Source organism: Sphingobium rhizovicinum, assembly GCF_042647625.1.
GTDB classification, from domain to species: Bacteria; Pseudomonadota; Alphaproteobacteria; order Sphingomonadales; family Sphingomonadaceae; genus Sphingobium; species Sphingobium rhizovicinum.
Genome location: NZ_JBHRVU010000005.1, coordinates 1,241,630 through 1,353,724, shown reverse-complemented (window position 1 = coordinate 1,353,724; position 112,095 = coordinate 1,241,630). Strand labels below are relative to the sequence as shown.

Here is a 112,095-nt window from a genome sequence, read left to right as displayed (position 1 = left end):
CGGTCGCAATCCGGCGATCAATTGCGCCTCCTGCGGATCGATGCGGCGCTTGATCAGCGTGCCGCCCGTACCATGGGCCAGAAAGCGGGGCGCTCCGCCTGCATCAGCCCCCGGCGCGTTCAGGCTTGCGTGCAGCACCACCCGTTTGTCGGCGTAACGCAGCACGACATGCGCCCAGTCATCGGCGCGCGATCCGGTCCGCAGGGCGGTAATATCGGCATCCACCGCATCAGGGCGACCGAACAGGGCCAGCGCCTGATCCACCAGATGCGGCCCCAGATCGAACCACACGCCCGACCCCGGCGACCCATCCTCACGCCAGCGGTCGCGCACCTCCGGCCGGAAACGATCGAAATGGCTTTCGAAATGGGTGATCCGTCCGATCGCGCCCGCTTCAATGGCGGCGCTGATGCCCAGATAATCGCTGTCGAAACGCCGATTGTGAAACACCACCAGCCGTCGCCCCGTCTTTTCGGCCAGCGCCGCCAGAGCGCGCGCCTCCGTCAGCGACAGGGCGAAGGGCTTGTCCACCACCACATGCTTGCCAGCGTTCAGCGCCTGTTCGACAAGCGCCGCATGTGTCTCACTCGGTGTCGCAATCACCACCAGATCGATCGCCGGATCGCCCAACAACGCGTCAATGTCCGTCAAACAGGAAATCGCGGGATCGAGTGCGGCCACATCTGCGGCCCGGCTGGTGACGATCGCTGCCAGCCGCAGCCCCGGCGTCGCTTGGATCAGCGGCGCATGGAACACCCGCCCAGCCATACCATAGCCGATCAGGCCAACCTGCACCGTCATGGCTTCAGGGCCTTCGCCACGACAGGCGCCAGCTTGCCGACGATCACGGTGACGCCTTTGTCATTGGGATGGATGCCGTCGGGCAGTTGCAACGCCCGATGTCCGGTCACACCGTCCAGCATGAAGGGATAGAGCGTCGCACCATGGGCCTTGGCCAGTTCAGGATAAATGGGATTGAAAGCAGCCGCATAGTCCGGCCCCATATTGGGGGAAGCGAGCATCCCGGTCAGAATGACCGGGATGCCGCGCTTTTGTGCTTCAGTCAGGATCGCGTCCAGATTGCTGCGTGTTTCCTTCGGGCTGAGGCCACGCAGCATATCATTGCCGCCCAGCCCCACCAGCATCAGGTCCGGCTTGCGCGGCAGTCCGTCCAGCGTGAAGGCCAGTCGTGCCAGTCCCGCCGCGGTCGTATCGCCCGACACGCCGGCATTCACGACCCGCGCCTTGATGCCGCTCGCGTTCAGCGCCTTTTCCAGCACTGGGGCCAGCCCCTTGCCCTGATCCAGATTATAGCCGGCATACAGGCTATCGCCAAACGCCACGACCAGCTTTGCATCCGTTGCCGCATCGGCAGCGGTGCCCTGTTCTGCGGCATTAGCCGCTGGAGGTGGGGGCGGCGCTGCATCCGAACAGGCCGCCACATGGACAAACAGCGTCAACGCCCCATATTGCAACAGCCTGCCCGCCAAGGAGCGCTCCTTCTTCATGCACTTGCCCATCGATCCCGCCACTATCGCGATACGCGCGCATAATGTCACGCTACAGCTTGGAACCCGCGATGCGCCGGTCGCAATTCTCAAGGGCGTGGATCTTTCCATCCTGCGGGGCGAGAGCGTCGCCATTCTTGGCGCATCTGGATCGGGCAAGAGTTCTTTGATGGCCGTATTGTCCGGGCTGGAGCGGGCCAGCGGCGGCAGTGTCGATGTGGGTGGCGTCGATTTCGGCGCGCTGAGCGAGGACGATCTGGCCCGCGCGCGCCGAGGGCGGATCGGCATCGTGCTGCAAAGCTTTCATCTGCTGCCGACCATGACGGCGCTGGAAAATGTCGCGGTGCCGCTCGAACTGGCGGGTCATGCCGACGCCTTCACCCTGGCGTCCGACGAATTGCGCGCGGTGGGGCTGGGGCATCGGCTCGACCATTATCCAGCGCAGCTTTCCGGTGGAGAGCAACAGCGTGTGGCGATCGCCCGGGCAGTCGCGCCGCGCCCGACTTTGCTTTTTGCGGATGAACCTACTGGCAATCTCGATGCATCCACCGGCGCGACGATCATGGACTTGCTGTTCGCACGGCAGCAGGCGGCTGGTGCAACGCTGATTATCATCACCCATGATCCCGTTCTGGCCGAACGGTGCGGCCGCATCATCGAAATGCGCGATGGTCGGATCATCGCGGACCGCATCTTGTGAACGGTCTGGGCTGGCGGGCCGGATGGCGCATCGCCCGGCGCGACCTGCATCTCGGCTTTCGGGGGCTGCGGCTGCTGTTCCTCTGCCTGTTTCTGGGTGTGGCGGCGCTGGCGGCGATCGGCAGCCTGACGGCGGCGATCACGCAGGAAATCAGCGATCGGGGCCGCGTGATCCTGGGTGGCGATATCGAAATCGGCATGACCCAGCGCGAGGCGGGGCTGGGCGACCGGGAAGCCTTTGGCCAACTCGGCACGCTCAGCCAGACCATTCGCCTGCGCGCCATGGCCCAGCGGGTCGGTCCGGGCAGGGGTGATGGTCCGCCAGCGATCCTCACCGAACTCAAGGGCGTGGATTACGCCTATCCGCTTTATGGTATGGTGAAACTCCGTCACAGTGCCTATCGGGCGATGGATACGCATCACGCCGTCATCGGCGAAGCGCTGGCGGAGCGGTTGGACCTGCGACGCGGCGAGGCTGTCCGCTATGGTAACGCGACCTTCACCATCGCTGATATTATTGCTGATGAACCCGACCGGCTGGGCGAAGGCTTTACCCTTGGTCCGGTAACGATCGTGTCGATGGATGGATTGCGTCGTACAGGTTTGATCCAGCCGGGCAGCCTCTACAATGCGAAGTACCGGATCCGGCTGAACCCGCGCTACGATGCAGCGTCCGTTCGCAAGGATTGGGAAAAGGCGCGCGCCAATGAAGGCTGGACCTTCAAGGATCGCGACAATGCCGCGCCTGGCGCCAACCGCTTCATCGAACGGATGGGACAATTTTTGTCGCTCATCGGCCTTGCCGCGCTGGTGATCGCCGGCATCGGCGTCAGCAACGGCGTTGCATCCTATCTTACGGGCAAGCGCAGCGGCATCGCGACCCTGAAAGTGCTGGGCGCGACTTCCGTGGACATTGCCCTCATTTACCGGATGCAGGTGGGTGTGGTCGCGTTGTTGGGGATCGGGGCCGGCCTGTTCGTAGGCGCGGCGCTGCCGCCTTTGGTGGTGGCGCTGGCGGGTGATGTCTTGCCTGTCAGTCCCGGCTTTCATCTCCATCCGCTGCCGCTTCTGGCCAGCGCCGCATATGGGCTTCTCATCGCCTTTCTCTTCACCTTCCCGCCGCTTGCCAGAGCGCGGACCCAGCCTGCTGCCGTCCTGTTTCGTGGCGCGGTGGATGCGCGCAGCGGCCTTGATCGGCGCAGCATCGCCGCGATGGGCGGTGCTGGCGCATGGCTGGTGGCCCTGGCGCTTGGCACTGCGCGCGATCCGCTCTTCTCCGCCGCCGTGCTGGGCGCGGTCGCGGCGGTTCTTCTTCTGCTGCTGGGGCTGGGATTGATCGTCAGCCGACTGGCGCGTCGCCTGCCCCGGACGCGTCGGCCTTTGTTGCGCCTCGCCATCGCCAATCTGCATCGGCCCGGTGCGCAGACCGCCGCGCTGATCGTGGCGCTTGGCCTTGCCCTTACGCTGTTCGTCACGCTCGCCGGCATCGAAACCAGCCTCGATGCGGAAATCCGCAATGTCGTGCCGAAGAAGGCGCCGGCGCAGATCGTGCTGGACATTCCGGCGGTGCAGCAGGCGCGTTTCCGCTCAATTGTGGTGCAGCAGGTGCCAGAGGCTCAAATCAACATCGTCCCGGTCCTGCGCGGAACGATTACTGCCTATGGCGCCCAACGCGTTGCCGATCTGCCGCACTTACCCGAAGGCGCGTGGTTCCTGCGGGGCGAGCGCGGCGTCACCTACAGCGCAACCCTGCCCGAAGGCAGCGATCTGGTCGCGGGCAAATGGTGGTCGCGGGACTATAAAGGGCCGCCGCTGGTTTCACTGGATGCCGAGGCGGCAAAGACATTGAACATCGGGGTTGGCGACACGCTGACCGTATCGATACTGGGCCGTGAGATACAGGCGCGCATCGCTTCCCTGCGCAAGGTCAACTGGGACACGATGGGGTTCAACTATGTGCTGGTTTTTTCGCCCGCCACGCTGGAATCTGCGCCCCATAGCGTCGCCGCCACCATCACGATGGACCAGCGTCGTGACGCTGCCATGACCCGCGCCTTGCTCGCGGCCTTCCCTGGCGTGTCGGTGATCGCCGTCGGCGACGTGATCGATCAGGTCGGCACCATCCTGACGCAAATGTCGCGCGCCATCCTGGTCGCCGCATCGGTTGCTATTCTGGCGGGCATTGCGGTGCTGGTCGGCGCCATTGCCGCTTCGCGTCAGGCGCGCAGTTATGACAGCGTGATCCTCAAGACGCTGGGCGCAACCCGCATGCAGTTGCTGGGTGGGCAGGCGCTGGAATATGGATTGCTGGCGGCGATTCTGGCGCTGGTGGCGTTGGCGCTGGGCAGCGCGGCGGCCTGGTTCGTGATCGTGCAGGTCTTCGACTTTGGCTGGGCGCCGGACTGGCCGGTCGTCCTTATAACACTGGCGGGCGGGGCATTGCTGACGCTGGGCATCGGCCTTGCCGGATCGATCCCGCTGCTTTCCGTCCGTCCGGCCCGCGCCCTGCGGCAGGTCTGACGGCGGGTTGCACGGCAAACGGCGGATCGTGCCGCGCGGCAGGGATTATCCTGTAGTCGATCCATCAGGAAAGGCCGCCATGACCAACGCAACTTTGACCCGCAGCTTCATCGACCTGCGCGCCTGGGCCGCCAGTGCAAATGTGACAGTGGGGGAGGACGATCCCTTCCTTGCCGCTCGCGCGGCGCTTCCGCTAGCAGACGGCCCCATCACTGCCGGCCTTATTGCTCTGCCGCAGGGGGCCGGTGGCGTCAGCGCCATGGCCGCGGACGAATTCATTATCGTGGAATCCGGCGCGGTTCGCATCGCGGGCGGTGATGTCGATGTGACGCTGACTGAAGGCGACAGCGTCGTCCTGCGCGGCGGCAGCAGCTTTAATTGGACTGCCGATACTGACAGCCGCCTGCTCTATATGCGCCGCGCGGGTGGCCCGGCCGGGAATGGCGTGATCATCCCGGTCGACGCTGACGCTCCGCTAACCCCTTCAGGTGCGCCGCTGGCCGAACTGCTGGTCGGGCCGACGCCGGCCTGCCGCAACAATACGGACTGGAAGTCGGACGATGGCGAATTCATGGCCGGCACCTGGGATTCCACGCCCTATTATCGCCGGGCGATGCGCTATGGCCATTTCGAACTCATGTATCTGATCGATGGCAGCGTGACCTTCATCGATGAAGTCGGCGCAGAAGCCACATTCGCGAAGGGCGACATCTTTCTGGTAGAACAGGGCGCGAGTTGCAGCTGGGACAGCAGTGTTCATGTGAAGAAAATCTACTGCATCTATCGTCCGGCCTGACGATATGGCTCCGGCCGCGCCCGCGCGACCGGAGCCGCTTCTACGCCATGGGGTCGAGTGTGCCGAGCCAGGCGACCAGAGCGAGGATGGCGATGGCGGTGCTGCTTTCGACCAGCAGGGACAGCCGCAAATGAGCAATCGCCCGCTGCGGCGTCACGCCGGCCTCCAAAGCCGGGGTCAGCCACCAGCGATTGGCCGCCGCCAGGCCCAGCATCAGCCCGAACAATAGCAATTTGGCGCCCAGCAGCAGGCCGTAGCGGCTGGCGAGCAAGGCCGGCAATTGCGCCAGCCCGACGATCATGATCGCGTTGATGGCGCCGCTGACGACCAGCGTGGCGACAATGAGTGTCCCCATCAGAGAAAAACGCGCCAGCATGGTTGCGACTGGCCGGGTATCGCTTCCCGGTCGCAAATGCGCGACGGTGCAGAGCAGCACCGCCAGCGCGCCGATCCAGCCGGCCGCCGCCCAGATATGGGCGACATCCGCAACGCGATGCAGCGATCCCGCCATTTCTTCTGTCGCGCCGGCGTGGCCGGTCCAGGCGAGCGTCCCGGCAGCTAGCGCCGCAGGGGGAAGCGCCCATCTGTCACCGCGCGGGAGGAGCGTTGCAAACAGCGTAGCCAGCAAGGCTGCTCCGCGCACCGTAAGCACTGGCCCGATCGGCGTCATCGTCAGCAATATCCAGGCCGTAGCCCAGTCGGGGGAAGTGATCGGCGTGCCGGTCATGGACGCGGCGCTCGCCAGCAACCACAGCACCGACAAGGCGATGCCGCCTGTTGCCAGCAGCGCGGTCACGCCCTTGCGCCCCACCATGCCCATGACCCACCAGAAAAGCGGCAGGCCCATGAGCAGGGCAAGGTCGATCATCAGTGCGAAACGCGCGCCGATCAACGCCCCCTCGGTCATCGCTTACTTGACCGTGAAGCTGTAGCCGCCTTCCATCTTGTGCTGGTCGGCGCCGACAACATGCCATTTGAGGTCATAGGTGCCGGCGGGCAGCGCACGGGGGAAGGTCAGGGTCATGGTCTTGCCATCGACGGCGGTCTTGAACCCCTTGATCGGCATGGGATCATGATTGGCCATGCCCGGCATGCCGGTCATGGTCAGGTCGGCTCCGCTCAGCGGAGCAAGGAAGGTTTCTGAAAAGGTCAGCGTCATCTTCGTCGGCTTGGCGATGGTTGCGTTGGCGGCGGGGGTGGACGACACCAGCTTGGTGTGGGCGCTCGCAAGGCCGGGCAGGGTCAGCGCCATGGCGGCGGCGGCGATCAGGGACTTACGGGTCATGGCACTGTCTCCAACAAGGGGTGTTAGGGGCATTTACGCATGGACTTGCTCCACCCCTCGACCCATGCGCATAATTTTTTCCGCCTGATGCCAAGGGGTGGGCGCTTCGCGCGCGTATGCGGTCATGAGGATGGAGAATGACGTGATGACCGATCTGGACCGGATGCTGGGCGCGGTGCGGGCGATGCCCACTGATGCGCGGCTCGAAATGATGGACGATGCCGTGATGGGCGGCGTTGCCAAGAAGCGCGAACAGGTGACGGCGCGGCGCAGCCTGATGCTAGCCGGCCTGTTGGCGATCGGCATCGGCTGGGCCGGCAGCATCGTGCCTGCCGCCCCGGCACAGGCATCACCCCTGCCAATCGGCATGTCGAATTACGCCCCTTCGCGCCTGCTGGGCCAATGACCGCTCGCCGTTATCTTCTGGTCGCGCTGGTCGCCTTTGCAGCGTCGCTTGCCGCCGTGCTGGTTGCGCGTTTCTGGCTCGTCCCCGAACCGCAGGTCGAAAGCGAAGTCCATATGCTGTTGCATCAGCGCCTGACGCTGGATGCGGCGCAGGAAAAGCGCATTCATGCGCTCGAAGCCGGCTTCGCCCTGCGCCGCGCTGCGCTGGAGGGCGAGATGCGCGCCGACAATCAGCGCCTGGCCGACGCGATTGCCGCCGAACATGGCTATGGTCCCAAGGTGGGCGAAGCGGTCGATCGATCGCATCATGTGATGGGCCAGCTTCAGAAAGAAACGCTCCAGCACATCTTTGCGATGCGCGCCGTGCTGCGCCCTGATCAGGCGGCGCAATTCGATGCCGCCGTCGTCAAGGCGCTGACCCAGCCGGGCCAGTGAACGAAGCGGACTCCGAGGATTGCGTCCTTGCGGACCGTGCGCTGGCTGGGCAGCAATCGGCCTATGGCGCGCTGATGCGGCGGCATCGCGATGCCGTATACCGCATCGTGCGTGGTCATGTGGGCGATGGAGACGAGGCGCTCGACATCACGCAGGAGACTTTCGTGGCCGCCTTTGCCGCGCTGGCCCGCTATGATGGCGCGCGGCCGTTTCGGGTCTGGATCGCGCGCATCGCGCTCAACAAATGCCGGGACTGGGCGCGCCGTCGCGCCGTCCGTCGCTTCTTTGCCTTTGCGCGGCCAATCGACGAAGTGCTCGATATTGCCGATAACGGCGCGACGCCGGAAGAAGCGCTGCATTCGCAGCGCGAACTCGCCCGGATCAACGCCGCCATTGCCTCCTTGCCCTCCAATCTGAAGGATGTGCTGCTGCTCCGCACGATCGAGCAGATGAGCCAGGCGGAGGCGGCGATGGTGCTGGGCATCACCGAAAAGGCAGTCGAAACCCGACTCTACCGCGCACGCGCCAAACTCATGGAAATTTTGAGGGATTAGCGGGCGGCTCGCGTATGAAGGAGCATGACCAACCTGTCCCTTGATCGCCGCACCTTGTTTAAGAGCGCCGCCGCCCTGACGCTGGCTGGCGCCTTCCCCGCCTGGGCGCGCAGCGGCACTACAGGGCTGCGGCCCGTTCCCGGCGTTCTTTCCGGGGACAGCATCGCCCTGACCGTTGGCGAAAGCCATTTCGGCACTGGTGGCCGGTCGGCCCATGCCATCACGATCAACGGCACCGTGCCCGCACCGCTCATTCGCTTGAAAGAAGGGCAGAATGTTCGTCTGTCCGTCACTAACAGGCTGAAGGAGGATACGTCGATCCACTGGCATGGCCTGATCCTGCCGTTCCAGATGGACGGCGTGCCGGGCGTCAGCTTCCCCGGCATTCGCCCCGGCGAAACCTTCACCTATGAATTTCCGATCCGGCAGGCGGGGACTTACTGGTATCACAGCCATTCGGGCATGCAGGAGGCGATGGGCCATTATGGACCGATCGTCATCGACCCCGCCGGTCCCGATCCGGTCGCGTCCGACCGTGAACATGTGATCGTGCTGGCCGACTGGTCGCCGGTCCATCCTCATATGTTGCTCAAGCGCCTCAAGCAGATGGGCGGCTATTACAACATGCAGCGCCAGACGCTGGCCGGCCTGCTTGCGGGCAAGGACCAGGGCCGCAAGGATCGGATGGAATGGGGCGCGATGCGCATGGACCCCACCGATATTTCCGACGTCACCGGCTCCACCTACAGCTTCCTGGTGAATGGTCATGGCACGCCGGAAAACTGGACCGGCCTGTTCGTACCGGGTGAACGCGTGCGCCTGCGCATCATCAACGCGTCGGCCATGACCAATTTCAATGTCCGCCTGCCCGGCTTGCCGATGACGGTGGTCCAGTGCGATGGCCAGCACGTCCAGCCCGTCGAGACGGACGAGTTCCAGATCGGCATCGCCGAAACATATGATGTGATCGTTCAGCCGACGGAGGCTAAGCCCTATGGCCTGATCGCCGAAGCGATCGACCGTTCCGGTCTGGTGCGTGCGACGCTTGCGCCGCAGATCGGCATGGTCGCGCCGATCCCCGACCTGCGCCAGCGTCCGCTGCTCACCATGAAGGATATGGGCATGGACATGGCGGGCATGGACATGGGGCAGGGCGGCGTGATCGACCTCAGCCAGCCCGCCAATGAAAGCATGGCCGGCCACAGCATGAAGATGCTCGACCCCTCCGTCGCGCCCAATGTGCCGATGGGGCCGGGGGTCGCGACCTTGTCCGCCATGCCGGCGGATCGTACCGCCGACCGGCCGACCGGGCTGGAGGATGTCGATCATCGCGTGCTGACCTATGCCGATTTGCGCGCGCTCGAACCCAATGAGGACATCCGCACGCCTACCCGCACGCTCGACATCCACCTGACCGCCAATATGGAACGCTACATATAATTTTGATCTACGATCGGCTCCGCTAGAGTGCGATGAAGTGCGATAAATGTCTATTTTTCAGATATTTGAAAAAGCTTACAATACTCTGGCCTTGGAACAAATTCGCTCGAGTTTGATGCGGCATGGCTCCCATGTGGCTCCCAAACATGAGCGCTTTCGGAGGTCCGAAAATGCCCACTTTGAAGTTGACCAAGCGAACCTTAGAAGCGGCTGAAGCCAAATCCAAGGCGTATGAACTGCGAGACACCGAGGTCGTGGGTCTCCTGTGCAAGGTTTCGCCTGCCGGCCGTAAAACCTTCATGCTGCAGTATCGAAATTATGAGGGCATCAAGCGAAAGCCCGCGCTTGGGCTCTTTGGCGATCTAACCGTCGAGCAAGCTAGGGCAATAGCCCAAAAATGGCTTGCTGAGGTGCGTGAGGGCGGAGACCCTTCCCGTGCTCGGGCCGAACGGCGCGCTAGCATGACAATCCGAGAATTCGAGGAAGTATTCTATCAGCGCTGGACATTAGTGCGTAATAAAAAGAGCAGTCAGAAATTACACAGATATATGTTCGAAAAATATATCATTAGAAGGATCGGATATTATAAAATTGAATCCATCAGTAAGAAGGAAATAAAAGAATTTGTGGATGATCTTAGCTTCGCTCCCGGTATGGCCTACATATCCTTAGGAATATTAAGTTCGATGTTTAAGCGAGCTGAGGAGTGGGGGTATCGAGCCGAGGATACAAATCCATGCAAAGGCGTCACTACGCTTGCAAAAAAGAAGAAACCCAGACTTATCCGCCAAGATGAAATGGCTCGATTGATGAACTATCTCGAGTTGCCAGAAGTTGAAGGCGGAGGAAGATCGGCATATACCTTGGCTATGCGACTTCAGTTTGCCTTTGCAGCGCGGGTGTCTGAAATTCTTCAACTGCGCTGGGCTTGGGTAGATTTTGAGAGGCGCAGGATCGATTGGCCTGATAGTAAGACTGGGCCAATTTGGAAGCCGATATCGAAAGAGGCGCTGGCTCTGCTTCAACTCGCAGCAGCTACCGCTGGCGACTCCCCCTTTGTCATCCCGAATCCGAGAGACCCAAACCGCCCGGCCCTGTACGCGGCGTACCATCGTGCATGGCGAAAGGCGTTAACAGTGTCTGGGATAGAGCATGTTGGCACTCATGGCATTCGTCACCGCGCCGCGACGGATATCGCAAATTCGGGAGTGCCTCTCAAAGTGGGCATGGCGTTGACTGCACATAGCCGCGTTGAAGTGTTTATGGGGTATGTTCATATCGAGGAGCCGATGGTGTACGATGCTGCCGACCAGGTTGCTGAAAGCCGAAAGGCCAAATTGGAGGCCGCCAGGTCTATTGCGAGCGGGGCGTGACTGGTTCGTCGAGCCACCCGCAATCTAAATCTCTTGCAGCAAGCAAAAAACTTTCATGCAGTAATGAGGGATAAGTTCGTTAGCTGCGTATCCCTGCGATGATGCCGAATGACAACTTCCATCGCTCCTTGCTTCCGCGCAGGCGTTTTCTGGCTCTTGGCGGCGCCCTTGCCGGGGCCCTTGGGGTGGGCGGTCTGTTTCCAGCTTGGGCGCGAAGCGGTACCTCGGGTATAGTTCATGCCAGAACCGATACCGGTGTTCTGACAGGCAATTCCATATCGCTTCAGATCGCCGAGAGTCATTTCTCGACGGGTGGTCGGTCAGGCCATGCGGTGACAGTTAACGGCACTCTACCCGCACCGTTGTTGCGCCTACGCGAAGGCGAGACCGTACGCATCGCCGTGACCAACCGCCTAAAAGAGCAGACCTCTATACATTGGCATGGGTTGCTGGTGCCATTTCAGATGGATGGGGTGCCGGGCATCAGCTTCCCCGGCATCGGCCCAGGTGAGACGTTTATTTACGAGTTCCCCCTGACTCATGCTGGCACGTTCTGGTATCACTCGCACTCCGGCATGCAGGAGGCGGAAGGGCTATTTGGCCCGATCGTGATTGATCCCTCCGGACCCGATACAATCGACTGCGACCGCGAGCATGTTTTGGTCCTTTCAGACTGGAGTCCGATCCATCCGCACGAGCAAATGCGGCGCCTGAAGATGATGGGAGGTTACTTCAATCGCCAGCGCCAGACGCTCGCAGGGTTATTGGCAGGCAAGGACCAGTCGCTGGCCGACCGTCTCGCCTGGGGTCAGATGCGCATGGACGCGACCGACATTTCGGACGTGACCGGATCGACCTACAGTTTCCTTATTAACGGTCACGGTAATGAGGAGAACTGGACCGGGCTTTTCGCACCGGGTGAGAAGGTGCGTCTGCGCGTCATCAATGCCTCGTCGATGACCAACTTCAACTTCCGCATCGCTGGGCTACCGCTGACGGTGGTGGCAGCGGACGGCAATCACGTGCAACCGGTCGAGACCGACGAGGTGCAGATCGCGATTGCCGAGACCTATGACTTCATCGTCCAGCCCGGTGCGGTGGAAAGCTATGGCGTTATCGCCGAGGCTATCGATAGGTCCGGGCTCGTGCGTGCGACGCTGGCTCAGCGCCCCGGACTGGTTGGTGAAATGCCAAAGCTGCGTGAGCGTCCGGTCCTCACCATGCGCGACATGGGTATGGACATGGACGGCATGGACATGGGCGAGGGTGGTGTGATCGACCTCAGCAAACCCGCCAACAGTTCAATGAGTGGCCACTCAATGTCGATGCGCGATCCTTCCGTGGCGCCGGGCGTGAAGATGGGGCCGGGCGTCGCCACGCTTTCGCCAATGCCGGTGGACCGGCTTGCCGACCGTCCGACCGGGCTGGAAAGTGTCGACCATCGAGTGCTGACTTATGCGGACTTGCGCTCGCGAGATGCCAATCCCGATCCGCGTGTACCTAGCCGCCAGATCGACGTGCATCTGACCGCGGCGATGGAGCGGTATATGTGGAGTATGGATGGCGAGGCGATGTCGGAAAACCCGGCGCCGATCCCTTTCCGTTTAGGAGAGCGCGTGCGCGTCAATCTCATCAACGACACGATGATGCCGCACCCGATTCACATCCATGGCCACTTCTTCGAACTGGTTAGCGGCGAGCCCGGCAACCGCGCTCGCAAGCACACCGTCAACGTGCTGCCGGGTGGCAAGGTCTCGTTCGATCTCACCGCCGATGCTGAGGGTGATTGGGCGTTCCACTGTCATATGCTGCTGCACATGCACGCAGGCATGATGCGCGTCGTCACGGTGCGGCGAGAGGGTGAAGGCTGATGGCTCAGCTTTTTCCGATCCTCACTTCGCTGCTGCTTGCTGGTTCTCCACTTGCCGCAGAGGCTCAGGAGTTTGACGCTACGCCGCATCGAGCCGACGAGCATGTCAATGTGGATCATTCGCAGATGGCCATGCCCGGTATGGATATAAATGGTGGGGAGATGAAGGGCATTGATCACTCCAGCCATACCATGCCCGCAAGCACCGATAGCGATAAGCCCGGCGATGCCACGCCCCCGCCGGTGCCGACAGACATTCCTGCTGAACGTTATTTTGCGCCTGATCGCATGGCCGCCTCGCGCGCGGCGATGCTGAAAGAGATGACGTTTAACACATTCGCACTTCAGGTAGACCAGTTTGAATTTCGCACCGGCAAGGGCGGAGATGGTTTCGGCTGGGAAGGCCAGGCGTGGTACGGCGGTGATATCGATCGGATCGTACTCGCCAGCGAGGGTGAGGGTAAGTTCGGCGAGAGGGCCGAGCGCGTTGAACTCAATGCCTATTGGCGTCACGCTCTGGATCCGTGGTTCAACCTGCAACTCGGCATGCGAAAGGATTTCCGCCCCGATCCGCAGCGTACTTATGCACTAGTCGGTATCGAGGGACTGGCACCTTATTGGTTCGAGCTGCAAGGCCAGTTGCTTGTCTCGAACAAGGGCGACATTCATGCGCGGGGGAAGGCCGGTTATACGCAGCGCATCACTCAATCGTTGGTGATTGAACCCGAGGCTGAGCTGGATTTCGCTTTTCAAGACGTATCGTCACTGAAGGTTGGGGCAGGCTTTGAGCGTCTCGAAATGGGTGTCCGTCTTCGTTACGAGCGTAACCGATCGCTGGCGCCCTATGTGGGCATCAATTGGGAGCGCAAGCTTGGTGAAACGGCAAATCTCGCGCGCGCTGCGGGCGACGATGTGTCTGGTGTATCGGCTGTCTTCGGCGTGCGCGCCATGTTCTGATTACCTCCGTCATTGGTGCGTCCTACACACTTTCAAAACTGTGATGTGTTGTCGAACCTGCGGTCTTCGGCCCATTTTTGAAGATCGGATTGTGCGTAGAGTACGCGCCGCCCGAATTTTCTAAACGGTGGTCCTCCGCCGACTACTCTCTGCTTTTCGAGAGTGCGAGGCGATAGACGCAGAAATTCCGCTGCCTCAGAATTGGTGAGGAAGACGCTGCTATCAGGATTATCACTTTGTTTCACCGGACATAATCCTTGTGCAGGGAAGCTGCATGGACGAATGTTGAAATTGGTGAATTGTAGATCCTGAAGACACTGAATGTTTTACTATCTAATATCACGCCTATTAATGAAGAGCTTAACGAGTTAAACAAAGTAAAAGGCATAATAAAATAAAAAAAGAAGAAATTTATTGAAATTGATCTACTTTGTGTCGATAGTTCATGGCTTGCAGGGGATTTGATAAAAATCTCTCTGCGTCCTGAAAACTCTGCGGCACGGCTTCCCGAAGGTGATGAGCAAGTACAACAATATATGTCGTAGCAAATAAGATATTTGGATTTGCGCGTTCTATCGATCACGGCTTTCAGCCGCAAACACTGCTTATTCATCCCGTCCATATACAAACCTACCTTCTCGGTGGTCTGCCCGCACAGGAAGCATGCCTTAGGTGAAGCGGCGGATCAAGATGGGTTGAAATGTCTTTGCAAAGCGCTGTTCTACTCCCGAATCTTCACCTTGAAACGATCAGGAACGGGTGTTGGTCAAGAGCAGGAAATTTCATTGAGCGGATCTGACAATTAGTCCACTCGAATTGAGTGGCGTCGATTCGAGTGCTTCGGATCGTGTCCCACCGCATGGTGTAGCTTTTCCTGGCCACCGCACATTTCGGCATCGGGATGAGCCGGTCATGCGCCGGGTACAGCCGAGAGCATGACGATGGAATTGTCGCTGACGGGGGCCATGGTTTCAAGCGTCACGTAGCGGGCGCGCTGGACAGCCCATTCGTCACTCTGTTCCATGGGGATGGCACCGATCAGGCGCGTTATCGCGGCCTCGTTGGGGAAGATGCCGACGACCTCGGTGCGGCGCTTGATCTCGCCGTTCAGCCGCTCGATGGGATTCGTACTGTGCAGCTTGACCCGGTGTTCCTTCGGGAACGTCATGTAGGCCAGCACATCGGGCCCTGCTTCATCCATCAAGACTGCCAGCTTGGGTAGTTTAGGCCGCATCTGATCGGCCACGGAGCGCCACTGCTGGCTGGCAGCCTCGGCGGTTTCCTGCGCCAAGGCAGTGGCGATGAAGGCGGAGACGACGCGCCAGCCACGCTTGCCGGCATGGGTCAGCGCGTTGCGCATGAAGTGGACACGGCAGCGCTGCCAAGTGGCGCATAGTAGCTTGGACACCGCCGCCTTGATGCCTTCGTGGGCGTCGGAGATGACCAGCTTTACCCCGCGCAGGCCCCGGCGCGTCAGCTTGCGCAGGAAGGCCGTCCAGAAGGGTTCGGCCTCAGATGGGCCGATGTCCATGCCCAGCACTCGCGGCGGCCATCGCTGTTGACGCCCACCGCGATGATCACCGCAACCTAGACGATGCGGCCATTCTGACGGACTTTGGCATAGGTCGCGTCGATCCACAGGTAGGGCCAGTCGCCCTCGATCGGCCGCTCGAGAAAGGCCGTTACGCGCTCGTCGAGTTCCTCGCATAGACGGCTGACCTGGCTTTTCGAGATGCCCTCCATACCGAGCGCCTTGACCAGATCATCGACTGAACGGGTCGAAATGCCGTGAACATAGGCTTCCTGAATAACCGCCGTCAGCGCCCGCTCGGCCATCCGGCGCGGTTCGAGAAAGCCCGGGAAGTAGCTGCCCTTGCGCAACCTGGGGATGCGCAGCTCGACCGTGCCAGCGCGGGCTTGCCAATCGCGGTCGCGGTAGCCGTTGCGCTGGAAGAGCCGGGCGGCCGACTTCTCGCCATGTCCGGCGCCCGTCAGGCCGCCAACTTCCATCTCCATCAGCCGCTCCGCGGAAAACGAGATCATCTCGCGCAAAATATCCCGCATCAGGGGTCTTCTCGACCAGCGTGCGCAGGTCCATCATGGAATCGGTCATCGTGGTTCCTTCCAGGTTCGAGCTTCGCAACCCAAACCTAGCCGAAACTCACGGTGACCACCCGCGCTGCTGGCCGGCCGCTAACGCGCCATATGGAAAGCGCGCGTCCGTCCAGCAGCGCTACCGTCGGAACCTACACCACGCCTTGGGACGCGATCGTGCTTCGATTGAGAAACTGGATCCGCGTTCCTTTCAACCGTTGACCGAAGCAAGCTAATGGACCGTAATGAATATGCTGATCACGTAAGTTACACTTCGTTCGAACGTGGGAGTGCAACCCATGTGGCGGCTTGATCTCAATAAAACCCCTATAAAACAACATCTTGATCTAAAGATGGAATCGTGGACAAGGACCATTATCATTGATCCAAAATCTGATACCGCTTATGAGGCGGTTGATGTCGTTTGGACAATAAGACCGGACTCCGCGCTTTCCGCCGATTTTGGGCGATGCTTTTTTCCCTATAATACCGGATTCTTGACAATAACGCCGGACTGGGGGGGTCCGGGCTGTCTCGTCGCAGCCGAAAGAGGCTGACCTCCATGTTCTGCAATGCGCGGTTGCGCCGCCATTTTGGTGTGCGTTCGACGACGTGAAATTTCTATTGGACGGGGGCAACCGATCGGTTGCCCCCGTTAGCCTATTTGTGACAAAATGGGTCCAGGTTCAAAAATGCAGGGTGAAAATGGCGATCATCGGCTATGCGCGAGTCTCAACGGACGAGCAGGATACGGCGGCGCAGCTCGATGCGCTGCGCGCGGCGGGCTGTGCTACCATTTTTGAAGATAAGGCCAGCGGCGCGAGCCGGGAGCGGCCACAGCTCGCGCGGGCGATCACACGGGCAGGGGAGGGTGATACGCTGCTGGTGGTCCGGATCGATCGCCTCGCGCGCTCGCTGTCGCATCTGTTGGAGGTCGTGGAGGCGCTGCGTAAAAAAGGGGCCTATTTTCGCTCGATCAACGACCCGATCGACACCGCTAGCGCGCAAGGGATGCTGATGACCCAGATGCTCGGCGCTTTCGCTGAGTTCGAACGGGCTTTAATACGCGAGCGCACGCGGGCTGGACTCGAAGCGGCCGTTGCGCGCGGCGCCAAGCCGGGAAATCCCAGGATGCGCGCTCGCGATGCCCGCGCGATTGCGGATATCCGCTATGGTCATCGGGAGCGCTATCTCAATGATTTGCTCGATGGGCGGCATCGATGGTTGCCGACGGTCGAGCGTTTGCGCCCACATCTGCCGTGGAAGCTGGTGGTGCGGCAGTTGCAGGCGCTGCCGCCGCCAGTGCGGTCCTTCTCCGAACGGACGCTGGTGAAGGCGTGCCGGACCTTGGTGAAGGCCGGCCATGCGGACGCGGTCATCCTCGACAAGGCGGGGCGGTTGCCGCCGGACACGCGGGTGGCAAGGCTGATTGCTGATCGGGTTCGCACGCATCCCGATGTGACGTTGCGGGAACTCGCGACATGGCTTTCGCGCGATCTACGGGAACCCACGGCCCGCGGTGGTTTGTCATGGGCACCCGAAGGCGTGCGTCGCGAGAAGGAGCGGGCGCGCGCTCTTGGACTTCTCGAATGACGTGGCGACCTTCTCAAACTGGCAGGACCGATCAATGACGCAAGCTGACGCCCAGACGGTCCGCAATCCCGTCACGACCTTCACCGCCGGCGGCGTGATCGGCACGCTGGGCGGGCTGATAGGTCTAGGGGGCGCGGAGTTCCGCTTTCGGGCGAAATCCCGACAAGGGGTTCACCCTGTCGGTCCTGCTCGAAGCCTGCGGCGGCGATGCCCAAGGGCTGCGCGATGCGGCGCTGCTGTCGCTGGGCTATGACGCGGGCCTGCGCGTGTCGGAGCTGGCGGCGGTGGCGATCGAGCATATCGATTCCCAGGAGGACGGGTCGGGGATTCTCGAATTGCCGCACTCAAAAACTGACCAAGAAGGGGAGGCGGCGTTCGTGTGGCTCTCGCCCGAGACGATGCGGCGCGTGACCTTGTGGCGGGACGCCGCCGAGATCCGGGCCGGGATCTTGTTCCGCCGGGTGGCGGTGACCCGGACCAAGGCCCGCGAGGCGCGCCGCGCGTTCGCCATCCGCGATCTCGCCTACAATGCCCAGATCGATCGCGACCGAATGCCTTCCCGGCCCGCGCAAGCCGCCAGCGTGACCTACACGATCGGGGAGGGCGCGCGCGGCGATCCGCCTGGTCATCAAGCGGACCGCGCTCGCGGCAGCCGATTAGGGGCTGGTCGTCCCTAGCCGAGGCGGTTGCGCTGCTCAGCACCCATTCCCTGCGGGTGGGGCTGACTCAAGATTTGTTTGCCAGCGGCGAGGATGCAGGGCCGATCGCGTAGGCGCTGCGATGGACCGCGACCGCGACCGCGCTTCGCTACGGTCGCAAGCTCGCGCCGTCCTCCAACGCAGCGGCGCGCATGCTGAAAGGAATCAGAAAATGACGGAGTGGCCGCGTAAGGCTACAGGGGCCAGGTCTTTTCAGGGTAGATCGATCATCCAGGTGCGGGTATTGGGTGTGTCTGCCGCCCGCATTCGGAACGGTTAAAACTAGGGAGTACGGGGTGCTGGAATCCTACCTCCTGCTTCCTTCCCCCCTTCGGCGACCAGTTCCAGGATACGCCCGGCCATGTCCTTTCGGCAGATGAGGAGGTCAGGGAGGTAGACGTCGCGTTGGTTATAGAGGAGCGGTGCTCCGTCGATGCGGGAGCAGTGGAGGCCGTGGGCTGCGGCGACGGCGACGGGGGCCATGGAGTCCCATTCATATTGGCCGCCGGAGTGGAGATAGATGTCGGCTTGGCCCAGGATGACGGCCATGGCCTTGGCCCCTGCGCTGCCCATGGGGACCAGTTCGGCGCCCAGTTTCTCCGCGACCGCGACCGCTTCCTTCGCGGGGCGGGTGCGGCTGACCACCATGCGCAGCGTTTCGGGCGCGGGCGGCACCGCGCGCGGCTGGTCGGAGCGCAGCACCGTGCCGCCGTAATGATCGGGCAGCGCCACCGCGCCGATGGCGGGCTGGCCGTCGATGGCCAGACCCACATGCACCGCCCAGTCGGCCCGCGCCTCGCCATATTCGCGCGTGCCGTCGACCGGGTCGACGATCCACACCCGGCTTTTGGCGAGCCGCGCTTCATTGTCCTTCTCCTCTTCGGAGAGCAGCCCGTCGTCGGGCCGCACTTCGCGCAGCGCGTGGCAGAGGAACTGGTTGGCGGTCTGGTCCCCGGCCTTGCCCAGCGCCCTGGCGCTGAACAGGCCGGACCCGCGCACCTCTTGCAGGATGCGCCCGGCGACCTGCGCCAGATGGGCGGCCAGATCGGCGTCGGTCATCGCCGACAGGTCGATCTGCGCGCTCATGGGATCAGCCTCGCGACGATGGCGTCGGCCGCCTCTTCCGCCGTCAGCTTCGTGGTGTCGACGCGGATTTCGGGGTCTTCGGGCGCTTCATAGGGGCTGTCGATGCCGGTGAAGTTCTTCAACTCCCCCGATCGTGCCTTCTTGTAGAGGCCCTTGAGGTCGCGCGCCTCGGCATCGGCCAGCGGCGTGTCGATATGCACCTCGACAAATTCGCCCGGCTGCATCATCTGCCGCACCATGTCGCGCTCGGCGCGGAAGGGCGAGATGAAGGCGGTGATCACGATCAGCCCCGCATCGGTCATCAGCTTGGCCACTTCGCCCACGCGGCGGATATTCTCCACCCGGTCGGCATCGGTGAAGCCCAGATCCTTGTTCAGCCCATGGCGGACATTGTCGCCGTCGAGCAGGAAGGTGTGGCGGTTCATTCTGGCGAGCTTCTTCTCCACCAGATTGGCGATGGTCGACTTGCCCGCCCCCGACAGGCCGGTGAACCACAGCACGGCCGGCTTCTGGTTCTTGAGGCCCGCATGGAAGTCGCGGCTGACGTCGGTCGCCTGCCAATGGACATTCTGCGCCCGCCGCAGCGAGAAGTGCAGCATCCCCGCCGCCACCGTGGCGTTGCTGATCTTGTCTACAAGCACGAAGCCGCCCAGCGTGCGGTTCGCCGCATAGGGTTCGAACACGATCTGCCTGTCGGTCGACAGGTTGGCGACGCCGATCGCGTTCAGTTCCAGCGTCTTGGCCGCCAGATGTGACCCCACCCCCCGGCATCGTTGACGTTAACCTGATATTTGGGCTGCTGGATCGTGGCGGTGACGGTCTGCGTGCCGATCTTGAGCCAATAGGGCCGGCCGGGCAGCATCGCCTCATCCGCCATCCAGACGATGCTGGCTTCGAACTGGTCCGCGGCCTGCGGCGGATTGTCCGCCAGCGCGATCACGTCGCCGCGCGAGCAGTCGACCTCATCGGCGAAGCAGAGCGTCACCGACTGACCCGCCACCGCGACGTCCAGATCGCCATCCAGCGTGACGATCCGGCTGATCGTGCTGGTCTTGCCCGAAGGCAGCACGCGGACCGCGTCGCCCGGCCGGACCGCACCAGTGGCGATCAGGCCGGAAAAGCCGCGAAAGTCCAGGTTCGGGCGGTTCACCCATTGCACCGGCATACGGAAGGGCTTGCCCGCGTCGGTGGCGCTGTTGACCTCGACGCTCTCCAGATGCGCGATCAGCGCCGGTCCCTTATACCAGGGCATATTGTCCGACGGGCCGGTAATATTGTCGCCCTTGAACCCCGAAATCGGGATCGGCGTGAAGGTCGCGATGCCGATCGAGCGGGCGAACTCGCTATAATCCTTGAGGATGCCGTCATAGACCGCCTGGTCATAATCGACCAGATCCATCTTGTTGATGGCCAGCACGATATTCTGGATGCCGATCAGATGCGCCAGATAGCTGTGCCGCCGGGTCTGGGTCAGCACCCCCTTGCGCGCGTCGATCAGGATGACGGCAAGGTCGGCGGTCGAGGCGCCGGTCACCATGTTGCGGGTATATTGTTCGTGGCCGGGGGTGTCGGCGACGATGAACTTGCGCTTTTCGGTGGCGAAGAAGCGATAGGCGACGTCGATGGTGATGCCCTGTTCACGCTCGGCGGCGAGACCGTCGACCAGCAGGGCGAAGTCGATCTCGCCTCCTTGCGTGCCGACCTTCTTGCTGTCGGCTTCCAGCGCGGCCAGCTGATCCTCGAAGATCATCTTGCTGTCATAGAGCAGCCGGCCGATCAGCGTCGACTTGCCGTCGTCCACCGACCCGCAGGTGATGAAGCGCAGCATCGTCTTATGCTCATGCACTTTGAGATATTGGTCGATGTCCTGCGCGATCAGCGCGTCGGTCTTGTAAATGACATCCTGGTCCGACATCAGAAGTAACCCTCCTGCTTCTTCTTCTCCATCCCCGCGCCGCCGGCATCCTTGTCGATCGCGCGGCCCTGCCGCTCGCTCGTGGTGGTCAGCAGCGTCTCCTGGATTACGTCCGGCAATGTCTTCGCCTCGCTCTCGACCGCGCCGGTCAGCGGATAGCAGCCCAAGGTGCGGAAGCGGATCGAGCGCATCACCGGCTCCTCGCCCGGCTGCAACGGAAAGCGTTCGTCATCGACCATCAGCAACATGCCGTCGCGCTCCACGGTCGGGCGCTGGTCGGCGAAATAGAGCGGCACGATCGGCACGTCGTTCAAATGGATATATTGCCAGATGTCCAGCTCGGTCCAGTTGCTGATCGGGAACACCCGGATGCTCTCGCCCTTATTCTTGCGGGCGTTGTAGAGGTTCCACAGTTCGGGCCGCTGGTTCTTGGGGTCCCAGCCGTGCGACGCGGTGCGGAAGGAGAAGATGCGCTCCTTGGCCCGGCTCTTCTCCTCGTCCCGCCGCGCGCCGCCGAACGCCGCGTCGAAGCCATAGAGATTGAGCGCCTGCTTCAGGCCCTCCGTCTTCCACATGTCGGTGTGCAGCGCGCCATGATCGAACGGGTTGATCCCCCGCTCGGCCGCTTCGGGGTTCTGATAGACCAGCAACTCCATGCCGCTCTCCCGCGCCATCCGGTCGCGCAACTCGTACATCGCCTGAAACTTCCAGGTCGTGTCGACATGCAGCAGCGGAAAAGGCGGCGGCGAAGGATAAAAAGCCTTGCGCGCCAGATGCAGCATCACCGCCGAATCCTTGCCCACAGAGTAAAGCATCACAGGCTTCTCAGCCTCCGCCACAACCTCCCGCAATATGTGTATGCTCTCCGACTCCAAACGCTCGAGATGCGTGAGCGCCACTTGCGGCGACTTGGTCATGACGTTCCTGCCGATAGCAATTGATAGTGTCTGCTCGGTAGCAATATAAGCGCGGCAATTCATTTGCTGGATCAGCATGGAAAACGCCAAATGAATAGCGATCCCGTCATGCAGGTCGTGCGTTGATCGTCGGCCTTCCCAGAATGGATGGGTTGCGTATGATCGAGATCATCAAGGACGGGGATGCAGGAGAAAGTCGATATGCCGACGGAATCTTTCGAGGCTTCCGGTCCTGCGGATCGCGCAAGCCTGGATTTCCTATTTCCGCAGGAGTTCGAGACGTCGCTCGATGCCGCCGTCGCGGCGATGGGCGCGCGCTTTGAAGTGCGCCGTTTTTTCTGGCGGGAGCGTAGGGAGATCGCTTTCACGCCGCCGTGCAGCTATTTCGAGGTGACACGCTTTCCCTCCATGGGCCGTTACCTCGCTTCCGCAGCCGACTTTTGTGCCCAGGGAGAAGTGCGCTTCTATCCCTGGGCGCGGCCGTTCCAGATGCATTGGGAGGAGCGCGAACAGAGATCGCTTTTTTGTCGAATAGATGTTTGCGCGCTTACCGGATTGTCGATGGAACTGTCCGACCGACAACTGCGCGATACCATCGATATGCGCAATCCCCATGTCAGGGCGCTCTTGCTGCGGGCACAGCAGGAAATGATGGCGCCAGGGCTATGTTCGCAGCTCATCCTGGATTCGATCAGCATGGGATTGGCCGCCGAAATAGTGCAGCAATTCGGCCCGGAAACGCGATCGGACTTCTCCAGGGGTCCAGCGTTGGACCAGCGCTATCTGGCCAGCGTTGTCGCCCATATCCGAGAGCAGCCCGGCAAGGTCGAGATAGCGCAGCTAGCGATGGAAAGAGGGGTCAGCGTCCGGCACTATGAACGCCTGTTCCGCGCCGCGGCGGGCGAAAGTCCCGCGGCCTTTTGCCGTCGTCATATGCTGGCCCTGGCGAAGGACCTGCTGATGAACCGGTCGCTTCTGGTCAAGGAGATCGCCTATCGTTGCGGGTTCGCCAATACGGCAAGTTTTAGCGTGGCCTTTCGCCAGATGGAAGGCTGCTCGCCGCAGCAGTTCCGTGACCGGCTTTTGATTCACTGAGCGCCGATCGATGTGACCGCAATTTCCGACATCTGTTTTCGATAGGCGACATCCGCGCCACCCGCGCTTTGCATCTGTGTACGAACCGCTCATCCTGGCGAAAATGGTCGTAAGACCGGTTTGAGAGAGGATGGCAATGACATTTGGATTTCCGGACGCGGACGCGCTCCTAGCGCAATATCCGCTGCCCGATTATCTGCGCGACAATGTGCGGCCCGGGCTGAAGCAACTGCTCGCTTCGATGGCGGAAGACCGGGCGCTCAACGCGAATGGGCATGCCCGGGCGCTGCACATCATCGCCGACGACCTGTCCCGGCTGAAGGCGATCGCCGACGACCGGGCGCGCTATCCCGAAATCGCCGACGTCGAAATCCGGCAGCCGCTCTTCATCCTCGGCCTGCCCCGGTGCGGTACCAGTTTCCTGCACGCGCTGATGGAGGGTGACCCGCAGGTGCGCACGCCGCTGATGTGGGAAGTGGCCGAGCCATCGCCGCCGCCCGAAGCGGCTACCGCCGATACGGACCCGCGCATCGCCCGTTTCGACGAACATCTGCGCGCGCAACTGGGCGGGTGTGCCGACGAACTGCTCAAGGCCCATCCGCTGGGCGCCAGGATACCGCAGGAATGCGGGTCGTTCATGACGACCTCGTTTCAGAGCAGCAATCCCTGCATGTTCCAGCATCTTCCCCGCTTCTACGACTGGTTCAAGGGCATCGACGCGACCTTCCGCTACGATGTCCACAAGATGTGGCTTCAGCATCTGGGCTGGCGCCATCCCGGCCGGCATTGGGTGCTCAAGATACAGGAGCATATGTACAAGCTCCCGGCGCTGCGCAGCGTCTATCCCGATGCGCTCTTCATCCAGCCGCATCGCGACCCGACCACCGTCATCGCGTCCATCTCGCAACTGATCAGTGTCATCCGGGGGCCGTCCTACGACCGGCTCGACCTGCACGCACTGGGCGCCGAATTCCTGCAACTCTGGTGGGACGGGGTGAAATGCTGCATGGACTATCGCAAGGCGCATCCGGACCTGCCGATCTACGACATGCGCTACAAGGATCTGGTCGCGGACCCGGTCTCGACCATCCGGGCCGCCTATGATCATTTCGGCTGGGATTTCACGCCGGACTCGGAGGCCGGCATAGTGGGCTGGCTGCGGGAGAATCCGGCGGGCAAGCATGGGCCGCGCAGCTATACGCTGGCCGATTATGGCCTGACCGCCGACCAGGTGCGCGACCGGTTCGCGGAATATATCGAGACCTACCATGCCTATCTTTGAACCGTCGCAATGGCGCGCCTGGCTGGAGCGGATCGCCGGGGCGGAAGGCGTGCTGGACAGGCTGGCCGATCCTGGCGATCCGCAGGCCCGGGCGGAGGCGCATCGGCTGTTGTTCGCCATCCTGGCCACCGGCTATCAGACGGCCTTCTCCGATCCCGACCATCCCGATTTCGCGCCGTCGGTCAGCAGCATCCTCAACACGGTCGGGGTCAATCCCGACTTCATCTATGGCGCGGCGCGGATCGACGGCGGCGGCGTCTACAGGCTGTCCGGCACGCGCGGGGACGGGGTGTTCGTGTTCCTCGATCTGGTCGCGGGCGGCCTGGGACCGATGGAAGATCTGGGGCCTTCGGTGGGCATGATCGATCTGGATGCCTGCACATTGGGCCCGGACGGCAGCTTCGACATTCTGTTGGGCGGGGAGCGGCCGGAGGGTCATGCGGGCGACTGGTTCCCGCTCGACCCGCGCGTCGTCACCATCGGCCTGCGCCATGCCTATTATGACTGGGGCGCGGGGCGCGATCTGCGCATCGCGATCGAACGGGTCGACCGGCGCGTGGGCGGCGGCCCGGTGCCAGCAGCCGAGATCACCCACCGGCTCGACCGCCTGTCGGCCTTCGTCGAACGCTATGCGACATTTGCCCTGGGCTATGGCCAGCGGCAGCGGGCGCAGGGTTTCGTCAACAGGCTGGAATATGACGACTGGGCCGGTCGCGGCGGCGTGGCCGGGCAGCATTATTATCAGGGCATCTTCCGGCTGGAACCCGGCGAGGCGATGATCATCGATACGGCGGTGCCCGACCCGGTGCGCTACTGGAACGTGCAGCTCAACGATCCGCTTTGGAACACGATCGACTGGATCAACCATCAGAGCAGCCTCAACGCCGTGCAGGCGCGACTGGACAGTGACGGCCGCTTCCGCGCCGTCATCGCCCTGGACGATCCGGGCGTGCCCAACTGGCTCGATCCCGCCGGCCGCCGGGAAGGATCGTTGATGCTGCGCTGGACCGGCGCGAGTTCCGGGCCGGAACCGACGCTCAGGATCGTGCCGGCCTCAGAGCTTCGGTCGCATCTTCCCGACGACACGCCACTGGTCACGCCGGACGAGCGGGACGAGGTGATCCGTCACCGCCGGCGGGGCGCGCAATGGCGACGGCGCTGGTGACGGGATCGACCCCGTCGGGCGAAAGGATGGTCGCTACGCCCGTCCCGCTATGACGAACACAGGGCCCGGCATTTTCCCGGCCGCGTTTTGGGAGGGGGGGAGCGCATGGACTTTGCGGGCAAGGTCGTACTGGTCACCGGCGCCGGATCGGGGCTGGGCCGGGCTGCGAGCCTAGCGTTCGCGCGGGAAGGCGCGGCGCTGTGCCTGGTTGGGCGCAGGCGGGCGAAGCTGGAAGAGACCGGGCGTCTGATCCGCGATGCGGGCGGCCGATGTGTCGAACTGGCTTGCGACCTGGGCGAACCGCGCGGCTGCGTTAACGTGATCGAAGGCGCGATGACGGCCTTCGGCAGGCTGGACGTGCTGTGCAATATCGCCGCCGACGTCATGTTCCACCGCCTGTCCGACATTCGGGAGGAGGAATGGCACCGGACCATCGCCTCCAACCTGTCCGGACCCTTTTTCCTCATGCAGGCGGCCATGCCGCACCTTATCGAGAGCAGGGGCAATATCGTCTGCGTCGCATCGACCGCCGGTTTCATGGGACAGGCCTATCTGGCGCCCTATGCCGCCTCCAAATTCGGACTGGTCGGTCTGACTCTGTCGCTCGCGATGGAGATGATGGACAGTCCCGTGCGGATCAACATCCTCTCGCCCGGCCCGATGCGGACGGAAATGACGCAGGGCATGGCCTTCCCCGATTTCGCCGATCCCCGGCTGCTCGCGCGCTATACGGGCCTGCGCCCGCCATGCCCGCCCGAGGATGTGGCCGAACCGCTCCTGTTCCTCGCGTCCGATCGCGCGCGCCATGTGCATGGCGCCTGCTGGGCGGTCGATGGCGGCATCACCGCCGGCTAGCGGCTTCTCTATCGGCCGACGGGGTAGAAGACCGACTTCTGATTTTGATATTCGTGCAGCCAGTCGGGACCATATTCCCGTCCGACGCCGGACCGCTTGTAGCCGCCGATCGGCGCATAGGTCATGCGCCCCGTGCCGCCGTTGAGCATGACGCTGCCGGCGCGGATCTGCATCGCCATCTCATAGCCTTTGGCGGCGTCGGCGGTTTCGATGCCGCCGTTCAGGCCATAGCGGCTGTCGTTGGCGATGCGGATCGCCTCTTCGTCGGTATCGAAGCCGATGACGGTGCCGACCGGGCCGAACACCTCTTCCTGGGCGATCGTCATCCTGTTGTCGACATCGTCGAAGATGGTGATGTCGGTGAAGAAGCCCTTGTCGAGGCCCGCCGGACGCCCGCCACCATGCACGATCCGTGCGCCTTCGTCGCGGCCGATGGCGATCAGCCTTTCGACCTTTTCCCGCTGGGATTCGCGGATCAGCGGACCCATCGCCACGGTTGGATCGGCAGGATCGCCGATCCTGAACTGGCTGGCGATGGCGCAAGCGGTTTCGACGAAGGTCTTGCGGATGCTGTTATGGACGACGAGGCGCGTCAGCAGGGCGCAGCCCTGGCCCGCATTGACCGAAAGGACCGCGACCGCCATGCTGGCGGCGCGGGCGACGTCGGCGTCATGACGGACGATCAGCGCGGACTTGCCGCCCAGTTCCAGGTGCACGCGCTTCAACGTGGGCGCTGCCTGCGCCATGATCGCGGCGCCCACGCCTTCGGACCCGGTGAAGGTGACGAGGTCGACGCGCGGATCGCTGGTCAGGCTCGTGCCGACCTCCGGCCCGCCGGTGACGACATTCAGCACGCCCCTGGGCAGGCCGATTTCCTCGGCGATCTCGCCGAACAGCAGCGCGGAAAAAGGGGTGAAGGGCGACGGCTTCAAGACCAGCGTATTGCCGGCGAGCAGCGCGGGCACGATCTTCGCCAGATTGATGAGGAAGGGGAAATTATAGCCGGTGATGGCCGCGACGACGCCCACCGGTTCGCGCACCACGGTAGTCCCGCCGATCTTCTTGGGTCCGTCGGGGTTGAAGGGATCGGGGGTGATGTCGATCGGTAGGCGGACGCTGTCGTCGCGCGTCGAATGGTCGAGCGCGGCCAGCAGATGGTCGAGCGGATTGGCGACCTGCATACCGTGGGTGATGCCCTGCGAACAGCCGACTTCCGCGACGATCAGCGCCGCGATCTGCTGCCTGCGGGCATCCAGCGCGCCATGCATCCGGCGCAGGTAGGTTGCGCGTTCGGACATGGCCATGCGCGGCCAGATGCCCGTGTCGAACGCATCGCGCGCGGCGGCGATCGCGGCGTCCATTGTGGCGGCATTGCCGACGGGCGCGTGGCCGATCACCGCTTCGGTGGCGGGATTGATGATGGCGTCGCGTTCGCTGCCGCCATCGACCCAGACGCCATCGATGTAGAGCCTGTCGAGGGTGGTGAAGGGCACGGTCATATCACAGGTTCCTGATCGGGCCGCAGGATCATGTCCGCGGCGTTGAGCGCGATGGCCATGGCCGGCGCATTGGTGTTGCCCGACACGATCGTCGGCATGATGGACGTGTCGACGACCCGCAGGCCGGTGACGCCGCGCACGCGAAGCTGCGGGTCGACGACGGAGGCGTCATCCGCGCCCATGCGGCACGTCCCGCAAATGTGGAAGGATGTGCCGCCAAGGGTAATCGCGTTGGCCAGAATATCCTCGTCCGCCTCTATGCCGACGGTCTTGCCCGTTTCCTCGACGATCCAGTCCTTGAGCGCGGGCTGTTGCGCGAGGCGCCGGAGCCAGCGGAACAGGGCGACGAAATGGCGTCGGTCGGCATCGGCGGCCAGATGATTGGCGTCGATAACCGGCGGCACGTCCGGATCGGCCGAACTGATCCGGACATGGCCCTGGCTGTCGGGCCGCATATAATAGGCGATGACGGTCATGCCGGGATAAGGATCGAGCGCCACCGCCCCCTTGTCGTCCGTGCGGAAGGAATAGAGGCCCATGCCAACCTGCGCATCCGGCCGGTCGAGCGTGGCATCGGTCTTGACGAAACCGCCCACTTCATGCGCTGCATGGGTCAGTGGGCCTTTCGATCCGAAAGCATAGCGCAAAGCCGACATGATGAGGCCCAGGCCGGACAGTTTCTGGTTCAGGCTGTTCCCCCGGACTCGGTAGTTGAAGCCCAGATAGCGATGTTCGCGAAGGTTGGCGCCGACGCCGGGCGCATCGACAACGATCGGAATGCCGAGCGATTCGAGCAGGGCACGGGGACCGATGCCGGACAATTGCAGCAACTTGGGGCTCTGCACCGCGCCTGCGGACAGGATGATCTCCCGCCGGGCGGCGACCTCATGCTCGCCATCCTTGTTGCGCAGCAGGATGCCGCTCGCCCGTTGCCCATCGAACAGGATACGCAGAGCGTCGGTCTGCGGCAAAACATCCAGATTCGGTCGGCCTCGCACAGGCTTCAGAAAAGCGCGGGAGGCGGAGAAGCGTTTGCCGCGATAGGTGGATGTCGGCTGATAGCCCATGCCGCCCTCGGTCACGGCCGGCATGTCGTTCATGTCGTCCACCCGTTGCGTCCCGGCCTGACCGGCGGCAATCAGGAAGGCTTCGCACAGCGGGTCGCCCGCAGGATGGACGCTGATCTTGAGTGGGCCGCCGATGCCTCGCCACGCCTTGGCGCCCAGCGCATGATCTTCCAGCGCGACGAAGTGCCGACCCATGGTCTGCCAGCCCCAGCCGGTGCAGCCCGCCGCTTCCCAGCCGTCATAATCGGCCGGTGCGCCGCGCACATAGACCATGCCGTTGACCGAACTGGACCCGCCCACCGCGCGGCCCTTCAGCCATATTTCCTGCGGTGCGTTGCCGCCGGGCGAGACGGCATAGTCCCAGACATGGGGATTGCCCGGCGCCAGCAGCTTGCCGATGCCGCGGGGCATGGCGATCAGCGGGCTGCTGTCGTCCGGTCCCGCCTCCACCAGCAGAACCGTGACATTGGGGTCGGCCGACAGCCGATTGGCCAATACGCAGCCGGAAGAGCCTGCTCCCACGATGATATAGTCATAGCTATCAGCCGGCATGGTCGCTCTTTTCTGGGGCATGGCGCGATGGAACAGCAATGGCTGTCTGCTTGACCTGTCGGCGGGCAGGGTGGTGCTGTCGACGATGGGCGTCAGCCGAATGCCAGAGGCAGGCCGGGTACGTCCCAATCGATGCATATGACCTTCCCGGAACTGCCCAACGTGACGAAGGCCACCCGCCCGTCCTTGCCGCCAAAGCAGATGTTGGTCGTGAGGAAATCCCCGGTCTCGATCTGCAGAGGCGTTCCCCCCTCGGGCGGGAAGATCAATATAGCGCCTTGGCCGGGCGAGGCGCAGCATATGCGACCGGCGCTGTCTACGGCCAGGCTGTCGAGAAATTGACCGGGCCCGGCCCGCCCGACGATGCTGTGTCCGTCCGGGGTCGGAGACGCCGTCGTGTCGATCACGCCGGGCGCCGACAATCGATAGCGCAGCAGATGCGCTTCATAGGTGAGTGCGACGTATAGGGTGCGTCCATCGGGCGAGAGGCCGACGCCGTTCGCCCCATCCAACGGTCCGGCAGCGCGCCGAATCTCCGACCCGTCGGCCTTGGCATAATAGAGCCCGCCACGCATGCGCGCCGCGCCGCGATCCCTGCCGAAATCGGTGAACCAGAAGCCGCCCGCTTCATCGAACACGAGATCGTTCGGTCCCCAGAAAGGAGTCGCGTCGGTGGAGGCGTACAGAGTTTCAAAAGCACCGCTGGCGGGATCGACGACCTGGATCGCGCCGGGGGGCGTGTCGAGAGGGGCCTCGATCGGCATAAGGCCGCCGTCGGGCAGGATCAGCTTGTCGAAGCCGCCATTGTTGCAGACATAGATTCGCCCGTCAGGCCCGATCGCCGCTCCGTTCGGGCCGCCGCCCAGATTGGCTATGGTGGAGCGCACGCCGTCCGGTCCCAAGCGCGACAGTCGTCCGCCCAGTACCTCGACCAATATCAGGCCTCCATCGGGCTGCGCGATCGGCCCTTCGGGCATCAACAGTCCGCTTGCAAAATGGGTCATCTCTTCCTCTCCCATGGGCCGTCAGCCTTTCCCGACCGTACGTCATCCGGTGGATATCGGCATGAACCGCCATCGGACCCTCCTTTCGACAGGTAATTGAAGGCGCGGATTGGCGTCTTATCCGCCGCACACCCGATCCATCGGGGGAATGCGGAGGGGATGGCGACATAGTGCGCAGGCAGACCGGCATATTCAGCCGCCGCGAAAACGCGATCGACGGAAATTGGCACGCGGCGCGGGGCGACGGCCATCCATCCTCGATCCCATGAACAGGAAAGGCCGGCAACAGACCGGCTCTCAAAGACAAAGGTCATATCTGGCCATCAGGGAGACGAAGAATGAAGATATCCGGTTTCATCCTGCCCTTGGGGCTGTTGCTGACGACGTCCCAGGTGGCTTTGGCGCAATCATCCCCCGCCGCGCCGCAAGAGGTGGACAGCAGCGACATCGTGGTGACGGCGCGCCGCACTGCCGAGAATATCCAGGAGACGCCGGTTTCTGTCGTGGCGTTCGGCGCGGATTCGCTGCGGCAGGCCAATATCCGCGATACGCAGGATCTGCTGATCAAGACGCCGGGCGTATTCCTGGCGGGTTCGGGCGGGCGCGAGAACAGCAATTTCTCCATTCGTGGCCAGTCCAAGGCGCTGGCCGGCAACAGCGCGCCCGGCGTCATCAGCTATTTCGCCGAAGTGCCGTCTCCTACGGTCGGGTCCAGCATTCCGACCTATGATCTCTCGTCCGTTCAAGTGCTCAAGGGGCCGCAGGGGACGCTGTTCGGCCGTAACACCACTGGCGGCGCGATCCTGTATTATCCGAAGGCGCCGGACTATAAGCTGGGGGGATATGCCAAGGCGTCCTACGGCAATTACGACGCCCGGCTGCTGGAAGCCGCCGTCAATATACCGCTGATGTCCGACACGCTGGCCATCCGCATCGCCGGCCAGATCCAGAAGCGCGATGGCTGGACCAAGAATATCGGCATCGGCGGCGACCCCGACGACCTCAATTCGCAAGCGATCCGCGGGTCTATCCTGTTCGAGCCGAGCGCCGCGTTCCGCAACACGCTCATCGTCGATTATTACCATAATGATGCAGTCGGCGGCGCGTCGGTGTTGACGAATGTGCTGCCCGGTCCCAACGGGCTGACGGCGACGGGCACGGCGGCGGCGGCTCTGGCGCAACTGGCCTTGCAGCGCGCGCGCGGGCCGCGCGTGATCAATTCGGACGTCGACGCGTTTGAAAAGGTCAAGCGTTTTGGCATCACCAACCGGACCGAGTTCGATCTGTCCGACGACATCACCTTCGTCAATATCTTCGGCTATCGGCGCACCAAGGTCGACTATTATTCCAGCGTGGATGGGCTGCCTACCTTGATCGCCGATGGCAGCGGCGCGATTCCTGCCGGGCTTCCGGTGACGATTGTGGGCGGGCGCCAGACATCCGACGTCCGGCAGATCAGCGACGAAGTGCAGTTGAAGGGGTCGGCGCTCGGCAATCGCCTAGACTGGCTGGTCGGCGCCTTCTATCTGGACAGCAAGCCGCTCGGGCCGTCTGGCACCTACATCCCCGTCTTCATCCTGCCCGGCATCACGGACGCGCGGTTCAACTACAGCTTCTACAGCGAAAAGAGCCGGGCGCTGTTCGGCAATGTCAATTATGAGATTGCGGACGGGCTGCACGTCAATCTGGGCGTGCGCCATACCTGGGACAAGATCGAGGCCTGCGTCGGCGGCGGCCTGAACAACCAGCCCGTCGTTTCGCCGGAAGAATGCGCGGACGGCGCGGCAACCATCCGCAATTCGAGCGTCAACAAGACCTCGTCCAAGGCGCTGACCTGGCAGGCAGGCGTCGACTGGAAGGCGTCGGATGCGATCTTCCTCTATGCGGTGACGCGCCGGGGCTATCGTGCGGGCGGGATCAACAGCCCGACGCTGGCCGGGCGGCTCACGCCGTTCCAGTCGTTCGCGCCGGAAAAGGTGACGGATGTAGAGGTCGGTATCCGCTCCGACTTCACCATGGGCGACGTCAAATTGCAGTTCAATGCGTCGCCCTTTGTCGGCTGGTACAATAATGTGCAGGTGCCCATTTCGGGCCTCAATACGCAGGCGAGTTGCAGTACGACTACGCCGGGCGGAACCAATCCGCCGAAATCACCGGACGGCGATTGCGACGCCAGCAATGATCCGAGCGGCGGGACGCTGCTGGTCAATGCGGGCAAGACCCGGGTCGCGGGTATCGACCTTTCGACCCGCATCCAGCCGACGTCGACATTGTCCTTCAACGCCGGTGCGACCTTCCTCGACCTCAAGTCGCGCTCGCTGACGGTGCCTGCCGATCTCCAATCCTATCTTGCAGCGCTCAAAGTGCCGTTCAATCTGGTCGCGAAGACGACGGTCACGGCCAGCGCGCGCTGGACGTTGCCGGTGCCGCCCTCGCTGGCGGAAACCGTGTTTAGCCTGGACTATTATCATTCCAGCAAGGTGCGCTCTTCCGACCAGGTGCTGCCCGCTTATGACCTGGTCAATGGACGGCTGGACCTGAATGGCGTCGGTGGCAGCAAGGCGGATGTCAGTTTCTTCGTACGTAATCTGTTCGACAAGAAATATCTGGCGTCGAGCAATGTCGGATCGGCGGCGCTCGGGATCTTCAGCGGATTCTACGGCGCGCCGCGCACCTATGGCGTGGAGGTCCGCTATCGGTTCGGCGACTGACAGCAAGAATGAGAGCGGTGCGTCGGTTCCCTCCCGTCGATACGGCTAACCTGCCTGGGGATGGGGCGGTGACGCACCGATCGCAATGAATAGAAAAATGATAGGGAGGACTGTCGATGGCGCAGACCGAAGCCGATCAGGATCAGGCGGAAAGCCGCGAACAACTCAGCCGATGGCTTGAGGATGGGCTGGGTTGTTCCGAGGTCAAGCTCGAAAAGCAACGGCGCTGGCGTCCGGTATGGCGCGCTACGGCACAGCAAAATGGCGTGAAGCGTGATTTTCTGCTGAAGGGCGATCGCACCTGGCCGACCCATCCCTATCCGCTCGTGTATGAAATGCGCATGCAGCGCGCGCTGCATGAAAATGGCATTCCCATACCCGCCATATTGGGCATGTGCGACCAGCCCAACACCATCGTGATGGAATGGATAGAAGGCGGGCGGGATCCCGGCCTGGTCCAGCAGGCGATCGAAAGCGCGTCGGTCATGACCGACGATCGATGGGCCGCATCGCTGCGCTATATGGAGATATTGGCAGACATCCACCGCTTGCCAAGCCAGGCTTTCGTTGAAGGCGGAGCCCATTTGCCGCAGGGCGCGCGCGAGATCGCCCTGCATAATTTCGAACGCTTCCATGCCATGACGGCCGAGCAGGGCATCACCGATCCGCTGCTGGAATTTTGCGCACGCTGGCTGCGTCGCAACTATCCCCGACATCGGGAATCCATTTCCTTCGTCACGGGCGACTGCGGCCAGTTTCTTTCGGAGGGCGCCCAGGTCACCGGCATATTGGACGTGGAAATCGGTCATCTGGCGGATCCCATGCGCGATCTGGCCTGTTTCAGGGGCCGTCACCCGATCGAGAATATGGGCGACGTCGCCGCCCTGTTCCGCCATTATGAAACGGCGATCGGCGTGCCGCTCGATTTTGACGCGATCGCCTATCATACCGTGTCCTTCCTGGCCGAAGCCATTTACGGTCCCCTGTTTGGGGTGCACGAAAAGGGGCGCGGCGGCGACTGGGTCGAGGCAGCGGTACAAGTGTCGATGATAGGACGGCGATGCATGGAAGCGTTGGCCGAAATATTGGGCGTGTCCCTCGACGACATCGCGCTTCCGCTGCCCGCCGCGGCGGACCAGAATGATCTGGCACTTGATAAATTGCAGGCGGAGATCGAACGCCTGCCCGAAAGCGGCTCGCTACAGAACTGGCAACGCAATATCCTTGCTTCGATCCCTCACTATCTCCGCAACCAGTTGCGCTACCGCGATTGGCTGCGAGAAGAGGATGGCAAGGATATCGAGGCGCTACTGGGTACGGTCCATGTCGATGCCGCCGAGGGTGAAGCCGCATTGATGCGCTTCATCGAAAAGAGCGTGCCCGCCGACGACGCTGCCCTGACACGCTTCTTTCATCGACGGATGCTGCGGCAGTGCCTGGTGATCGCGGGTCCCGATGCGCCTGCCGATCATCTTGTTCTGGTGCCGATGGAGCCTTTGCTACGGGGGTAAAAGCGTGGGTCCCCGGGTCAGGATACCTATCCAACGATATGTGTCCTCCCCGCATGAAACGATAAAATTGGTGATTATAAATGCCCGGAAAATGCAAAACAGGAGGGTGTTTAATATACTGCCTGATATCGTGATGATCTAGTTATTAAGATCGCATTTTCGGTACTGGTTGATAAATATCTCATGAATATACAGTATTTCTTCTATTAAAATCATAAACAAAAATAATATCGGAAACCATAATAACAAAATCAAATTCCGTTATTTAATAATATTAATAGTGGAGGGGATAAAATGATCAAAATATTTCGCGCAATCTTGCTGGCTGGCACGGCGTTGGGTGTCGGTGGCGCAGGCGCAAGCCATGCGGCAGAAGCAGTCGAGCAAAGTGCGAGCAGTGATGACAATAGCGGTGTTCGCGATATCATCGTGACGGCTCGCCGCACGTCGGAAAATCTTCAGACTGTCCCCGTGGCGGTCACGGCGCTCGATCCGACCGCGCTGCTGGAACGGCAGATTGTCGAAGTGGCGGATGTGGGCCGCGCGGCGCCGGGTTTGTCGGTGCAATCCGGCGGCACCGGCAACGCATCGCTGATATATCTCGCCATCCGCGGCAATGCGCAAAATAGCCCCAATTCATTCTCCGATCCTGCCGTCGGCATTTATGTCGATGGCGTCTATTATGGGCGACCCATCGCCGGAAATCTCGGGCTCCTCGATCTGGCTTCGGTCGAGGTCTTGCGCGGAACCCAGGGAACCTTGTTCGGACGCAATACGACGGGTGGCGCTCTGAACATGACGACCGTGCAGCCGGACGGCAATTTCGGCGGCTATGTCACGGGACGTATCGGCAACTATGAAAGCTGGTCGATCGAATCCGCGCTGACCCTGCCGATTTCGGGCGACGAATTGTCCCTGCGCTTGGCGGGGCGCTATGGCGAGAGGGGCAAGGGCTTTGGCGACAACCCCATAAGAGGGGTTGATGCGGCTCGTATCGATCACGACATCGCGGCCCGTGGCACGCTGAACTGGGAGCCGTCGGCGATCCCGATGACTGTATCCCTGTCGGCCGACTATGCCAATATCAAGGATACGTACAATAATGTCGCTCTGCGCGGTATCAATCCGACAGGACCGGCCTTGGCACTCTATTCCGGCCAATTCGACATTGCTAGCTTCCTCCAGAGCAAGAGCCGCTTCTATAGAACCTATAATGATCCCAACACGGGCAATGCCAACATCGATACGCCCTATAATTATAACAAGACATGGGGTGTCCGTGCGACCATCGAATATGATCTGGGCGACGTTAAGATCAAATCGATAACGGCCTATCGCGAGGCGGACACCGGGGATGGTACCGATCTTGACGGCACGCCTGCCAAGATCGCATCCTATGCGAGCGACTATTCACAAAAGCAGCGTAGCGAGGAACTGCAATTCTCCGGCAACCTCGGGAAATTGGAATTCATTTTCGGCGGTTTCTATTTCAAGGAAATGGGCGATGAGCAGTCCCAGTCGCTCGTCTTCCAGGATACCGATTTCGGCTTCAACCTTGCCCCGGCCAATACCAACCTGGCCACGTACAAATCGGAATCGAAGGCCTTGTTCGCGCAGGTCAACTACAGCCTGACCGAACGGTTGCGCGCGACCGGCGGCTTCCGCTATACCTGGGACAAGCGTTCGATCAACCGCATGGGTTATATCGGCGGAATTCCTGGTTTTTCTGGTTCGTTTCTCTCCAACGGCCAGTTGGTCACACTGCCCGCTACGGGACTATGCGCCGTGGGTGCCAATGCGAATTTGGTCGCCCCCGGTCCCAATTGCGTTGATCCCGTCACTGCCAAATTTGATTATCCCGCCTGGCTCGCCAGCATCGACTATGAGTTGGGCGACGGCAAGCTCATCTATGCAAAGACGGGTGGCGCCGCACTGGCTGGCGGTCTCAATTCGCGCCCGACCCCGCCCGACGCCAGTTCCTTCGCGCCGGAAAAGGTGAAGGACGCCGAGATCGGCTTCAAGGGCGATTTCTTCGATCGTCATCTGCGGACCAATTTCGCGGGCTTCTATATTTGGCGGAACGGCGCCCAGAATGTCGTCAATGCGCTGGTTGGCGCCAATCTGACCCAGTTCGTTCAGAATGCAGGCGATGTGAAGGCTTATGGTGTCGAGTTTGAAGGCACGCTCATTCCGTGGCAGGGCATGGAATTAAGTGGCGCCTTGTCCTGGCTGAAGGCGAAATATGCTGCGGGATCATTCACTGCGGCGGGCCTGGGCGGCACGGTGGATCGGAGCGGCGAGGTCGTTCCGCGCGCGCCACGATGGACATGGAATATCGGCGCAACGCAGCGCTTCCCGGTGAAAGGGGGCGAAATCGCGCTACATGCCGACTATGCCTACACATCTGCTGTCTACCAGGACTATGCCACCGCGGATTTGACGACGCCAGCGCTCAACGACGGAGTCAACGACGCGGCGGAACGTGCGGCGGCGATCAGCTTCATCGATACGCAGAACAGCTTCAGTCGGATCAAGGCCTATGGTGTGTTGAACGGAAGCGTGAATTTCAAGCTCGACAGCGGAATGGAGTTCACCCTTTGGGGCCGCAACCTGACACAGGAGAAATATTACAACGCCATATTCAATGGGTATGGCACCTTCGGCACCGCGATCGGCTTTACCGCAGCGCCGCGTACATGGGGCGCAACGGTTTCCTATCGCTTCTGACATAGGGGATGGGTGAGGTGGCGTCGCCCACTTCACCCATTGGCCTGATACGGCCTGCGTGAAAGATCCTATCTTTCGTCAGGGGTTCCGTCGTTGATTTGCTGCATAACTGCCCGTTCAAGAGACGGGCAGTTATGTCGTATTTCAAGGTCGAGGGTCGAAAAATGGAAATCAGTCAATCGGTGGAGAGCGGCGACAAGGCTTTGATCATATTGCAGAGCCTAGTCTGCTATTTGCGCGAAAAGAACATTCTTTCACGATGCGATATCGAGGAATTGTGCGAGCGCGTCGAGGCGCGCGAAAAGGAATTTCCCTGCGATCAACACCAGGCTGCGGCAGCAGCGAAGGATATGCGCGACCTGGGCGAATATTGCGGGAATCGATATGGCGGGAAACGGCGTCGCTGCCTGTAAGACACTGCTCGACAGGGTCATGGTGGGGTGCTGCGTTACGCGATTTTGCCAAACGGCGGCCCGCAGACTGAAATAGCGGGCTGGGGGCTGCGATCATCGTCAATCGTCCGCTTTGCCTGTGTTTGTTGTGCAATATTCGGGGAATAGACGGGGGAGGCATAGGGGAAGGAATATGTCTCCTGCGCGACATCTGTCGTCCCGGCGATAGTCGTGGCGGGGGCATGGGATGCGCTGTTGGCATAGCCTTCGTCACAGTCGATAAAAATGAAATAGGATGAGTGATGCACAATCCGTCAATAGTGGATGCAGGTCCGCAACCGATGCCGGACGACGCATCGCTTTCTGCCGATGGGCGATCGTTGCTATCGTGGACGATTGTCGCGCTGTTTCTGCTCAACTGCCTCAACTATATTGATCGACTGCTCTTCTCGGTCGCCCAGGAAATGATCAAGGTCGATCTCCATCTCAGCGATTTTCAGCTCGGCCTGATTGGTGGACCCGCATTCGCCATACTCTACACGGTCTTCAGTTTCCCGATCGCGCGCGCGGCGGACCGCGGTCGCCGGGTGGGGATCATCGCCATTTCGCTGACATTGTGGAGCGCCATGACGGCCTTTTGCGGAATTGCAGCCAATTTCGTCCAGATGCTCGTCGGGCGAGCCGCCGTCAGCATTGGCGAAGCGGGATGCACGCCGGCCTCGCATTCGCTCATCTCCGACGCATTCCCCGCGCAACGTCGAACTACCGCCATCGCCATCTTCGCGGTCGCCGGCCCCTTCGGCGCCATCGTCGCAGCGGTGGGCGGGGGCGCTTTGATCGCCGCTTATGGTTGGCGCACGGCTTTCCTCATCTGCGGAATGGCCGGCATCGTCATGGCTCTGCTGTTCCGCGCCACCGTGCCGGAACCGCCGCGCAGCCAGCCCCGATCGCACCATGCCGCGTCTTTCATCGCCACCGTCCGCCAGTTGCTGGCCCGGCGCAGCTTTGCTCTGGTGGCCGTTGCGGGGGGCGTCGCCGGGATCGGCAGCTATGCCAATCAACAATATATGGTGTCCTTCCTCATGCGCGGGCACGGTCTGTCCCTGGCCAATGCGTCGGTGCTGATGGGGCTTGTGATCGGCGGCGTCGGCATCGTTTTCACGCTGTTGGGCGGCCCGATGATGGACCTGGGTGCGCGTCGCTACCCGCGGATCAAGGCTTGGCTGCCTTCCTTCGGCTTGCTCTGGTGCGGCGCGCTATATGCCGCCGCTTTTCAAATTCCGACAGTTGGCCTTGCGGTGGCGTTGATGGTGCTCGGATCCATGGGGCAGCATTTCTACATGCCAGCCATGTATGCGCACGGACAGGATGTGGCGCCGCCGCATATGCGCGCCATGGCCTCCGCCGTGATTATCGCTACCAGTTCCATATTGGGCTATGGATTGGGTCCGCCGCTGATCGGTCTTGCCAGCGACATATTGGGGGAAAGTGCCCGGGTGTCGGCAGGCCTCAGCCTGGCCGAATGCGCCAAGCGGGCCGTCGCGGCCTGTGAGGCGGCAAGCGCACAGGGGCTGCGCCTATCGCTCAGCCTGGGATCCTGCTTCTTCATCCTGGCCGCCGGCCTGTTTGCATTGGCAAGCCGATGGGTTGTCGCCGATGTGCATGATCATGATCGGCACTGACTTGCCATTCGCGATCTACAGGGAAATAATGGTCCTGCGCTTTAGGATCGAGCCAAGATTCGATCGATGGCGAGGAGGTTGAGGATGCGACTTGAAGCCGACCTTGGTCTGCCGCTCTGTGCCCCGCACACTGCGTCGCATTTCCATGTCGAACGGCGGTTCCATACGAACGGTATTTTCGCTGATATCCGTCACTTCGGATGGACCCAGAGCAGCCGATCGGTTTTTCGACCCGATTCCTACTATCTGGATTTTTCCATCGGCCCGCGCTGTCCCAGCGCTCGGTTCTTCAACAGCGAACGCCAACTGGCGGATCCGCCAGGCGATGTCGTCTTTCTGCCCAAGGGTGGCGCATTTGCGACCCTGAGCGAACCGGGTGAGCACAGCCTGCTGTGCCTGACATTTGAAAACGACCGGGCGATGCAATTATTCGAGGATGACAGCGTCGCCGATCTGGCGGCATGTCAGGATGTTCAGATCGGTCGGGTGCGCCAAGGCCTTGCCCGGCTGGTGGAGGAATTGCGCAATCCAGGCTTTGGACAGGATATATTGCTCGAAAGCATGGCACTGATGCTCGTCGTCGAACTATGCCGGCATTTTCGCCAAGCCCAATATGATGACCGCAGCGTACATGGACAGATGCCCGGCTGGCGCTTGCGTCGCATCAAGGATAAAATAGAGGCCGATCTGGCCGAAATGCTTTCGGTGGCCGATCTGGCCGCCGAAATCCGCACCAGCCCGCGTCACTTGATCCGGACTTTCCGGGCCACCACTGGCATCACCTTGACCGACTATATTGCCAGCCGCCGGATCGCGCGTGCGCAAGACCTGCTTGTCCGTGGCGAGGCGATGATCAAGGTGATCGCCGGCAATTGCGGCTTCCAAAGCGCTGCCGCTTTCTCGGCGGCGTTCCGGAAGGCGACCGGCATGACGCCGCGCGAATATCGCGAAGAGCGTGGTGCATCGCGCTGAACCAGTTCTGCGTTGGATGGCCGATCCGATATGATGTGAAGCATCGCGCTTCATGTCCGCCTGACGATGTTTGGGCGTTCCGGCTGTAGGCATCGGCATTGCGGGGAACGCCCCGCCGCCGCCACAATCCGTCCCATCAAGAAGGACGGATTTTCTTATGAGCAGCTATCTCGATCGACTGATCGCCGATCCCACCAGTTTCCACGACGCGCCCTATGCGCAGGCCTTCACGCTCAGTCGCGAGGAGATCGACCGGCTGCATCTGGAAGGCGCGCGCAAGCGCTTTGCCGAGTTGCGGCCCGGCCTGTCCGTGCTGGACAAGTTGGCGCGCGAGCAGGGCATCGACGCGATCGAGACGATCGACGATCTGGCGCCGCTGCTGTTTCCCCACACCGTCTATAAATCCTATCCGATCAGCTATCTGGAACGGAGCCGCTTCGACAAGCTGACCAAATGGCTCGCGGGCCTGACGACCAGCGACATTTCCCACGTCGATGCCAGCGGTATCGAGACGATCGACGACTGGGTCGACCTGCTCGACGCGCAAACCGACCTGACCGTCCAGCATACGTCCGGCACCACCGGCAAGCTGAGCTTCGTCCCTCGCAGCAAGAAGCAGTGGCGTGAAACCATCGTCCATTCGGGGGTCATCATCCGCGACTGGTGGCCGGACCGCGGTCCGGACATCGTGAAGGACGGGATGCCGATCATCATTCCGGGCTATCGCTACGGCGCTGCTGCGATGCAGCGCGGCAACGGCATCCAGGTCGACCTCTATGCCAAGGGCGAGGAAAACACCCTGTTCCTCTACCCCAACGCCCGGTTCAGCGCGGACATCGCCTCGCTGGGCGGTCGCCTGCGCGCGGCGGAGGCGCGGGGCGAGGCCGGCATGATCGACATTCCGCCGGTCCTGCTGGAACGGCGGGAGGCGCTGCTGGAACTGGAGCGCCGCCGGCCCGACGACCTCAAGCATTTCTTCAGCGAGGCGCAGCGGCGCTTCGGTGGACGCGACGTCTATGTGACGGCGATGTGGGCCATCCTCTACGACTGGGCGGAGGAGGGGCTGAAACGCGGCATCAAGAACGTCTTCGGCAAGGGCAGCGTGCTGCTGACCGGGGGCGGCAAGAAGGGCAAGGAACTACCCGACGACTGGCGCGAGCGCGTGATCGAATTTCTGGGTTTCGACACCATCTATGAAATGTACGCCACATCAGAGCAGATGGGTCTGTCGATGATGTGCGAGCATGGCCATTATCACGTCCCACCCATCCAGATCCCGTTCCTGCTCGATCCGGCGACCGGAAAGCCCCTGCCGCGCAAGGATGGCCTGACCGGCCGCTATGCCTCGTTCGACCTGATGCCCAACACCTATTGGGCCGGGCTGGTGACGGGGGACGAGATCACGCTGGCCGGCTGGGAAAAGCCCTGCGCCTGCGGTCGCACCGGGCCGTACGTCATTCCGCCGGTGCGCCGCTACAGCGAGCAGGAAGGCGGCGATGACCGCATCGTGTGTGCCGGCGCCCCCGAAGCGCATGACCGCGCCCTCGAATTTCTTGCCGAACTGTCGATGTGAGTAGAACCATGACCGATCCATTCCGCGTGCCCCTGATCATCCGGGGCCAGATTATCGATGATACCGAGGTCGACTATGGCGGCCGCCGGGGCGGCGTTAGTTTCTCTGCGCCCGACATTGCCAAACATGTGGCGCGCCTGCCGCTGCGCACCCCTTCGGCCATGGCCGACCTCTATGCGCTGAGCTTTGACGAGATACTCGATTTCCTCGTCGCCCTGGGTCAGCGGCTCGATTTCGGTCAGAACCGGCATTTGCAGGAAGCGTTTCGCCTGTCCTGCCAGACCTCCGGCCTGTCCGAGAGCATATTGCGCGTCCATTTCCAGCATATCGGCGCGGCCTTCGATCGCACCGAAATGCGCCGGATGATGGAACGCTCCTGCGGCGTCGATTATCTGGAAGGCTGGGTCGATCAGGGGGCCGGCAGATTTCCGGGCCTGACCGCCCGCACCCGCGCCTTCGGCGCGCGGACGGTCCATGTCATCGCCGGAAATGCGCCCATCGTGTCGATCCTGACGGTGATCCGCAATGCGCTGACCCGGTCGGACGCGATCATCAAGTTGCCGTCCAACGATCCGCTGACGGCCGCTGCGCTGGTGCGAACCATGGTCGAGATGGACCCCGACCATCCGCTGTCGAAACATGTCTCCGTCGCCTATTGGAAGGGCGGCGACGATCAGGTGGAATCGGCGATCTACGATCCGCGCGGAGTCGAAAAGATCGTCGCCTGGGGCGGGTTCGATTCGGTCAAGCATATCACCCGCTATCTGCAACCAGGGATCGACCTTATTACTCAGGATCCCAAGCTGTCGGGAACGATCATCGGTCGCGAGGCCTTCGCCGATGACGCGACGCTGGGGCAGGTGGCGCGCCGTCTGGCGCTCGACATCGGCGCGCAGAATCAGGAAGGCTGCGTGTCCGCGCGCGTCATCTATGTCGAATGCGGCACGGACGACGTCGGGCTGGAGCGGGCCAACCGATTGGGGCAGATGACCTTCGACGCGCTCCAACGCCTGCCCGATCATCTGAGCACGCCGCACAAGGCTTTCGACGGCGCGCTCAAGGCCGAGATCGACGGCATCCGTCTCAATGACGAGGATTATCGCATCTTTGGCGGCCGCGCCAACGAAGGCGCGGTCATCGTCAGCCAGGAAGAATATCCGGTCGATTTCTCCCGCACGCTCGCCTGCCGGGTGGGCAATATCGTGCCGATCGACAGCCGGGAAACGGCCGTCAGCGCGGTCAACGCCTATACCCAGACGATCGGCATCTTTCCCGAAAGCCTCAAGGACGAGCTGCGCGACCGCCTCGCCTTCCAAGGCGCGCAGCGGATCGTGTCGCTGGGCGGCGCTGCGACGATGCAGCATAATATGGAACGGCAGGACGCGATCGAACCGGTCCGCCGCATGCTGAAATGGGTGACGGAAGAACAGGCATCGGGCGAGATGCTGGCCGCGCTCGCAGGCTGAAGGGGAGCCGAGGACATGGTGGAAGCTGATCTGGTGATCCGGGGCGGAACGATCGTCGACGGATGCGGCGGCGATCCGTTCGAGGCGGATATCGCCGTCGTGGATGGCAGGATCGCGGCGATCGGTGCCGATTTCGGACGGGGCCGCGAGGAGATCGATGCCCGCGACCTGCTCGTCACGCCCGGCTTCGTCGATGTCCATACCCATTATGACGGGCAGGTCACCTGGTCTGACAGTCTGGTGCCGTCCGCCGACCACGGCGTCACCACCGTCGTCATCGGCAATTGCGGGGTCGGCTTCGCCCCGTGCCGGCCGGAGGACCGCGAGGCGCTGGTCAATGTCATGGAGGGGGTGGAGGACATTCCCGAAGCGGTGATGGCCAAGGGGCTGCCCTGGAACTGGGAGAGCTTCCCCGACTATCTGAAATCCCTGGAGGCGCGCGCCTGGGACGCCGATGTCGGCGCCTATATTCCCCATTCGCCCCTGCGCGTCTATGCGATGGGCCAGCGCGGGCTGGACCGTGAGCCGGCCACCGCGGCCGATGTCGCGCGGATGGCGCAACTGGTAGCGGAGGGGATGGCGGCCGGCGCGCTCGGTTTCGCGACGTCGCGATCGCTGGTGCATCGGCGCGGTGACGGCGCGTTCATCCCTTCCTTCCAGGCAGATAGCGACGAACTGGTGGCGATCGCCCGATCGGTCGGGGATGCGGGGCGCGGCGTGCTGCAGATGATCCCCAATCTCGATACCGCCGACTGGGCCAGCGATCTTGACCCGATGAAGCGCATGACCAGCGCCTCGGGGCGTCCGCTGACCTATTCGCTGGCCCAATGGTCGACCGATCCGCAGGGCTGGCGACGGACCATGGATGCGCTGGCCGAGCATAATCGCAGCGGTGCGGGGCCGGTGCTGGCGCAGGTGTTCCCCCGGCCGATGGGCGCGATGTGCGGCCTGTCTACATCGGCCAACGCGTTCAGCCATTGTGCGAGTTATCGCGCGATCGCCGACAGGCCGTTGGCGGAAAAGGTCGCCATCATGCGCGATCCCGCTTTCCGCGCGCGACTGATCGCGGAGGAGCCGGACGAGACGCCGACGCCGCTGCATCGCTTGCTGCGCGCCTGGGACAATATCTATCCACTCGGCACCGAGCCGGACTATGAACCGTCACCAGACCAGAGCATCGCCGCGCTGGCCGCGCAGCGGGGCGTCAGTCCGGTCGAGCTGGTCTATGACCTGATGCTGGAGCAGGACGGACATGCGCTGATCCTGATGCCCTTTTCCAACTATGCGGAAAAGTCGCTCGATCCTGCCCTGGCCATGATGCGCGATCCCTACAGCATCGTGGGACTGGGTGACGGGGGCGCGCATTATGGCATCATCTGCGATGCCAGCTATCCGACGACGATGCTGGCCTACTGGACCCGCGATCGCGTCGGCGAGCAGTTAACGATCCCGGCGGCGGTCAAGGCGCTGAGCGCCGACAATGCCGACTTCCTGGGACTGCGCGACCGTGGGCGGCTGAAACCGGGGCTGAAGGCCGACATCAACCTGATCGATCATGGCGCGCTGCGCCTGCATGCCCCCTATGTCGTGCACGACCTGCCGGGCGGCGGGCGTCGCCTGGCGCAGCCCGCCGCCGGCTATCGCGCCACGATGGTCAGCGGGATCATCACCCGGCGGGACGGCGCCGACACCGGCGCGCGTCCCGGAAGGCTGGTCCGCGCCGCCTGATCAGGCGCGCGGCCGGATGTTCGTGCCGCCCGTCAATCCATGGCGGATGAAGGGCGAGGCAAGGAAATCATGTGGGAAGCCGAGCGGGGTCCGGCTCACCGCATCCAGCTGTTCCAGCTGTGCGGGCTCCAGCGTGACGCCGAGTGCCGCGACATTGTCCGTATATTGCCGCATTGTCCGCGCGCCTACCAGCGGCGATATGACCGCCGGATTGGCCAAGGTCCAGGCGATCGCTACTTGCGCCGAGGTGACGCCCATCTCGTCGGCGACGGCCTTCACCGCATCCGCGATGGTCACAACGCGCGCATCGACGCGGCCCCCCGCTTCGAGCAGGAAGCCGCGACCACCCGTTTCGCCCGCATGCGCGCTGCCGCCCGTCGCATATTTGCCCGACAACATGCCGCTCGCCAGCGGCGACCAGGGCATGACGCCGATACCCAGCGCCTTGGCGGCGGGGATAAGGTCACGCTCGGCCGTGCGCTCCACCAGATTATATTCGGATTGCAAAGCCACCAACTGGCTCCAGCCACGCAATTCCGCCATGGTCTGCAACCGGGCCATCTGCCAGGCGGGGGTGTCCGACAGGCCCAAGTAAAGGATTTTGCCCTGCGTCACGAGGTCGTCGAACGCGCGCAATATCTCGTCTGCGGGCGTGGTGTCGTCCCAGACATGGAGGAAGAACAGGTCGATCCGGTCCGTCTTCAGCCGCTTGAGGCTCGTTTCCACCGTCTGCATCATGGCGCGGCGGCTGTTGCCGGCGGCATTGGGATCGCCGACCGAATGGGTCAGCGAATATTTGGTGGAAAGGACCAGCCGTTCGCGCTTCGCCTCTGCAAACTTGCCCGTCAATATCTCCGACGCGCCGTCGGCATAATAGCCCGCCGTGTCGATGAAGTTGCCGCCCTGGTCGATATAGCTGTCGAAAATCCGGCGGGATTCCTCTTCGCCCGCGCCCCATTCCTCGCCAAAGGTCATGGTGCCCAGCGCCAGCGGCGAAACACGCAGGCCCGAGCGGCCGAGCAGGCGATAGCTGTCGAGCGACAGCGGCTGAGTGGTCGTCTGTATCATGATCTGATTCAATCTTTCGCTGCTTCCGTGACGACCCAGTGCATCATCTTGTGCACTGGCCATCCCCCATCGTGCGGCAGGCCGCCGAATTTTCCGGTATTGATGTTGCCGAGACCGACGATGCGCTGGGCGCCCGCCGAGGACAGCCCGTCGCGCACTTCGGCAATGCGGAAGGGGGGATAGACGCCGACCGACTGGGTCGCGACGGTAACATGCTGGATCGCATCGGACAGCCGGTCCACTGCGACGACGTTGACGAGTTTGCCGCCCGGATTGAACGACACCGGTTCGCTGGAGCGGATGACCATGCCCCGGCCATCGGGATGTCCGAACAGGCGGTAGATGGGCTCCAGATTGCCTAGCATGTCCAGTTCGTCGATCAGCATGGCGGGCGGCAGCGGGCCGTCGGGGCCGGCGCCATAGCGGATGTCCTGGCCCATCGCCTCCACCAGCGCTTCGCAATAGCGGTCGACCTCTTCGTCCGATCCCTCGATGAACTGGAAGCGGGCGCAACTGCACGCATCCTGGTTGAAGGCGATGATATCGGCCGCGCTCCTCTCGGCGATGGTCGCGAGGGGCACGCCGTCGAACGCTTCGCGACCGATCAGCGAGATGGACACCTTGGGATCGAAGGACATGATCTCGAAGCCCGGCGCAGCATATTGCATGGCGTGGCGCACCGCCGCCTCGCCGCCCCAGACGGCGAGCTTGTCGAAATATTGCGAGCGCAGGATGTGATTTTCGATGCTGACATCGCCGCCGCGCCAGTAGGCGGCGGAGAAGGAGCGCGTCACAGGATGGTTGGGACCGACATCCGCCATCGTCCGCAGCAGGGCGGTAGCGGTGAACATGTCGTTGGACGGCATTTTCAGCAGATGGACGCCCTTGCTGATCGCCCCTCGAACGATTGTGACCGGGGGCACGATCGGAGCGTTGCCCGCCAGAACATGCACCATGCGCGGCGGGAAGGCGCGGATGTCGAAGGCCGTGCCCTGAACGTCGCGCCGCGCCCAGCCATCCAGGAAGTCGAGCGATCCCAGCGACTGTTCGGCTTCCGCCTCGACCGCGTCGCGGGTGAAGAACCAGGCGATGTCGCGATAGCAATTCTCCAGGATGCGCGCGCCCAGGCTGTTGCAGCGCAGATTATAGGCCGCTGCTTCCTGGAGATAGATGTTCCGGTCGAAATCGAGCGCCTTGCCGACTTCGACGAGAAAATCCACGATCTCCGCAAGCGGCGTGTCGAAGGCGGGACCAGGCTGGCTTCGCGGCCAGATCAACGAGTCCAGATCGATCGACGGGGTCATGACCGTCGAGCCGCTGGCCCGCGAACGATGCTCGACGGCGCCGTCGAGCTGGACCACGCCCTTGATCACATGGGGAACGAGCAGCCGGTCATTATCGGCGATGATTTCATGCAGCATGTCTGCCTCCTGTCGTTCAGGCCGCGACCGGCTGAGGTGCGGTGATCGATCCGCGCACATAGGAATCGATCGATCCGGCGCAGCTCAGCTTGTCCTCGCCCTCCTCCAGATCGGCGTAACGGGCGATCGCATGGACGATCGGCGTCTTCACGCCTTCCAGGCCGGAGCCGAACTCCACCTGTACCTTGTCGCCGGAGATGATGCCGCCCCAGCGGCCGTCGGCCAATATGTCGAAAAATGCCATCCGGCCTTCGACCCGGCCGATATCCCTGGTCGTGCCCAGCAGCTTTTCGCCCGGCTTGTCGAGGATGAGGGGAATGATCCATGGCGGCACCGCATAGGATTCGGTCGGCTGGATCTTGGCGCAGAAGCCGCTCATTTCGACCATGGCATAGGAACTGGTGATGCGGTCCGGCGTGATGCCGAAAAAGCCCATAATCTGTTCCCTATAGTCGGCAGGGACAGCCGCCCCCTTGGTGCCGCCGCCAAAGCTCATCAGCGTTTCGGGATGGAAATCGCCGTCCTTGATCCCGCGCGCGCGCAGCGCCTGCACGATCTGCCAGGCGACGCCATACATGACGCCGATATAGAGCGGGCGATCCCGGCGGCTGACGAGCAGGTCCATCCAGGCGTCGAACTCGCCGACCCGCGTTTGCTGGCGCGCCTCGACCTCCGCCTCATAGGCGGCGATCTCGCCGGGACCGACCTTGCCGGCCGCCAGCAGGCGGCGCAACTGGGCGGGGCGCATGGCGTCGAAGGCGCGCATCGGATAGTCGCTCAGGCGATGAAATTCGCCCGGCGCAGCCCAGCGCGGGAAATGGACGTTGCAGAAGTCGATCATCTTGTGGGTGCCGCGCGGCGGCATCATGGTGAAAACCGAACGGCCATGATCGGGCACATAGGCCGGCGTCGACAGGTCGGCGGCCGCCAGACAGGCGGCCACCGACAGGTCGCGGTCCTGCGTCGACTGGTTGAGGAAGGAGGATTTGCCCGACGTCCCGCTCGACGCGAATACATGGTGGCCCGCCGCCCTGGCGCGATCCAGCCATTCGTCGATGTCGCGCACCTCCGCAACGTCGATATTGTCGGTCGGATGGCTGCTCAGCGTGCCGAGCCACATGTTCATATGCTTCCACTGGCCGTTGTCGACGAACGCCTCGGGATAGCTCTTATAATTGGTGTGAGCGAACAGGAGCGGGACGAGGTCGGCCAGGCTGTCGATGTTGTCGATACCGGCTTCTTTCGCCCGCTTGTCGAGAACCCTGATCTGCTGGCGGCGCTCCGAGAAGCGCTCGCGCGCCGCTTCCAGTTGCAATTCGGCCAGATTGTCCGGGGCGTTCCGGAAAGGATCGGGCGATCTGGCAAGGGCGATCAATTCGTCGACGGCGCTCATCAATGAAAACTCCTCTCAGCTTTGCCGGTGAGTATAGGCGACGCCCGATATTTGGCCGCTCGATTCACTGTTATGGGGAGGACATACTATTCTCAGCATGACCTTTCAGACCGATGGCGTGACGATCCCCTGCCAAAATCAGTCTGCTATCTTTCGGCAGGGCAGAAGGCCGATTGCCCGCGCCATGATGTTCGCACAACTCAGGAGCAGGGGATGACATGCCCGGTCCACTGGACGAAGCATTGGCGTTTTTTCAGGAAAGCAGCGGGTCGCGCGAAGACATGCTGTCCGCCATGGAGCGCCGGTTTACGGCGGAGACGCACTGGGAAAATGTCGGCGTAGCGACGACCGTCGGGATCGATCAGGCAAGGGCGTTCGTCCAGGCGTTTCTGGGCCGGATTAACTTCGAACGCTGCGCAGTCGTGATCCATCATGCGGCGGCTGCGGGCAATGTCGTGCTGACCGAGCGCAGCGATATTTTCTACGGGTCGGACGGGCAGGAAATGCTGTCGCTGCGGCTGATGGGCGCGCTGGAAATGGACGGGCCCCATATCGTCGCCTGGCGCGACTATTTCGACACAAGCGGCTTTTGAAGGGGGACATCATGACCGATCGCAAGGCCGTCTGGGCGCAGATCGTTCCGATGCCGGGCGCCGATCTGTCTGCGCTGGCGCAGGGCTATGAGGCGGCCGGCGTCGAAGGGGTGTGGGCGCCGCAGATGTTCGGCGCGCCCTTCACGACGCTGGCCGCCGTCGCGCCCGCCACGCAGCGCCTCAAGCTGGGGACCGGCATCGCGCTGGCGTTCGTGCGCAGCCCGCTGGAAACCGCGTGCAGCGCCATCGACCTCGACCTCATCAGCAGCGGCCGGGTGGTGCTGGGGCTGGGATCGAGCGCGCAGAGCCAGATCGAGGGATCGTTCGGCAGCGCCTATGGCAAGCCGCTCGCCCATATGCGCGAGATCGTGGGCATGATCCGCGCGATCGTCGCGCGCGGACACACGGGCGAGTTGACCGAACTGGCGGGCGACTATCACCGGCTCGACCTGTCGCACTTCCGCCTGCTGCACAAGCCGGTGCGCGGCGACATTCCCATCGTCTTGCCGGCGGTGTTCCAGAAGGCCTGCGCGCAGGCGGCGGAAATCGCCGACGGCCTGCTCGGGCACCCGCTGTGGAACGATGCCTGGATCGAGCGTGAAGTGGCTGCCCATGTGAAGGCAGGGCTGGATCGTGCCGGCCGGGCCCGCAAGGATTTCTCGCTCAACATTTCGATCTTCACGGCGATCTCCGACGACAGGCATGAAGCGATCGAGGATTGTCGGGGGACCGTCGCCTACTACAGCCAGTCGCCCCAATATCTGCGCTATTTCGAGGAAATCGGTTTCGGGCGCGAGGCCTCGGCGATCCAGGCCGCCTTCGCGCAGGGCGACATGGCCGGCATGGCGGCGGCCTGCACCGACGAGATGGTGGAGAGCATCGCCGTGGTGGGTACGGCAGACCAGGTGCGCAGCCGGGTCGCACGGCGCGCCGCCCTAGCCGACGCGATCACACCTGTGATCCCACATTATGGCCTGTCGCCCGAAAAGAGCGCGATCTACACGCAGCGCATCGCGGAGACGTTCTATGGCTGATCCCACTGCTGTCGCGGCCATGGCGGGGGACGGGCTCTACAACCGGCATTCGGGCCTGCAACAGGCCAATCTGCAATCCGCGCTTCCCCTGCTGGAGGCGGCGGCGCGGGCCATTGGCGATGCCTCTGCCGGTCCTGTCACCATCGTCGACTATGGCGCGTCGCAGGGGCGCAATTCGATGGCGCCCATGGCGACGGCCATCGATCTGGTGCGCGCGGATGACGCCCAGCTGCCGGTGCAGGTCGTGCATACAGACCTGCCCTCCAACGACTTCACCTCGCTGTTCGGCCTGCTGGACCAGGATCCGGTCAGCTATCTGAACGGCCGGCAGAATGTTTTTCCATCCGCTATCGGTCGATCCTATTTCGATGCGATCCTGCCGCCTGGCAGCGTCGATCTGGGCTGGTCGTCCAACGCGCTGCACTGGATGAGCCGCAATCCGATCGACGTCGCGGATCATGGCTGGGGGATCTTCAGCCGCTCGGCGCAGGCACGGGCCGCCGTCGAGACGGTGCTGGCGGAGGACTGGCTGGCCTTCCTGAAGGCGCGCGCCGTCGAATTGCGGCCGGGCGGGCGCCTGATCTGCCAGTTCATGGGCCGGGGCCCCGACAGCCACGGGTTCGAATGGATGGCCGGAAATTTCTGGCAATCGATCGTCGACATGGAAAAGGAAGGACTGCTCAGCGCTAACGAGACGCTCAGGATGACGGCGCCCTCGGCGGGGCGTTCGACCGATCAGATACGCGCGCCTTTCGATGCCGAGTTGGTGCCCGAACTGGAACTGGAGCATCTCGCCGCGATCCCGTCCCCCGATCCCTATTGGGACGCCTATCAGCGGAGCGGCGATGCGGCCGAACTGGGCCGACAATGGGCGACAATGATGGGCGCGGCCAACGGCCCCAACTTCCTGGCACGGGTCGATGCGTCCCGGGACCGGGACGCCTTGCTGGCCAGTCTGGTGCAGCGGGTGGCGAACCGGGTCGAGGCCGATCCGCAGCGCAGCCATGCCTTCATCCTGATCCTGTCGATCCGGAAATGTGATCTGCGCTGATCCCAGCGCACGGCAGCAGCCGGTCATGCGCAAAATGCGAAAGGAAACAATATGACCCGCCTGGCCGACAAGATCTGCATCATCACCGGCAGCGGGAGCGGCATCGGACGCGCCAGCGCGCTGATGTTTGCGCGGGAAGGGGCGACGGTAATCGTCGCGGACATCCGCGCCGAAGCCTCCGAGGCGACCGCGCAGGCCATTGTCGACGCCGGCGGATCGGCGCGTGCGATGACCGTCGATGTCGGCGAACAGGCCGATCTGGAGAAGATGGTCAGCCAGACGTTCGCCGACTTCGGTCGCATCGACGTGCTGTTCAACAATGCCCTGTACGTCAATCAGGAGCATGCCCTGCGCGACATGGATTTCCTGGCCTTCGACCCGGACATCTTCCTCGCCAATCTGAGGGTGAATGTGCTGGGCGCGGTCCTGGCGAGCAAGCTTGTCATTCCGCATATGCTGGAGCGTGGCGCGGGGTCGATCATCTCCACCTCGTCCGGCAGCTCCATGGGCGGGGATATCACCGCCTACAGCTATGGATCGTCCAAGGCCGCGCTCAACTGGTTCGTACAGGCGATCGCCGCCACCTATGGCAAACGAGGCATCCGCAGCAATGCGATCCTGCCCGGCCCCACGCAGACGCCCGCCAAACTGCAATGGTCGACGCCCGAAATGGACCGGCTGTTCCTGGAGGTGCTCAACACCCCCTTCATCGGCGAGCCGGAAGACATTGCCGCCATGGCGCTGTTTCTCGCGTCCGACGAGTCCCGCTACGTCAACGGCATGCTCTATCCGGTCGATGGCGGGCAGAGCTGCACCGTGCCGTTCATCAGCGTCACGCGGGCCCTGTCCCCCGGATGAATGGCAAAATCAGGCAGGACGAAAAACAGGAAGAGGAGAGGATGATGGGCATCGAACTGGAACGGAAGGTGCGGGAATTTTGCGATGCCTGGGGCGACGGCAGCGATGCCAGCAGGCCCGATGTCGAAAAGATCCTGTCGATGATGGCGGAGGATGCCGAATGGCAGCTCTGGGTTCCCGGCGGTCCCGTCGTGAAGGGCAAGACGGCATTGCGCGAAGAAATTCAGCGGCAGATGGCCTTCGCCACCAACAACAAGTGCAACGAGGTGAATATCCTCTCCAACGACCGGATGGTGATGCAGGAACGGTCCGACACCGCCATCATCATGGGACGGCCCTGTCCGCACCAGATGGTCGCCATCTACGAGTTCGACGAAGACGGGCTGATTGCGCGTTGGCGCGAATATCTCGATATGGCCGACCTCACGCGCAAGATGGGCATAGACGAGGCCGCAGCCGGCGGGACGCAAGTGCCGGCCTGATCGCCTCAGGTGCGGAACAGGGCGATCAGGATCAGGCAGGTCAGGATCGCCCAGCCCTGGAATCCCCAGAGCAGCCAGCGCGGCGCGTGCCGCAACTCCATGAACTCGCGCCCGACGAGCAGAACCTTCGTGAAGGCGATGACGAGGATGACGGAGCGCAGCAGAAAAGCGTTGCCCAACGCCATCGTCTCGAACGACAGGAAGGTCGCGGCGATCAACATCGCCCAGACCCATGTGATGCGGCTACGCCAGATCATGGCCATGAAACAGCTTTCCTAGAGCAGGTAGAGGAGGGCGAAGAGGATGATCCAGAGCAGGTCCACCAGATGCCAGAAGGCGCCGCTGCCCTCGATCAGGGCGACGCCGCCCTGCATCCGGCCGGTCCGGTCGAAGCGCGACAGGGTGAAGCACAGCACGCCCAGCCCGATCAGCACATGCACCAGATGGATGCCGGTAAACATATAATAATAGATCGAAAAACTGTTGCTGTTGAGCGTGAAGCCCTGGGCGATCTTGGCCGAATATTCGAACGCCTTGACGACCACGAAGCCGCTGCCGAGCAGGATCGCCCCCAGCAGCAGCCGGCGCGCCCTGGCGTCGCCCCGGCGAACCGCCGCAACGGCCTGCGCGACGAACAGACTGCTGGTCAGCAGCAGCAGCGTGTTGAGGAGGCCAAGGCGCCGGTCGAGCAGCGCCTGCGCACTTTCGAACAGCGCCAGTTCCTGCTGCCGGGCGAGCGCATAGGTGACGAAGAAGACGGCAAAGACGATGAGATCGCCGCCGATGAACACCCATACGCCTTCCTCGCCCGGCACATGGCCGCGCGGAGGCGACGCGGCGGCTTGCGAGGCCGCCATTATTCGCCGCCCAGCGCGTCGCGCTTGATCGCGCCCAGCATGGCGAAGATCATCAGGTTGAACCAGATGCCGAACACGACGGCGGGCATCCAGAAAGCCAGCGCGCCGTTCCAGGCGAAGGGGCCGGTCTTGAACAGGCCGATCGCGAATCCGGGCAGCAGCAGCACGCCGGTCCACAGGTTCATATAGCCCAGCCAGCGCGGCAGGATTGGTTGCGGGCGGCGGTCGCCCAGGATGACGAAGCCGGTCAGCAAATTCTGCACGAAGGCAGGCACGGCCGGCATGACGAACAGCAGAAAGGCGATATCGCTCAGCGTGCCGATCACGGCGTCCGGTCGATCAAGCCGATAGGCGGCGGCGGTGAATATCAACCCGGCGAAGAACAGGGTGACGAAGCCGAAGGCCACGACCATCACGAAGGCCCAGGTCAAAGGCGAAACCGGCCCTTCGATCTTCTTCATGAACGTCGCGACCGCGGCGAGGAAGGGGAAGAACAGCACCGAGGAAGAGGCAATCAGGATGGCGCCTGCCAATATGCCGATCTGATGGCTGCGATAATAGGCAGCGACCTCCGTGACGGGCATGGATGGGTCCAACGGTGGAAACATGTGCGCGACCGGCCATATGCCGACGAACATCATCGTCCCGGCTATCGCGCCCATATAGGTGCATAGCTTCATCGTCATGCTCTTGGTCGTCATGCGCTCTCCCCCTCCGCTTTCTTGTACGAGCGGAGATTGTGGAGCGATCGCGCCGAGGCCACCCGCCCATGGATAGGGTTCCTGACGGCGATCTCGCCTGCACAAGGGCAATCCAAGGCCATGGGCCTTGGAGCATCGGAGAGGGTGATGAGCGATATCGAGGCGAACAAGGCGGTGGCCCGTCGCTATATGCGGGCCGTGGAAGAAGGCGATGTCGACACGATCGAGGCGCTTCAGCATCCCGATTGCCAGTGGTGGATATTGGGCCATGGCGACATGAGCCGGGCCGACTTCATCGCCAGCGTGAAGGGCGGACTGCTGAGTGCGCGCAAGCGCACGGCCGAAGTGATCGCGATCACCGCCGAAGGGGATCGGGTGGCGGTGGAAGTCCGGGGTGAAATGGTGTTTCCGGACCGGGTCTATCGCAACGAATATCATAATCTGTTGATCATCCGGGACGGGCAGATCGTTTCCGGCAAGGAATATATGGACACGCGCGCCGTGGCCGAGGCCTTTTCGGCGGCGGAGGGCGGCCAGTGACGAATGCCGCGCCGCTCAACAATTATGACGACGCGGCGGTCGGCCGGATCACCGCCTTTGTCGAACAGTTGACCGGCGGTAAGGTCGTCGCGCTGGAGCGCCTGGTCCGCTGGCGCCCCTCCTGGTTCGTCGACGTCGAAAGCGAGGGGACGGTCCGCCGCTTGCACCTGCGCGGCGACCGGGGCGGCGACGTGTCGATCTTCCCCGACCTCAAGCGCGAGGCGGACGTCATCGCCCTGTTGCATAGCCAAGGGCTGCCCGTGTCGGAGATTTACGGCTATCTCGCCGATCCGCCCTGTATCGTGATGGAGGCGATCGAAGGGACGCGCGATTTCTCGGCGCTTGATGCCGCGACGAAAAGCGCCATCGGCCGCGTATACATGCAGGCGGTCGCCGCGATGCACCGGTTGCCGGTCGAACCTTTCGCGGTCGCCGGCGTGCACCGGCCCGAGGGCGCCGAGGCGATCGCGCTGGTCGGCCTCGACGCCTATATGCCGCATTATCGGCGGACGAAGAGCCGGCCCGAGCCGTTGCTGGAATTCGTCATCGGCTGGCTGCGCCGCAACGTGCCCCGACACCGCGACCGCGCCAGCTTCATCCAGTTCGATTCCGGCCAATATCTGGTCGATCAGGGCGCGATGACCAAGCTCTATGATTTCGAATTCTCCATGATCGGCGATCCGCTGGTCGACATCGCCACCATGGGGATGCGCAACAGCTATGAGCCGCTGGGCGCCCCGCTGCCGGACCTGGTGCGCTATTATGAGGAGGCGACGGGCGAGCCGGTCGATCATGACGCGGTGGTTTTCCACGTCCTGCAATTCTCCCTGCTCGGCACGATGCAGTTCACCGGCACGGTCGGCAGGCCATGCCCCGGCGATCCGCATTCGGTCTATCTCATGTTCGATCTTGCGCTGCGCCGCTCCATCCTGCTGGCGCTGTCGCACCTGACCGGCGATCCGCTGCCCGAACTGCCGCCGCTGGAGCAGCGTACCGGCGACAATGCGCCCCTGCTGGCCAAGCTGGTCGATACGCTCGGGTCGCTGCCGGTGACGGGGGAGGCGGCGGAAGCGCACAAGGCGCAGGTCGCCGAACTGATCGAATGGGTGCAGAGGGCCGACGATCATGGGGCGGAGATGATCGCGCGCAACATCGCGGACGTGTCCGCGCTGCTCGGCCGCCGCTTCGATCGCTGGGCCGACGCCGCGGAGGCGCTGGAGGCGCATATCCTCAAAGCGGGGCCGGAGGAGGACGCCGTGCTCATCAATTTGCTTGCGACCATCGAGGAGCGGCGGCTGCAACTGTTCGGGCCGACGAAGCTGGGCGAGGCGGCATGCCATGTCGTCCTGCCGGCGACTCTTCCGGACTGACGGGCGCCGCGCTCTTGGTGTCGGACAGGTTACGTCCCTGTCTGTCATGCCGATAATGAGGACAGGAGAGGGATATGAGCGACAGGATAGTGCTGGTGACGGGCGCGACGCGCGGGCTGGGACGCGGCATGGCGCGGGGCCTAGCCTCGCGCGGCCATGTGGTGGCGATTACCGGCCGCGACGAGGCGCAACTCGCGGAGGTCGTGGAGGAAATCGAGCGGGCGGGCGGCAAGGGGATCGCGCTGTTGTGCGATCACCGCGATGATGATGCGGTCGAAAGGGCGTTCGCGCAGTTCGCGGAGCGGACGGACGGCAGGCTGGACCTGCTCGTCAACAATGTCGCCGCTGTCTACGGACCGGAACTGGTCGCGCCGGGCGGCTTCTGGGAAAAGCCGCTGAGGCTCGCGGACATGATCGCGGTCGGCCTGCGCTCCAGCTATGTTGCGGCCTATCATGCCGCGCCGTTGATGATCGCGGCGGGCAGGGGGTTGATCGCCAGCATTTCCTTCTATGGCGCGGTGTCCTATTTTCATGGACCGGCCTATGGCGCGGCCAAAGCGGGGACGGACAAGATGACCGCCGACATGGCCGTCGATCTGGCGCCGCACGGCGTATCCGCCATTTCCTTCTGGCCGGGCTTCATCCTGACCGATGCGGTGAAGGCCATGCCGCCCGACATGATCCCCGAAGACCTGCGCGCCGCCATGCCCCATTGGGAGACGCCGGAATTTTCCGGCCTCGTCCTCGATCGCCTCGCGCACGACCCGGATCTTGCTTCGCTGTCGGGCCAGGCGCTGATCGGCGCGGAACTGGGGGAGCGCTACGGCATCAAGGATACGGACGGAAAACAGCCTTTGTCCTATCGGGCGACGATGGGCGCGCCGACGCCTTTCATGTCGCCCGTCCGGCAAGGCTGAGAGGATCGACGTCAGGAGAGGAAGGCAAGAGCGATGATCGATGCCGTGCTGGTCGTGCTGACCAAAGCCGTTCCGGGCCGGGAGGCCGATATGGAGGATTGGTACAGTAACATCCATATTCGCGATGCGCTGCGTTTCCGGGGATCGGTCACGGCGCAGCGCTTCCGGCTCGCCGGGGCGCAGCCCTGTCCGCCCCAAGGCTTCGACTGGCAGTATCTCGCCTTCTACGACGTCTTCGATCCGGTGCGCTTCAGCCGCGAGCATCTGGACAATGCGCTGACGTCACGGATGCAGGTGTCGGACGCCATCGACGACAGCCTGCTCTATGACTTCCATTATTATCCGCTGCTGTTTCAGGACAATGATCCGGACGTCGCACATTCCGGCGGCGTCATCCTGGAGGAACTCAATCCGCCTGCGGGCAGCGACGATCATTTCAGACGGTCCTATGCGGAACGCTATTTCCGTGAGGCCGCCGCCCGACCCGGCGTCAAATCGGCCGCTTTCCTGACCTTTCGCACCTTTGGCCAGATGATCCCGATGACGCCCGACTATCGCTATGTCGCGATCTACAGGATCAACGATCCGGCGGCGGCGCATGACGCATGGAGAGGCGCCGACGCCCTGCTGGCGAACCGCGGTCTATTGCAACCGGACGGGTTGCGTATCACCCAATGGGATCGCGTGACACCGCGCCTCACCAAGGACGATGTCCAGCATCCGACCGCCGTCGGCTTGGCGGAGGAGTAGCGCGCCCGGGCCCATATGGGCGACCGCGTCCGCACCGGCGGCGCGGAAAAGCTGGCTATGACCTGATCCTTCAGGCGGTCGGAACGCGATCGACGATGGCGCGCATCCGGCGATAGGCCGGACGCGCCGCCATCCGCCCGACATAGGCGGCGATGTTTGGATGTCCCTCCACGTCGACGGACATGAACAGGCGCGTGGTGGTGAAGGGAAAGGTCATCATGATGTCGGCCGCCGTGAACCGGTCGCCCGCCATATAGGGTGCATGCGTCAGCCGATCATCGACCAGGGTCAGCAGGCGCGCCGCATGAGCCCGGCCTGCGATGCGGGAAGGGTGATCCTGCGCGATGCCGGCGCGTTCGGCCATGATCTCCGTCACCAGCGCCGGCATCAACGAGGATTCGGCGAAATGGAACCAGAAAAGATAGTCCGCATAGTCCGCGTCGCCGGCATCGGCGCGGAGCGCGCCGTTTCCCTGCGTCGTGGCGAGATAGTCCATGACCGCCCCGCTTTCGGCGATGCGGTGGCCATCGGCCTCGATCACGGGCGAAGAGCCCAGCGGATGCAAGGCCTTGTAGGCCGGTTCGGCAGAGAGTGTTTCCAGACGCGCATAGAAGCGGATGTCATAGGGGCACTCCAGCTCCTCCATCAGCCAGACCGCGCGCTCGGAGCGGGACCGGTCAAGTTGAAAGATGGTGACGCTCATGAAGGGCTCTCCGCTTGAGGAGCGCCATGGATGCGCCACTAATCTATGCAGCCAAACCTATCTTTATCTAGGTATCGCCGACCGTCTGTCGTGGCAGCGTTGCGCCGTGGTGGAAGCCTGGCGGCCCCGCATTCATGAGAGACAGGAGAGAAGATGCCCATGACAGACCTATCGGGACGCGTCGCTATCGTCACCGGATCGGGCGCCAATATCGGGGAAGCTTGCGCGCGCGCCCTGGCAAAGGCGGGCGCGACAGTGATCCTGGCGGATATCGCGGCTGAACGGGCAGAAGCCGTCGCCCGGTCTATCCAGGCGTCGGGAGGGCAGGCACAGGGGATGGCCCTCGATCTTGCGCAGGAGGACAGCATCACGGCGCTGGTCGCAAAGGTGATGCGGCAGCATCATCGCATCGACATCCTCCACAACAATGCCGCCGACACGCGACTGGAGCAGATGGCGGCCGATGGGTCGCTTCTCGATCTCGACGCCGCGACCTGGGATCGCGCCTTCCATGTCAATGCACGGGGCACGATGCTGATGATCAAGGCGGTCGCGCCGCACATGATTGCGGGCGGTGGCGGCTCCATCATCAATACCTCGACCGGCGTGGCGTTGACCGGCGACATCAACAATCCGTCCTATTCCGCATCCAAGGCGGCGGTGTACGCGCTGACCCGCAATGCAGCGGTGCAGTTCGGCCGGTTCAACATCCGGGTCAATGCGGTGGCGCCGGGCCTCGTGCTCTCTCCGCTGGCCCGGGAGATGATGACCCCCGACCAGATCGCCATGATCCAGCGGCATGTCCTGCTGCCGCGCGAGAGCGTACCGGAGGATATTGCCGGTGCGGTGCTGTTCCTGGCGTCGGATGGCGCGGCCTTCATCACCGGGCAGGTGATCGGCGTGGATGGCGGGATCGTTCACCACACGCCCTATGTCGCCGATATGCTGGAATGCATGAGCCGGGCGCACTGACCGGACAGAGGGCGCTATGGGCATCTTCACGCATGTCTGCCTTGGCAGCAACGATCTGGAACGGTCCGCCCGTTTCTACGATGCGGTGCTTGCGCCGCTGGGGATCGTCAACCTCGGCCCATTTCTGGATCAGGGCATCGGCTATGGGCGACGGGCTCCCGAATTGCTGATCCTTCGCCCGCTCCAGGGCCCGGCAGCATGCGGCAATGGTGCGACATTGGGCTTGAAGGCGCCGGATCGCCGTGCGGTCGATGATTTTCATCGCGAGGGTTTGGCGGCGGGCGGGGAAGATGCCGGGCCGCCGGCCCCCGTGGAGCGGTGCCCCATGCCTATGGCGCCTATCTGCTGGACCCCGACGGTAACAAGATCTGCGCCTATTGTTTCGATCCGCCCTAGGCGGCTAGGTATCGCTGGTCGGCGCCCAGCGTTTATCAGGTGGATAGAAGGAAGCGAAATGGTGGGATCTTTGGACGGTCGCGTGGCGATCGTGACGGGCGCGGCGCAGGGCATAGGGCTGGAGGTCGCGACCGTGCTGGCCGAGAGGGGCGCGACCGTGATCCTCGCCGACATATTGGCGGATCGGGTGGAGACGGCGGCGGCCTCGCTGCGCGGCAAAGGGCTCAAAGGCGAAGCTGAGGCGTTCAACCTGACCGACGAGGACAGCGTTTCTGCCGCTGTCGCGCGGATCGCAAGCAGGCATGGCCGGATCGACATCGTCCACAATAATGCCGCCTATCAGACGGTCGAGCAGCGCGGGCTCGATCGCGATGTCATCCATCTCGACACCGGCGCCTGGGACAAGGCCTTCGCCGTCAATGCGCGGGGGCCGATGCTGCTGTGCAAACATGCGCTGCCGGTGATGATCGCGGGCGGCGGCGGATCGCTCATCCATTCCGCGTCCGGTTTCGGCCTGCTGGGGGAAATGACGCTGACGGCCTATGGCGCCTCCAAGGCGGCGCTTATCAACCTCAGTCGCTTCCTCGCGACCCAATATGGCAAGCAGGGCATCCGGTCCAATGTCATCGCGATCGGCTTCGTCCTCAGCGACACGGCCGTCGAAACGACGCCGCAGGTGGTCAAGGACGTGCTGCTCGACCATCATCTCAACCCGGAGCTGGGCAGCCCGCGCGACATCGCCCATGTCGTCGCCTTCCTGGCGTCGAACGAGTCCCGTTTCATCAACGGCGCGATGATCCCGGTGGACGGCGGCTTTACCGCGCACCAGCCCACGATGGTCGATTTCCAGCGGCTGTTTGCGGCATCGGGGAGCAATCAGCTATAGCCGGTCGGCGCGCCGTCAAAAGAACGCGTCGACAAGCTTCGCGGTTTCGAGATCCTCATAGGCGGTGGTCAGCCGCAGATGGTTCATGACGTTGATCTCCCAGCCATAGTTGACGACCGGGGTGGTCAGCCAGCCGATATAGACGCCCCATATCAGGGTCCGCCGATATTCGACCCAGGCGCTGTCGAAGGCGGGCGGACGCGCGACGCCTTCCTGCCCCAGGCGGTCCAGATAATAGCCCAGCAGATCGCGCTCATGCGCCCGCCGGTCGGCGATGGAAAGGCCGGTGGTCACGATATAGTTGACGTCGTGCATCGCATAGCCGCGCACCATCAGCTGCCAATCGAGCAGGCCGGCCGTGCCGTCGGGCAGGCGGTAGCTGTTGCCAAGATGCGTGTCGCCATGGAGCAGTGTCTGGGGCAGGGTAGATTGATGGCGCTGCACCGCCTGCACGCCCGCCAGCAGCCTGTCCGGCGTGGTGCGCAGCCGCTGCACCATTTCCCGCTTGAAATTCTCGGCCTCGACCTCATGCGCGATATAGGCGGGCGCCAGTTCGTTCATCATCGTCGCGACCGCGCCTTCGACATGGGTTTCGACCCAAGCCAGATCCGCGCCGAACCGGGGCGACTGCCAGAAGCGGGCGTGCAGCCGGGCCAGTTGATCCAGCAAGGCCCGCACATCGTCCGGCCCGGTCCGCACGGTCGTATTGGGGAAGGTCGCCCCCCGCACGCCCAGATCTTCGAGCAACAGGCCGAAATGCGTGGTGGCGGCATCAAAGTCGCCGCCGTAACAGCGCGGCGCCTCGATCGTGAGTTCCGGCCGGATGCCCCGGTAGAAGGCTACTTCATTGGCGTAGAAGGGGGCCATGATCTCATCGACAGCCCGGGTGAGCTTGAGCACCAGCCGATTGGGCAGGTCAGGGTGCGTGGCGCCTCCATAGTCGACCTCGATCGCCACGCGTCCGGCGGTCGATACCATCTGCTCGCCATAGGTCTTCGCGTCGATGATGCGCAAGTCGGTGACGGTCGCGCCGGTGCTCGCCGTGGCCAGCAGCTGGTTGATATAATCGACCGTGATGCCGTCCGTGGATGTGGGATGTGTCAGGGCCATGGGCATACTCGTCGGGACTGGGGGCGGTCAGCTTGGCGGTAGCCGGGCGGCAGAGACCCTATCCAATTGCAGGTTCCTTGATCCGGAACCTTGCCAGTCTGGCCGAAAGAAGAGCCATGGGCTTTGGTGCAGGAGAGACGAGGATGCGTGAAGCTGCGTTAGAATTGCTCAACCGGACGATGGACGAGCAGTTGAAGCGATCCGAACATCCCAGCGATTTCCCCGCGCTCCCTCCGATCCCCGCCGGTCGCTATACCGATCCGCGTTTCGAGGCGCTGGAAAAGGACGGGCTGTGGAACCGCACCTGGCTGCTGGCCGGCATTGCATCGGACCTGCCCACGCCGGGTTCATACCGGCTGTTTCAGCATCTGGACCGCTCGGTCATTCTCTCCCACGGCAAGGATGGCCGCATCCGGGCCTTTCACAATGCCTGCCGGCACCGGGGATCGCCGCTTCTGCTGGAGCCGCAGGGGCGCGCCATGCGCTTCATCTGCCCCTATCATGCCTGGGGTTACGACCTGGAGGGCGCGCTCAAATCGGTTCCCAGCCAGCATGATTTCGCTTGCCTCGACAAGGCGGAAAACGGCCTGATTGAAGTGAAATGCGAGACCTATCGCGGTTTCATCTTCGTCAATTTCGACGATGACGCAGAACCGTTGCAGGATTTCCTGGGAGAGTTCGTAGCGCTGACGGAAGGCTATCCGTTGGAACGCATGGTCGTGAAGGATCATTTCTTCGTCGAAATGGCGTGCAACTGGAAAATCGCATACCATAATTTCCTTGAGATCTACCATGTCAACACGGTCCACCCCAAGACATTGGCGCCGCATCTCGATTCACGCAGTTTCGTTATCGCGCTTTACGAGGGCGGCCACATGCGGTTCGGGACGCGGAAGAAAGGCGGGGAGTCGCTGTTCAAGACGCCGCCGGTCAAGCCTGATGACATCGCGCCGGTCTTCCTGGAAAATACGGTCGCGCTGCCGACCTTCCCCAACAGCTTCTTCTCGCTCGATCCCGTGGGATTCAACCTGCAATGTTTCTGGCCGATGGGGTCCGACCGGTCTGTGATGGAAGTGCGTCAGATGGGATGGGCGACCGACAGCGAGGAGGACAAGCTCTACTGGCAGGGGATGCGCACGGCGACCGAGCATATCCTGTCGGAAGATCTGTGCCTGTTCGAAAATATCCAGCAGTCGCTGCGCAACGGGACGATCCCGTCGATCTGGGCGGGCTATCAGGAGCGCGCGCTGTACTGGTTCGAGGAAGAAATCGATCGGCGCATCGGGCCGGATCGGGTGCCGGCCGATTTGCGCGTCCAGCCGCGCATCGGGTCCTTCATGGCGCCGCGCAGCGCCTGATCGTGCCGCAACAGCCCCCTCTGCCGCGGCTGCGCGCGGCAGAGGGGGCTGGCCGTCATTCGCCCAGCAGCTTCCAACTACCCAGATCCTCGCCGGCGGCGAAGAAGCGCTCGTTCATCGGCAGGCCGTTCTGGCCCCAATAGTCCATGTTCGCCACCCAGGCCTGGATTCCGTACATCGCCCAGCGCGGAATCTGTTCATTCCAGATGGTGTCGAGATCGATGACATTGGTCGCGCCTTCCCGGATCAGGCAGTCGCGATAATGGGCGATCAGGTCGCGATGATTTTGCCGGCGCTCCTCGATCGTCAGCGATCCGACCGTGAAATAGGTGAGGTCGCGCCATGGCCGGCCGCGCCGGCCCAGTTGCCAGTCCACCCACATGCGCTCGCCATTGGGCTGGATATAGGTGTTGCCCTGGTGGCAGTCGCCCAGGATGATGCAATAGGGCGCGTCGAAGGCGCGTTCGAACGTGACCAGCCGGTCATAGGCGCGCTCGACCCGGCGCGCGTCGTCCAGATAATGTCTGGGCGCGATAGCGCGGAAATTGGGGTCTTTCAGATTTTCCTCGATCCAGTGCCACATGATGCGGACCTGGTCATAGTCGACCGGCACCGCCATGGATGTCGGTAGCCAGGGCGCGGCTTCGGGCGTGATCAACGGGCTTTCCCACAGGCCCGCATGCAGCTTTGCCAGGTCCGCCAGCGCGTTCGCGACTCCGTCGACACCGGCATGCTGGGTCGAATGGCCGAATTTCCCGCCACGATCGATGAGGTCTTCCAGCACGATTACGCCGTGCGCCGATCCGTCATCATCCCAGTCGGCATAATAGCAGGTGGCCGTGTTGGCGGTGAGCTTGTCCGTCAGGAAATGATAGAAGCGCGCTTCGAGCGCATGGATATCGACGTCGTCGAACATGCCCGACCAGTTCGACTTGATGCACAGGTTGCGCGGCAACCCGGCGGCCCGTCCGGCCGCGTTCCAGTCCACCGCGACGCGCAATTTCGTCGTGTGGCTGTCGAACAGTTGCACAACCTCCAGCGATTGCGCGACGACGCCCGGATATTTGTTGGCCAGCAGCGATCCCAGCCATGCGGCGTCCGGCGTGAACCGGCCATGGGGCAGGGGCGCGGTGCGGGCGGGATAGGGGCGGGGGACAAGATGCCGGTCGATGACGGCAGGGGTGGCGACGGCAGGCTCGCTCATGCACTATCCTCTCTCTTGTGGACCGCGCCGCCACCCTGCATCAATGCAGTCATCCGGCACGATCCCGATGCGGAGGGGATTTTGGTCGCTGGAAGGGAAATCGAGCCTGCCGGGCGGTAGGTCGGTTGCGAGAGGCGCTACCCTCGCATTGCGCCGAAACAGGCCCGCAATTCTTCGACGAACAGGGCTGGCTGCTCGAAGGCCGCGAAATGGCCGCCGGCATCCAGCTCGTTCCAGTGAACGAGGCGCGGGTAGCTGCGCTTGGCCCAGCGCCGCGACGGCCGGAAAATCTCCTGCGCGAAGATGCTGACGCCCACCGGCAGGTCCAGCCGGCGAGGCTGAAACGCGTTGGCGCTTTCCCAATAGAGCCGCCCGGACGACGCGCCGCTGTTGGTGAGCCAGTAGAGGCTGATCACATCCAGCATTTCGTCGCGCGTCAGGGCCTCTTCCGGCAAGCCCCGATTGTCGGTCCATGCCTGGAATTTCTCGTAAATCCAGGCGGCTTGCGCCGCGGGCGAGTCCGCCAGCCCATAGCCGATCGTCTGCGGCCGGGTGCCTTGCAGCTTGGCGTAGCCGGAATCATGCTCCTGATAATATTGCATCCGCTCGACCGTTTTGGCCTCGGCGGGGGTAAGGTCGGCAAAATCGCTCTCCTCCGGAAAGACGAGCGGCATGTTGAGATGGACGCCGATACATTCGGGCGGCGCCGCCATGGCGATGGAGGTCGTGACCGCCGCGCCCCAATCGCCGCCCTGCGCGGCGAAGCGGTCATAACTCAGGCGCCGCATGAGCCGGATCCAGCTTCGCGCGATCGTCTCGACGCCCCAGCCCGTGGCCGTCGGCTTGCCCGAAAAGCCATAGCCCGGCAGCGACGGGACGACGACATCAAAGGCCGGCGCGTCGGGCGCGCCATGGGCAGCGGGATCGGTCAGGGGGCCGATCACCTTCAGAAATTCCAGCACCGATCCCGGCCAGCCATGGGTCAGGATCAGCGGCAGCGCATCCGGGCGGGGGCTGCGTACATGGATGAAGTGAATGGACAGGCCATCGATCGCGGTGGTGAACTGGGGCAGGGCATTAAGCGTCGCCTCACACCGCCGCCAGTCATAGCCGTCCGCCCAATAGGCGCACAGATCGCGCATCACCGCGAGCGGGACGCCCTGGCTCCAGTCACCGACCGTCTGCGGCTCGGGCCAGCGCGTGCGGCGCAACCGGAGGCCCAGGTCGTCCAGTGCTTCTTGCGGAATATCGGCGCGAAAGGCCGTGATGGCGTCGGTCATCCGATCATCTCGTCATCAAAATTGCACGCCGAGCGCGGCGACCGTGCCCAGATCCTCGCCCGCGACGAAAATGCGCTCGACGATGTGCATGCCCTTCTGGCCCCATTCGTCCATGTTCGCGATCCACGCCTGCATCGCATAGGGCGGCCAGCGGCGATAATATTCCCATAGCGTGTCGTCGTCCGGGACGCCGAGCGCCCCCGTTTCGATCAGGCAGTTCCGATAATGGCGCAGCAATTCGCGGTCATGCGCGCGCCGCTCCTCGATCGTGAGCGCGCCCAGCACGAAATAGGTGAAATCGCGGATCGGCCGACCCTTGCGGACCAGTTGCCAGTCGAGCCACACCCGCTCGCCATCGGGGCGGACATAGCTGTTGCCCTGGTGGCTGTCGCCATGGACAAGGCACCACGGCCCCTGTTCCTTGGTCTGCGCGAAATCGATCAGGGCGTTATAGACGCCATGCAGGCGCGAGAGATCGTCCTTGATCCAGCCCGGCAGGAAGGCCTGATAGTCCGGCTTGGCATGGTTCTGCTCGGCAAAGCCGTACATCATGGTCAACTGCTGCGTGTCCACCGGCGTCGCCATGGAGACGGGAAGCCAGTCGGCCGCGTGAAGGACCGGGCGGTCCCAGAAGGCGCCATGGATGCGGGCAAGGCTGGCGACCGCACGGGCCGCTTCCTCCACGCCCATATGGTCGGTGCTGATGCCGAAATGGCCGCCCTCGACGGAGAGATCCTCCATCACGACCAGTCCCTGACCGCTGTCGGGGCGCGGATCCCACGCCTCGAAATAGGAGCGCGGCGCCGGGAAGGCGACGTGGCGGCGGAAATCCTCGTAGAAGCGCGCTTCGAGGCGACAGATGCCCTGGCTGTCGAACTGCGCCCAATTGGCCTTGAGGCAGACATTGTCGGGGATGCCCGCCGCCTTACCGACATCGTTGAGGGTCAGCTTTACCTGATATTTGGTGGTGTGGCTGTTGCGGAGGAACACCTGCTCCATCCCCTCGACCACAATGCCGGGATAGCGCGGTTGCATGATCTGCGTCAGCCACTGCGCCGTCACATCGTCCAGATGCGCGGGGATGCCGACCGGATTGGGTATGTTCGACATCGCTTATTTGATCTTCTTGAGTTCGCGCAGCGCCCGGTTGGCGGCGATCCGTCCGGCAATGCCGGATACGCCCCCGCCCGGATGCGCGCCCGCGCCGCCGATCAGGAAGCCGGGGAAGGGCGGCTTGGGACCGCCGAAACCGGTGGCCGGGCGATGGACGCCCGACCGCAGGGCACCGAAATCGATATGGGTCACGCAGCCGTTGGTCACGTTGAGCCGCTTCTCGCGTTCCCGCGCGGTTTCGACGAAGCGGCCGACTTCCGTGTCCAGGCCGTCGTAAAATTCGCCCAGATGACTGATTACAGATGTCATGGTCCGGTCCTTGAGCGCGGGCGACCAGCCCTCCCGCGCGTCCACGGCGACGCCAGGCAGATAGACATAGGCGAGCGAGCCGCCCGGAGGCGCCTGCGTCGGGTCGGAATTGGACAAGGGGCTGAGCGACATGGCGTGCCGGTCGGGAATATCGCCGCGCCGCGCCATGGCGAAGGACTCGCGCACTTCCTCCGGCGTGCCGATCAGCCCGACCGCCTTGTTGAGATCGGCGTCGTCATGCCGCAAATCCTGATGCTTCTTCAGGCTGAGCGGCCCCGACATGGCGATGTTCGTGAGGAAGGGCGCCGCGTTCGAGCGGTTCGCCGGGGCATGTTCGATCCGCTGGGTCAGCGCTCGCGGCACGCCGCCGGGCGTCGTGAGGCGCATGGCCGTGCGGGGATCGCAGGTTGCGATGACCATCTTCGCTTGGATGACCCGCCCGTCCTCCAGCCGTACGCCCTTCGCCGCGCCGTCATCGACGAAGATCTCCGCCACCGGCGCATTGAGTTCGATCGTCGCGCCCGCGTCCTCGATGCTGCGGGCGAGCGCGTCGGAGAAGGATTGCAGGCTGCCGATCGGCTTTCCGGTGCCATATTTATGGGTGACGGCAAAGATCATGTAGGCGGCGGCATTGCCGTCGTCATCGACCGGGCCGGCCCCCGCCGCGATGCCCAGCAACAGGGCGATCGTCGCCGGATGCTCGAACCGCTCGCAGGCGATCTGGTCGGCCGTTGCCTTCGACATGGCGATCAGTTCGTCCTTCAGCCGGACGTTGCGGACCGCGCTGCCGATCATCTTCGACAGGTTCTTGACGTCCGGCCGCCCGGGCTCCGCCATCATCAGCGGAAAGCCGATGTCCATCATGACGTTCAGCGTCTTCATGAACTCCAGATAGGCCTTGCCGTCATTGCGGTTGATGCGGGCAATATCCTCCGCCGTGCGGTGATAGTCGTAGAAGAGCGCGATCGAGCTGCCATCGGGATGGAGATAGGCATAGGTCGGATCGGGATCGACGGTGCGAAGGCCATATTTGGGCAGGTCGAAATCCTCGATGATGCCGGATTTGCGGGCGAACAGAAGTTCGACCGCGCAGGGCGTCACCAGATGGTCGGGGGCTTCGGGGATCATATAGCCCGAGCTGGTCATGCCCCCGACCTTGGCCAGACGCTCGACCACGACGACCTTCTTGCCGGCCTTGGCCAGATATCCGGCGGCAGCCATGCCATTATGTCCTGCGCCGATGACGACGACGTCGACCTGATCCGTCATTTCCTCTTCCCCTTTTTGTGCCCGGTCAGCAGTTCGCGGCGGCGGTATAGGCCTTGCCCCATTCGGCCAGCGCGACCAGGCGGGTCTTTCGATCGGTCTGGATCTGCGGGATTTTCTCCTCGTCCGGGCCATCGGGAACGATCACCAACGGTTCCTTGCCTAGGCTGGCTAGGGCGAGCGCGCAGACATCGGCCGGATCATAGGCCATGGAATAGTCCATCCCCAGTCCTTCGGTGGCGCGGCGCAGGGTCGGCGTATCCATGATCGGGGCGGCGACGCCGACGATATCGACATTCTGCCCGTCCAGTTCGGCCCAGAGCGATTCGACGAAATTGAGTTCGAACGCCTTGGTCGCGGAATACATGACCAGCCAGGGCTGCCCCCCAAGGCCTGCGCCAGACGACATGACGATAACGCCACCCTTGCCGCGCTTGAGGAAGCGATTGCCAAAGCCATGCACCGCTTCCAGCACATTGGCCGCATTCATGGTGAGCAGTCGGAGCGATCGATCGACGGGTTCGCCGAAGAAACTATTGCCCGCGCCGTCCGCGCCGGCATTGGAAATATAAAGGCCGATGTCGAGATCGGCGGTCGCCTCGACCAGCCGGCTTCCAGCGCCCTGTTCGGTGAGGTCGGCGGTGATGGCCCGATATTCGATGCCATGTTCGGTTGCCAGCCGCTGGCCGAGCGCATCGAGCGCCTCCTGCCGGCGCGAGACCAGCACCAGATGGATGCCTATGGCGGCGAGCTGTTCCGCATAGCAGGCGCCGGTTCCTTCGGATGCGCCGGCGATGATGGCCCAGGGGCCATATTTGTCGACGAAAGCGGCGCGGTCGAAGGGCGGAAGGTCTATTTTACGCATCGGTGCAAGTCCTCTCTTGGAGCCGGCCTTATCGGCGCTGTCGGCGATTGCGCGGACCCTAGAAGAGGAGCGTTCGCCGACAGCCTATCGGGAGGCAGGGCGTGTCGAAACGATAATGCAGCGATCCGCAGGAAGGTGGGGCGGGCAGGCGCGCCCGGATCATGCTTGTCATACAATGACAATAACGTCATTATATGTGGAAATAGCGAGGAGGGATGATTCGGATGCGATCTGAAACGGTAGAAAAGCACCCGGCGCACAAGCAGCCCGTGGCCTTCGTTGCCGATCCCATAGGTGTCGCGTCGTCGTTGCGGCCCTTGCTGGAGCACCATGCCGCGGCCTGCGAGCGGGAGCGACGGATCGTTCCCCCGGTGATGGAGGCGCTTCGCTCGTCCGGCCTGTTCCATATTACGGCGCCCGAACGGGCCGGTGGGCCGGGACACAGGCTGACCACCCATATCGAGACCGTCGCCGAACTGGCCAAGGGCTGCGTCGGCACTGCCTGGGCCTATGGTCTGCTGTCCGGGATTACCGGAACGGCGTTCGCGTTGCCGCCGGCCATGACAGAGCGGCTGTTCCAGACCGGCGAGGAACTATTTTGCAGCGCCTCCGCGCCTTCTGGCAAAGCCGTTGCGGTGTCGGGCGGCTATCGCGTGTCGGGGCGCTGGGGCTATGGATCGGGGTGCCTGCATGCCGATTGGGCGCTGAACGGCGTCATGGTCGATACGGATCGGGGTGTTGAACCCACTTTGGCATTTCTGGATCTGCGCGACCCGGCCTGCTCGATCGAAGATAATTGGCATGTCGCGGGCATGGCCGGTTCCGGCAGCAACATGATCGTCGCGCAGGATCTGTTCGTGCCGGACGAACTCATCCTCTGGACGTCGCGCACGCCGCCTGCCGAGGCGATCCTAGCGATGGAGGGGCTGGAGCCGCGCGATCGCTGGCCGATGGAGCCGCTTTTTCCGCTGGGCGTGCTCGCGCCGATGCTGGGTGCGGCGACGGCGCTGCTCGAAGGCGTGGTGCAGGCGATGCCCAGGCGGCAGGTGGTGGGCTGGACCTATGCCGGGCAGAGCGGTTCGGAAGCGTTGGTCGGCATGACTGGCCGCGCGGCGATGGAGATCGATTCGGCCTGGCTGCATGTGCGCCGGGCTGCCGGGATGCTGGACGAAACCGCGCAACGCCGCGTACTCACAGGCTTCGACAAGGCGCAAATCCAGGCCGATTGCGGCTATGCCATGGAATTGCTGCGCGCGGCGGGCAACCGGTTGATGGATGTTGCCGGACCGGGCGCCTTCGGCCTTTCCAGCCCGTTGCAGCGGATCTGGCGCGACCTGAGCGTCGGCACCCGCCACAATGCGCTGAACGGGCAACTTTCCATCGAACTATATGGCCGGGCGATCACCGGCCTGCCGTCCAATATTGCCCTGCTGCCCGACATCACGCCAGCACCGATCTGGGCGGAACCGAAATGACAGGAGAAGGACATATCATGACACAACCGACCACGCAGGAAATCGCGACATTCCTGAAGACCCAGGCCGACATGTTCAGCGAGGGCCGTATCGACGATTTCATGGCGGCGTTCCGCGCGATCGCGCCGGGCGGATTCAAGGTGCAGGATCCGGCCACCGGCCCGGTTCAGGAAGGCTGGGACAAGCTGGAGGCCCTGTGCGCGCAATATGTCGGGTGGAAGCTGTTCGTCGAGGATGTGAAGGTGAGCGGCAACGAAGCGGTCATCTATGTCCGCAACGAAGGCGAATATGACGGGCATCCTGTCTGCGTGCACAGCATCGAACAGTATATATTCGGCGAGGATGGCAGTTTGCTTGCGCGCTATTTCCACCCGATGCAATAGGGAGGCGATGCCCGACGCCGCGCCTGCTCCCCCCGTTGTCGATCCGCGCACGGCTGCGGCGGCGATCAGGCGCGCCCGGATGCGCGATCGGCTGCTCGACGCCGTGCTCGACCTCTATCAGCCGGGGCAGGGCAGCGGCAGTCTGGTGATCGATGATGTGATCCGCGCGGCGGATGTATCGCGCGGCAGCTTCTACAAATATTTCGACTCCCTCGACGCTGCGGTGAATGAACTGGGCGAACGGATGACGGCGGACCTGATCGCCGATTTCCGCAGGCTGTTCGACGATGTGGCGGACCCGCTGGTCCGGGCGGTCGGCGGCGCGGCGATGGCGATGGCGCGGGCCTGGCATGATCCGCGCTGGGGCGGCTTTACCTGCCGTGTCGACTATGTCGATTATTTCGCGCGGGCGAGCATGTTCGACCTGCTGGTTCGTGATGCGCTGGATGCCGCGCAGGATGGCGGCCAGATGCAGTTCCGGTCGATCGACGTGGCGGTGGATCTGATCGTCGGCATGACGATCGAGGCGCGGCGGCGCCTGATGCTCCGGTCGGTGGAACCACGCGACTATATTGACGAGATGATCGAGCGTACCTTCGCCGGTCTGGGAGCGGACCCGGCCGCCCTCGCAGCGGCGCGCGTGCAGGCATGGGATATGATGACGCGGGCCGCACCCGGCCTTGGCTGGTGGCGGAGCGGGGAGGGGCTCGGCTGACCGGCCGACCCGGATTGCAATCGCGTTGGCTCCAGGAGTCGCCGCCGCCTTAGAGTCGGGTCCAGCAGGGTGTCCCGGCCTTGTCCAGCGGACCGCAGTTGGCAATGCGTGTCGCGCCGTTGGACGCGATCAGGACCAGCCAGTCGCCGCTATCCTCGCAGCGCAGCGCCCAGGCCGCGTTAGGGCCGATATCCCCCCTGAACAGGGACTTGGACGTGCGCGTGCATGTCTGCCCCGCATCATGCATGAGCTTGGCGAAGGCGGCGCTGCGGCCACTCGCATTCTGGGTTTCGATGGCGTTGCTGTAGATGTTGCGGCTGCTGCCTTGCCGCGTGATTTCGGCATAGGCGATCCTGCCGAGCAATAGGACCGCGATAATCGATGTGGGTATCAAGGTCCACAGCATCGCGCGGAGAGCATTGCCGCCAGCATGGCCGCAAGCGCGGCACCACCCGCCATAACCGTCCTGCGGCGTTTTACATTTCGGGCATTTCATGCAGCCGCTTTACAGCGGTTCGCTGGCCCGACACCCTATCCTTGGAGAGGAATGGATCGTTCCGGTCTGCTGCATTCTATAGAATATGGAATCGCAGGATATATCCTCCACGGCCTATTGGGGATCGGCCCTTGACCGGCTTGAGTCACCCGAGATCTTGCAGTCCCCGGCGACGCGGCGCCAGGCCGTGGCGGCGGTGTTGCGATCGAGGATCGTGGCGGGTGTCATTCCGCCTGGCGCGCTGCTGCGGGAAACGGCGCTGGCGCAGGATCTGAATGTCAGCGCGACGCCGGTCAGGGAAGCGCTGGGCACACTGGCCTCCGAAGGGCTGGTCGAAGTCGAAACTCATAGGTTGAAGCGGGCGACGCCGATCGACCCCGACGTGACCCGTGACCTGATCCGCGTGCAGGCCGAACTGTGGCGGCTGGGCTATGGCTGGGGCATGCCCCGCATCGGCGCAGCGGAGATCAGGGCGCTGGAGCGGGCGATCGCACGCTATCGGGCGGCACTGGAGAGCGACGAATATATGGCCGCGATCATGGCTGGCCTCGATTTCCACACGATCTTCATCAAGGCGTCGGCGAGCCGTGAATTGTTGCGGTCGACGCTGGACCGGCGCGGGCTGATCGCCCGCTTCATTTTCCTGCATGGCATCACGACCCTCCGCGAAAGCGGCCTCCACCAGCATGAGGCGATATTGCAGGCCTTCCTGGCGGGCGATCAGGCCGGCGTGCTGGCCTGCCTCGACCGGATGGCGGCGCGCCTGATTGCCCTGTGCGATGGCGAGACCATGGCGGGCGGCGCTTTGAACCAACACCAAAAGGACTGACAATGGATTTCGAACTGCCCGAAGAATATCGCTCTTTCCGCGATATGGTCCGCCGCTGGATGGACAGCGAAGTGCCCAAGGATTGGTCGCGCGCGCTCGAAAAGGACGAGCATCACTATCCCTTCGCGCTGTGGGACAAGTTCACGCAAGCGGGCTTCCACGGCGTCGGCATAGCGGAGGAATATGACGGGCAGGGCGGCGACGTCGTCATGCAGATGCTGCTGGCGCGGGAACTGGCCCGGTCGCTGGGCGGGCTGGCGTGGATTTGGGGCATCACCAGCTTTGCCGGGTCCAAGTCGATCGGCCTTTACGGGTCGGCCGAACAGAAGGCGAAATATCTGCCGCTGATCGCGACCGGCCAGTTGAAGGCCGCGATCGCCTTTACCGAGCCGGGCGGCGGCACGGACCTGCTCGGCGCGATGGCCACCACCGCCGACCGGGTCGATGGCGGGTGGAGGCTCAATGGCGAGAAGATCTGGTCTTCCTCCGCGCATGTCGCCGATTATCTGCTGGTGATCGCGCGCAGCGACAGGGGCGTCGAGAAGAAGCATCAGGGCCTGACCCTCTTCTGGGTGCCGACGAAGACCCCGGGCGTGACGATCACCCCGCTGGCCAAGCTCGGCATGCGGTCGATGGGTAGTTGCTCGGTTCATTTCGAGGATGCGTTCATCGCGGACGAGCATGTTCTGGGTGAGCCCCACAAGGCCTGGTACATGCTGCTGCCCACGCTCAATAACGAGCGCATCATGGTTGGCGCCTTCTGCCTGGGCGTCATCGACGGCGTGCTGGAAGACGCGCTCGACTATATGCAGCAGCGCAAGGCCTTTGGCGGGATCATCGGTCGCTTCCAGAGCCTGCAGCATTATGTCGCCGACATTGCGACCATGCAGAAGACGACCGAACTGATGCTGCATTATTGCGCGGACAAGCAGAGCCGGGGCGAGACTGTCGGCGTCGAGGCCAATATGCTCAAGCTGATGGCGTCCGAAAACGCCAATGCGGCGGCGGACATGGGCATCCAGATATTGGGCGGTATGGGCTATTCGGCGGAAACCGACATGCAACGCTACTGGCGCGACAGCCGCCTGTGGCGGATTGGTCCCATCACCAACGAAATGGTGCGCAACGGGATCGCGGAGAGCCTGGGCCTGCCGCGATCCTTCTGAAGGACAGGTGCCTGGCGTGCGGGCGGCGTCCACTGTCCGTCCGAAATCGCAGGCAAAGACGACAAGGAGAGCAAGTGCGATGATGTTTCCCGAGCAGCCGATTCCCGATCATGTGCCGCCCGAACTGGTGAGCCGGGACTTCCCTTTCATCTTCGGCATGACGACGGCGGTGGACCCGTTCGACGACCTGGCGATGCAGGTGCATGAGGGGCCTGATATCATCTATGCCGTCCACGCCTATCCGGGGGGCACGCCCGCCTGGGTGCCGCGTCGCATGGCGCATCTGCGCGAAATCTATCTCGACACCGATCATTTCTCCTCGACCGACTTTTCGCCCTTCTCCAAGCTGGTGGGCGGGAACTGGATCAACTCGCCAGCGGAACTCGATCCGCCTGCCCACGGGCCCTTTCGCCAGATGGTCAATCCGGCCTTCACGCCCAAGGCGATGGCGGCGCTAGAGGACAAGATCCGGCACTATGCGGTGGAATATATCGACGCCTTCGCCCCGCGCGGCCAGTGCGAGTTCATGGGCGATTTCGCCTTCGAATTTCCGATCAAGGTATTCATGGAACTGATGGGCCTGCCGCATGACCGGATGAGCGAGTTCATGGCGTGGGAAATGAACCTGCTCCACAATCACGATCTGTCCAAGATTGCCGAGGCGACACGCAGCGTGCTCGCCTATCTGGGTGGCGAGATCGAGGACAGGCGGGCCAACCCGCGCGATGACCTCATCAGTTTCGGCGTGCAGGGGCGGATCGGTGACAGGGCGCTGACCGACGACGAACTGCTGGGCTTCATGTTCAACCTGTTCATTGGTGGGCTGGACACGGTTTCGACCAATATGGGCCTGCACTTCCGCCATCTGGGCAGCCATGCGGAGGATCAGGCCTATCTGCGCGCCAATCCGTCGGAAATCCCCCACGCCATAGACGAGCTGATGCGGGCCTATGGCGCGGTGACGACCTTCAGAACCTGCAAGAAGGAGACGGACGTGGCCGGCATACGCTTCATGCCCGGCGACAAGGTGGCGATGTCGACCACGCTCGCCGGTCGCGATCCGGCCGAGTTCGATGCGCCTGCCGAGGTTCGGCTGAACCGGCGGCCACGGCATGTCGGTTTCGGTTTCGGCATCCATACCTGCGTCGGCATGCATCTGGCGCGCCGCGAGTTGCGGATCGCGATGGAGGAATTTCTCGCGCGCATTCCCGACTTCCGCATCGCGCTCGGCCATCAGGTGGAATGCCATCTGGGCATGATCCAGCCGGTCGCCCTGCCGCTGGTCTGGACGCCTGCAAGCTGAACGGCGGGAGGCGTTCGCCTTGTGGCGGACGCCTCGCCCTGCATCAGACGTCGAGGCAGGCCTCTTCGAAATCGAGCCGGGGGTTGCGGGGAAAGAGACCCGCCGGATCGCCATAGCCGATATTGCACAGGAAATTGCTCTTCCACCGGCCGTCCGGGAAAAATTCCGCATCGGTGCCGGCCTGGTCGAAGCCCGACATCGGGCCGCAATCCAGGCCCAGCGCCCGCGCCGCCATGATGAGATAAGCTCCCTGGAGCGTCGAGGAACGCGCCACCGTGTCCGCGATCAGCGCGTCCTTGCCTTCGAACGTGCTGCGCATGTCGCGCGACGGGAACAGCTTGCCATAAAATTCGTAGAAGCGCGTGTCGCCCGCGATGATTACGGTGCAGGGGGCCTGCATAACCTTGTCTACATTGCCTGCGCTCAGATGCGGCTTGAGGCGCGCCTTGGCGGCGGCGGAGCGGACGAAGACGAAGCGGCCCGGATTACTGTTTGCCGTCGTTGGCCCCCATTTGGCGATGTCGTAGAGGCTCCGGACAGTCTCGTCTGTAACCGGACGATCGCTCCATTGATTATGGGTGCGGGCGTTGCGGAAGAGCAGGCTCAGCATGGCATCTTCGGTCAGGGCGGGGGCTTCGGGCATGATCGCAGCCTTATGTTCTGTGGGATTGGGGCATATCCCGATCATTCCAGCCTGCGGCCTCGCGTGCAAGGATCGCATCGGCCTCTTCGCCCAGCTTCGTCATGTCGGAATCGACCCATATGCGATGTTTGCCTGTGGCATAGGCGCGCCCATTGTCCCGATACAGCAGCGCATCGACGATGTTCGCGCGCAGCTTGTCGATGGGGCGGACGACCCGGCCAGGCGTGCCCATGACGAGCGAATGCGGCGGGATGACACTGTCTGGCGGCAGGAAACTGTGTCCGGCGACGATCGAGCCGCGCCCTATGACGCAGCGTTCCATGATGGTCGCGCCGACGCCGATCAGGCAGGCAGGTTCGATGATGCAGCCATGGACCACCGCGCGATGGCCGATGGTGCAATAGTCGCCGATGATCGTGGGATCATCCCAGCCGATATGGACCATCGCATGGTCCTGCACGCTGGCGCAGCGCCCGATCGAGACATAGGCCCGTTCGGAACGGACGACGGCATAGGGCCACAGGCTGCAATCGTCGCCCAGCCGCACATCGCCGAACAGGCGGGCGGTGGAATCGATATAGGCGGGAGTTCCCATCGGATCAGCGGGTGATGACGATCTTGCCATGGGGACTGCCGGCCTGCGCCGCCCAGGCATCGGCGGCATCGGCAAAGGCATAGCGGCGCGTGTCGACGGTCAGGCCCTGTGTCATCGCCATGGCGATCAGCCGATCATAGGCGGCGCGGCGCTCGCTGGCCGGCCGTTGTCCGGTGCCAACGCCGATATGGCTGCGGAAGACGAGGTCGCGCAGGGACAGCGCGACCGTCGGCCCGGCCTGCACGCCGATGCTCATCATGCGCGCGCCGGGCCGGGTGGCGCGCATCGCCGCTTGCGCGGGCGGGCCATAGATGATGTCGAGTACGACATCATAGCCGCCTTCCGAGAGCGCTTGCAGCGCGACGTCGTCATCGCCTTCGCCCAACAGGGCGATCGCATCGGCATGACCGGCGGCCTGCATCGCCTCCAGCCGTTCGCGGCTGCGCGCCGCGGCCACGATGCGACCCGCGCCCAGCAGCCGGGCGACCTGCGCGCCGATCTGCCCAACCGGACCGGTCGCGCCAAGAATGAGGACGGATTCGCCCTTGGCGATCCGCGCTTCCTCCAGCGGGATCAGCGCGCCCGTGCCGGAGATTGCGAGGGCGATAATCTGGTCATCGGGAAGCCCGTCCGGTGCGGGCCAGATCTCCTCTTCGGCCACAAGTGTGCGTTCCGCGATCGCGCCGAAGGGCGGCCTGCTATGGCCGAAATAGACGCGGCTTCCATCGTCCAGCCGTCCGACCCCCTCGCCACCCGGCACATAAGGCGCATCGACGGGACCGAAGAAGCCCTTCGCGCGCATGAGGTCGGTCGGGCCGATACCGGCGGCGGCAACGTCGATGACGCGATAGCCGGGCTGCGCGGTTGGCTCGGGATGATCGGCCAGCGCGAAGCCACCATCGCTGTCGATCAGGGCGGCCCGCATGGCGTTCCCCTATGGTCGTGATGGATGCGGTCGGGCCGCTGAGGAAGGAGGGTTGCCCGTTCTTTCGAGCGGGCAACCCTCCTTTCGATAGCTTATCGATCTCAATAGGCGCCCGGAGGCGAGATCGGATCGGCGGCGGTCAGGTTGCGGCCATAGATTTCATAACCGATGGTCGGGATATTCTGGATGTGCCGCATCGCCATCGAAACGTCGCGCCAGTAGCGGTTGATCGGCTTGTCCAGCGCAAAGCCAGAGGAGCCGGCCTGGAACATCAGCGATTCGCTGGCGCCATGGATCAGTTCGATCATCTGCGCGCCGCCCGCCCGCTGCTTCGCCTTTTCCGCAAGGGTGAATTCCTCGCCCAGGCCGACGCGGTCCAGCTTAGCGGTCAGGTCGAACAGGATCAGCTTGGCGGTATCGATCATCGCCGCCGCTTCGCCCAGATCGCGCATATAGGCGCCAGACTTGGTGCGCGGGCCGATGATGGTCGTCAGCACCGGCTTCTTGGGGGATTCGGCGGTGACGATCTCCAGCATGGCCTCGACCGCGCCGATCAACTGGGCGATGCCGGTGGTGCGGACGACCGGGACGGCGGGCAGCAGGTCGGAGGGGGCGCCGAAATGGCGCTTGGTCCGGTCGATCTGACCGGCGCGCTCATCCATCAGCACCATCTGGGCTTCGGGAATGAAGACATCCTTGGCGATCGCCGTGTCGGAGCCGGTGCCCTGCATGCCGGACACGAACCAGGTGTCCTGAATGGTCATGCTGTCCATCGGCAGATAGCACATGCTGATGCCGGGGACGACGGGGCCGTCATAGCCCTCCAGCACCACACCCTGCTGCGCCCAGTTCGACTGCCGCGACCCGGACATATAGGGCCAAGTGCCGTTGATGATCCAGCCGCCGTCGACCTTGCGGGCCTTGCCGGGCGGGTTGTAGGCGCCACAGACCGGCTGCGGTCCGTCGCCGAACACAGCCTCCTGCACGCCGTCGGGCGCCAGGCTGGTGATCCAGCTCGTGCCGTTGATGATCTGGATGACCCAGCTGATCGCCGGGTCGCCTTTGGCGATCTCCATCTGCACCCGGCAGAAATCCGTTGGGGACAGGCCCATGCCGCCCAGCCGCTGCGGCAGCAGCATGCGCAGGAATCCCTCTTCCTTCAGCATCTTGTCGACCGCAGGCGTGGGACTGCGCCGCTTTTCACCCTCGGGCGCTTCGCCCTGCAGGAAAGCGCGAAAGCTGCGCGCCTTTTCCACCATCGCGTCGGCGACGGCCTTTTCGGCGAAGCCGCACTGGATCTCATTATCCATCTTGGGGGCAGTAGCCATTAGTTCATCCTTTCTTATGGTCGCTATGGTGTCCGGCGATCTGCAGCGCCCAGTCGCACAATCGATCGGGCGCGCTGTTCCAGATGGCCAGCCAGTCCGGTGTGGCGGGAATGATGAGCGTGCTCAGTTGCAGGCGAACCATCGTGTCGCAGAAGGCGTCCCTGTTGATCCGGTTGTCGATGAGCTTTTCGAAATGATCGAACACCGGTTCAAGCGCGCGCTGGACGGCGGCCTTGTGGCGACCGAAATGGCTGCGCAGGAAATTGAGATGGAAGGCCGGCTCGACCTCGAAAATGCCTTCGGGCGAGCGTTCGATCGTGAACCGGCCATAGAAGCGCATCACCGCGCGAAAACGCTCGATCGGGTCGGCAATGCCTTCGCCCGACTCCATGATGCCCTTTTCGAAGCTGCTGCAGATATATTCGCTGAAGGCGGCAAGCACTTCTTCCTTGGAGGCGAAATAGCGATAGAGCGTGCCGCGCGAAACGCCGCTGCTTTCGCTGATGTCGCTCATCGACAGGCGCCGCGCGCCGATGGAGTTGATCGCGCGCAACGTGCCGTCCATGATCTTCTGGACGCTGCCGGATTGATCCGTCGCGACGATTTCACTCCAGTCGGTGTGCGGCATCAATTTCATGTCTGGGCTTCCATCTCGGCGAGGTTGTGCGGAACGCTCACATAACCGGGCAGATGCTGACCGCCATCCACATTGATCAGCTCGCCATTGACGAAGCGCGACATTTCCGAAGCCAGGAACAGGACAACCGGGCCGATGTCCTTCTCCGGGTCGCCCGCACGCTTGAGCGGATTGCTGGCGGTCGCCATTTCGAGAAAGCCGGGGACGTTTTCGGCGAGGTCCGCGAACACCTGTCCCATGCCGGTCGGCGCGATGGCGTTGGTGCGGATGTTGAAGCGTCCCCATTCGACCGCGGCGGTCCGGGTCAGCCCCAGGATCGCGCCCTTGTTCATATTATAGTCGGCATGGAGCCAGGCACCGGTCTGGGCGTCGATCGAATAGAAGTTGATGATCGAACCGCCGCCGCGCGCCTTCATATGGGGGAAGGCGGCGCGCATGGCCCACCAGCTGCCCCAGGTGCCGATCTCCAGCGTCCGCTGCAGCATCTCGTCCGTCTTCTGCTCCAGCAGCACGTTGGGCGAAAGCTGCGACGCATTATTGACCAATATATCCAGCCCGCCAAATTCGCTGACGGCGCGCTCGATCATCGCCTCCACTTCGGTCTTGACGCCCATATCGGCGGACATGCCGATGGCGCGGACGCCGAAGCTCTGCGTGATCTCCGCTGCGACCGCTTCAGCGGCGGCGCCATCGCGGCCGGTGATCAGGAGATGCGCCCCCGCCTGTGCTAGGCAGCGGGAAATCCCGTAGCCTAGCCCCTTCGCGCCGCCCGTGACGATTGCGACCTTGTCCTTGACCAATCCCGTCACGCTACCGCTCCTGTCATCTGCTCGCTCAGGGCACGGTCCATGTCCATGCGGTCCTGGCAATAGTCTTTCGTGAAAACATAGCCGCGGATCGCCCCGTCCGCGTCGTGATAATGATATTTCAGCCCGCGCTCGTCATTGGCGACTTCCTGCCATTGCCCGTCCACGCCGACAGGCGCGGGCAGCAGGACGACGGGATAAGCGGTGGTCTTGACCTGGACCGACAGCGGCGGAAAGCGGATGTCCGTCGGCGTGCCCAGCGCGCTGGGCGCGATGGCGCGAGCGGCCGCCATGATCGGGGTGACATAGGCCGCCAGTCCCTGCGGATATTCGGCGCAATCGCCGATCGCATAGATGGCGGAGTCGCTGGTGCGGCCGGTTTGATCGACCTTGATGCCGCGCGCGACCTCCAACCCGGCCTCCTGCGCAAGCGCGATATGCGGACGCAGTCCGACGGCGGACAGGACCGCCGCTGCCTCGATCACCAAGCCGTCGTCCAGTTCGGCCCGGATGCCGCTTTCGCCCTTATGGATGGCGAGCACCTTGCGGCCGAGATGCCATTCCACGCCCTTTTCGGCCAGCGCGTCGCGGATCATCTGGCCCACGCCCGGCGGCACGAGCTGTGCGAGGGGGTGTCCAAGCATATCGACGACCACCGGCTGATAGCCGCTTGCCGAAAGATCGTTGGCGAATTCGGTGCCGACAAGCCCCCCGCCCATCACCAGCACGCGGGCGCCGTCCGGCAATTTTTCGCGGAACTCGCGATAGTTGTCGAGGTTGTTGACCGCGAGCGCACGATGGGCGGCATCGCCGTCGATCGGCGGACGCACCGGATCGGCGCCCAGCGCCAGCACCAGCCGATCGTAGAAGATCGGCCCGCCAGTGGTGAGAACGGCCTTGTCCTCCCGATCAATCGCTTCGACGATGCGGCCGGCGCGCAGGTCGAGCTTTAGTTGCGCGACCATCTTTTCCGCCGGCGTGGTGATCAGCGTATCGGCAACCTTGCCCTTGGCGAGGGCGGTGGACAAAGCGGGCTTGGAATAGAAATGGCCGTCATCCTGCGTGACCAGCGTCAGCCGGGCGTCCGGCGCAAGCTTGCGCAGCTCACGCAGGACGCCATAGCCGGCGAGGCCGCTGCCGACGACCACGATATGCGGGGTTCCCGTCACCAGAAAAGGTCCGGTCAGAGGAAGATGGCGAAGTTGGACATGCCCAGCGTCGACTGGTCGACGATGATCTCCCGGCGCGCCAGCTTGTACGCGCCGTCGACCAGCCGCCAGATGTCGCGGCGTTCGGCGCTGATGGTTTCATTCTCCGGATTGTCCATGCGGCTGCGCTCGACATAGAGATAGCTCACCACCTCATATTCGCCGACCGTCTCGCTTTCGGCGACGCGGACGTTGGTGACGAAGCGGCGCGTGCGCGAGGGCGGATCCTCGGCCCAGGCGCTCTTCGCCAGGCGGCCGGTGCGCATCAGGATGGAACCGTAATTCTCGTCGAAATGCTTCATCGTGCGTACCACGTCCCGGTCCTTGTTCGGACCGTTGCGGGTGAGGCGCAGGGGGGCGGTGTAGCTCAGATCCTCTTCCAGATAGGCCACCCAGTCGTCGAACCGGCGCTCGTCGAGTGCGGCGGCTTCCTCATAAAGGGCTTCGAGCAGGCGGTTATAGACGTCCGAGCCGAGCGGCACGCGCTTGGTGGAGACAAGACCGCGCATGACGCTGGTCTTGTCGATGGCGGCGGTCGCGTAGTTCACCATGATATCTGTCCTCTCTCGTCGCGTCGGCTCAGGCGTCGGCCATCATGTTGTAATAGGCCATCCACCATGCCCATTGCGTGTCGTCCTTGGTGAAGCCGGGATAGAGATCGCCGCCGCCGACCCAGCCTTCGGGACGCTCATGGCCGTGTAGCGCCTGATATTTGAGCGTGATCGTCTTGCTCATATGGCCGCGCGAATTGCGCATGATCTGCGGCCAGGTGTCGGCATCGTCCTGCTCGATCGTGCCCGACGTGCCGGTCGACCAGATGGCGTTCTGGAGCATGTCGCGCTTCACGTCTTCCGGCGCGTCCTTTTCCGCGAAGATGAAGTTAACGAACTCCACCTTGTCCGGCCCCTTGGGCACATAGGTGTGCAGCGACAGGGCGCCCGACGCGCCGCCATCCATGCGGGGCGCGAAGATGAAGGCGACGAGGATGTTGGGAAACATGCCGCCGACCTGGGGCGGAATGTTCGCCAACTGCTTGACCTGGTCTTCCGACAGATTCCTGAACAGTTGCGGGATCAATTCCTTGGTGATGCCCGGCGGCGGCAGCAGATGGAGCCGCTCTTCGGTCGACTTGCCTTCGAAGCTAACGTCGGCGAACATCTTGAAGGTCTGGGCCGCCTCCAGGCAACGCAGCGTATGGCCCTGCGGCACCGAAAGATCGACACCATACATGCCCGGCGCGGTGTCGTAGATCGACTCGGCCGTGCCGCCCATGATGCCGCCTTCCATCAGCGAACGGTGCAGGGTCAGGGTATGGAAGCCGTCCGACCCGGACTGTTCGCCGGGGATCTTCCAGTTGCACGGCAGCACGAAACGCTGCGGCGGGCCAAGCATCTCGAGGCCATTGTCGGTACGGCAGAAAAGCTGGTCGAGATAGAATTTCGCGTCGCCCAGATAATCCTCGAACGACAGATCCTTGTTCCAGGTGGCGAAGATCAGGCCGCCATAGAGGTGGACGCGGGCTTTTTTGAGCCCCAACTCGTCCTTGGACCGCTTGTTGCCGTGCATCTGCTCCTTTTCGATCGGCGCGCCGATGAAGCTGCCATCCGCGCGGAAGGCCCAGCCATGGTAGATGCAGCGATGGGCGTGGGCATTCCCCGCTTCGGCCGTGCAGACCTTCATGCCGCGATGGGGGCAGACGTTCAGCATGACGTGGATTTCGCCGCTGCGGTCGCGCGAGACGATCACATTGTCTTCGGCCATGTCGCGCATGACATAGTCGCCGGCCTTGGGAATTTCCGACTCATGGCCAAGGAGCAGCCAGGTGCGGGCGAACACCCGCTCCATCTCCAGCTCGTACAGCTCCTTGTCATTCATCACCCTCAGCGACACCTCGTTCATGTCGCGATTGATGAGATCGTCAAGCGTCGTTCCGTCGCTCAGCGTCAGCCCGGCATTGTGCAGCATGTTGCTCTCCTGATCGATTTCCTTGATTGAGTCGTGTTATACATATTGAACTAAATCTGTTCAAGATGTAATGTGTGATCAAAGAGGAAGGAGAGGCCGGATGAGCCAGAAACTGAAAGTGGTGATCGATAAGGCGGCATGCTGCGGCTATGGCGTGTGCGCCGAAATTTGCCCCGAAGTGTACAAGCTTGACGCCAATGGCATCGTGTATGTTGACGACGAAATCGTTCCCGAAGGACTGGAGGAGCAGGCCCGGGAAGGCGCCGAAGCCTGTCCGCAGTCCGCCCTTGCCGTCGAAGCCGCCTGAGTCGACCCGACCATGCGCGAGGTCCGGGCGCGGCTGTCCTGTCACAGGATAGGTTTTCGACGCCCATGCCCTGCGGCACGGTCTTTTGACAGGCAAAGGAGAGGACCGCTTTGATGGGGCAGGCTGAGATTTTATACATGCCGTTCACGATGGGCTCGCTACGCCTGCGCAACCGGTTCGTGATGGCGCCGATGACGCGCAATTTCTCGCCGGGCGGCATCCCATCGGACGGCGTGGCAGGCTATTATCGACGACGGGCCGAAGCTGATGTGGGCCTGATCATCACCGAAGGGGTGGGCGTGGACCATCCCGCCGCCGTGGGGCGTGAAACCATGGGGGGCGGCGCTTCACCCGTCCTGCATGGTGACGAAGCGCTGGCGCGCTGGCGCGACATCGTGGCCGGCGTGCATGCGGCGGGCGGCCTCATCATCCCGCAGCTATGGCACCAGGGCGTCATTCGTGTGCCCGGTACGGGCTATCATCCCGATGCCCCCTCGGCCCGCCCCTCGGGCATATGGGGCCCGACCGACAAGGCGATGGTCTCGCCCGACTATCTGGAACAGGTGCGCACGCCCACCGCGCCGCTGACCGACAGCGAGATCGGCGACCTGATCGCCGCCTTCGCCCGCAGCGCGGCCAATGCGAAGGCGGTCGGCTTTGACGGCGTGGCCCTGCATGGCGCGCATGGCTATCTGATCGACAGTTTCCTGTGGCGCCATACCAATGTGCGAGACGATCGCTGGGGCGGCGGGATTGCCGAGCGGGCGCGCTTCGCGGTCGAACTGGTGCGCGCGATCCGGGCAGCGACCGCGCCCGACTTTCCGGTCATCTTCCGCTTCTCCCAGTGGAAGCTGCAAGATTATGAGGCGCGCAATGCGGAGACGCCCGCCGAACTGGAAGCGATGCTCGCCCCGCTCGTCGAGGCGGGGGTGGATATATTCGATGCCAGCACCCGCATTTTTACGGCGCCGGCCTTCGAGGGGGCCGACATGGGGCTGGCGGGTTGGGTCAGGAAGCTGACGGGCAAGCCGACCATCGCGGTCGGCGGCGTGGGCCTCAGCAAGGATCTGCAATCCTCCTTCGCGCAACCGACCGTCATGACCGACAATCTGGCGCTGGTGGCCGACAGGATGGCGCGGGGCGAATTCGACCTGATCGCAGTCGGCCGCGCCCTCCTGATGGACGCGCAATGGGTGACGAAGATGCGCGATGGCGAGGCGGTCAATCCGTTCCGGCTGGACGCCTACGCCACGCTCGATTGATCGACGGACGCTCCGGCTCCGGCCGGGGCGTCAGTGGCTGTCGGCCGCGGCATAGACCTGGATACGCGCGATATTGGTGCGTTCGGACTGCCGCGCGATGACGGCGACTGCTTCGGCGATGTCGCGAGGCTGCATCGCGGGTATGAAGCTGTCCCAGGCGGGCTGTCCCCTCGCTTTCATATCCTCGAAAATCTCGGTGCTGGTCGTGCCCGGCGCGACGATCCCTACCTTGACGCCCGATCCGGCAAGCTCGACCCGCAAGCAGTCGGAAAAAGCCTCGAGCGCGCGCTTGAGGCCGCCATAGACGCCCACGCCGGGGGCGGTGATGTTCGCCCCGATGCTGGAGATGTTGATGATCTGCCCTCTGCCGGCCGCTTTCATCGTGCGCGCGAACAGGGTGCTGGCGCGCACCACCGCCTCATAATTGATCGCGATCATCGGACGGAGTTGGTCGAGGTCGAATGTGTCGATCGGCGCAGCATGAAGCATACCGGCATTGTTGACGAGGATATCGGCGCGGCCGAATCGGTCGAGAACGAAATCGTGCAGCTTTTGCGGCGCATCCGGGTCCGCCATGTCGGCCGCGAAGGCCGTGCTGCCACGGCCCAGTTCCTCTGCCAGTTCGGTGAGACGGTCGGCGCGGCGGGCGACCAGCACCAGGGTCGCGCCCGCTTCAGCAAGCGCTCGGGCGCTCGCCGCGCCGATGCCCGACGATGCGCCGGTAACGATGGCGATCTGCCCTTCCAGATTGTCCATGACGTGATGTCCTCTTCCCAGATCAAACGAGACGGATGAGCCGCTTGCCGTCATTTTCGCCGCGATAGAGACCGGCGAGCGCGTCGGGACAGGCCTCGATCCCGTCCAATATATCCTCGCGCCACGTGAGGCGGCCCTGCGCGATCCATGCCTGCAGTTGCGCCGTCGCTTCGGCATAGCGATCGACATGGTCGAAGATGACGAAGCCCTCCATCCGGGCGCGCTTGACCAGCAGATGCCGTTCCACGCGCGGCCCGGTGGGCCATGGCGCCCAACGGTCGATCGATGCCGTGCCGCACACGACGACGCGCCCCCGCTGCGCCAGATGCGGCACGACCGCGTCGCTGATCGCGCCGGCGACATTGTCGAAATAGATGTCCACGCCGTCGGGAGCATGGCGGGCGATAGCCGCGCCTATGTCGTCGGTGCGATAATCGATGGCATGATCATAGCCATAATCCTCCACGCAGCGCCGGGCCTTGTCGGGGCCGCCGGCAAGGCCGATCGTGCGGCAACCCAGGATGCGGGCGATCTGCCCGACGGCCGAACCGACCGCGCCAGCCGCCGTGGATACCGCAATGATGTCGCCCGCGCGGGGCTGGCCGACCAGCGTGAGCGCGAGATAGGCTGTCATGCCGTTGATGCCCAGAATGCCGAGCGATGCCCGCATCTCGGCCGCGCTGGTGCGCTGGACGACCTGATCGGCCGCGACGCAGGCATAGTCCTGCCAGCCGAACCAGCCGGACACATGCTCGCCGACCGCATAGTCGGGATGCGCGGAGGCGACCACTTCGCCCGAAGCAAGGCTGCGCATGACCGAGCCGATGGCGACGGGCGCAGCATAATTGCCCGTATCGGCGATCCAGCCGCGCATCGCCGGTTCGATCGAGAGATAGTGATTGCGCACCAAAATCTGGCCCGGCGCGGACTGCTGGACCGGCGCATGCCGGATCGCGAAATTCTCCGCCTGCGCGACTCCCGCCGGGCGGGACGTCAAAATGACCTGGCGGTTGAGATCAGCCATCCAGACCCGCCTTGACCAGGGTGAACTTCCGGCGGGAAATCTTCCAGCCGTCCGATGTCCGAACCAGGCAATCGTCATAATAGCCGGTCGCGCGATGGGTCACGCCGCCCTGGGCCGACTCCGGCAGGATCGCATCGACATAGCTGCGCGCGTGCACCTGGTCGTCGCGCTTCTCTATCACGATATTGGTGATGCGGTGCAGCGTCGGCCCCATGTGGCGGTGCGCATCGGCCATATATTCGGCGATTTCGCGCGGACCGCGCCAATGTCCGAAGCTGCCGTAATCGGTCTCGCAATCCTGGGCGAAGCAGGTCCGGAACAGCGGCCAGTCCCGCGTGTCGATACCGGTGGCGTAACGCAGCAGCACATGTTTGATCGCGCGTTCATCGTCGGCGCCGACGGGCAAGCGCCTTACCAGACTGCCATGTGCAGGCATGTTTTCCTCCCCTTGTTTCCCGAAGAAACATAAAGCGCCTTTGGCCAATCTTGCCCGCCAAAGGATAGGATTAGGCGGCCTCTTGCCGCGATTCGTCGCCTTTCCTTGGCTGGTGGAAGGCGCCTATCCCTCGCCGCCCGCTATGGTTTGGGCAGGGCATAGGCGATCAACGCATCGCTCGCACCGGCCAGCATGGCGCCATGTCCGCCCGCTGCGATCACCACGAACTGGCGTCCGCTGGCATTGGACCAATAGGTGGTGGGGGAGGCGTTGCCACCCGCCGGCAGGCGCGCCTTCCATACTAGCCGGCCGGTCGTGGTTTCATAGGCGCGGAACATATGCTCCTGTGTCGCCCCGATGAAGGTGAGGCCGCTTGAGGTCACTACCGATCCGCCGATATTGGGCACGCCCATGGGAATCGGCACGAAGGTCGGCAGGGCCAGTGGACCGCTGTCACGCGAGGTGCCGAATAGCCGGCTCCACACCAGCTTGCCGGTCTTGAGGTCCACGGCGTTGATGCGGCCATAGGGGGGCTGCTGGCACGGAATGGCGAGTGGGGAGAGGAAGGGCGCGATATGGGCGGCATAGGCCACGCCCATCTGGGCGACCGGCCCGCCGACATCGCTCATATGGGCGGCGGTCATCGGCCTGATGCCCTGCCGGTCCGCAACGGCTCTGGGGATCAGGCGGTTATAGTTGCCGACCTGGTTGTTGTTGACGATCATCAGCCCGCGCCGGGGATCGACCGATACGCCGCCCCAGTCGATTCCGCCCAGATAGCCAGGCCAGGTGAGCGTTGGATGCTCGGTCGACAGCGGCGTCATGTCGCCGTCGAAACGGGCCTGGCGGAAGCGGATGCGGCACATCGCCTGATCGATCGGCGTCAGGCCCCACATGCCCTTTTCAGTCGGACGCGGACCGCCGAAACTGGGCATACCCACCGAATAGGGTTGGGTCTTCGACAGGCGTTCGCCGGAAACGACGCCCTGCGGGACGGGGCGTTCCTCCACCGGCAGAATGGGCTTGCCGGTCGCCCGGTCGAGGAAGAATATCTCCCCGCGCTTGGTCGGCTGGAGCAGGCCGTGGACGCCGCCGGGGAGGTCGACCAGCGTCGGCTGGGCGGGCACGTCATAGTCCCACAGGTCATGATGGGTCGTCTGGAAGGACCAGCGCACCGCCCCGCTTTCCGCATCGAGCGCCAGCACGGCGCTGGAATAAAGATCGTCATTGGCGGTGCGATGTCCGCCGAAATAGTCGGGCGTCGCGTTCCCCGTGGGCACGTAGACGAGGCCCAGCCTGTCATCCGAACTCATCGGCGCCCAGCTATTGGGCGTGCCCGGCGTGAAGACGCCGCCGGGCGGCGGCGGGCCGTGATCGTCGGGGCGGCCGATGTCGAAGGCCCAGGAAAAGTCGCCGGTGACGGCATCGAACGCCCGGACGACGCCCGAGGGTTCCCTGATTTTCTGACCGTCCATCACCCAGCCGCCCAGAACGAGACGGCCCCGCACGAGGGCGGGGGGCGAGGTCACGAAATAATAGCCCTTGTCGACCGTGCCCAGTCCCGCTTTCAGATCCACCTGACCGCCCTGTCCGAAGCCGGGGCATAGCTTGCCGGTGGCGGCATCAAGCGCGATCAGCCGGGCGTCGAGCGTGGCGGTGTAGATGCGTTCGGCGCAAAAGCCCCGGGCCTGCGGGACGCGATAATGGGTGACGCCGCGGCAGACGAGGCCATAGACGCCAGCGAGATCGGTCTTGGGCTGGTGCCGCCATAATTGCCGGCCCGTTTCGGGGTCGAGCGCGATCACATCATTATTGCCAGCGCACAGGAACAGACGATTGCCCACCTTGAGCGGATTGGCCTGAAAGGCGGTGCCTTGCTTGCCGTCGGTCAGCTTGCCGGTGTGGTAGGTCCATGCCCTTTCCAGATGACCGACATTGGCGGGCGTGATCTGCGCCAGCGGCGAGTAGCGCGACCCGCCCCGATCGTTGCCATAGGCGATCCAGTCGCCATCGGCTGCTCGTGCAGGTCCGGCGCCCCAGAGCGCACTGGGCGCTGGCGGCGAACGATCCGTCCAGAAAGCGGTGCCGACGGCGCCTATGAAGAGCAGGAGAAGAGCGGGCCACAGCGCGCGGGCGCCGGGCAGGGGACGGCCAAGCCCGACATGCTGCCGATAAAAGGGGGTGAGCATGTAGAGGCCCATGGCGACGGGCATGGCCAGCCGGGGCGCCAGCGCCCAACCGTCTAGTCCGACCTCCCAGAGCGACCAACCCAGATTGGCGACGAGAAAGGCCCAATAGAGGGTGATCGAGAGCCGCGAACGGCGCCAGCCGAGAAAGGCGGTGACCGTCATGACGAGGCCGGACACGCCATACCAGATCGACCCGCCTAGTAGCGCGAGCTGCCCGCCCAGTCCGAGCAGCGACAGACCGGCAAGAAACAGGAGCAGGACGAAAAGCATGTTCAGAAAACGGCGCATCAGGCTCCCCCTCGGAATCCGAAAAGGCTGTGGGGAAATCAGGCGGGCAATTGGGCCGCGAGCCAGTCCGGCACATTGATCCGGTAGCAGTTCTGCTCATAGAGGCGGCTGATCTTCCAGCCTTGCGCGGTGCGGACGAATTCATGATGGTACCAGAGGCCGAAGACCAAGGTATCGGTCGTTTCGCCATTGCTGACCGTCATCGGATTATAGCAGGCGGTTTTGGTCTGCGCCCGGTCGCCCGCGATCTGATATTGGGTGGTGGACACGGCATGTTGAAAGGCCAGGATCGGCGTCAGGCTTGCCGAGAGGAATGCCTTGATTTCCGTAAGGCTGCCGACGACGCCCACCATTTCCGAATAGTCGATCACAGCGTCGTCGGTAAAATAGCGGTCCAGCGCATCCCAGTCGCGTGTATCGACCGCATAGCAATAGCCAACGATCAGGTCCTGAATTTCGAACCGGTCCGACATTTCCTGCAGGGTCAGTGTCATGGCCTCTCCTCCGCCTCACCTCATTCTATAGAATGGCTGCTGGCACAGGGGAGCAGGCTCGCCGCCTTCCATTAGGTAGGTGCCGGGCGCGGCGGCTATGGGGAAGAAGCCACAGCCCACGGGACCGATCCCGCGGACCGTTTTTTGATCAAGGAGACTATTATGGGCCTCGCCCCGTTCACGGAAGCCGATTTCGTCCTGTCCAAGGAAACGCGGGCGGACATCACAGCCGGGCTGACCGAGCGGCAGGCGTTCATGGTCAATCACTGGATGGACCTGCATGAGGTCATCAATCGCGGCGATTGGGATGGAATGGACGCATTCTTCAATACCGACACGATGACCTACGACAACCCGAACCGGCCCGACCTTGGCACTTATCATGTGTGGAAGACCTCGCCGCAGGGCCTCTACAAGACCTTCCCGCCCAGCATCTATCGCACGCTGAAGGCCTGGGGCCGTGGCGAGGACGAGATCTGCGTGCTGTGCCATCATCATGGCAAGCATACCGGCGGCCCCTATATGGGCGTCCAGCCCACCGGGAACGACCTCAACGTCCTGTGGTTCTCATGGCTGCGTTTCCGGGGCGACAAGATCGATCACATCTATTCCATCTCCGACGTGCTGACGATGCTGAAGGATCTCGAAGTCATCAACGTTCCCCAGCCCGTCGATCCCTATAAGTGACCGACATGCCGAACCGGCGCAGCGAGGGCGCGCCGGTTCGGCGAAACGGGGACGTCGGTGTTTGGGATGGAAGGAATGGCAAAGGCATGAAGCGGTCCGTCGAACTGAAGATCGATGTCAGCGAGGCGGCGGCGCTCAGCACGGCCGCCCATGTGGCCATTACTGTCCATCTGCCGGATGTTACGGCATTGGCCCATCCCACGACCGTCTGTTTCGCTTTCCCCGGCGGGGGCTATTGCCGACGCTATTACAGCTTCGACATGCCGGACGGGTCGGGCGGCGGTGAAGCGGGTTTCCATTGCCAACGCGGATGGATTTTCGTCGCGTGCGATCATCTGGGATTTGGTGATTCGACGATTCCCGACGGCAATGTCCTTAATCTCGACAATGTCGCGGCGGCCAACGACGCTATGGTGCGCGCGGTCATGGCCCGGCTGGAAGCGGGCACGCTCGTCGACGGACTGGCCCCGATCGTCGATGCCACATGCCTTGGCATCGGCCAGTCGATGGGCGGATGCTTCACGGTCGTCGCGCAGGGCAATCACCAGACATTCCATGGCATCGGCGTGCTGGGCTATAGCGGCGTCCATACCGTCGTGCCGACCCGGCCGGGACAGCCGCCTGCCGCATGGCCCTGGATTTCGCGCCGCTCATCGCTCGATGCGCCGCATGTCCTGAACGCGGCGGCGCTGGCGCAGGCGCCGGGCGTGACGCTGGGCGACGCCGAAGCGCTCCAGGCGGCGGCAAGGGCTGGCGAGCATCCCTTTCAATGGTCCTTCCACCATGATGACGAGCCTGAGGATATCGTCACGCTCGACATGAAGGCGTCCGCTGGGCTGGTCGATCCGCTACCCGAATGGCGTTCGGCGACCACGCCGCCTTGTGGCGTCTACATGGTGGCGCCGGGCGCGGTGGCGCTGGAAGCCGCGGTCGTGCGCGTCCCCGTGCTGATCGCAATGGGCGAGCGTGACGTGGTGCCCGATCCCCTTGGCGAGCCCCGCGCCTATAAGAGCGCGGAGGACATCCAGCTCTTTATATGCCCCCAAATGGCGCACATGCATAATTTCGCGCCCACCCGCGTCCGCTTCTGGGAGCGCATCCATAATTGGGGCGATGGGGTGGCCGCGCAGCGCTTTTTGGGTTGAGCGGAGCAGGCGGCTTCAGAGGCTGAAGCCGCCATCGACGATCAGGGTCTGTCCGGTCATATATTTCGCCCTGTCCGAAGCCAGGAAGGCGACGGCCTCGGCGATATCCTCGCCGCTGCCGAAGCGTTGCAGGGCAATGCGCCTGCGCTGCGCTTCCCAGATTTCCGGCGAGTATAGCGATGTCAGGAAATCGGCGCCAAGCCCGGCGTCGATGATGCCCGGCGCAACCATGTTCGCCCTGATGCCGTAACGGCCTTCCTCCTTGGCGATGGCGCGGCCCAGCGCCTCCATTCCGGCCTTGGGGACCGATGACAACGCGTCGCCGGGGGGGAAGCAATAGTTTGCGACCGACACGACGGTGACGAAATTGCCAAAGCCCTGGGCGCGGAAATAGGGCAGAGTGGTGGACACGATGCGGGTCAAGCCCACCAGTTCGATCTCGATGACTTCGCGCCATTGCTCTTCGCTGATCTGGCTGACGAAGGGTTGGGCTATGTCGACCCCGCTGGCGAAGACCATCGTGCCGATGGCGCCGAATTGCTCGACCGTCTCGCGGATACCGGTCTCTATGGAGGTGCGATCGGAAAGATCGCAGGCAATGGACAGCGCCTCGCAAGAATTGTTTGGCAGGGACGCCGCGACCGCCAACGCCTTTTCCCGGCTGGATCGGTAGCCGATGGCGAGTTGATCCCATTCGGTCGACAAGCGTCGGCAGATCGCGCTGCCGAGGCCGCCGGTTCCGCCGACGACGAAGGCCGCGCCTTTCGTCATAGCGGCAGATGAAGTGCCAGGTGGTGAAGCAGGCGATCGGCAAAGGCATCGTTGCGGTCGCCGGTGAACATATGGCCGACGCCATGGGCGATCTCGACCTCCAGTTGCGGGGCGAGCGCCCGAAACTGCCGAACGCTTTCGTCCGAGACGATCTCGCTCAGTTCCGCCTTGACGAGGACGAGTGGCGATCGCGCGCGACGGGCCGCGGCGATGAGCGCTTCCCCTTCCGAAGGGGGGTGCAGAAATTCTGGCGCCGTTGTGCGGGGGTCCCAGTGCCAGAACAGCCGTCCATCCGCTTCGCGCATCGATTTGGCGAGGCCCGACACGTCGGGCAGGCGGGGCTGGCCGAGATGGGCATGCAGCGCATCGGCCGCTTCTTCCAGCGACGCGAAACCGGAGTCGCTGGCGCGGAAGAAGTCACGAATGTCATCAACGCCGTCATCCACCATATAGGGGGCGACGTCGGCGAGCATGATGAGGCGCACCAGATCGGCATGGCGCGACCCGCCGACCAGCACGGATTGGCCGCCACGCGAGGCCCCCACCAGCGCGATCGGCCTGTCGAAGGCCCGGATGATGGACTCGACGTCGCGACCATAGGCTTCCAGCAGATAGTCGCCGTCGGCGGCCCATCCGCTGTCGCCATGGCCGCGCAGATCGAAGGTCAGGCCGTAATAGCCGGCTTGCGCCACTCGCCTGGCAGACCCGGCCCAGGAACGGCGGCTCTGGCCGCCGCCATGGAAGAAGCAGACGGGTGGCGCGGCAGGGTCGCCATAGGCGTCCGCAACCATCTCCAGCCCGTTACCCGGCAGGCTTATCCGTGTGGGGATCGTCATGCCGGGCGACTGCATCATTCGGCGGCGACCGGCGGGACCATGTCTGCGAACGACGGATGCTCGCCGGGGCCCTTATAGGCGAATTTGCCGGGCGCATGGTGCCACTTGCCGTCGTTGCGGCTCTCATAGGGCGAGGCGACCTCGATCAGCGCACCGTGCGTGCTCTTGTGGCCGACCCAACTCCATTTCTGCCAGGTCATGTCCGGATCGTTGAACGTCTGGCCACCGCCGGGCAGGTGCAGCCCTTCGGCCCGCAGCTTTTCCATCGCGCCCGGCACGTCGTCGGTCGCATAGCAGAGGTGATGGACATGTTCGCCGACCTTTTCGAGGCGATCGCCCATGGGCGTGCCCGGTGCCGGCTGAATGAACTGGATTTCCGTGCCGCCATTGTTGACGAAGGTCGCCCACTTCATGCCGGCGTCGTCGCCGCTGGAAAATTCGTCATATTTGACGAGACGTTCTTCCAGCGAGGCCGGATCGAGCACGCGCAGGATCTTGGTCCAATCCTCGATCGCCTTGTCCAGATCGCGCACGACCATGCACACATGGGCAAAAGGTCCGCTAGGCATTGATATTCTCCTCTGATTTTTTAGGTTTCCACCGTCGCTGTGCCGGAATTGACCGTGCCGCGGCCATCGACATCCAGCGAGAATTCGCAGGTCACGGCATTGCCTTCGATCGCCGCGATCTTGCCCGTCACCACTGCCCGGTCGCCGCCATAGACGTTGTCCAGAAAGCGCGAATCCATCGCTTTGATCCGCCCACCGGGAAAAGCGCGCATCAGCATGTTCATCATATAGGCGACGTTGATCGGACCCTGGTTGATGACCCGGTCGCCCAGTCCCTTCGCCTTCACAACCTCGACATCGAGATGAATGGGATTGGGATCGGCAAGGAACACGGCCCATTGCTGCATGGCCTGTGGGCTGACGCTCTCGATCGTGAAGGGCGGCAGCATGTCTCCGACGGCGTGGCTCATGCGGCGAACTCCTTGCGGGGCAATACCCACACATTATCGGTTTCCAGCACCTGCGTGCCATCGAGCATGTGCAGGCGCAGGCGATAGGTCAGCACGTCCATGACGCCCAGCTTGCGGCTGCGCTTGCGGACGAGGCTGAGTATCTCTCCCGTCACTCTGTAGTTTTCGCCCACCTTCAGCGGCGCATCGAACCGCACGCCGCTGCTGCCCATCATCGGGCCATCCTCGACATCGAATTCGCACGCTTCGCAGACGCCCGCCACCGTCTTGCCCATCGCGACCTGGGTGGCGATATAATAATAGATGGGATGTGCGCTGCCATCGGCGGCCGGCTCGATCCCGGTCGACCGGCATAGCGCGGCATTCTCCTCCGCCGTGATGGTGAACACCTTGTCCCCGTCCAGCGATGTGCCGGCGGCGTCGGGGGCAGGGGGTAGATCGTCGAGATCGCTCATCGCTTATAACCCTTAGAAGGAACGCGGCAGGCCGAGGCTTTCGGCAATCGTGTTGCGCACCATCTCGTTGCTGATCGGCGTCATCCGCAAGATGCGGTGATCGCGCCAGTAACGCTGCATGTCGGTCTCCGCCGAATAGCCCATGCCGCCCAATATCTGGATGCCGAGGTCCGCGGCCTTCACCGCATTTTCGGTCGCGACCATCTTGAGCATGTTCGCCTCGACGCCGCACGGCATCCCGTTGGCCTGCATCCAGGCAACATTGTTGAGCAGCAATTCGGTCGTCTTCTGCCAGGTCGCGATGTCCGCGACATAGTGCTGCAGGATCTGGAACCGGCCGATGATGCCGCCGAACGCCTTGCGTTGCAGCATATATTCCAGCGCGTCTTCCAGCACGCCGTCGATCGCGCCCAGACATTGCGCACCGACCATGATCCGCTCATTGTTGAGCGTCGGCAGCATCGCGTACCAGGCCTGTCCGGGTTCCCCCAGCACATCCTCGTCGGGGACGAAGACATCCTCATAATGGACCTCGCACGATCCCATGGCGCGCATGCCGAGCTTGGGCAGGAGCGAAGCGGTGATGCCGGGCGCCTTGGCGTCGACGAAGAACATGGTGAGGCCATGATGCTTCTTTTCGACAGTCTTGTCGGTGCGGGCGAGGACGAGCAGCCTGTCGGCCGCCTTGGCGCCGGTCGTCCACATCTTGGCGCCGTTCAGCTTCCAGCCGCCCTCGACCTTTTCGGCATGGGTCTTCATCGCGCCCAAAACGTCGGTGCCGCCGTCGGGTTCTGTCATCGACAGCGAGACGCGCAGCTTGCCCTGCGCCATGGGGCGCAGCCAGCGGTTTTTCTGCTCCTCCGTGCCGACCGCGCCGATCGTCTTCGCGCCGCCGAAGGAGGTAAGGCCCCAGACCCACAGCAGGCCGCCGGCCGTCCGCGCGAATTCGCGGGCGAAGATCATCTGCATCATGACGTCGCCGCCCAGGCCGTCATATTCCTCCGGAATGCCGATCCCGAAAAATCCCTGCTCGGCAATCTTGTCCCACAAAGCATAGGGATAATTTTCTTCGTCGGCCTCCAGCGCGCGCATCCAGTCCTTGGGCGCTTCCGCATCGACCCAGCGGCGGACGATGTCCCTGAACGCCTGCTGTTCCTCGGTGAGTGAAAAATCCATCGTCGTTCCCGTTTGTAGCACTGCGACTAAGCGCCCGGCGGATGCATTGCGAACCTATCCAACTATAGGGCAGGCCGTCGGCAGAAACTGAACAATTGGTCCACCATCATCCCCAACTGACTGGGGATAGGCGCATTTTCGATCGGGTCGCCTTCGCTGCCGATGGTGTTGATGGCGATGCCCAGCGGCGTGGGCCAGCCCCGCAGCGCGTGGGTAATTACCCGCAATTGCTGGAGTGTAGCGACTGCGGCCTGCCAGCCGGCCGCTGTTGCCACACAGCCCACGGGCAGGCCGTCGAAATAGCAACGCTCGTCGCGGCTCATATCCTCGACATAATCGAGCGCATTCTTCACAAAGCCGGAGATCGCACCATGATATCCTGGTGAGCCGATGATCACGGCATCCGCCGACCGCAGGGTGTCGACATAACGTCTTGCCGCATCCGAACGATCCGGATTTTCAGGCGCGTAAGACGGGAAGTCGATATCCGCCCCGGCGAGCAGCGTCGTGCGTGCGCCGCGGTCCTCTGCGATGGCAAGCGCCTTGCGAAGCGCCCGCTCAGTGGAGGAATAGGCGCGCATTGTGCCGCCAATGGCGACGAAATGAAGCTGGGTCATATCAGATCGACAAGCCTCCCTCGACCGGGATGACCGATCCGGTGACATAGGCGCCCGCGCGCGAGGCGAGATAGATGGCGGCGCCCGCCAGATCCTCGGGCGTGCCGACGCGGCCACGCGGCACCATGGACACGACCATCTTGCGCATCTCGTCGGAGGTGATGACGGTCATTTCGGATTCGAAGAATCCGGGCGCGATGACGTTGACGGTGATGTTGTCGCTACCCAGCCGCTTGGCGAGGCCCTTCGCCATCCAGTGGATGGCGCTCTTCGACGCCTGATAGGCGTAATTTTCCTTCGGCCCGACCTTGAGCGCGCCGACCGACCCGATGTTGATGATCGATGCGGGGCGCTCCGCCGTGCCCCCCGCGCGGAGCAGGGGCAGGAATTTCCGGAGCGTGAAGAAGGGCGCTTTCAGGTTCAGGTCGATGACCGGATCCCATTCGTCCTCGCCATAGTCGTCTATGGGCGCGTCGGCCATGGTCCCGGCGTTGTTCACCAGGACATGCACGGCCTGCTCTCGTGCGGACACCGCCGCGACCAGGGCCTCGATCCCCGCGAGCGTCGATAGATCGGCGACCAGGCCGTTGCAGCGGCCGCCCGTCTTGGCGGAAATCTCCGCTGCTGCTGCCGTTACCTTGGCCTCGGTCCGCGCGCAGATATAGACTTGGGCGCCCGCAGCGGCAAAGCCGGTTGCGATATGGCGGCCGATGCCGGTCGATCCGCCGGTGACGACGGCGACGCGATCCTGTACCGAGAACAACTCCGCGGCATTCATGCCAGGGCCCCCGCGTCGGCAATCTTCAGGATGAGGTCGGTCGTGCCCTCCGGATCGCCCACCAGAAGGGCGTGATCGCCCGGATGGTCATGGATGGTCCAGCCCAGTTCGCGCGCCCGGTCGTGCATCGCCGTCATCACGGTGATGGCTGCCGCGATATAGTCGACCGGTCGGGCGATCGTCTCGGCCCCCACGGGGATGACGCAGGCGGTCGCCTTCATCGGCTGGTCCGACAGATTGTCGAGCAGCCATTGTTCCCGCGCCGGGTCCATGAGATGCGGATGTTCCTTGGCGGCCGCGCGCTGCATCTCGTGCACGCCCGACCCGACCGGGCCTTCGCCCGCTTCGAGCATCGCATCGAGCGCAGCGAGCTGGTCTTCGGGCACATAGCCCATGAGGGAGGCGATCCGTTCCCCCGACCGGGGCACGATGGCGTCGAGATAGATGATGGCGGCGATGCGGTCGCCCACCTCGGCGATCACGCCGGGCGCGACCGTGCCGGCATAGCTGTGGGCGACCAGCACGACGTCGCGCAGGTCCTCAAATTTGAACACGTTGACGATGTCGCGCACATGGGTCGCATTGCCGACATCGCGGCCGATCAGATGCTCGCGCTCGCCAAAGCCGGTGAAGGTCGGCGTGTAGACCTTGTGGCCCTTCGCCTCCAGAATTTCGCGGACATATTTCCATGTCCAGCCGCCCATGCCGCCGCCATGGAGAAGTAGGAATGTGGTCATGACGATCAGGCCTCCGCCGGTTCTGTGTTCTGGATGAATTCGGGGAACGGGTCTGGTCCCCACAGGAACATGCTGTCCTCCGGCGCATGGTTGGCGGCCGGCCAGTCGACATCATGCGGGATGAAGTCGATATCGGCCGAATATTCGCTGAAGCTGCCCCAGGGGTCGCGCACATAGTAGAAATAATTGGCGCCCAGCACATGCTGGCCCACGCCCCAATTGGGGCCATAGCCTGCCCGCGCCATGGTCGCGCCGCCCAGGCCCACTTCCATCACCGACCCGACGTCCCAGCTATTGTGGTGCATGCCCCGCCGATCGGACAGGACGAGGGCCAGCAGGTGATGATCGCTGCCATGGGCGCCGTGCAGGAAGGCGACGGCCGGTTCGCTCTTGTCGGACAGGCGCAGGCCGAGCGTCTTTTCATAAAAGTCGATCGCGGCATTTACGTCGGTCGTGAAGATCGCAAAATGCGAAAGGCGGCGCGGGTGAACCTTTGGCGCCTTGCTGTTGGGGATCGCGCCGGATTGGCCGGGCGCCGCGCTGACGAAGGTGAACTGGCTCTTTTCCGATGGCGTCGCCTTGTCGGCAACGCGGACATTGATCGGAAGGCCATCGAAGCCCGCGAACCAGATGCCGTCCGCTTCCGCGCCTTCGGGCGCTTCGATCCGGGTGACGCCGCAGCCGTCGAGATGGGCGGCGAACGCATCTGCTTCGTCCGGATAGATGCCGAAGCTCAGATAGCGCAGCCGCTTGGCGTCGCCCCCCTGGTTCAGCACCGCCCAGCGATGCGGATTGCCAGCCGCATAGAGTTCCAGCGTGCCGTTGCCCTCCCGGACCTCAAGCCCGAAGAGCGTGTAGAATGTCCGCGCGGCGTCCAGATCGGGCACTTCGACCGCAAAATGATCGATGGAATGGACGCCCAAACTATTGGTGCGACGTCCCGACGGGCTGTTCTGGTTCATCCTTCCCTCCTTGGCTGGCCGGGCACCGACAGGGCGGCGCCCGACCTTTCGATCATGCTGCCTTGATGGGGTTCACCAACAGGCCGATTTTCTCGATTTCCACCTCGCACACATCGCCATCCTTCATGAACAGCGGAGGCTTGCGGGCAAGACCGATGCCCGACGGGGTTCCCATGACCAGGACATCGCCTGCTTCCAGCGTGAAGCAGGTGGAAAGGAGGGCGACCGTGTCGACGACATCGAACACCATGTCCGAGGTGTTCGCGCTCTGCACCACCTGGCCGTTGAGGCGGGTTTCGATCTTGAGGCCGGCGCCGCCCGCAGGTAGTTCGTCCGCCGTCACGAGCCAGGGGCCAAAGGCGCCGGTGTCGTCGAAATTCTTGCCGACCGTCCACTGCGGCGTCTTGAGCTGATAGTCGCGGATCGAACCGTCGTTGAACACCGAATAGGCGACGATATGCGACAGCGCGTCGTCCTTGCTGATATCCTTGCCGCCCTTGCCGACGACCGCGACCATTTCCGCCTCATAATCAAGTTGATCGGAACAGGGCGGTTTGATGATCGGTGCGCCATGGCCGATGAGGCTGGAATTGAAACGGCCGAATACCGTCGGGAATTCGGGCACGGTAAATCCGCCTTCGGCTGCGTGATCCTTGTAGTTGAGACCCAGGCAGAGGATCTTGGGCGCCTTGACGAGGGGCGGCAGGAAAATGAGGTCTTCAACCTGCACTTCCTCGCCCTCTGCGCTGACTTTCACGCCGGCGTCCGTCAGGGCGCTGCCGCCGCTGGCGATCAGCGCATCCAGATCATAGAGGGCAGCGTCGCCGAACAGCGCCTTGACGCCCGCGCCCGTGTCCACTGCCAGACCGACCGCGCCATTCTTCGTTACCTTGGCCAACCGCATATGCAAACCTCCTGAGAATCTGTCCAACCCACTGAACCGATGGCATGGGTTTTATTGAAATATATTTCAAGCAATAAAATACATCTTGTCGAATTGCCACGGTTGGCGAAGCTGATATAGCTCTTCCGATGACGAAGAAGCTGAGCCTGACCGAACGCGCCTACCGGCAATTGCGCGACGATCTTCTGACCTGTCGGCTGGTGCCGGGCGCGAAAATCAACATCAAGGATATCACGGAAACGCAGGGCTTCAGTCTCGGGGCGGTGCGCGAAGCCCTGTCGCGGCTCACGTCCGAGGGCTTCGTGACGCAGGACGATGCGCGGGGTTTTCGAGTGACGCCGATATCGATCGGTGACCTGACCGATCTGGTCAGGGTCCGCAGCGAGATTGAAGGGCAATGCCTCCGGCGCGCCATCGAGAAGGGCGGCCTGGACTGGGAAGCCGCGATCGTCAGTGCGGCCCACAGGTTGAGCAAGACCCCGACCCGCGACCCGCGGGAAGCGGCCCGCCTGAACGAGGATTATGCCGACGCCCATGCGGCGTTCCACCATGCCCTGGTCGCCGCGTGCGACAGTCCATGGCTGCTCAAAATGCGCGACTGGCTCTATGCCCAGTCGGAGCGCTACCGTTATCTCACCGTACCCTTGGCCCATGGCGACCGGGATCTGGTTCATGAACATGCGCAGATCGTCGATGCGGCGCTGGCGCGGGACGCTGATCGCGCCGTGGCGCTGCTGACGGACCACTTGATGGCGACGGCGCAGTTGTTGATCGACCCGCAGAATGCGCGGGGCGGGACCGATGCCGAATGGGCGGCTGGCGTGGATCGGGCCCTTTGATCCCATATCAGTTCTGCCGGTTCTGACCGGTGCCGCCGCCACTGGCGGGCATCAGCATGTTGCTCATGCCGCCATCGACCAGCAGGTCGACGCCGCTGATATGGCCGGCATGGGGACCGATCAGAAACAGGATCGCCTGCGCGACATCCTCGGCCACGCCCAGCTTGCGCAGGGGAATATTGGCCTCCCGCTGATCGCGTCGCGACTGGTCCTTATACCCTGCAGCCGTCATCGGCGTGTAGGTCGGGCCGGGCGACACCGTATTGCACCGGATGCCGTCCGGGCCCCATTCGATACTGAGCTGGCGGATCATCATCAGCAGGGCGGCCTTGCTGGAGGAATAAAAGCCGAGCGCAGGCGTGGGCTGGGTGGCCGACATGGACGCAGTCGCGACGAAGGCGCCCTTGCTCTCCCTGAGGTGAGGATGGGCCGCTTTGCCTAGCAGCCAGGAGGAACGGGTGTTGATGGCGAAGATGCGATCGAAATCGCTGATCGGCAGGTCGACCAGCGCGCCGCCCATGATGATGCCGGCATTGCTGATGACGGCGTCGATCCCGTCCATATGCGCGAGCGCTGCCGCCACGATCCGGTCGCCGCAATCCGGTTCGGCCAGATCGACCACGCAGGTCGCCGCGGTGGGGCCGACGGCATCGGCCACCACCTGAAGATTGGCCGCGTCGCGATCCGCGAGCAGCATCTTGTGTTCGCCCGGAATCACGGACCCGGCCGCCAGCAGTTCGGCGCAGGCCCTGCCGATGCCGCTTGCAGCACCCGTGATGATCACCCGCATGTCACTCTCCCTACACTTTCATGGCGTCGACGCGCCGTGCTTCAGTCTTTCAGGCCCAGTTCGTCCATCAACGCGCCGCGCAGCTTGAACTTCTGGATCTTCGATGCCGACATCGGCCATTCGTCGATGAAACGGATATGCCGCGGAACCTTGAAGGAAGCGAGGCGCTGGCGGGTGAAGGCGATGAGTTCCTCCGCTTCGACCTCGACCTCGCCTTCGCGTTCGACATAGGCCGCAGGAATTTCCGCCAGCCGCTCGTCCGGCAGCCCGACGACCTGCGCCAGGCGAACCGCCGGATGGGTGGCCAGCACCGCCTCGACCTCGGCCGCGGCGACATTTTCTCCGCCCACTTTCAGCATATCCTTGAACCGGCCATGAAACATGACATGGCCCTGTTCGTCGATCGATCCGATGTCGGCGCTATGATACCAGCCGTCGGCGTCCAGCGCTTCCGCGGTCTTTTCCGGATCCTTGTAATAGCCGTCGAACAGATTGTAGCCGCGAATGAGAATTTCGCCGCGTTCGTCCACGCCCTTCTCCGCGCCGGTTTCGGGATCGACGATCTTCATCTCTATGCCGGCCAGGGGAAAGCCGAGCTTCTTGAAGCCCATTTCCGGGTCCATCGCATAGCCGCCGGTGGTGACGATGCCGGTCGCCTCGGTCATGCCCATGGTGCCCACCTGGAGCATGTTCGGGGCCTTCTCGCGATAGGCCTGGCCCACGCGATCCGGCATGAAGGCGAAACAGCTATTTTGTAGGCGCACCGACGACATGTCGGTCTTGGCCCAGTCGGGATGAGTGATCATGGCCTGATGGAAGGTGACGAAGGGCAGGAACATCATCGTCACCCCTTCATCCTCGATCTGCCGCAGACTCTCCCCGGCATCGAAATGCGGCTGGCCGATGAAGGTGCCGCCCACGTCGATCGCGCCCAGCATGCAGAGCATCGCCGCGATATGGAACAGCGGCAGCGGCGACCAGGCGCGCTCGTCGGGCTGGAAGGACCAGCGATAACGGGCGAGATTCGATGCCTCCCGGGTGACGGCCTCGTGGCTGAGCAGGCACCCCTTGGGATTGGCTGAGGTGCCAGACGTATAGAGGATCATCGCGGTGTCGCGGACCCTGACGGTCAGACGGGACGCATGAACCTCCGCATCCTCCACGCGCAGCGCCGCCGCGTCGAAGGTCGCCTGATCGACGAAACCAGGGGCCGAACGACCGCCCAGCATCACGATCCGCTTGAGCAGAGGCGCGTCCGCAAGCGTGAGTGCGGAGGAGTCGGTGGCATCGGGCAGGTCGGGGAATGCCTCCACCAGCCGTCCGCCGAAATCGATATGGTCACTGATCATGTCATTGGTGATGATCGCAGCCAGATCGGCATTTTGCGCGACATAGGCCATTTCGGGCGCCTTGTACCGCGCGTTCATCAGCACGGAGACGGCGCCGCACATCGCATTGGCGAACAGGGTTTCGACAAATTCGATGCTGGACGGCAGCAGGATGCCGACATGGTCGCCGCGCTGGATGCCCAGCGCCTTCAGGCCGCGCGCGCGCTTCAGGACGCTCTGTACGACATCGTCATATGTCTTGCGTTCCCCCGGAAATACCAGCGCTTCCTTGCCCGATGCCTTGTCCCACCCTTTGAGAAGCAGATCGCCCAGAGTGGTTGCAGAAATACGGAATGGGGCGCAATCTTCGCCTTGTGTGACCACGGATGTCCGCTCCTAAAATGCCGGTCAGCTATTGATGATGATCAGATTGCAGCCATCGCCCCTGTCTGCGCCTTTCGTTGGATAGGTGCAGCTTTGCCTGCCGGCTCCAAGAGCAAGGGCAGAGATTTTTGTATCACTGGTCGGGAATTCACGATGGAAGCCTATGTCTACGATCATGTCCGGACGCCGCGCGGCAAGGGCCGCCCGGACGGCGCGCTGCACGAGATCACCTCTGTCGAAATGGCGACGCAACTGCTGAAGGCGCTTCAGAGCCGCAATGATCTCGATACGGGGCTGCTTGACGACGTGATCATCGGCATGGCCCAGCCGGTCGGCGAACAGGGGGGCGTGCTGGCGCGCGCGGCGGTGTTGCAGGCGGGCTATGCGCAGACGGTCGCGGGCCAGCAGATTCATCGTTTCTGCGCCACCGGTCTGGACGCGGTCAGCCTGATCGCGGCACAGGTCCATTCCGGCATGATCCAGGCCGGCATCGGCGGCGGCGTCGAGTCGATGAGCCGCACGGTCATGGGTTATGACTCGGGTGCCTGGACGTCCGATCCGTCGGTCGCCTTCAGCAATTATTACGCGCCGCAGGGCATCGGTGCCGACCTGATCGCGACGCTGGACGGCTACACGCGAGAGGATGTCGACAATTTCGCGGTAGAGAGCCAGCGCAAGGCCGCTCATGCCTGGGAAAACGGCTATTTCAAAAATGCGATCGTGCCGGTCAAGGATGTGCTGGGCGACGTGGTGCTCGACCATGACGAGCATATGCGGCCTGGCACCACGGTGGAGAGCCTAGCCAAGCTCAAGCCCGCCTTCGAAGGGTTTGGCAAGGCCGGGTTCGAAGCGGTGGCGAAGGCCAAATATCCCGAAATCGAAGAGTTGAACTATGTCCACCATGGCGGCAACAGCTCGGGCATCGTCGATGGCGCGGGGCTGGTTCTGGTCGGATCGAAGGAATTTGGGGAAAAGGCCGGGCTCAAGCCGCGCGGTCGCATCCGGTCCTACGCCAATATCGGGTCGGAACCCACGATCATGCTGACGGCCCCGGCGGCGGTGTCGCGCAAGGCGCTCAAGGCGGCCGGCATGACCGAGAAGGACATCGACTTGTGGGAACTGAACGAAGCCTTCGCGAGCGTCGTGATGCGCTTCCAGCGGGAACTGAACGTCCCCGACGACAAGATCAACGTCAATGGCGGCGCGATCGCGATGGGCCATCCGCTGGGCGCGACCGGCGCCATGATCCTGGGCACCGTGCTGGACGAATTGGAGCGGCGGGACGCGGAAACCGGCCTCATCACCCTGTGCGCGGCCAACGGCTTGGGCACGGCGGCCATCATCGAGCGCGTCTGAGCGCATACCGAACTATAGAGCGGGACATCCCATGAAGACTATGCGACTGGAAAAGGCCGAAGACGGCTTTGCTATCCTGACCCTCGACGCCGAAGGCTCGATGAACGTCGTCAACGATGCTTTCATCGCCGACATGGAAGCGGCGACGAAGCAGATCATCGAGGACGACGGCATCAAGGGCGTCATCCTGACGTCCGGCAAGAAGACCTTCATGGCCGGCGCGGATCTCAAACAACTGGTGAACGGGTTCGGCACGCTGACGCCGCAGGAGGCCTACGCCTTTGCGAAGCGCGCGACCGACATGCATCGCGCCATCGAGCGATCGGGCAAGCCCTGGGTGGCGGCGATCAACGGCCTGGCGCTGGGCGGCGGTTTCGAACTGGCGCTGGCCTGCCACCGCCGCATCCTGGTGGATGATGCCAAGGCGCAGGTCGGCCTGCCCGAAGTCAATGTCGGTCTGCTGCCCGGATCGGGCGGCACGGTGCGGCTGGGCATCATTGCGGGCATGAAGACCGCGCTCGATCTGCTGCTGTCGGGCCGTTCGGTCGGGCCGCAGGAAGCGCTCAAGCTCAAGATCGTGGACGAGGTTGTGCCGGCGGACAAGCTGATCGACGCAGCCAAGAGCTGGCTCGCCACCTGCCCCGATCCGGTCAAGCCCTGGGACGTGAAGGGGTGGACGCCGCCGCAGAAGAAGGGCCTGACCGTGCCCGAGGATTCCGGCGCATACATGATGTATACCGGCGGCCTCGCCAAGGTCGGCTACAACCAGCCCGCACCCGCCGCGATCTTGAACGCGGTGTTCCACGGTATGCAACTGCCCTTCGACAAGGCGCTCGCGGTCGAGGGCAAATATTTCGCCAAGCTGCTGACCGATCCGGTCGCGCGCAACATTATCCGTACCACCTTCATTTCGAAGCAGGGGGCCGAAAAGGGCGCGCGTCGCCCCGAAGGCTTCCCCAAGTTCGAAGCCAGGAAGGTCGGCGTGCTGGGCGCCGGCATGATGGGCGCGGGCATCGCGTTCGTGTCGGCCAATGCGGGCATCGACGTCGTGCTGATCGACCGCGACGTCCCGACGGCGCAGAAGGGCAAGGACTATTCGGCCAAGGTGCTGGGCAAGCTGGTCGAAAAGGGCAAGCTGACGCAGGACAAGGCGGACGCCGTCCTCGCCCGCATCACGCCGACCGACGACTTCGCGCTGCTCGATGGCTGCGACATGGTGGTCGAGGCTGTGTTCGAGGATACGGCGATCAAGGCCGAAACCACGAAGAAGGCTGAAGCCATATTGCCGACCCAAGCCATTTTCGCGTCCAACACCTCGACCCTGCCGATCTCGCAGCTCGCCCAGGCGTCGCGCAGTCCGGACCAGTTCATCGGCCTGCACTTCTTCTCGCCGGTCGACCGCATGGGCCTGGTCGAGGTCATCATGGGTCAGCAGACCAGCAAGGAAACGCTAGCCAAGGGGCTCGATTTCATCGCTCAACTGCGCAAGACGCCGATCGTCGTCAACGACAGCCGCGGCTTCTACACCAGCCGCGTGTTCCAGATGCTGATCCATGAAGGCGCGGCGATGCTGGCGGAGGGCGTGCCTCCCGCGGTGATCGAGAACGCCGCCAAGGCGGTGGGGATGCCGGTCGGGCCGCTCGCGCTGCTGGACGAACTGACCCTCGACCTGCCGCTCAAGATCGTCGACCAGGCGATCTCCGAGGAAGGCGATAAATATACGCCGCCGGCCGGCACTGCCGTGATGCGCCGCATGAAGGACGAGATCGGCCGGTCCAGCCGCAAGGCGGGCGGCGCCTTCTATGATTATCCCGAAGGCGGCAAGAAGCATCTGTGGAAGGGCCTGGCCGATCACTTCCCGGTCAAGCAGGATTGGGATGTCGAGGAGCTGAAGAAACGCTATCTCTACGCGCAGGCGATGGAAACCGCCCGTTGCCTGGAGGAGAATGTGCTCGAAACCCCGCAGGATGCCGATCTGGGCGCGATCTATGGTTGGGGCTTCCCGACATGGACCGGCGGGACGATCAGCTACATCGACACGATCGGCCTCAAGACGTTCGTCGAGGAATCCGACCGGCTCGCCCAGCTCTATGGTCCGCGCTTCCTGCCGTCGGCATGGCTGCGCGACAAGGCCGCCAAGGGCGAGGATTTCTATGCGCCCGCGAGCGCAACCAGGGTCAAGGAGCCGATGCCGGCATGAAACGCCTGATCTTCGAGCCGGAACATGAGCAGTTCCGCGACTCCGTCGTCAAGTTCATGACGGCGGAGGTGGGCGCGCATGCCGAACGCTTTCGCGAACAGGGCATGGTCGACCGGGAGCTGTTCCTGAAGGCTGGCGAACAGGGCCTGCTCTGCACCTGGGCGGACGAGAAATATGGCGGGGCGGGGATCGACGATTTCCGCTTCGAGCAGATCATCATCGAGGAGAATATGCGCCATGGCGACATAGGCTTCTATATCAACCTGCATAATGATCTGGTCGCGCCCTATATCGCGAAGCTCGGTACCGACGAGCAGAAGGACCGCTGGATGCCCGGCATCGTCAGCGGCGAGAAGATTCTGGCCGTCGCGATGACCGAACCGTCGACCGGCAGCGATCTCGCTGGCATGCGCACCAACGCGGTGGACAAGGGCGACCATTGGCTGCTGAACGGGGCCAAGACCTATATTTCCAACGGCATCCTTGGCGATCTGATCGTCGTCGCCGCGCGAACCGATCCCAATAGCCGCCACGGTCTGGGCCTCATGGTCGTCGAACGCGGGATGGAAGGCTTCGAGCGCGGGCGCAAGCTGGCGAAGATGGGGCTGAAGGCGCAGGACACGGCCGAGCTCTTCTTCAACGACGTGAAGGTGCCCAAGGAGAATGTGCTGGGCGATCCGACCCAGGGCTTCAAATATCTGGCGCGCTTCCTGGCGCAGGAGCGGCTGGTCGCGGCCATCGGCTTCATGGCGACGGCGCAGACCGCGTTCGACATCACGCTCGATTATGTGAAGGAACGCCGGGCGTTCGGAAAGCCGATCGGCGCATTCCAAAATACGCGATTCAAGATGGCGTCGATGCGGGCCGAACTGGATGCGCTCCAGACCTATGTCGACCAGTGCGTGCTGCTGCTCAACGCGGGCGAACTGACCCCCGAAGATGCGTCGGCCGCCAAACTGCTGACCAGCGAGCTGGAAGGCCGGGTGATGGACGAATGCGTCCAGCTCCATGGCGGCGCGGGCTATATGGAAGAATATCGCATCAGCCGCATGTATACCGACGCCCGCATCAGCCGCATCTTCGCCGGAACGTCGGAAATCATGCGCGAAATCATCGGACGCGGGCTAGGCTTGGACGAGCGCAAGCTGTCCTGACTTCTGGACCGGGGATGAGTCGAATGCTTGACGTCAAACGATTGCGCGGCTTTCGGGTGCCGGAAGCGCAAGATGTCTGCGATCCGCGCGGGGCGATCCTCTATGCCCTGGGTGTTGGCGCCGGTTTGGGCGCCATAGATGAGCAGAATTTGATTTTCGAACGCGATCAGGCCGTGTTGCCGACCATGGCGCTGGTCCTGGGGACACCCGGCTTCTGGCCGATGGCGCCGGAACTGGGCTGGGACTGGCCGCGCATCCTGCATGGCGAGCAGACGCTGAAACTGTTCCGTCCGCTCGAACTGGGCCAGTTGGTCAACGGCCGGATCGAGATTATCGGTCTCGCGGACAAGGGGGCAGGCAAGCCTGCGCTCGTGCGGGCAAAACGCGTGATCACCACGCCGACGGACCGTCCGATCGCCGAGATGGAGGAAGTGTGGGTCTTGCGCGGCGCGGGCGGTTTTGGCGGGCCGCGTGATCTTGACGGGCCGGCGCCGGTCATAATGCCGGAGGCGCCGGCGGATGCATGTCTCGATCTCCCGACGGCCTCCAATCAGGCGATGCTCTATCGCCTGACCGGCGATCGAAATCCCCTGCATGTCGACCAGGGTACGGCGCAGGCGGCAGGTTTCGACCGGCCGATATTGCATGGCCTCGCCACTATGGGGCTGGCGGCGCGCGCGCTGATCCATCTGTGCTGTGAGGGCGATCCGGGTTTGTTGACCGACATGCGGGTGCGTTTTACCGCGCCGGTCTGGCCAGGCGAGACGGTTCGGACGGAAATCTGGCGCCGGGGCGACACCATATCGTTTCGGGCGAGCGTGCCTGACAGGAACAGCATCGTCATCGATGGCGGCGAGGCCCGCATCGGTGGTTTCAAGGAAGAAAGGGACGCATTGACGTGAAGATATTGGATGGCAAGGTCGCACTGGTGTCTGGCTCTGGACGGGGCATCGGGAAGGCTATCGCGCTGAAACTGGCCAGTGCCGGCGCCCATGTCGTGGTGAACGACCTGGACGAGGATGTCGCAAAGGCGACGGCGAACGAAATCGAAAGCTTGGGCGTTCGCGCCGTGGTGTGTGTGGGCGACGTGACGGAGGCCGATTTCGGCGACAAATTCGTGGGAGCGGCGGTCGCGCATTTCGGCACGATCGACATCATCGTGAACAATGCGGGCTATGCCTGGGATTCTGTGCTTCAGAAGACGAGCGACGAGCAGTGGATGGCCATGCTCGATGTGCATCTCAACGCCCCTTTCCGCATCTTGCGCGCCGCGCAACCGGTGATCGCTGCCGCGGCGAAGAAGGAGGCCGCGGAACAGGGCCGGGCCACACGCCGGACGGTCATCAATATATCTTCCGTGGCGGGTCTTGGCGGCAATGCCGGTCAGTCGGGCTATGCGGCGGGCAAGGCGGGAATCGTCGGTCTCACCAAGACGGTGATGAAGGAATGGGGGCGCTATAATGTCACCGTCAATGCCGTGGCCTTCGGCGCCATCATGACCCGCATGACCGCAGGCGAGGCGGGCAGCTCGACCATCAGCGTCAAGGGTCGGGACATAAAGGCCGGCGTCAGCGACGAAATATTGGAAGCCATGGAAAAAGGCATTCCGCTGGGCCGTGCCGGCACGCCGGAAGAAGCGGCGGGTGCCGTCTTCCTGCTGTGCCTGCCCGAAGCCGATTATATCACCGGCGAGGTGATCGTCGCGGGCGGGGGCTGGAAACTCTGACGACAGGATGGGCGGGCCCTGGTGCCCGCCCTCGGTCAGGCGGGCCAGCCAGGCGTGCGGCCCTGCATGGCCTGAACGATGGGACGCATGGGATCGGGCACGGATCCGGCGCCGATGCCCGTACCGAAATTGATCCCGCGCCGCTCAAATATCCGCCATCCCTCGGCCGTGCGTCGCAGCCTGTCCTCATAACCGCCCACCGCGAGAAAGTCGGTGGGGCGCAGCGGATCGGCATCGGGGATATCGAACCACTGCCAGGCCATGACGCGGCTGGCTGCGCGCGCTTCGTCGCCGTTCACCTCTATCACCAGGTTGGTGATATTGTGCGAACAGCCCATCAAAGCGCCCTGATAACCCATGCACTGGGCATGGATGGCCTCGCGCCCCACGGAACGCGCGCTGCCAAAGTCGATCGATCCGTCGTCCGTGAACACTTCCTCCGCGATGCGATGAAATTGCATCGAATCGACCAGATGGGCGTACCGATAGATGCATTCCTCGATCGCGAGGCGATCCGCCAGCATGGCGAGGTCGATCGTCATGGCAAAACTACTCCTCTGCGGCGTGCAAGGGCCGTCGTGATGTCCCACAATCGTCCCCCCTCCTGCGCGGGCAGATCGAAGGGGGCCGGTGTGAAACGCTTGGGATTTTTGAAGATGGCGGCTTGCATGGCCGGACGTGCTTCGTCGAGCAGCAGCCGTGTGGCATTGACGGCTGATTTCTCGGCCGTGGTGCCCAGCCGACCCATGATCCGCATGATGAGTGGCATGGCGGGGTCAAGCATCGCTCTTGTCCGAGTGGATGCCACGCCGGTCGCATAGAGTCCGATCTGTCGGTCCGCCCAGCGCCGAGATGCCTCGTCCAGGAACAGGAAGCCCTGGACATGGGTGGTCAGGATCGCTTTGAAGAAGCGCCATTTGCGCCGCTCGAACTGCAGATCGTCAAGATCGGGCGCCGCCATCCGATAGGGGACGGCGCCAGCGATATGAACGATGCGCCCGTCACCCGATGCGGCCAGCGCATCGGCGCATAAGCGATTGATGATAGCGCGCGCGAGATATTGGAGCGCGAACGCGAACTCCAACCCGTCGGTTGTCATGGTCTTGCCCGAAAATGCG

The 112,095-nt window shown here is 63.3% G+C and carries 105 protein-coding genes and 4 pseudogenes (2 of these 109 only partly in view); 54 read left to right on the top strand and 55 right to left on the bottom strand.

The window, feature by feature from the left end; genetic code table 11:
• Together ACFOKF_RS25030 and ACFOKF_RS25025 are read right to left on the bottom strand one after the other, a co-directional pair.
• Nucleotides 1–801 carry the 5' portion of an oxidoreductase gene (locus tag ACFOKF_RS25030; RefSeq protein WP_380799268.1) on the bottom strand. The gene continues 243 nt to the left of window position 1, outside the view, so 801 of the gene's 1,044 nt are visible here — the first part of the coding sequence; its start codon is at nt 799–801; its stop codon lies beyond the left edge, outside the window.
• Nucleotides 798–1,508, bottom strand: coding sequence for an arylesterase (locus ACFOKF_RS25025; protein WP_380799267.1), 711 nt, complete (start codon nt 1,506–1,508; stop codon nt 798–800). Before ACFOKF_RS25025 ends, ACFOKF_RS25030 begins: the two co-directional genes overlap by 4 nt.
• Here ACFOKF_RS25025 and ACFOKF_RS25020 point away from each other — a divergent pair.
• The 3 genes from ACFOKF_RS25020 (at nt 1,507) to ACFOKF_RS25010 (ending at nt 5,523) form a co-directional block, all read left to right on the top strand.
• Entirely contained in the window at nt 1,507–2,208 is a 702-nt protein-coding gene (locus ACFOKF_RS25020; RefSeq protein ID WP_380799266.1) for an ABC transporter ATP-binding protein, read from the top strand. The genes ACFOKF_RS25025 and ACFOKF_RS25020 overlap by 2 nt on opposite strands.
• Nucleotides 2,205–4,727, top strand: a complete 2,523-nt coding sequence (locus ACFOKF_RS25015) for an ABC transporter permease (protein WP_380799265.1) — start codon at nt 2,205–2,207, stop codon at nt 4,725–4,727. Before ACFOKF_RS25020 ends, ACFOKF_RS25015 begins: the two co-directional genes overlap by 4 nt.
• Before the next feature lie 79 nt (nt 4,728–4,806).
• Entirely contained in the window at nt 4,807–5,523 is a 717-nt protein-coding gene (locus ACFOKF_RS25010) for a cupin domain-containing protein (protein ID WP_380799264.1), read from the top strand.
• Between the two features lie 40 nt (nt 5,524–5,563).
• Here the strand turns inward: ACFOKF_RS25010 and copD are convergent, their stop codons facing one another.
• Entirely contained in the window at nt 5,564–6,430 is an 867-nt protein-coding gene (gene copD / locus ACFOKF_RS25005; protein ID WP_380799263.1) for a copper homeostasis membrane protein CopD, read from the bottom strand.
• 3 nt (nt 6,431–6,433) lie between these two features.
• Entirely contained in the window at nt 6,434–6,808 is a 375-nt protein-coding gene (gene copC, locus ACFOKF_RS25000) for a copper homeostasis periplasmic binding protein CopC (RefSeq protein ID WP_380799262.1), read from the bottom strand.
• Between the two features lie 145 nt (nt 6,809–6,953).
• On the opposite strand from copC, the gene ACFOKF_RS24995 reads away from it, so the two are divergent.
• The 7 genes and pseudogenes from ACFOKF_RS24995 (at nt 6,954) to ACFOKF_RS24965 (ending at nt 13,842) form a co-directional block, all read left to right on the top strand.
• Nucleotides 6,954–7,214 carry a hypothetical protein gene (locus tag ACFOKF_RS24995; RefSeq protein WP_380799357.1) on the top strand — a complete coding sequence of 87 codons (261 nt, stop codon included), beginning with the start codon at nt 6,954–6,956 and terminating at the stop codon, nt 7,212–7,214.
• The gene (locus ACFOKF_RS24990; RefSeq protein WP_380799260.1) at nt 7,211–7,648 is read left to right on the top strand and encodes a periplasmic heavy metal sensor; all 438 of its coding nucleotides are present in this window, start codon (nt 7,211–7,213) and stop codon (nt 7,646–7,648) included. Before ACFOKF_RS24995 ends, ACFOKF_RS24990 begins: the two co-directional genes overlap by 4 nt.
• Nucleotides 7,645–8,202, top strand: a complete 558-nt coding sequence (locus ACFOKF_RS24985; protein ID WP_380799259.1) for an RNA polymerase sigma factor — start codon at nt 7,645–7,647, stop codon at nt 8,200–8,202. The genes ACFOKF_RS24990 and ACFOKF_RS24985 overlap by 4 nt, the downstream gene beginning before the upstream one ends.
• Before the next feature lie 24 nt (nt 8,203–8,226).
• A pseudogene (locus ACFOKF_RS24980) lies at nt 8,227–9,639 on the top strand (copper resistance system multicopper oxidase); the annotation flags it as partial.
• A 173-nt stretch (nt 9,640–9,812) separates the two neighbouring features.
• Entirely contained in the window at nt 9,813–11,015 is a 1,203-nt protein-coding gene (locus tag ACFOKF_RS24975; RefSeq protein WP_380799258.1) for a tyrosine-type recombinase/integrase, read from the top strand.
• Between the two features lie 98 nt (nt 11,016–11,113).
• Entirely contained in the window at nt 11,114–12,886 is a 1,773-nt protein-coding gene (locus tag ACFOKF_RS24970; protein ID WP_380799257.1) for a copper resistance system multicopper oxidase, read from the top strand.
• Nucleotides 12,886–13,842: a copper resistance protein B gene (locus tag ACFOKF_RS24965; protein ID WP_380799256.1), complete on the top strand. Its 957-nt coding sequence runs from the start codon at nt 12,886–12,888 to the stop codon at nt 13,840–13,842. The genes ACFOKF_RS24970 and ACFOKF_RS24965 overlap by 1 nt, the downstream gene beginning before the upstream one ends.
• A gap of 32 nt (nt 13,843–13,874) precedes the next feature.
• Here ACFOKF_RS24965 and ACFOKF_RS24960 read toward each other — a convergent pair whose 3' ends face one another.
• Both ACFOKF_RS24960 and ACFOKF_RS24955 read right to left on the bottom strand, forming a co-directional pair.
• Nucleotides 13,875–14,087, bottom strand: coding sequence for a helix-turn-helix domain-containing protein (locus ACFOKF_RS24960; protein WP_380799254.1), 213 nt, complete (start codon nt 14,085–14,087; stop codon nt 13,875–13,877).
• 665 nt (nt 14,088–14,752) lie between these two features.
• Nucleotides 14,753–15,955: pseudogene (locus ACFOKF_RS24955) on the bottom strand (IS256 family transposase).
• Between the two features lie 686 nt (nt 15,956–16,641).
• Between ACFOKF_RS24955 and ACFOKF_RS24950 the strand changes: the two are divergent.
• Together ACFOKF_RS24950 and ACFOKF_RS24945 are read left to right on the top strand one after the other, a co-directional pair.
• A complete protein-coding gene (locus tag ACFOKF_RS24950; protein ID WP_380799253.1) occupies nt 16,642–17,529 on the top strand; it encodes a recombinase family protein in 888 nt (295 codons plus the stop codon).
• 176 nt (nt 17,530–17,705) lie between these two features.
• Nucleotides 17,706–18,206, top strand: a complete 501-nt coding sequence (locus ACFOKF_RS24945; protein WP_380799356.1) for a tyrosine-type recombinase/integrase — start codon at nt 17,706–17,708, stop codon at nt 18,204–18,206.
• Nucleotides 18,207–18,509: 303 nt separating this feature from the next.
• Here the strand turns inward: ACFOKF_RS24945 and ACFOKF_RS24940 are convergent, their stop codons facing one another.
• The 3 genes and pseudogenes from ACFOKF_RS24940 to cysD form a co-directional block, all read right to left on the bottom strand.
• Nucleotides 18,510–19,286 (bottom strand): 3'(2'),5'-bisphosphate nucleotidase CysQ, encoded by a 777-nt coding sequence (locus ACFOKF_RS24940; RefSeq protein ID WP_375285132.1) that lies wholly within the window; start codon nt 19,284–19,286, stop codon nt 18,510–18,512.
• 23 nt (nt 19,287–19,309) lie between these two features.
• Nucleotides 19,310–21,228, bottom strand: a pseudogene (cysN, locus tag ACFOKF_RS24935) (sulfate adenylyltransferase subunit CysN).
• Nucleotides 21,228–22,145 (bottom strand): sulfate adenylyltransferase subunit CysD, encoded by a 918-nt coding sequence (gene cysD, locus ACFOKF_RS24930; RefSeq protein ID WP_380799251.1) that lies wholly within the window; start codon nt 22,143–22,145, stop codon nt 21,228–21,230. The pseudogene cysN and the gene cysD overlap by 1 nt, the downstream one beginning before the upstream one ends.
• Before the next feature lie 183 nt (nt 22,146–22,328).
• Between cysD and ACFOKF_RS24925 the strand changes: the two genes are divergently transcribed.
• The 4 genes from ACFOKF_RS24925 to ACFOKF_RS24910 all read left to right on the top strand — a co-directional run bounded on the left by ACFOKF_RS24925 (nt 22,329) and on the right by ACFOKF_RS24910 (nt 26,542).
• Nucleotides 22,329–23,240 carry an AraC family transcriptional regulator gene (locus tag ACFOKF_RS24925; RefSeq protein ID WP_380799250.1) on the top strand — a complete coding sequence of 304 codons (912 nt, stop codon included), beginning with the start codon at nt 22,329–22,331 and terminating at the stop codon, nt 23,238–23,240.
• A 136-nt stretch (nt 23,241–23,376) separates the two neighbouring features.
• Nucleotides 23,377–24,522 carry a sulfotransferase family protein gene (locus ACFOKF_RS24920; protein WP_257211551.1) on the top strand — a complete coding sequence of 382 codons (1,146 nt, stop codon included), beginning with the start codon at nt 23,377–23,379 and terminating at the stop codon, nt 24,520–24,522.
• The gene (locus ACFOKF_RS24915) at nt 24,509–25,687 is read left to right on the top strand and encodes a hypothetical protein (RefSeq protein ID WP_380799248.1); all 1,179 of its coding nucleotides are present in this window, start codon (nt 24,509–24,511) and stop codon (nt 25,685–25,687) included. Before ACFOKF_RS24920 ends, ACFOKF_RS24915 begins: the two co-directional genes overlap by 14 nt.
• Before the next feature lie 105 nt (nt 25,688–25,792).
• Entirely contained in the window at nt 25,793–26,542 is a 750-nt protein-coding gene (locus tag ACFOKF_RS24910; protein ID WP_380799246.1) for an SDR family NAD(P)-dependent oxidoreductase, read from the top strand.
• Between the two features lie 8 nt (nt 26,543–26,550).
• Here the strand turns inward: ACFOKF_RS24910 and ACFOKF_RS24905 are convergent, their stop codons facing one another.
• The 3 genes from ACFOKF_RS24905 to ACFOKF_RS24895 all read right to left on the bottom strand — a co-directional run bounded on the left by ACFOKF_RS24905 (nt 26,551) and on the right by ACFOKF_RS24895 (nt 30,664).
• On the bottom strand, nt 26,551–28,041 hold the full coding sequence (locus ACFOKF_RS24905; RefSeq protein ID WP_099232263.1) for an aldehyde dehydrogenase family protein: 1,491 nt from the start codon (nt 28,039–28,041) through the stop codon (nt 26,551–26,553).
• The gene (locus tag ACFOKF_RS24900; RefSeq protein WP_099232271.1) at nt 28,038–29,660 is read right to left on the bottom strand and encodes a GMC family oxidoreductase; all 1,623 of its coding nucleotides are present in this window, start codon (nt 29,658–29,660) and stop codon (nt 28,038–28,040) included. Before ACFOKF_RS24900 ends, ACFOKF_RS24905 begins: the two co-directional genes overlap by 4 nt.
• A 92-nt stretch (nt 29,661–29,752) precedes the next feature.
• Nucleotides 29,753–30,664 carry an SMP-30/gluconolactonase/LRE family protein gene (locus ACFOKF_RS24895; protein WP_380799245.1) on the bottom strand — a complete coding sequence of 304 codons (912 nt, stop codon included), beginning with the start codon at nt 30,662–30,664 and terminating at the stop codon, nt 29,753–29,755.
• 338 nt (nt 30,665–31,002) lie between these two features.
• On the opposite strand from ACFOKF_RS24895, the gene ACFOKF_RS24890 reads away from it, so the two are divergent.
• The 9 genes from ACFOKF_RS24890 (at nt 31,003) to ACFOKF_RS24850 (ending at nt 45,426) form a co-directional block, all read left to right on the top strand.
• Entirely contained in the window at nt 31,003–33,375 is a 2,373-nt protein-coding gene (locus ACFOKF_RS24890) for a TonB-dependent receptor (protein WP_380799244.1), read from the top strand.
• Nucleotides 33,376–33,491: 116 nt separating this feature from the next.
• Nucleotides 33,492–34,886: a phosphotransferase gene (locus tag ACFOKF_RS24885; RefSeq protein ID WP_380799243.1), complete on the top strand. Its 1,395-nt coding sequence runs from the start codon at nt 33,492–33,494 to the stop codon at nt 34,884–34,886.
• Nucleotides 34,887–35,180: 294 nt separating this feature from the next.
• A complete protein-coding gene (locus ACFOKF_RS24880) occupies nt 35,181–37,613 on the top strand; it encodes a TonB-dependent receptor (protein WP_380799242.1) in 2,433 nt (810 codons plus the stop codon).
• A 134-nt stretch (nt 37,614–37,747) separates the two neighbouring features.
• Complete coding sequence (locus tag ACFOKF_RS24875) at nt 37,748–38,026, top strand: hypothetical protein (protein WP_449325402.1); 279 nt, start codon at nt 37,748–37,750, stop codon at nt 38,024–38,026.
• Between the two features lie 281 nt (nt 38,027–38,307).
• A complete protein-coding gene (locus tag ACFOKF_RS24870; RefSeq protein WP_380799241.1) occupies nt 38,308–39,687 on the top strand; it encodes a spinster family MFS transporter in 1,380 nt (459 codons plus the stop codon).
• 84 nt (nt 39,688–39,771) lie between these two features.
• Nucleotides 39,772–40,659 carry a helix-turn-helix domain-containing protein gene (locus ACFOKF_RS24865; protein ID WP_099232259.1) on the top strand — a complete coding sequence of 296 codons (888 nt, stop codon included), beginning with the start codon at nt 39,772–39,774 and terminating at the stop codon, nt 40,657–40,659.
• A 157-nt stretch (nt 40,660–40,816) separates the two neighbouring features.
• A complete protein-coding gene (locus ACFOKF_RS24860) occupies nt 40,817–42,232 on the top strand; it encodes a hypothetical protein (protein WP_380799240.1) in 1,416 nt (471 codons plus the stop codon).
• 8 nt (nt 42,233–42,240) lie between these two features.
• Entirely contained in the window at nt 42,241–43,698 is a 1,458-nt protein-coding gene (locus ACFOKF_RS24855) for an acyl-CoA reductase (protein ID WP_380799239.1), read from the top strand.
• Nucleotides 43,699–43,713: 15 nt separating this feature from the next.
• Nucleotides 43,714–45,426, top strand: coding sequence for an N-acyl-D-amino-acid deacylase family protein (locus ACFOKF_RS24850; RefSeq protein ID WP_380799238.1), 1,713 nt, complete (start codon nt 43,714–43,716; stop codon nt 45,424–45,426).
• On the opposite strand, the gene ACFOKF_RS24845 is transcribed toward ACFOKF_RS24850, so the two are convergent.
• From ACFOKF_RS24845 to ACFOKF_RS24835, 3 genes are read right to left on the bottom strand one after another with little or no spacing between them, the layout of a single operon-like run.
• Nucleotides 45,427–46,494 (bottom strand): aldo/keto reductase, encoded by a 1,068-nt coding sequence (locus tag ACFOKF_RS24845; protein WP_380799236.1) that lies wholly within the window; start codon nt 46,492–46,494, stop codon nt 45,427–45,429.
• 8 nt (nt 46,495–46,502) lie between these two features.
• Entirely contained in the window at nt 46,503–47,915 is a 1,413-nt protein-coding gene (locus tag ACFOKF_RS24840) for an acyl-CoA reductase (protein ID WP_380799235.1), read from the bottom strand.
• A 16-nt stretch (nt 47,916–47,931) separates the two neighbouring features.
• Nucleotides 47,932–49,308 carry a hypothetical protein gene (locus ACFOKF_RS24835; protein ID WP_099232254.1) on the bottom strand — a complete coding sequence of 459 codons (1,377 nt, stop codon included), beginning with the start codon at nt 49,306–49,308 and terminating at the stop codon, nt 47,932–47,934.
• A gap of 218 nt (nt 49,309–49,526) precedes the next feature.
• On the opposite strand from ACFOKF_RS24835, the gene ACFOKF_RS24830 reads away from it, so the two are divergent.
• Genes ACFOKF_RS24830 through ACFOKF_RS24810 form a run of 5 tightly spaced genes read left to right on the top strand, consistent with a single transcriptional unit; the run spans nt 49,527 to nt 53,326 of the window.
• A complete protein-coding gene (locus ACFOKF_RS24830) occupies nt 49,527–49,901 on the top strand; it encodes a limonene-1,2-epoxide hydrolase family protein (RefSeq protein WP_380799234.1) in 375 nt (124 codons plus the stop codon).
• Nucleotides 49,902–49,912: 11 nt separating this feature from the next.
• Nucleotides 49,913–50,935: an LLM class flavin-dependent oxidoreductase gene (locus ACFOKF_RS24825; protein WP_380799233.1), complete on the top strand. Its 1,023-nt coding sequence runs from the start codon at nt 49,913–49,915 to the stop codon at nt 50,933–50,935.
• Nucleotides 50,928–51,986 (top strand): hypothetical protein, encoded by a 1,059-nt coding sequence (locus ACFOKF_RS24820; protein ID WP_375284797.1) that lies wholly within the window; start codon nt 50,928–50,930, stop codon nt 51,984–51,986. The genes ACFOKF_RS24825 and ACFOKF_RS24820 overlap by 8 nt, the downstream gene beginning before the upstream one ends.
• Before the next feature lie 51 nt (nt 51,987–52,037).
• Nucleotides 52,038–52,844 (top strand): SDR family NAD(P)-dependent oxidoreductase, encoded by an 807-nt coding sequence (locus ACFOKF_RS24815; protein ID WP_380799231.1) that lies wholly within the window; start codon nt 52,038–52,040, stop codon nt 52,842–52,844.
• A gap of 41 nt (nt 52,845–52,885) precedes the next feature.
• On the top strand, nt 52,886–53,326 hold the full coding sequence (locus ACFOKF_RS24810) for a nuclear transport factor 2 family protein (RefSeq protein WP_380799230.1): 441 nt from the start codon (nt 52,886–52,888) through the stop codon (nt 53,324–53,326).
• A gap of 5 nt (nt 53,327–53,331) precedes the next feature.
• Here ACFOKF_RS24810 and ACFOKF_RS24805 read toward each other — a convergent pair whose 3' ends face one another.
• Genes ACFOKF_RS24805 through ACFOKF_RS24795 form a run of 3 tightly spaced genes read right to left on the bottom strand, consistent with a single transcriptional unit; the run spans nt 53,332 to nt 54,884 of the window.
• Nucleotides 53,332–53,589, bottom strand: coding sequence for a cytochrome C oxidase subunit IV family protein (locus ACFOKF_RS24805; protein WP_099232250.1), 258 nt, complete (start codon nt 53,587–53,589; stop codon nt 53,332–53,334).
• Between the two features lie 12 nt (nt 53,590–53,601).
• On the bottom strand, nt 53,602–54,183 hold the full coding sequence (locus ACFOKF_RS24800) for a cytochrome c oxidase subunit 3 (RefSeq protein ID WP_380799229.1): 582 nt from the start codon (nt 54,181–54,183) through the stop codon (nt 53,602–53,604).
• Nucleotides 54,183–54,884 carry a hypothetical protein gene (locus ACFOKF_RS24795; protein ID WP_099232248.1) on the bottom strand — a complete coding sequence of 234 codons (702 nt, stop codon included), beginning with the start codon at nt 54,882–54,884 and terminating at the stop codon, nt 54,183–54,185. The genes ACFOKF_RS24800 and ACFOKF_RS24795 overlap by 1 nt, the downstream gene beginning before the upstream one ends.
• A 147-nt stretch (nt 54,885–55,031) precedes the next feature.
• On the opposite strand from ACFOKF_RS24795, the gene ACFOKF_RS24790 reads away from it, so the two are divergent.
• The 4 genes from ACFOKF_RS24790 (at nt 55,032) to ACFOKF_RS24775 (ending at nt 58,461) form a co-directional block, all read left to right on the top strand.
• The gene (locus ACFOKF_RS24790) at nt 55,032–55,424 is read left to right on the top strand and encodes a nuclear transport factor 2 family protein (protein ID WP_099232247.1); all 393 of its coding nucleotides are present in this window, start codon (nt 55,032–55,034) and stop codon (nt 55,422–55,424) included.
• The gene (locus ACFOKF_RS24785; RefSeq protein ID WP_380799228.1) at nt 55,421–56,794 is read left to right on the top strand and encodes a phosphotransferase; all 1,374 of its coding nucleotides are present in this window, start codon (nt 55,421–55,423) and stop codon (nt 56,792–56,794) included. Before ACFOKF_RS24790 ends, ACFOKF_RS24785 begins: the two co-directional genes overlap by 4 nt.
• 74 nt (nt 56,795–56,868) lie before the next feature.
• On the top strand, nt 56,869–57,711 hold the full coding sequence (locus ACFOKF_RS24780; RefSeq protein WP_380799227.1) for an SDR family NAD(P)-dependent oxidoreductase: 843 nt from the start codon (nt 56,869–56,871) through the stop codon (nt 57,709–57,711).
• 33 nt (nt 57,712–57,744) lie between these two features.
• Nucleotides 57,745–58,461 (top strand): hypothetical protein, encoded by a 717-nt coding sequence (locus ACFOKF_RS24775; protein ID WP_380799226.1) that lies wholly within the window; start codon nt 57,745–57,747, stop codon nt 58,459–58,461.
• Between the two features lie 70 nt (nt 58,462–58,531).
• On the opposite strand, the gene ACFOKF_RS24770 is transcribed toward ACFOKF_RS24775, so the two are convergent.
• A complete protein-coding gene (locus ACFOKF_RS24770; RefSeq protein WP_380799225.1) occupies nt 58,532–59,164 on the bottom strand; it encodes a glutathione S-transferase family protein in 633 nt (210 codons plus the stop codon).
• A 159-nt stretch (nt 59,165–59,323) separates the two neighbouring features.
• On the opposite strand from ACFOKF_RS24770, the gene ACFOKF_RS24765 reads away from it, so the two are divergent.
• From ACFOKF_RS24765 to ACFOKF_RS24760, 3 genes and pseudogenes are all read left to right on the top strand, one after another.
• On the top strand, nt 59,324–60,136 hold the full coding sequence (locus tag ACFOKF_RS24765; RefSeq protein WP_380799224.1) for an SDR family NAD(P)-dependent oxidoreductase: 813 nt from the start codon (nt 59,324–59,326) through the stop codon (nt 60,134–60,136).
• A 16-nt stretch (nt 60,137–60,152) separates the two neighbouring features.
• Nucleotides 60,153–60,532: pseudogene (locus ACFOKF_RS25675) on the top strand (VOC family protein).
• A gap of 58 nt (nt 60,533–60,590) precedes the next feature.
• Complete coding sequence (locus ACFOKF_RS24760; protein WP_380799222.1) at nt 60,591–61,418, top strand: SDR family NAD(P)-dependent oxidoreductase; 828 nt, start codon at nt 60,591–60,593, stop codon at nt 61,416–61,418.
• A 15-nt stretch (nt 61,419–61,433) separates the two neighbouring features.
• On the opposite strand, the gene ACFOKF_RS24755 is transcribed toward ACFOKF_RS24760, so the two are convergent.
• The gene (locus ACFOKF_RS24755) at nt 61,434–62,528 is read right to left on the bottom strand and encodes a phosphotransferase (RefSeq protein WP_375285206.1); all 1,095 of its coding nucleotides are present in this window, start codon (nt 62,526–62,528) and stop codon (nt 61,434–61,436) included.
• A gap of 143 nt (nt 62,529–62,671) precedes the next feature.
• Here ACFOKF_RS24755 and ACFOKF_RS24750 point away from each other — a divergent pair, with 143 nt between their 5' ends.
• Nucleotides 62,672–63,886: an aromatic ring-hydroxylating oxygenase subunit alpha gene (locus ACFOKF_RS24750; protein WP_099232239.1), complete on the top strand. Its 1,215-nt coding sequence runs from the start codon at nt 62,672–62,674 to the stop codon at nt 63,884–63,886.
• A 55-nt stretch (nt 63,887–63,941) separates the two neighbouring features.
• On the opposite strand, the gene ACFOKF_RS24745 is transcribed toward ACFOKF_RS24750, so the two are convergent.
• The 5 genes from ACFOKF_RS24745 to ACFOKF_RS24725 form a co-directional block, all read right to left on the bottom strand.
• Nucleotides 63,942–65,090, bottom strand: coding sequence for an aminoglycoside phosphotransferase (locus tag ACFOKF_RS24745; protein WP_380799221.1), 1,149 nt, complete (start codon nt 65,088–65,090; stop codon nt 63,942–63,944).
• 137 nt (nt 65,091–65,227) lie between these two features.
• On the bottom strand, nt 65,228–66,370 hold the full coding sequence (locus ACFOKF_RS24740; protein WP_380799220.1) for an epoxide hydrolase family protein: 1,143 nt from the start codon (nt 66,368–66,370) through the stop codon (nt 65,228–65,230).
• A 15-nt stretch (nt 66,371–66,385) separates the two neighbouring features.
• Nucleotides 66,386–67,480, bottom strand: a complete 1,095-nt coding sequence (locus ACFOKF_RS24735; protein ID WP_380799219.1) for a phosphotransferase — start codon at nt 67,478–67,480, stop codon at nt 66,386–66,388.
• Between the two features lie 3 nt (nt 67,481–67,483).
• Nucleotides 67,484–69,061: a phytoene desaturase family protein gene (locus ACFOKF_RS24730; protein WP_380799218.1), complete on the bottom strand. Its 1,578-nt coding sequence runs from the start codon at nt 69,059–69,061 to the stop codon at nt 67,484–67,486.
• Nucleotides 69,062–69,086: 25 nt separating this feature from the next.
• A complete protein-coding gene (locus tag ACFOKF_RS24725; protein WP_380799216.1) occupies nt 69,087–69,923 on the bottom strand; it encodes an SDR family NAD(P)-dependent oxidoreductase in 837 nt (278 codons plus the stop codon).
• Nucleotides 69,924–70,147: 224 nt separating this feature from the next.
• On the opposite strand from ACFOKF_RS24725, the gene ACFOKF_RS24720 reads away from it, so the two are divergent.
• The 3 genes from ACFOKF_RS24720 to ACFOKF_RS24710 are packed head-to-tail and all read left to right on the top strand — an operon-like array spanning nt 70,148 to nt 72,496.
• Entirely contained in the window at nt 70,148–71,398 is a 1,251-nt protein-coding gene (locus ACFOKF_RS24720; RefSeq protein ID WP_380799215.1) for an acyl-CoA dehydrogenase family protein, read from the top strand.
• Between the two features lie 17 nt (nt 71,399–71,415).
• Nucleotides 71,416–71,781: a hypothetical protein gene (locus ACFOKF_RS24715; RefSeq protein ID WP_099233943.1), complete on the top strand. Its 366-nt coding sequence runs from the start codon at nt 71,416–71,418 to the stop codon at nt 71,779–71,781.
• Between the two features lie 7 nt (nt 71,782–71,788).
• Nucleotides 71,789–72,496, top strand: coding sequence for a TetR/AcrR family transcriptional regulator (locus ACFOKF_RS24710; RefSeq protein WP_380799214.1), 708 nt, complete (start codon nt 71,789–71,791; stop codon nt 72,494–72,496).
• Nucleotides 72,497–72,545: 49 nt separating this feature from the next.
• On the opposite strand, the gene ACFOKF_RS24705 is transcribed toward ACFOKF_RS24710, so the two are convergent.
• Nucleotides 72,546–72,902, bottom strand: a complete 357-nt coding sequence (locus ACFOKF_RS24705; RefSeq protein WP_099233945.1) for a hypothetical protein — start codon at nt 72,900–72,902, stop codon at nt 72,546–72,548.
• A gap of 175 nt (nt 72,903–73,077) precedes the next feature.
• On the opposite strand from ACFOKF_RS24705, the gene ACFOKF_RS24700 reads away from it, so the two are divergent.
• The 3 genes from ACFOKF_RS24700 (at nt 73,078) to ACFOKF_RS24690 (ending at nt 76,290) form a co-directional block, all read left to right on the top strand.
• Nucleotides 73,078–73,821, top strand: a complete 744-nt coding sequence (locus ACFOKF_RS24700; protein WP_099233946.1) for a GntR family transcriptional regulator — start codon at nt 73,078–73,080, stop codon at nt 73,819–73,821.
• 2 nt (nt 73,822–73,823) lie between these two features.
• Complete coding sequence (locus tag ACFOKF_RS24695; RefSeq protein ID WP_099233947.1) at nt 73,824–74,987, top strand: acyl-CoA dehydrogenase family protein; 1,164 nt, start codon at nt 73,824–73,826, stop codon at nt 74,985–74,987.
• A gap of 79 nt (nt 74,988–75,066) precedes the next feature.
• A complete protein-coding gene (locus ACFOKF_RS24690) occupies nt 75,067–76,290 on the top strand; it encodes a cytochrome P450 (RefSeq protein WP_380799212.1) in 1,224 nt (407 codons plus the stop codon).
• 43 nt (nt 76,291–76,333) lie between these two features.
• Here the strand turns inward: ACFOKF_RS24690 and ACFOKF_RS24685 are convergent, their stop codons facing one another.
• The 9 genes from ACFOKF_RS24685 to ACFOKF_RS24645 all read right to left on the bottom strand — a co-directional run bounded on the left by ACFOKF_RS24685 (nt 76,334) and on the right by ACFOKF_RS24645 (nt 84,397).
• The gene (locus tag ACFOKF_RS24685) at nt 76,334–76,933 is read right to left on the bottom strand and encodes a malonic semialdehyde reductase (RefSeq protein ID WP_380799211.1); all 600 of its coding nucleotides are present in this window, start codon (nt 76,931–76,933) and stop codon (nt 76,334–76,336) included.
• A gap of 10 nt (nt 76,934–76,943) precedes the next feature.
• Complete coding sequence (locus ACFOKF_RS24680; protein ID WP_380799209.1) at nt 76,944–77,528, bottom strand: gamma carbonic anhydrase family protein; 585 nt, start codon at nt 77,526–77,528, stop codon at nt 76,944–76,946.
• 4 nt (nt 77,529–77,532) lie between these two features.
• Nucleotides 77,533–78,453, bottom strand: coding sequence for a quinone oxidoreductase family protein (locus ACFOKF_RS24675; RefSeq protein ID WP_380799208.1), 921 nt, complete (start codon nt 78,451–78,453; stop codon nt 77,533–77,535).
• A gap of 101 nt (nt 78,454–78,554) precedes the next feature.
• Nucleotides 78,555–79,781 carry an acyl-CoA dehydrogenase family protein gene (locus ACFOKF_RS24670; RefSeq protein ID WP_380799207.1) on the bottom strand — a complete coding sequence of 409 codons (1,227 nt, stop codon included), beginning with the start codon at nt 79,779–79,781 and terminating at the stop codon, nt 78,555–78,557.
• Between the two features lie 4 nt (nt 79,782–79,785).
• A complete protein-coding gene (locus ACFOKF_RS24665; protein WP_099233953.1) occupies nt 79,786–80,418 on the bottom strand; it encodes a TetR/AcrR family transcriptional regulator in 633 nt (210 codons plus the stop codon).
• The gene (locus ACFOKF_RS24660) at nt 80,415–81,227 is read right to left on the bottom strand and encodes an SDR family NAD(P)-dependent oxidoreductase (RefSeq protein WP_375284546.1); all 813 of its coding nucleotides are present in this window, start codon (nt 81,225–81,227) and stop codon (nt 80,415–80,417) included. Before ACFOKF_RS24660 ends, ACFOKF_RS24665 begins: the two co-directional genes overlap by 4 nt.
• Nucleotides 81,224–82,393 (bottom strand): NAD(P)/FAD-dependent oxidoreductase, encoded by a 1,170-nt coding sequence (locus ACFOKF_RS24655; RefSeq protein ID WP_380799205.1) that lies wholly within the window; start codon nt 82,391–82,393, stop codon nt 81,224–81,226. The genes ACFOKF_RS24660 and ACFOKF_RS24655 overlap by 4 nt, the downstream gene beginning before the upstream one ends.
• Nucleotides 82,394–82,407: 14 nt before the next feature.
• Nucleotides 82,408–82,983 carry an aromatic-ring-hydroxylating dioxygenase subunit beta gene (locus ACFOKF_RS24650; RefSeq protein ID WP_380799204.1) on the bottom strand — a complete coding sequence of 192 codons (576 nt, stop codon included), beginning with the start codon at nt 82,981–82,983 and terminating at the stop codon, nt 82,408–82,410.
• Between the two features lie 28 nt (nt 82,984–83,011).
• Nucleotides 83,012–84,397 carry an aromatic ring-hydroxylating dioxygenase subunit alpha gene (locus ACFOKF_RS24645; RefSeq protein ID WP_380799203.1) on the bottom strand — a complete coding sequence of 462 codons (1,386 nt, stop codon included), beginning with the start codon at nt 84,395–84,397 and terminating at the stop codon, nt 83,012–83,014.
• Nucleotides 84,398–84,497: 100 nt separating this feature from the next.
• Between ACFOKF_RS24645 and ACFOKF_RS24640 the strand changes: the two genes are divergently transcribed.
• Together ACFOKF_RS24640 and ACFOKF_RS24635 are read left to right on the top strand one after the other, a co-directional pair.
• Nucleotides 84,498–84,704, top strand: coding sequence for a ferredoxin (locus ACFOKF_RS24640; RefSeq protein ID WP_009823769.1), 207 nt, complete (start codon nt 84,498–84,500; stop codon nt 84,702–84,704).
• Between the two features lie 137 nt (nt 84,705–84,841).
• The gene (locus ACFOKF_RS24635) at nt 84,842–85,966 is read left to right on the top strand and encodes an NADH:flavin oxidoreductase (protein ID WP_380799201.1); all 1,125 of its coding nucleotides are present in this window, start codon (nt 84,842–84,844) and stop codon (nt 85,964–85,966) included.
• A 30-nt stretch (nt 85,967–85,996) separates the two neighbouring features.
• On the opposite strand, the gene ACFOKF_RS24630 is transcribed toward ACFOKF_RS24635, so the two are convergent.
• From ACFOKF_RS24630 to ACFOKF_RS24610, 5 genes are all read right to left on the bottom strand, one after another.
• Nucleotides 85,997–86,722, bottom strand: coding sequence for an SDR family oxidoreductase (locus ACFOKF_RS24630; RefSeq protein WP_375284838.1), 726 nt, complete (start codon nt 86,720–86,722; stop codon nt 85,997–85,999).
• Between the two features lie 22 nt (nt 86,723–86,744).
• Complete coding sequence (locus ACFOKF_RS24625; protein ID WP_099232558.1) at nt 86,745–87,746, bottom strand: NADP-dependent oxidoreductase; 1,002 nt, start codon at nt 87,744–87,746, stop codon at nt 86,745–86,747.
• Nucleotides 87,739–88,182, bottom strand: coding sequence for a nuclear transport factor 2 family protein (locus ACFOKF_RS24620; RefSeq protein WP_380799200.1), 444 nt, complete (start codon nt 88,180–88,182; stop codon nt 87,739–87,741). Before ACFOKF_RS24620 ends, ACFOKF_RS24625 begins: the two co-directional genes overlap by 8 nt.
• A gap of 140 nt (nt 88,183–88,322) precedes the next feature.
• Nucleotides 88,323–90,659 carry a membrane-bound PQQ-dependent dehydrogenase, glucose/quinate/shikimate family gene (locus ACFOKF_RS24615; RefSeq protein ID WP_380799199.1) on the bottom strand — a complete coding sequence of 779 codons (2,337 nt, stop codon included), beginning with the start codon at nt 90,657–90,659 and terminating at the stop codon, nt 88,323–88,325.
• Between the two features lie 38 nt (nt 90,660–90,697).
• On the bottom strand, nt 90,698–91,153 hold the full coding sequence (locus tag ACFOKF_RS24610; protein WP_099232555.1) for a nuclear transport factor 2 family protein: 456 nt from the start codon (nt 91,151–91,153) through the stop codon (nt 90,698–90,700).
• 162 nt (nt 91,154–91,315) lie between these two features.
• Here ACFOKF_RS24610 and ACFOKF_RS24605 point away from each other — a divergent pair, with 162 nt between their 5' ends.
• The gene (locus ACFOKF_RS24605; RefSeq protein WP_099232554.1) at nt 91,316–91,840 is read left to right on the top strand and encodes an ester cyclase; all 525 of its coding nucleotides are present in this window, start codon (nt 91,316–91,318) and stop codon (nt 91,838–91,840) included.
• An 86-nt stretch (nt 91,841–91,926) separates the two neighbouring features.
• Nucleotides 91,927–92,985, top strand: a complete 1,059-nt coding sequence (locus tag ACFOKF_RS24600) for a hypothetical protein (RefSeq protein ID WP_380799197.1) — start codon at nt 91,927–91,929, stop codon at nt 92,983–92,985.
• A 15-nt stretch (nt 92,986–93,000) separates the two neighbouring features.
• On the opposite strand, the gene ACFOKF_RS24595 is transcribed toward ACFOKF_RS24600, so the two are convergent.
• The 11 genes from ACFOKF_RS24595 to ACFOKF_RS24545 form a co-directional block, all read right to left on the bottom strand.
• Complete coding sequence (locus ACFOKF_RS24595; protein ID WP_380799196.1) at nt 93,001–93,756, bottom strand: SDR family NAD(P)-dependent oxidoreductase; 756 nt, start codon at nt 93,754–93,756, stop codon at nt 93,001–93,003.
• Nucleotides 93,753–94,592 carry an alpha/beta fold hydrolase gene (locus tag ACFOKF_RS24590; RefSeq protein WP_380799194.1) on the bottom strand — a complete coding sequence of 280 codons (840 nt, stop codon included), beginning with the start codon at nt 94,590–94,592 and terminating at the stop codon, nt 93,753–93,755. Before ACFOKF_RS24590 ends, ACFOKF_RS24595 begins: the two co-directional genes overlap by 4 nt.
• Before the next feature lie 14 nt (nt 94,593–94,606).
• Nucleotides 94,607–95,161, bottom strand: coding sequence for a VOC family protein (locus ACFOKF_RS24585; protein WP_257211579.1), 555 nt, complete (start codon nt 95,159–95,161; stop codon nt 94,607–94,609).
• 20 nt (nt 95,162–95,181) lie between these two features.
• Nucleotides 95,182–95,571 (bottom strand): MaoC family dehydratase, encoded by a 390-nt coding sequence (locus ACFOKF_RS24580; protein ID WP_099232550.1) that lies wholly within the window; start codon nt 95,569–95,571, stop codon nt 95,182–95,184.
• Nucleotides 95,568–96,026, bottom strand: coding sequence for a hypothetical protein (locus ACFOKF_RS24575; RefSeq protein ID WP_375284773.1), 459 nt, complete (start codon nt 96,024–96,026; stop codon nt 95,568–95,570). Before ACFOKF_RS24575 ends, ACFOKF_RS24580 begins: the two co-directional genes overlap by 4 nt.
• Before the next feature lie 12 nt (nt 96,027–96,038).
• Nucleotides 96,039–97,202 (bottom strand): acyl-CoA dehydrogenase family protein, encoded by a 1,164-nt coding sequence (locus ACFOKF_RS24570; protein WP_099232548.1) that lies wholly within the window; start codon nt 97,200–97,202, stop codon nt 96,039–96,041.
• Between the two features lie 62 nt (nt 97,203–97,264).
• Nucleotides 97,265–97,819, bottom strand: a complete 555-nt coding sequence (locus ACFOKF_RS24565; RefSeq protein WP_380799192.1) for an NADPH-dependent FMN reductase — start codon at nt 97,817–97,819, stop codon at nt 97,265–97,267.
• A 1-nt stretch (nt 97,820) separates the two neighbouring features.
• On the bottom strand, nt 97,821–98,597 hold the full coding sequence (locus ACFOKF_RS24560) for an SDR family oxidoreductase (protein WP_380799191.1): 777 nt from the start codon (nt 98,595–98,597) through the stop codon (nt 97,821–97,823).
• Nucleotides 98,594–99,334: an alpha/beta fold hydrolase gene (locus ACFOKF_RS24555; RefSeq protein WP_380799190.1), complete on the bottom strand. Its 741-nt coding sequence runs from the start codon at nt 99,332–99,334 to the stop codon at nt 98,594–98,596. The genes ACFOKF_RS24560 and ACFOKF_RS24555 overlap by 4 nt, the downstream gene beginning before the upstream one ends.
• 5 nt (nt 99,335–99,339) lie before the next feature.
• On the bottom strand, nt 99,340–100,296 hold the full coding sequence (locus tag ACFOKF_RS24550) for a VOC family protein (protein ID WP_380799189.1): 957 nt from the start codon (nt 100,294–100,296) through the stop codon (nt 99,340–99,342).
• A gap of 52 nt (nt 100,297–100,348) precedes the next feature.
• Entirely contained in the window at nt 100,349–101,200 is an 852-nt protein-coding gene (locus ACFOKF_RS24545) for a fumarylacetoacetate hydrolase family protein (RefSeq protein WP_380799188.1), read from the bottom strand.
• Between the two features lie 128 nt (nt 101,201–101,328).
• On the opposite strand from ACFOKF_RS24545, the gene ACFOKF_RS24540 reads away from it, so the two are divergent.
• On the top strand, nt 101,329–102,039 hold the full coding sequence (locus tag ACFOKF_RS24540) for a GntR family transcriptional regulator (protein WP_099232542.1): 711 nt from the start codon (nt 101,329–101,331) through the stop codon (nt 102,037–102,039).
• 7 nt (nt 102,040–102,046) lie between these two features.
• Here the strand turns inward: ACFOKF_RS24540 and ACFOKF_RS24535 are convergent, their stop codons facing one another.
• Together ACFOKF_RS24535 and ACFOKF_RS24530 are read right to left on the bottom strand one after the other, a co-directional pair.
• Complete coding sequence (locus ACFOKF_RS24535) at nt 102,047–102,829, bottom strand: SDR family NAD(P)-dependent oxidoreductase (RefSeq protein ID WP_099232541.1); 783 nt, start codon at nt 102,827–102,829, stop codon at nt 102,047–102,049.
• 41 nt (nt 102,830–102,870) lie between these two features.
• Nucleotides 102,871–104,541, bottom strand: coding sequence for a class I adenylate-forming enzyme family protein (locus ACFOKF_RS24530; RefSeq protein ID WP_380799187.1), 1,671 nt, complete (start codon nt 104,539–104,541; stop codon nt 102,871–102,873).
• A 153-nt stretch (nt 104,542–104,694) separates the two neighbouring features.
• Here ACFOKF_RS24530 and ACFOKF_RS24525 point away from each other — a divergent pair, with 153 nt between their 5' ends.
• Genes ACFOKF_RS24525 through ACFOKF_RS24505 form a run of 5 tightly spaced genes read left to right on the top strand, consistent with a single transcriptional unit; the run spans nt 104,695 to nt 110,977 of the window.
• A complete protein-coding gene (locus tag ACFOKF_RS24525) occupies nt 104,695–105,897 on the top strand; it encodes an acetyl-CoA C-acetyltransferase (protein ID WP_099232539.1) in 1,203 nt (400 codons plus the stop codon).
• A gap of 31 nt (nt 105,898–105,928) precedes the next feature.
• Nucleotides 105,929–108,097, top strand: a complete 2,169-nt coding sequence (locus ACFOKF_RS24520; RefSeq protein WP_380799185.1) for a 3-hydroxyacyl-CoA dehydrogenase NAD-binding domain-containing protein — start codon at nt 105,929–105,931, stop codon at nt 108,095–108,097.
• On the top strand, nt 108,094–109,251 hold the full coding sequence (locus ACFOKF_RS24515) for an acyl-CoA dehydrogenase family protein (protein WP_380799184.1): 1,158 nt from the start codon (nt 108,094–108,096) through the stop codon (nt 109,249–109,251). Before ACFOKF_RS24520 ends, ACFOKF_RS24515 begins: the two co-directional genes overlap by 4 nt.
• 23 nt (nt 109,252–109,274) lie before the next feature.
• Nucleotides 109,275–110,153, top strand: a complete 879-nt coding sequence (locus ACFOKF_RS24510; RefSeq protein ID WP_380799183.1) for a MaoC/PaaZ C-terminal domain-containing protein — start codon at nt 109,275–109,277, stop codon at nt 110,151–110,153.
• Nucleotides 110,150–110,977, top strand: a complete 828-nt coding sequence (locus tag ACFOKF_RS24505) for an SDR family NAD(P)-dependent oxidoreductase (RefSeq protein WP_099232535.1) — start codon at nt 110,150–110,152, stop codon at nt 110,975–110,977. The genes ACFOKF_RS24510 and ACFOKF_RS24505 overlap by 4 nt, the downstream gene beginning before the upstream one ends.
• Nucleotides 110,978–111,012: 35 nt before the next feature.
• Here the strand turns inward: ACFOKF_RS24505 and ACFOKF_RS24500 are convergent, their stop codons facing one another.
• Together ACFOKF_RS24500 and ACFOKF_RS24495 are read right to left on the bottom strand one after the other, a co-directional pair.
• Nucleotides 111,013–111,519 (bottom strand): nuclear transport factor 2 family protein, encoded by a 507-nt coding sequence (locus ACFOKF_RS24500; protein ID WP_380799181.1) that lies wholly within the window; start codon nt 111,517–111,519, stop codon nt 111,013–111,015.
• Nucleotides 111,516–112,095, bottom strand: the 3' portion of a protein-coding gene (locus tag ACFOKF_RS24495; protein ID WP_380799180.1) for an SDR family NAD(P)-dependent oxidoreductase. Its footprint extends 275 nt past the window's final position; 580 of the gene's 855 nt are visible here — the last part of the coding sequence; its start codon lies off the right edge, out of view — the gene reads right to left on this strand; the stop codon is at nt 111,516–111,518. The genes ACFOKF_RS24500 and ACFOKF_RS24495 overlap by 4 nt, the downstream gene beginning before the upstream one ends.

What these genes read in the sequence shown, in the direction of transcription:
- ACFOKF_RS25020 (WP_380799266.1), top strand. Translation starts at nt 1,507, where the DNA reads ATGCACTTGCCCATCGATCCCGCCACTATCGCGATACGCGCGCATAAT.
- ACFOKF_RS25025 (WP_380799267.1), bottom strand. Translation starts at nt 1,508, where the DNA reads ATGAAGAAGGAGCGCTCCTTGGCGGGCAGGCTGTTGCAATATGGGGCG.
- ACFOKF_RS25010 (WP_380799264.1), top strand. Translation starts at nt 4,807, where the DNA reads ATGACCAACGCAACTTTGACCCGCAGCTTCATCGACCTGCGCGCCTGG.
- copD (WP_380799263.1), bottom strand. Translation starts at nt 6,430, where the DNA reads ATGACCGAGGGGGCGTTGATCGGCGCGCGTTTCGCACTGATGATCGAC.
- copC (WP_380799262.1), bottom strand. Translation starts at nt 6,808, where the DNA reads ATGACCCGTAAGTCCCTGATCGCCGCCGCCGCCATGGCGCTGACCCTG.
- ACFOKF_RS24995 (WP_380799357.1), top strand. Translation starts at nt 6,954, where the DNA reads ATGACCGATCTGGACCGGATGCTGGGCGCGGTGCGGGCGATGCCCACT.
- ACFOKF_RS24990 (WP_380799260.1), top strand. Translation starts at nt 7,211, where the DNA reads ATGACCGCTCGCCGTTATCTTCTGGTCGCGCTGGTCGCCTTTGCAGCG.
- ACFOKF_RS24975 (WP_380799258.1), top strand. Translation starts at nt 9,813, where the DNA reads ATGCCCACTTTGAAGTTGACCAAGCGAACCTTAGAAGCGGCTGAAGCC.
- ACFOKF_RS24970 (WP_380799257.1), top strand. Translation starts at nt 11,114, where the DNA reads ATGATGCCGAATGACAACTTCCATCGCTCCTTGCTTCCGCGCAGGCGT.
- ACFOKF_RS24965 (WP_380799256.1), top strand. Translation starts at nt 12,886, where the DNA reads ATGGCTCAGCTTTTTCCGATCCTCACTTCGCTGCTGCTTGCTGGTTCT.
- ACFOKF_RS24950 (WP_380799253.1), top strand. Translation starts at nt 16,642, where the DNA reads ATGGCGATCATCGGCTATGCGCGAGTCTCAACGGACGAGCAGGATACG.
- ACFOKF_RS24940 (WP_375285132.1), bottom strand. Translation starts at nt 19,286, where the DNA reads ATGACCGACGCCGATCTGGCCGCCCATCTGGCGCAGGTCGCCGGGCGC.
- cysD (WP_380799251.1), bottom strand. Translation starts at nt 22,145, where the DNA reads ATGACCAAGTCGCCGCAAGTGGCGCTCACGCATCTCGAGCGTTTGGAG.
- ACFOKF_RS24925 (WP_380799250.1), top strand. Translation starts at nt 22,329, where the DNA reads ATGCAGGAGAAAGTCGATATGCCGACGGAATCTTTCGAGGCTTCCGGT.
- ACFOKF_RS24920 (WP_257211551.1), top strand. Translation starts at nt 23,377, where the DNA reads ATGACATTTGGATTTCCGGACGCGGACGCGCTCCTAGCGCAATATCCG.
- ACFOKF_RS24915 (WP_380799248.1), top strand. Translation starts at nt 24,509, where the DNA reads ATGCCTATCTTTGAACCGTCGCAATGGCGCGCCTGGCTGGAGCGGATC.
- ACFOKF_RS24910 (WP_380799246.1), top strand. Translation starts at nt 25,793, where the DNA reads ATGGACTTTGCGGGCAAGGTCGTACTGGTCACCGGCGCCGGATCGGGG.
- ACFOKF_RS24905 (WP_099232263.1), bottom strand. Translation starts at nt 28,041, where the DNA reads ATGACCGTGCCCTTCACCACCCTCGACAGGCTCTACATCGATGGCGTC.
- ACFOKF_RS24900 (WP_099232271.1), bottom strand. Translation starts at nt 29,660, where the DNA reads ATGCCGGCTGATAGCTATGACTATATCATCGTGGGAGCAGGCTCTTCC.
- ACFOKF_RS24895 (WP_380799245.1), bottom strand. Translation starts at nt 30,664, where the DNA reads ATGACCCATTTTGCAAGCGGACTGTTGATGCCCGAAGGGCCGATCGCG.
- ACFOKF_RS24890 (WP_380799244.1), top strand. Translation starts at nt 31,003, where the DNA reads ATGAAGATATCCGGTTTCATCCTGCCCTTGGGGCTGTTGCTGACGACG.
- ACFOKF_RS24885 (WP_380799243.1), top strand. Translation starts at nt 33,492, where the DNA reads ATGGCGCAGACCGAAGCCGATCAGGATCAGGCGGAAAGCCGCGAACAA.
- ACFOKF_RS24880 (WP_380799242.1), top strand. Translation starts at nt 35,181, where the DNA reads ATGATCAAAATATTTCGCGCAATCTTGCTGGCTGGCACGGCGTTGGGT.
- ACFOKF_RS24875 (WP_449325402.1), top strand. Translation starts at nt 37,748, where the DNA reads ATGTCGTATTTCAAGGTCGAGGGTCGAAAAATGGAAATCAGTCAATCG.
- ACFOKF_RS24870 (WP_380799241.1), top strand. Translation starts at nt 38,308, where the DNA reads ATGCACAATCCGTCAATAGTGGATGCAGGTCCGCAACCGATGCCGGAC.
- ACFOKF_RS24865 (WP_099232259.1), top strand. Translation starts at nt 39,772, where the DNA reads ATGCGACTTGAAGCCGACCTTGGTCTGCCGCTCTGTGCCCCGCACACT.
- ACFOKF_RS24860 (WP_380799240.1), top strand. Translation starts at nt 40,817, where the DNA reads ATGAGCAGCTATCTCGATCGACTGATCGCCGATCCCACCAGTTTCCAC.
- ACFOKF_RS24855 (WP_380799239.1), top strand. Translation starts at nt 42,241, where the DNA reads ATGACCGATCCATTCCGCGTGCCCCTGATCATCCGGGGCCAGATTATC.
- ACFOKF_RS24850 (WP_380799238.1), top strand. Translation starts at nt 43,714, where the DNA reads ATGGTGGAAGCTGATCTGGTGATCCGGGGCGGAACGATCGTCGACGGA.
- ACFOKF_RS24845 (WP_380799236.1), bottom strand. Translation starts at nt 46,494, where the DNA reads ATGATACAGACGACCACTCAGCCGCTGTCGCTCGACAGCTATCGCCTG.
- ACFOKF_RS24840 (WP_380799235.1), bottom strand. Translation starts at nt 47,915, where the DNA reads ATGCTGCATGAAATCATCGCCGATAATGACCGGCTGCTCGTTCCCCAT.
- ACFOKF_RS24835 (WP_099232254.1), bottom strand. Translation starts at nt 49,308, where the DNA reads ATGAGCGCCGTCGACGAATTGATCGCCCTTGCCAGATCGCCCGATCCT.
- ACFOKF_RS24830 (WP_380799234.1), top strand. Translation starts at nt 49,527, where the DNA reads ATGCCCGGTCCACTGGACGAAGCATTGGCGTTTTTTCAGGAAAGCAGC.
- ACFOKF_RS24825 (WP_380799233.1), top strand. Translation starts at nt 49,913, where the DNA reads ATGACCGATCGCAAGGCCGTCTGGGCGCAGATCGTTCCGATGCCGGGC.
- ACFOKF_RS24820 (WP_375284797.1), top strand. Translation starts at nt 50,928, where the DNA reads ATGGCTGATCCCACTGCTGTCGCGGCCATGGCGGGGGACGGGCTCTAC.
- ACFOKF_RS24815 (WP_380799231.1), top strand. Translation starts at nt 52,038, where the DNA reads ATGACCCGCCTGGCCGACAAGATCTGCATCATCACCGGCAGCGGGAGC.
- ACFOKF_RS24810 (WP_380799230.1), top strand. Translation starts at nt 52,886, where the DNA reads ATGATGGGCATCGAACTGGAACGGAAGGTGCGGGAATTTTGCGATGCC.
- ACFOKF_RS24805 (WP_099232250.1), bottom strand. Translation starts at nt 53,589, where the DNA reads ATGGCCATGATCTGGCGTAGCCGCATCACATGGGTCTGGGCGATGTTG.
- ACFOKF_RS24800 (WP_380799229.1), bottom strand. Translation starts at nt 54,183, where the DNA reads ATGGCGGCCTCGCAAGCCGCCGCGTCGCCTCCGCGCGGCCATGTGCCG.
- ACFOKF_RS24795 (WP_099232248.1), bottom strand. Translation starts at nt 54,884, where the DNA reads ATGACGACCAAGAGCATGACGATGAAGCTATGCACCTATATGGGCGCG.
- ACFOKF_RS24790 (WP_099232247.1), top strand. Translation starts at nt 55,032, where the DNA reads ATGAGCGATATCGAGGCGAACAAGGCGGTGGCCCGTCGCTATATGCGG.
- ACFOKF_RS24780 (WP_380799227.1), top strand. Translation starts at nt 56,869, where the DNA reads ATGAGCGACAGGATAGTGCTGGTGACGGGCGCGACGCGCGGGCTGGGA.
- ACFOKF_RS24775 (WP_380799226.1), top strand. Translation starts at nt 57,745, where the DNA reads ATGATCGATGCCGTGCTGGTCGTGCTGACCAAAGCCGTTCCGGGCCGG.
- ACFOKF_RS24770 (WP_380799225.1), bottom strand. Translation starts at nt 59,164, where the DNA reads ATGAGCGTCACCATCTTTCAACTTGACCGGTCCCGCTCCGAGCGCGCG.
- ACFOKF_RS24765 (WP_380799224.1), top strand. Translation starts at nt 59,324, where the DNA reads ATGACAGACCTATCGGGACGCGTCGCTATCGTCACCGGATCGGGCGCC.
- ACFOKF_RS24760 (WP_380799222.1), top strand. Translation starts at nt 60,591, where the DNA reads ATGGTGGGATCTTTGGACGGTCGCGTGGCGATCGTGACGGGCGCGGCG.
- ACFOKF_RS24755 (WP_375285206.1), bottom strand. Translation starts at nt 62,528, where the DNA reads ATGGCCCTGACACATCCCACATCCACGGACGGCATCACGGTCGATTAT.
- ACFOKF_RS24750 (WP_099232239.1), top strand. Translation starts at nt 62,672, where the DNA reads ATGCGTGAAGCTGCGTTAGAATTGCTCAACCGGACGATGGACGAGCAG.
- ACFOKF_RS24745 (WP_380799221.1), bottom strand. Translation starts at nt 65,090, where the DNA reads ATGAGCGAGCCTGCCGTCGCCACCCCTGCCGTCATCGACCGGCATCTT.
- ACFOKF_RS24740 (WP_380799220.1), bottom strand. Translation starts at nt 66,370, where the DNA reads ATGACCGACGCCATCACGGCCTTTCGCGCCGATATTCCGCAAGAAGCA.
- ACFOKF_RS24735 (WP_380799219.1), bottom strand. Translation starts at nt 67,480, where the DNA reads ATGTCGAACATACCCAATCCGGTCGGCATCCCCGCGCATCTGGACGAT.
- ACFOKF_RS24730 (WP_380799218.1), bottom strand. Translation starts at nt 69,061, where the DNA reads ATGACGGATCAGGTCGACGTCGTCGTCATCGGCGCAGGACATAATGGC.
- ACFOKF_RS24725 (WP_380799216.1), bottom strand. Translation starts at nt 69,923, where the DNA reads ATGCGTAAAATAGACCTTCCGCCCTTCGACCGCGCCGCTTTCGTCGAC.
- ACFOKF_RS24720 (WP_380799215.1), top strand. Translation starts at nt 70,148, where the DNA reads ATGCGATCTGAAACGGTAGAAAAGCACCCGGCGCACAAGCAGCCCGTG.
- ACFOKF_RS24715 (WP_099233943.1), top strand. Translation starts at nt 71,416, where the DNA reads ATGACACAACCGACCACGCAGGAAATCGCGACATTCCTGAAGACCCAG.
- ACFOKF_RS24710 (WP_380799214.1), top strand. Translation starts at nt 71,789, where the DNA reads ATGCCCGACGCCGCGCCTGCTCCCCCCGTTGTCGATCCGCGCACGGCT.
- ACFOKF_RS24705 (WP_099233945.1), bottom strand. Translation starts at nt 72,902, where the DNA reads ATGCTGTGGACCTTGATACCCACATCGATTATCGCGGTCCTATTGCTC.
- ACFOKF_RS24700 (WP_099233946.1), top strand. Translation starts at nt 73,078, where the DNA reads ATGGAATCGCAGGATATATCCTCCACGGCCTATTGGGGATCGGCCCTT.
- ACFOKF_RS24695 (WP_099233947.1), top strand. Translation starts at nt 73,824, where the DNA reads ATGGATTTCGAACTGCCCGAAGAATATCGCTCTTTCCGCGATATGGTC.
- ACFOKF_RS24690 (WP_380799212.1), top strand. Translation starts at nt 75,067, where the DNA reads ATGATGTTTCCCGAGCAGCCGATTCCCGATCATGTGCCGCCCGAACTG.
- ACFOKF_RS24685 (WP_380799211.1), bottom strand. Translation starts at nt 76,933, where the DNA reads ATGCCCGAAGCCCCCGCCCTGACCGAAGATGCCATGCTGAGCCTGCTC.
- ACFOKF_RS24680 (WP_380799209.1), bottom strand. Translation starts at nt 77,528, where the DNA reads ATGGGAACTCCCGCCTATATCGATTCCACCGCCCGCCTGTTCGGCGAT.
- ACFOKF_RS24675 (WP_380799208.1), bottom strand. Translation starts at nt 78,453, where the DNA reads ATGCGGGCCGCCCTGATCGACAGCGATGGTGGCTTCGCGCTGGCCGAT.
- ACFOKF_RS24670 (WP_380799207.1), bottom strand. Translation starts at nt 79,781, where the DNA reads ATGGCTACTGCCCCCAAGATGGATAATGAGATCCAGTGCGGCTTCGCC.
- ACFOKF_RS24665 (WP_099233953.1), bottom strand. Translation starts at nt 80,418, where the DNA reads ATGAAATTGATGCCGCACACCGACTGGAGTGAAATCGTCGCGACGGAT.
- ACFOKF_RS24650 (WP_380799204.1), bottom strand. Translation starts at nt 82,983, where the DNA reads ATGGTGAACTACGCGACCGCCGCCATCGACAAGACCAGCGTCATGCGC.
- ACFOKF_RS24645 (WP_380799203.1), bottom strand. Translation starts at nt 84,397, where the DNA reads ATGCTGCACAATGCCGGGCTGACGCTGAGCGACGGAACGACGCTTGAC.
- ACFOKF_RS24640 (WP_009823769.1), top strand. Translation starts at nt 84,498, where the DNA reads ATGAGCCAGAAACTGAAAGTGGTGATCGATAAGGCGGCATGCTGCGGC.
- ACFOKF_RS24635 (WP_380799201.1), top strand. Translation starts at nt 84,842, where the DNA reads ATGCCGTTCACGATGGGCTCGCTACGCCTGCGCAACCGGTTCGTGATG.
- ACFOKF_RS24630 (WP_375284838.1), bottom strand. Translation starts at nt 86,722, where the DNA reads ATGGACAATCTGGAAGGGCAGATCGCCATCGTTACCGGCGCATCGTCG.
- ACFOKF_RS24625 (WP_099232558.1), bottom strand. Translation starts at nt 87,746, where the DNA reads ATGGCTGATCTCAACCGCCAGGTCATTTTGACGTCCCGCCCGGCGGGA.
- ACFOKF_RS24620 (WP_380799200.1), bottom strand. Translation starts at nt 88,182, where the DNA reads ATGCCTGCACATGGCAGTCTGGTAAGGCGCTTGCCCGTCGGCGCCGAC.
- ACFOKF_RS24615 (WP_380799199.1), bottom strand. Translation starts at nt 90,659, where the DNA reads ATGCGCCGTTTTCTGAACATGCTTTTCGTCCTGCTCCTGTTTCTTGCC.
- ACFOKF_RS24610 (WP_099232555.1), bottom strand. Translation starts at nt 91,153, where the DNA reads ATGACACTGACCCTGCAGGAAATGTCGGACCGGTTCGAAATTCAGGAC.
- ACFOKF_RS24605 (WP_099232554.1), top strand. Translation starts at nt 91,316, where the DNA reads ATGGGCCTCGCCCCGTTCACGGAAGCCGATTTCGTCCTGTCCAAGGAA.
- ACFOKF_RS24600 (WP_380799197.1), top strand. Translation starts at nt 91,927, where the DNA reads ATGAAGCGGTCCGTCGAACTGAAGATCGATGTCAGCGAGGCGGCGGCG.
- ACFOKF_RS24595 (WP_380799196.1), bottom strand. Translation starts at nt 93,756, where the DNA reads ATGACGAAAGGCGCGGCCTTCGTCGTCGGCGGAACCGGCGGCCTCGGC.
- ACFOKF_RS24590 (WP_380799194.1), bottom strand. Translation starts at nt 94,592, where the DNA reads ATGACGATCCCCACACGGATAAGCCTGCCGGGTAACGGGCTGGAGATG.
- ACFOKF_RS24585 (WP_257211579.1), bottom strand. Translation starts at nt 95,161, where the DNA reads ATGCCTAGCGGACCTTTTGCCCATGTGTGCATGGTCGTGCGCGATCTG.
- ACFOKF_RS24580 (WP_099232550.1), bottom strand. Translation starts at nt 95,571, where the DNA reads ATGAGCCACGCCGTCGGAGACATGCTGCCGCCCTTCACGATCGAGAGC.
- ACFOKF_RS24575 (WP_375284773.1), bottom strand. Translation starts at nt 96,026, where the DNA reads ATGAGCGATCTCGACGATCTACCCCCTGCCCCCGACGCCGCCGGCACA.
- ACFOKF_RS24570 (WP_099232548.1), bottom strand. Translation starts at nt 97,202, where the DNA reads ATGGATTTTTCACTCACCGAGGAACAGCAGGCGTTCAGGGACATCGTC.
- ACFOKF_RS24565 (WP_380799192.1), bottom strand. Translation starts at nt 97,819, where the DNA reads ATGACCCAGCTTCATTTCGTCGCCATTGGCGGCACAATGCGCGCCTAT.
- ACFOKF_RS24560 (WP_380799191.1), bottom strand. Translation starts at nt 98,597, where the DNA reads ATGAATGCCGCGGAGTTGTTCTCGGTACAGGATCGCGTCGCCGTCGTC.
- ACFOKF_RS24555 (WP_380799190.1), bottom strand. Translation starts at nt 99,334, where the DNA reads ATGACCACATTCCTACTTCTCCATGGCGGCGGCATGGGCGGCTGGACA.
- ACFOKF_RS24550 (WP_380799189.1), bottom strand. Translation starts at nt 100,296, where the DNA reads ATGAACCAGAACAGCCCGTCGGGACGTCGCACCAATAGTTTGGGCGTC.
- ACFOKF_RS24545 (WP_380799188.1), bottom strand. Translation starts at nt 101,200, where the DNA reads ATGCGGTTGGCCAAGGTAACGAAGAATGGCGCGGTCGGTCTGGCAGTG.
- ACFOKF_RS24540 (WP_099232542.1), top strand. Translation starts at nt 101,329, where the DNA reads ATGACGAAGAAGCTGAGCCTGACCGAACGCGCCTACCGGCAATTGCGC.
- ACFOKF_RS24535 (WP_099232541.1), bottom strand. Translation starts at nt 102,829, where the DNA reads ATGCGGGTGATCATCACGGGTGCTGCAAGCGGCATCGGCAGGGCCTGC.
- ACFOKF_RS24525 (WP_099232539.1), top strand. Translation starts at nt 104,695, where the DNA reads ATGGAAGCCTATGTCTACGATCATGTCCGGACGCCGCGCGGCAAGGGC.
- ACFOKF_RS24520 (WP_380799185.1), top strand. Translation starts at nt 105,929, where the DNA reads ATGAAGACTATGCGACTGGAAAAGGCCGAAGACGGCTTTGCTATCCTG.
- ACFOKF_RS24515 (WP_380799184.1), top strand. Translation starts at nt 108,094, where the DNA reads ATGAAACGCCTGATCTTCGAGCCGGAACATGAGCAGTTCCGCGACTCC.
- ACFOKF_RS24510 (WP_380799183.1), top strand. Translation starts at nt 109,275, where the DNA reads ATGCTTGACGTCAAACGATTGCGCGGCTTTCGGGTGCCGGAAGCGCAA.
- ACFOKF_RS24500 (WP_380799181.1), bottom strand. Translation starts at nt 111,519, where the DNA reads ATGACGATCGACCTCGCCATGCTGGCGGATCGCCTCGCGATCGAGGAA.